Source organism: Streptomyces sp. NPDC102441, assembly GCF_044765585.1.
Classification (GTDB): Bacteria; Actinomycetota; Actinomycetes; order Streptomycetales; family Streptomycetaceae; genus Streptomyces.
The window spans coordinates 55355-170697 of the sequence record NZ_JBIWKH010000011.1 but is presented as its reverse complement, the minus strand read 5'-3'; the positions used below and the strand labels follow the sequence as shown (position 1 = coordinate 170697).

The 115343-nt window shown below is 70.6% G+C and carries 101 protein-coding genes and 2 pseudogenes (2 of these 103 running past the window's edge); 41 read left to right on the top strand and 62 right to left on the bottom strand.

Going from position 1 to position 115343, the window contains the following annotated elements; translation table 11 throughout:
* The 3 genes from ACIREO_RS24640 to ACIREO_RS24630 all read left to right on the top strand — a co-directional run.
* Positions 1-1070, top strand: partial view of a DEAD/DEAH box helicase gene (locus ACIREO_RS24640; protein ID WP_404113816.1) — the 3' portion only. It extends 1816 nt beyond the left edge of the window; the window shows 1070 of its 2886 coding nt (coding positions 1817-2886); its start codon lies off the left edge, out of view; its stop codon occupies positions 1068-1070.
* On the top strand, positions 1067-2359 hold the full coding sequence (locus tag ACIREO_RS24635; protein ID WP_404113814.1) for an SWF or SNF family helicase: 1293 nt from the start codon (positions 1067-1069) through the stop codon (positions 2357-2359). Before ACIREO_RS24640 ends, ACIREO_RS24635 begins: the two co-directional genes overlap by 4 nt.
* Positions 2360-2451: 92 nt before the next feature.
* Positions 2452-3033 (top strand): N-acetylmuramoyl-L-alanine amidase, encoded by a 582-nt coding sequence (locus tag ACIREO_RS24630; protein WP_404113812.1) that lies wholly within the window; start codon positions 2452-2454, stop codon positions 3031-3033.
* 60 nt (positions 3034-3093) lie between these two features.
* Here ACIREO_RS24630 and ACIREO_RS24625 read toward each other — a convergent pair whose 3' ends face one another.
* The 13 genes from ACIREO_RS24625 to ACIREO_RS24565 all read right to left on the bottom strand — a co-directional run bounded on the left by ACIREO_RS24625 (position 3094) and on the right by ACIREO_RS24565 (position 13012).
* Positions 3094-4872, bottom strand: a complete 1779-nt coding sequence (locus ACIREO_RS24625; protein WP_404113810.1) for a serine/threonine protein kinase — start codon at positions 4870-4872, stop codon at positions 3094-3096.
* Positions 4873-4915: 43 nt separating this feature from the next.
* Positions 4916-6625, bottom strand: coding sequence for an MFS transporter (locus ACIREO_RS24620; protein WP_404113808.1), 1710 nt, complete (start codon positions 6623-6625; stop codon positions 4916-4918).
* Positions 6626-6808: 183 nt separating this feature from the next.
* Positions 6809-7477, bottom strand: coding sequence for a lytic polysaccharide monooxygenase (locus ACIREO_RS24615; protein ID WP_404113806.1), 669 nt, complete (start codon positions 7475-7477; stop codon positions 6809-6811).
* A 119-nt stretch (positions 7478-7596) separates the two neighbouring features.
* Positions 7597-7875 carry a gas vesicle protein K gene (locus tag ACIREO_RS24610; RefSeq protein WP_404113804.1) on the bottom strand — a complete coding sequence of 93 codons (279 nt, stop codon included), beginning with the start codon at positions 7873-7875 and terminating at the stop codon, positions 7597-7599.
* The gene (locus ACIREO_RS24605; RefSeq protein ID WP_404113803.1) at positions 7872-8099 is read right to left on the bottom strand and encodes a gas vesicle protein; all 228 of its coding nucleotides are present in this window, start codon (positions 8097-8099) and stop codon (positions 7872-7874) included. The genes ACIREO_RS24610 and ACIREO_RS24605 overlap by 4 nt, the downstream gene beginning before the upstream one ends.
* Positions 8100-8101: 2 nt before the next feature.
* Positions 8102-8920, bottom strand: coding sequence for a GvpL/GvpF family gas vesicle protein (locus tag ACIREO_RS24600; RefSeq protein ID WP_404113801.1), 819 nt, complete (start codon positions 8918-8920; stop codon positions 8102-8104).
* Entirely contained in the window at positions 8917-9276 is a 360-nt protein-coding gene (locus ACIREO_RS24595) for a gas vesicle protein (protein ID WP_404113799.1), read from the bottom strand. Before ACIREO_RS24595 ends, ACIREO_RS24600 begins: the two co-directional genes overlap by 4 nt.
* Complete coding sequence (locus ACIREO_RS24590; protein WP_404113797.1) at positions 9273-10352, bottom strand: SRPBCC family protein; 1080 nt, start codon at positions 10350-10352, stop codon at positions 9273-9275. Before ACIREO_RS24590 ends, ACIREO_RS24595 begins: the two co-directional genes overlap by 4 nt.
* A 6-nt stretch (positions 10353-10358) precedes the next feature.
* Entirely contained in the window at positions 10359-11195 is an 837-nt protein-coding gene (locus ACIREO_RS24585; RefSeq protein ID WP_404114080.1) for a histone protein, read from the bottom strand.
* Between the two features lie 7 nt (positions 11196-11202).
* Positions 11203-11457 carry a gas vesicle protein GvpG gene (locus ACIREO_RS24580; protein ID WP_404113795.1) on the bottom strand — a complete coding sequence of 85 codons (255 nt, stop codon included), beginning with the start codon at positions 11455-11457 and terminating at the stop codon, positions 11203-11205.
* Position 11458: 1 nt separating this feature from the next.
* Positions 11459-12208, bottom strand: coding sequence for a GvpL/GvpF family gas vesicle protein (locus ACIREO_RS24575; RefSeq protein ID WP_404113793.1), 750 nt, complete (start codon positions 12206-12208; stop codon positions 11459-11461).
* Positions 12209-12211: 3 nt separating this feature from the next.
* Complete coding sequence (locus tag ACIREO_RS24570; protein ID WP_404113791.1) at positions 12212-12658, bottom strand: gas vesicle structural protein GvpA; 447 nt, start codon at positions 12656-12658, stop codon at positions 12212-12214.
* A 33-nt stretch (positions 12659-12691) separates the two neighbouring features.
* Positions 12692-13012 carry a gas vesicle protein gene (locus ACIREO_RS24565; protein WP_404113790.1) on the bottom strand — a complete coding sequence of 107 codons (321 nt, stop codon included), beginning with the start codon at positions 13010-13012 and terminating at the stop codon, positions 12692-12694.
* Between the two features lie 123 nt (positions 13013-13135).
* Here ACIREO_RS24565 and ACIREO_RS24560 point away from each other — a divergent pair, with 123 nt between their 5' ends.
* The 5 genes from ACIREO_RS24560 to ACIREO_RS24540 all read left to right on the top strand — a co-directional run bounded on the left by ACIREO_RS24560 (position 13136) and on the right by ACIREO_RS24540 (position 16618).
* Positions 13136-13579, top strand: coding sequence for a hypothetical protein (locus ACIREO_RS24560; protein ID WP_404113788.1), 444 nt, complete (start codon positions 13136-13138; stop codon positions 13577-13579).
* 1 nt (position 13580) lies between these two features.
* Complete coding sequence (locus ACIREO_RS24555; RefSeq protein WP_404113786.1) at positions 13581-14600, top strand: PHP domain-containing protein; 1020 nt, start codon at positions 13581-13583, stop codon at positions 14598-14600.
* Between the two features lie 111 nt (positions 14601-14711).
* Positions 14712-15674, top strand: coding sequence for an iron-containing redox enzyme family protein (locus ACIREO_RS24550; RefSeq protein WP_404113784.1), 963 nt, complete (start codon positions 14712-14714; stop codon positions 15672-15674).
* Positions 15675-15723: 49 nt separating this feature from the next.
* Positions 15724-16407 (top strand): HemK2/MTQ2 family protein methyltransferase, encoded by a 684-nt coding sequence (locus ACIREO_RS24545; protein WP_404113782.1) that lies wholly within the window; start codon positions 15724-15726, stop codon positions 16405-16407.
* Positions 16391-16618 carry a CDGSH iron-sulfur domain-containing protein gene (locus ACIREO_RS24540; RefSeq protein WP_404113780.1) on the top strand — a complete coding sequence of 76 codons (228 nt, stop codon included), beginning with the start codon at positions 16391-16393 and terminating at the stop codon, positions 16616-16618. The genes ACIREO_RS24545 and ACIREO_RS24540 overlap by 17 nt, the downstream gene beginning before the upstream one ends.
* Positions 16619-16624: 6 nt before the next feature.
* Here the strand turns inward: ACIREO_RS24540 and ACIREO_RS24535 are convergent, their stop codons facing one another.
* On the bottom strand, positions 16625-17863 hold the full coding sequence (locus tag ACIREO_RS24535) for an aromatic acid exporter family protein (protein ID WP_404113779.1): 1239 nt from the start codon (positions 17861-17863) through the stop codon (positions 16625-16627).
* A 127-nt stretch (positions 17864-17990) separates the two neighbouring features.
* Here ACIREO_RS24535 and ACIREO_RS24530 point away from each other — a divergent pair, with 127 nt between their 5' ends.
* Together ACIREO_RS24530 and ACIREO_RS24525 are read left to right on the top strand one after the other, a co-directional pair.
* On the top strand, positions 17991-18173 hold the full coding sequence (locus ACIREO_RS24530) for a DUF6480 family protein (protein ID WP_404113777.1): 183 nt from the start codon (positions 17991-17993) through the stop codon (positions 18171-18173).
* Complete coding sequence (locus ACIREO_RS24525) at positions 18170-18784, top strand: endonuclease (protein WP_404113775.1); 615 nt, start codon at positions 18170-18172, stop codon at positions 18782-18784. The genes ACIREO_RS24530 and ACIREO_RS24525 overlap by 4 nt, the downstream gene beginning before the upstream one ends.
* A 6-nt stretch (positions 18785-18790) precedes the next feature.
* On the opposite strand, the gene ACIREO_RS24520 is transcribed toward ACIREO_RS24525, so the two are convergent.
* The 8 genes from ACIREO_RS24520 to ACIREO_RS24485 all read right to left on the bottom strand — a co-directional run bounded on the left by ACIREO_RS24520 (position 18791) and on the right by ACIREO_RS24485 (position 25927).
* On the bottom strand, positions 18791-19540 hold the full coding sequence (locus tag ACIREO_RS24520) for a hypothetical protein (protein WP_404113773.1): 750 nt from the start codon (positions 19538-19540) through the stop codon (positions 18791-18793).
* Between the two features lie 163 nt (positions 19541-19703).
* Positions 19704-19898 (bottom strand): hypothetical protein, encoded by a 195-nt coding sequence (locus tag ACIREO_RS24515; RefSeq protein WP_404113771.1) that lies wholly within the window; start codon positions 19896-19898, stop codon positions 19704-19706.
* Positions 19899-20034: 136 nt separating this feature from the next.
* Complete coding sequence (locus ACIREO_RS24510; protein WP_404113769.1) at positions 20035-20925, bottom strand: phosphatidylinositol-specific phospholipase C/glycerophosphodiester phosphodiesterase family protein; 891 nt, start codon at positions 20923-20925, stop codon at positions 20035-20037.
* Positions 20926-21147: 222 nt separating this feature from the next.
* Complete coding sequence (locus ACIREO_RS24505; protein WP_404113767.1) at positions 21148-22269, bottom strand: acyl-CoA dehydrogenase family protein; 1122 nt, start codon at positions 22267-22269, stop codon at positions 21148-21150.
* Complete coding sequence (locus ACIREO_RS24500) at positions 22266-23456, bottom strand: acyl-CoA dehydrogenase family protein (RefSeq protein WP_404113765.1); 1191 nt, start codon at positions 23454-23456, stop codon at positions 22266-22268. The genes ACIREO_RS24505 and ACIREO_RS24500 overlap by 4 nt, the downstream gene beginning before the upstream one ends.
* A complete protein-coding gene (locus ACIREO_RS24495; protein WP_404113763.1) occupies positions 23453-24421 on the bottom strand; it encodes an NADPH:quinone oxidoreductase family protein in 969 nt (322 codons plus the stop codon). Before ACIREO_RS24495 ends, ACIREO_RS24500 begins: the two co-directional genes overlap by 4 nt.
* A gap of 103 nt (positions 24422-24524) precedes the next feature.
* Positions 24525-25124: a helix-turn-helix domain-containing protein gene (locus ACIREO_RS24490; protein ID WP_404113761.1), complete on the bottom strand. Its 600-nt coding sequence runs from the start codon at positions 25122-25124 to the stop codon at positions 24525-24527.
* 71 nt (positions 25125-25195) lie between these two features.
* Positions 25196-25927, bottom strand: a complete 732-nt coding sequence (locus tag ACIREO_RS24485) for a PIG-L deacetylase family protein (RefSeq protein ID WP_404113759.1) — start codon at positions 25925-25927, stop codon at positions 25196-25198.
* Positions 25928-26142: 215 nt separating this feature from the next.
* Between ACIREO_RS24485 and ACIREO_RS24480 the strand changes: the two genes are divergently transcribed.
* Complete coding sequence (locus tag ACIREO_RS24480) at positions 26143-26715, top strand: rhodanese-like domain-containing protein (RefSeq protein WP_404113758.1); 573 nt, start codon at positions 26143-26145, stop codon at positions 26713-26715.
* Between the two features lie 10 nt (positions 26716-26725).
* Here the strand turns inward: ACIREO_RS24480 and ACIREO_RS24475 are convergent, their stop codons facing one another.
* On the bottom strand, positions 26726-28027 hold the full coding sequence (locus ACIREO_RS24475; protein ID WP_404113757.1) for an alpha/beta fold hydrolase: 1302 nt from the start codon (positions 28025-28027) through the stop codon (positions 26726-26728).
* A gap of 105 nt (positions 28028-28132) precedes the next feature.
* On the opposite strand from ACIREO_RS24475, the gene ACIREO_RS24470 reads away from it, so the two are divergent.
* The 4 genes and pseudogenes from ACIREO_RS24470 to ACIREO_RS24455 form a co-directional block, all read left to right on the top strand.
* Positions 28133-29296 carry an ABC transporter ATP-binding protein gene (locus ACIREO_RS24470; RefSeq protein WP_404113756.1) on the top strand — a complete coding sequence of 388 codons (1164 nt, stop codon included), beginning with the start codon at positions 28133-28135 and terminating at the stop codon, positions 29294-29296.
* Positions 29297-29411: 115 nt separating this feature from the next.
* Positions 29412-30236: an aldo/keto reductase gene (locus ACIREO_RS24465; RefSeq protein WP_404113755.1), complete on the top strand. Its 825-nt coding sequence runs from the start codon at positions 29412-29414 to the stop codon at positions 30234-30236.
* A gap of 150 nt (positions 30237-30386) precedes the next feature.
* Positions 30387-31361, top strand: a complete 975-nt coding sequence (locus ACIREO_RS24460) for an acetylxylan esterase (RefSeq protein ID WP_404113753.1) — start codon at positions 30387-30389, stop codon at positions 31359-31361.
* A gap of 136 nt (positions 31362-31497) precedes the next feature.
* Positions 31498-32245 (top strand): annotated as a pseudogene (locus tag ACIREO_RS24455) (Gfo/Idh/MocA family protein); the annotation flags it as partial.
* Positions 32246-32503: 258 nt separating this feature from the next.
* Here the strand turns inward: ACIREO_RS24455 and ACIREO_RS24450 are convergent.
* The 4 genes from ACIREO_RS24450 to ACIREO_RS24435 form a co-directional block, all read right to left on the bottom strand.
* Entirely contained in the window at positions 32504-33451 is a 948-nt protein-coding gene (locus ACIREO_RS24450) for an ABC transporter substrate-binding protein (protein ID WP_404114068.1), read from the bottom strand.
* 2 nt (positions 33452-33453) lie between these two features.
* Positions 33454-34131 carry an ABC transporter permease gene (locus tag ACIREO_RS24445; protein WP_404113751.1) on the bottom strand — a complete coding sequence of 226 codons (678 nt, stop codon included), beginning with the start codon at positions 34129-34131 and terminating at the stop codon, positions 33454-33456.
* A complete protein-coding gene (locus ACIREO_RS24440; protein ID WP_404113749.1) occupies positions 34128-34805 on the bottom strand; it encodes an ABC transporter permease in 678 nt (225 codons plus the stop codon). The genes ACIREO_RS24445 and ACIREO_RS24440 overlap by 4 nt, the downstream gene beginning before the upstream one ends.
* Positions 34806-34954: 149 nt before the next feature.
* Positions 34955-35398 (bottom strand): nitroreductase family deazaflavin-dependent oxidoreductase, encoded by a 444-nt coding sequence (locus ACIREO_RS24435; protein WP_404113747.1) that lies wholly within the window; start codon positions 35396-35398, stop codon positions 34955-34957.
* Positions 35399-35720: 322 nt separating this feature from the next.
* Here ACIREO_RS24435 and ACIREO_RS24430 point away from each other — a divergent pair, with 322 nt between their 5' ends.
* The 4 genes from ACIREO_RS24430 to ACIREO_RS24415 all read left to right on the top strand — a co-directional run bounded on the left by ACIREO_RS24430 (position 35721) and on the right by ACIREO_RS24415 (position 38725).
* Entirely contained in the window at positions 35721-37082 is a 1362-nt protein-coding gene (locus tag ACIREO_RS24430) for an FAD-dependent oxidoreductase (RefSeq protein WP_404113745.1), read from the top strand.
* Positions 37083-37232: 150 nt separating this feature from the next.
* Positions 37233-37853, top strand: a complete 621-nt coding sequence (locus ACIREO_RS24425; protein ID WP_404113743.1) for an L-threonylcarbamoyladenylate synthase — start codon at positions 37233-37235, stop codon at positions 37851-37853.
* 112 nt (positions 37854-37965) lie between these two features.
* The gene (locus tag ACIREO_RS24420) at positions 37966-38157 is read left to right on the top strand and encodes a DUF6381 family protein (RefSeq protein ID WP_404113742.1); all 192 of its coding nucleotides are present in this window, start codon (positions 37966-37968) and stop codon (positions 38155-38157) included.
* 178 nt (positions 38158-38335) lie between these two features.
* Positions 38336-38725 carry a DUF2267 domain-containing protein gene (locus tag ACIREO_RS24415; protein ID WP_404114067.1) on the top strand — a complete coding sequence of 130 codons (390 nt, stop codon included), beginning with the start codon at positions 38336-38338 and terminating at the stop codon, positions 38723-38725.
* A 3-nt stretch (positions 38726-38728) separates the two neighbouring features.
* Here the strand turns inward: ACIREO_RS24415 and ACIREO_RS24410 are convergent, their stop codons facing one another.
* Complete coding sequence (locus tag ACIREO_RS24410; protein ID WP_404113740.1) at positions 38729-39736, bottom strand: MsnO8 family LLM class oxidoreductase; 1008 nt, start codon at positions 39734-39736, stop codon at positions 38729-38731.
* 1193 nt (positions 39737-40929) lie between these two features.
* Here ACIREO_RS24410 and ACIREO_RS24405 point away from each other — a divergent pair.
* From ACIREO_RS24405 to ACIREO_RS24385, 5 genes are all read left to right on the top strand, one after another.
* Positions 40930-51348 carry an amino acid adenylation domain-containing protein gene (locus tag ACIREO_RS24405; RefSeq protein WP_404113738.1) on the top strand — a complete coding sequence of 3473 codons (10419 nt, stop codon included), beginning with the start codon at positions 40930-40932 and terminating at the stop codon, positions 51346-51348.
* Positions 51345-51551 carry an MbtH family protein gene (locus tag ACIREO_RS24400; RefSeq protein WP_404113736.1) on the top strand — a complete coding sequence of 69 codons (207 nt, stop codon included), beginning with the start codon at positions 51345-51347 and terminating at the stop codon, positions 51549-51551. The genes ACIREO_RS24405 and ACIREO_RS24400 overlap by 4 nt, the downstream gene beginning before the upstream one ends.
* 42 nt (positions 51552-51593) lie before the next feature.
* Entirely contained in the window at positions 51594-52604 is a 1011-nt protein-coding gene (locus ACIREO_RS24395) for an ATP-binding cassette domain-containing protein (protein WP_404113734.1), read from the top strand.
* A complete protein-coding gene (locus ACIREO_RS24390) occupies positions 52601-53401 on the top strand; it encodes an ABC transporter permease (RefSeq protein WP_404113732.1) in 801 nt (266 codons plus the stop codon). Before ACIREO_RS24395 ends, ACIREO_RS24390 begins: the two co-directional genes overlap by 4 nt.
* Before the next feature lie 78 nt (positions 53402-53479).
* A complete protein-coding gene (locus ACIREO_RS24385; protein WP_404113730.1) occupies positions 53480-53863 on the top strand; it encodes a DoxX family protein in 384 nt (127 codons plus the stop codon).
* Positions 53864-53960: 97 nt separating this feature from the next.
* Here ACIREO_RS24385 and ACIREO_RS24380 read toward each other — a convergent pair whose 3' ends face one another.
* Both ACIREO_RS24380 and ACIREO_RS24375 read right to left on the bottom strand, forming a co-directional pair.
* The gene (locus ACIREO_RS24380; protein WP_404113728.1) at positions 53961-54836 is read right to left on the bottom strand and encodes an endo alpha-1,4 polygalactosaminidase; all 876 of its coding nucleotides are present in this window, start codon (positions 54834-54836) and stop codon (positions 53961-53963) included.
* Positions 54837-54870: 34 nt separating this feature from the next.
* Positions 54871-55281, bottom strand: a complete 411-nt coding sequence (locus ACIREO_RS24375; protein WP_404113727.1) for a winged helix-turn-helix transcriptional regulator — start codon at positions 55279-55281, stop codon at positions 54871-54873.
* A 98-nt stretch (positions 55282-55379) separates the two neighbouring features.
* Between ACIREO_RS24375 and ACIREO_RS24370 the strand changes: the two genes are divergently transcribed.
* Positions 55380-56249 (top strand): alpha/beta fold hydrolase, encoded by an 870-nt coding sequence (locus tag ACIREO_RS24370; protein WP_404113725.1) that lies wholly within the window; start codon positions 55380-55382, stop codon positions 56247-56249.
* 40 nt (positions 56250-56289) lie between these two features.
* Here ACIREO_RS24370 and ACIREO_RS24365 read toward each other — a convergent pair whose 3' ends face one another.
* Both ACIREO_RS24365 and ACIREO_RS24360 read right to left on the bottom strand, forming a co-directional pair.
* Positions 56290-57255, bottom strand: a complete 966-nt coding sequence (locus ACIREO_RS24365; RefSeq protein ID WP_404113723.1) for a YhfZ family protein — start codon at positions 57253-57255, stop codon at positions 56290-56292.
* 95 nt (positions 57256-57350) lie between these two features.
* Positions 57351-58199: a class I fructose-bisphosphate aldolase gene (locus ACIREO_RS24360; protein WP_404113721.1), complete on the bottom strand. Its 849-nt coding sequence runs from the start codon at positions 58197-58199 to the stop codon at positions 57351-57353.
* A gap of 160 nt (positions 58200-58359) precedes the next feature.
* Here ACIREO_RS24360 and ACIREO_RS24355 point away from each other — a divergent pair, with 160 nt between their 5' ends.
* From ACIREO_RS24355 to ACIREO_RS24340, 4 genes are all read left to right on the top strand, one after another.
* Positions 58360-59757 (top strand): FAD-binding oxidoreductase, encoded by a 1398-nt coding sequence (locus ACIREO_RS24355; RefSeq protein WP_404113719.1) that lies wholly within the window; start codon positions 58360-58362, stop codon positions 59755-59757.
* A gap of 31 nt (positions 59758-59788) precedes the next feature.
* Positions 59789-61171 carry an FGGY family carbohydrate kinase gene (locus ACIREO_RS24350; RefSeq protein ID WP_404113718.1) on the top strand — a complete coding sequence of 461 codons (1383 nt, stop codon included), beginning with the start codon at positions 59789-59791 and terminating at the stop codon, positions 61169-61171.
* Positions 61168-62172, top strand: coding sequence for a 1-phosphofructokinase family hexose kinase (locus tag ACIREO_RS24345; RefSeq protein WP_404113716.1), 1005 nt, complete (start codon positions 61168-61170; stop codon positions 62170-62172). Before ACIREO_RS24350 ends, ACIREO_RS24345 begins: the two co-directional genes overlap by 4 nt.
* Before the next feature lie 98 nt (positions 62173-62270).
* Entirely contained in the window at positions 62271-63689 is a 1419-nt protein-coding gene (locus ACIREO_RS24340) for a sugar porter family MFS transporter (RefSeq protein ID WP_404113714.1), read from the top strand.
* Positions 63690-63934: 245 nt separating this feature from the next.
* Here the strand turns inward: ACIREO_RS24340 and ACIREO_RS24335 are convergent, their stop codons facing one another.
* Positions 63935-64615 carry a glycoside hydrolase family 11 protein gene (locus tag ACIREO_RS24335; protein WP_404114065.1) on the bottom strand — a complete coding sequence of 227 codons (681 nt, stop codon included), beginning with the start codon at positions 64613-64615 and terminating at the stop codon, positions 63935-63937.
* Between the two features lie 440 nt (positions 64616-65055).
* The gene (locus ACIREO_RS24330; protein WP_404113713.1) at positions 65056-65202 is read right to left on the bottom strand and encodes a MarR family transcriptional regulator; all 147 of its coding nucleotides are present in this window, start codon (positions 65200-65202) and stop codon (positions 65056-65058) included.
* A gap of 146 nt (positions 65203-65348) precedes the next feature.
* On the opposite strand from ACIREO_RS24330, the gene ACIREO_RS24325 reads away from it, so the two are divergent.
* Entirely contained in the window at positions 65349-65681 is a 333-nt protein-coding gene (locus ACIREO_RS24325; protein ID WP_404113711.1) for an SRPBCC domain-containing protein, read from the top strand.
* A 40-nt stretch (positions 65682-65721) separates the two neighbouring features.
* Here ACIREO_RS24325 and ACIREO_RS24320 read toward each other — a convergent pair whose 3' ends face one another.
* A complete protein-coding gene (locus ACIREO_RS24320; protein WP_404113709.1) occupies positions 65722-66936 on the bottom strand; it encodes a hypothetical protein in 1215 nt (404 codons plus the stop codon).
* Positions 66937-68094: 1158 nt separating this feature from the next.
* Here ACIREO_RS24320 and ACIREO_RS24315 point away from each other — a divergent pair.
* Positions 68095-68463 (top strand): VOC family protein, encoded by a 369-nt coding sequence (locus ACIREO_RS24315; RefSeq protein ID WP_404113708.1) that lies wholly within the window; start codon positions 68095-68097, stop codon positions 68461-68463.
* Positions 68464-68817: 354 nt separating this feature from the next.
* Here the strand turns inward: ACIREO_RS24315 and ACIREO_RS24310 are convergent, their stop codons facing one another.
* Positions 68818-70017 carry a serine hydrolase domain-containing protein gene (locus ACIREO_RS24310; RefSeq protein ID WP_404113706.1) on the bottom strand — a complete coding sequence of 400 codons (1200 nt, stop codon included), beginning with the start codon at positions 70015-70017 and terminating at the stop codon, positions 68818-68820.
* 601 nt (positions 70018-70618) lie between these two features.
* On the opposite strand from ACIREO_RS24310, the gene ACIREO_RS24305 reads away from it, so the two are divergent.
* Both ACIREO_RS24305 and ACIREO_RS24300 read left to right on the top strand, forming a co-directional pair.
* Complete coding sequence (locus tag ACIREO_RS24305; RefSeq protein ID WP_404114063.1) at positions 70619-70873, top strand: nucleoside monophosphate kinase; 255 nt, start codon at positions 70619-70621, stop codon at positions 70871-70873.
* Between the two features lie 6 nt (positions 70874-70879).
* Complete coding sequence (locus ACIREO_RS24300) at positions 70880-71620, top strand: class I SAM-dependent DNA methyltransferase (RefSeq protein WP_404113705.1); 741 nt, start codon at positions 70880-70882, stop codon at positions 71618-71620.
* A 123-nt stretch (positions 71621-71743) separates the two neighbouring features.
* On the opposite strand, the pseudogene ACIREO_RS24295 reads toward ACIREO_RS24300, so the two are convergent.
* Both ACIREO_RS24295 and ACIREO_RS24290 read right to left on the bottom strand, forming a co-directional pair.
* Positions 71744-72028, bottom strand: a pseudogene (locus ACIREO_RS24295) (SAM-dependent methyltransferase); the annotation flags it as partial.
* 83 nt (positions 72029-72111) lie between these two features.
* On the bottom strand, positions 72112-72483 hold the full coding sequence (locus ACIREO_RS24290) for a MerR family transcriptional regulator (RefSeq protein WP_404114061.1): 372 nt from the start codon (positions 72481-72483) through the stop codon (positions 72112-72114).
* A 141-nt stretch (positions 72484-72624) separates the two neighbouring features.
* Here ACIREO_RS24290 and ACIREO_RS24285 point away from each other — a divergent pair, with 141 nt between their 5' ends.
* Positions 72625-73572, top strand: a complete 948-nt coding sequence (locus ACIREO_RS24285) for an alpha/beta hydrolase family protein (protein ID WP_404113703.1) — start codon at positions 72625-72627, stop codon at positions 73570-73572.
* Positions 73573-73840: 268 nt separating this feature from the next.
* Here the strand turns inward: ACIREO_RS24285 and ACIREO_RS24280 are convergent, their stop codons facing one another.
* The gene (locus tag ACIREO_RS24280; protein ID WP_404113701.1) at positions 73841-74320 is read right to left on the bottom strand and encodes a MarR family winged helix-turn-helix transcriptional regulator; all 480 of its coding nucleotides are present in this window, start codon (positions 74318-74320) and stop codon (positions 73841-73843) included.
* 91 nt (positions 74321-74411) lie between these two features.
* On the opposite strand from ACIREO_RS24280, the gene ACIREO_RS24275 reads away from it, so the two are divergent.
* Positions 74412-75299: an alpha/beta fold hydrolase gene (locus ACIREO_RS24275; RefSeq protein ID WP_404113699.1), complete on the top strand. Its 888-nt coding sequence runs from the start codon at positions 74412-74414 to the stop codon at positions 75297-75299.
* Between the two features lie 42 nt (positions 75300-75341).
* On the opposite strand, the gene ACIREO_RS24270 is transcribed toward ACIREO_RS24275, so the two are convergent.
* Positions 75342-75593, bottom strand: coding sequence for a hypothetical protein (locus ACIREO_RS24270; RefSeq protein ID WP_404113697.1), 252 nt, complete (start codon positions 75591-75593; stop codon positions 75342-75344).
* Between the two features lie 106 nt (positions 75594-75699).
* Positions 75700-76194 (bottom strand): Lrp/AsnC family transcriptional regulator, encoded by a 495-nt coding sequence (locus ACIREO_RS24265; protein WP_404113695.1) that lies wholly within the window; start codon positions 76192-76194, stop codon positions 75700-75702.
* A gap of 73 nt (positions 76195-76267) precedes the next feature.
* Between ACIREO_RS24265 and ACIREO_RS24260 the strand changes: the two genes are divergently transcribed.
* A complete protein-coding gene (locus ACIREO_RS24260) occupies positions 76268-77278 on the top strand; it encodes a DMT family transporter (protein ID WP_404113693.1) in 1011 nt (336 codons plus the stop codon).
* A 237-nt stretch (positions 77279-77515) separates the two neighbouring features.
* On the opposite strand, the gene ACIREO_RS24255 is transcribed toward ACIREO_RS24260, so the two are convergent.
* From ACIREO_RS24255 to ACIREO_RS24245, 3 genes are all read right to left on the bottom strand, one after another.
* The gene (locus ACIREO_RS24255; protein WP_404113691.1) at positions 77516-77809 is read right to left on the bottom strand and encodes a DUF1330 domain-containing protein; all 294 of its coding nucleotides are present in this window, start codon (positions 77807-77809) and stop codon (positions 77516-77518) included.
* A 112-nt stretch (positions 77810-77921) separates the two neighbouring features.
* Complete coding sequence (locus tag ACIREO_RS24250) at positions 77922-79382, bottom strand: MFS transporter (protein WP_404113689.1); 1461 nt, start codon at positions 79380-79382, stop codon at positions 77922-77924.
* A gap of 26 nt (positions 79383-79408) precedes the next feature.
* Complete coding sequence (locus ACIREO_RS24245; RefSeq protein WP_404113688.1) at positions 79409-79867, bottom strand: MarR family winged helix-turn-helix transcriptional regulator; 459 nt, start codon at positions 79865-79867, stop codon at positions 79409-79411.
* Positions 79868-80364: 497 nt separating this feature from the next.
* Between ACIREO_RS24245 and ACIREO_RS24240 the strand changes: the two genes are divergently transcribed.
* Together ACIREO_RS24240 and ACIREO_RS24235 are read left to right on the top strand one after the other, a co-directional pair.
* A complete protein-coding gene (locus tag ACIREO_RS24240; RefSeq protein WP_404113686.1) occupies positions 80365-81732 on the top strand; it encodes an MFS transporter in 1368 nt (455 codons plus the stop codon).
* On the top strand, positions 81729-82916 hold the full coding sequence (locus tag ACIREO_RS24235) for an FAD-dependent monooxygenase (protein ID WP_404113684.1): 1188 nt from the start codon (positions 81729-81731) through the stop codon (positions 82914-82916). The genes ACIREO_RS24240 and ACIREO_RS24235 overlap by 4 nt, the downstream gene beginning before the upstream one ends.
* 10 nt (positions 82917-82926) lie before the next feature.
* On the opposite strand, the gene ACIREO_RS24230 is transcribed toward ACIREO_RS24235, so the two are convergent.
* From ACIREO_RS24230 to ACIREO_RS24190, 9 genes are all read right to left on the bottom strand, one after another.
* Positions 82927-83607, bottom strand: coding sequence for a response regulator (locus ACIREO_RS24230; RefSeq protein WP_404113682.1), 681 nt, complete (start codon positions 83605-83607; stop codon positions 82927-82929).
* Positions 83604-84911: a sensor histidine kinase gene (locus ACIREO_RS24225; RefSeq protein ID WP_404113681.1), complete on the bottom strand. Its 1308-nt coding sequence runs from the start codon at positions 84909-84911 to the stop codon at positions 83604-83606. The genes ACIREO_RS24230 and ACIREO_RS24225 overlap by 4 nt, the downstream gene beginning before the upstream one ends.
* 95 nt (positions 84912-85006) lie before the next feature.
* Complete coding sequence (locus ACIREO_RS24220) at positions 85007-85957, bottom strand: adenosine kinase (protein WP_404113679.1); 951 nt, start codon at positions 85955-85957, stop codon at positions 85007-85009.
* Positions 85958-86076: 119 nt separating this feature from the next.
* Complete coding sequence (locus tag ACIREO_RS24215) at positions 86077-87456, bottom strand: alpha-amylase family protein (protein ID WP_404113678.1); 1380 nt, start codon at positions 87454-87456, stop codon at positions 86077-86079.
* A 209-nt stretch (positions 87457-87665) separates the two neighbouring features.
* A complete protein-coding gene (locus ACIREO_RS24210; RefSeq protein WP_404113676.1) occupies positions 87666-88427 on the bottom strand; it encodes an IclR family transcriptional regulator in 762 nt (253 codons plus the stop codon).
* Between the two features lie 80 nt (positions 88428-88507).
* A complete protein-coding gene (locus tag ACIREO_RS24205) occupies positions 88508-89392 on the bottom strand; it encodes an ABC transporter permease (RefSeq protein WP_404113674.1) in 885 nt (294 codons plus the stop codon).
* 11 nt (positions 89393-89403) lie between these two features.
* Positions 89404-90261 (bottom strand): ABC transporter ATP-binding protein, encoded by an 858-nt coding sequence (locus ACIREO_RS24200; RefSeq protein WP_404114059.1) that lies wholly within the window; start codon positions 90259-90261, stop codon positions 89404-89406.
* Between the two features lie 83 nt (positions 90262-90344).
* Entirely contained in the window at positions 90345-90722 is a 378-nt protein-coding gene (locus tag ACIREO_RS24195; RefSeq protein ID WP_404113672.1) for a transcriptional regulator, read from the bottom strand.
* The gene (locus ACIREO_RS24190; RefSeq protein ID WP_404113670.1) at positions 90719-91210 is read right to left on the bottom strand and encodes a hypothetical protein; all 492 of its coding nucleotides are present in this window, start codon (positions 91208-91210) and stop codon (positions 90719-90721) included. Before ACIREO_RS24190 ends, ACIREO_RS24195 begins: the two co-directional genes overlap by 4 nt.
* Positions 91211-91714: 504 nt before the next feature.
* Between ACIREO_RS24190 and argB the strand changes: the two genes are divergently transcribed.
* Entirely contained in the window at positions 91715-92557 is an 843-nt protein-coding gene (gene argB, locus ACIREO_RS24185; protein WP_404114057.1) for an acetylglutamate kinase, read from the top strand.
* Positions 92558-92567: 10 nt separating this feature from the next.
* Here the strand turns inward: argB and ACIREO_RS24180 are convergent, their stop codons facing one another.
* Positions 92568-93089, bottom strand: coding sequence for a GNAT family N-acetyltransferase (locus ACIREO_RS24180; RefSeq protein ID WP_404113668.1), 522 nt, complete (start codon positions 93087-93089; stop codon positions 92568-92570).
* A 190-nt stretch (positions 93090-93279) separates the two neighbouring features.
* Here ACIREO_RS24180 and ACIREO_RS24175 point away from each other — a divergent pair, with 190 nt between their 5' ends.
* Positions 93280-94395 (top strand): alpha/beta hydrolase-fold protein, encoded by a 1116-nt coding sequence (locus ACIREO_RS24175; RefSeq protein WP_404113666.1) that lies wholly within the window; start codon positions 93280-93282, stop codon positions 94393-94395.
* Positions 94396-94398: 3 nt separating this feature from the next.
* Here the strand turns inward: ACIREO_RS24175 and ACIREO_RS24170 are convergent, their stop codons facing one another.
* From ACIREO_RS24170 to ACIREO_RS24135, 8 genes are all read right to left on the bottom strand, one after another.
* A complete protein-coding gene (locus ACIREO_RS24170) occupies positions 94399-96099 on the bottom strand; it encodes an ABC transporter ATP-binding protein (RefSeq protein ID WP_404113664.1) in 1701 nt (566 codons plus the stop codon).
* Positions 96086-106978 (bottom strand): amino acid adenylation domain-containing protein, encoded by a 10893-nt coding sequence (locus tag ACIREO_RS24165; protein WP_404113662.1) that lies wholly within the window; start codon positions 106976-106978, stop codon positions 96086-96088. The genes ACIREO_RS24170 and ACIREO_RS24165 overlap by 14 nt, the downstream gene beginning before the upstream one ends.
* Positions 106979-107035: 57 nt before the next feature.
* Positions 107036-108823, bottom strand: coding sequence for an ABC transporter ATP-binding protein (locus tag ACIREO_RS24160; protein ID WP_404113661.1), 1788 nt, complete (start codon positions 108821-108823; stop codon positions 107036-107038).
* A gap of 43 nt (positions 108824-108866) precedes the next feature.
* Positions 108867-109922 carry an iron-siderophore ABC transporter substrate-binding protein gene (locus ACIREO_RS24155; RefSeq protein ID WP_404113660.1) on the bottom strand — a complete coding sequence of 352 codons (1056 nt, stop codon included), beginning with the start codon at positions 109920-109922 and terminating at the stop codon, positions 108867-108869.
* 116 nt (positions 109923-110038) lie between these two features.
* The gene (locus ACIREO_RS24150) at positions 110039-110878 is read right to left on the bottom strand and encodes an ABC transporter ATP-binding protein (RefSeq protein WP_404113659.1); all 840 of its coding nucleotides are present in this window, start codon (positions 110876-110878) and stop codon (positions 110039-110041) included.
* Between the two features lie 40 nt (positions 110879-110918).
* A complete protein-coding gene (locus tag ACIREO_RS24145; RefSeq protein ID WP_404113658.1) occupies positions 110919-111980 on the bottom strand; it encodes a FecCD family ABC transporter permease in 1062 nt (353 codons plus the stop codon).
* Positions 111977-113035, bottom strand: a complete 1059-nt coding sequence (locus ACIREO_RS24140) for a FecCD family ABC transporter permease (protein ID WP_404113657.1) — start codon at positions 113033-113035, stop codon at positions 111977-111979. The genes ACIREO_RS24145 and ACIREO_RS24140 overlap by 4 nt, the downstream gene beginning before the upstream one ends.
* Positions 113036-113123: 88 nt before the next feature.
* The gene (locus ACIREO_RS24135) at positions 113124-114479 is read right to left on the bottom strand and encodes a lysine N(6)-hydroxylase/L-ornithine N(5)-oxygenase family protein (protein WP_404113656.1); all 1356 of its coding nucleotides are present in this window, start codon (positions 114477-114479) and stop codon (positions 113124-113126) included.
* Positions 114480-114696: 217 nt separating this feature from the next.
* Here ACIREO_RS24135 and ACIREO_RS24130 point away from each other — a divergent pair, with 217 nt between their 5' ends.
* A protein-coding gene (locus ACIREO_RS24130) for a methionyl-tRNA formyltransferase (RefSeq protein ID WP_404113654.1) crosses the window boundary here: on the top strand, positions 114697-115343 show its 5' portion. It continues 301 nt past the right edge of the window; only the first 647 of its 948 coding nucleotides appear in the window; it begins with the start codon at positions 114697-114699; the stop codon falls past the right edge of the window.

The window sequence follows — 115343 nt, the reverse complement described above, 5'->3', positions numbered from 1 at the left end:
CGCAGGCGTCGTGGGGCATGGTCGTCGCCGACGAGGCGCAGCACGTCAAGAACCCTCACTCGGCGACAGCCAGGAAGCTGCGCACCATCGGCGGTCGGGCCCGCATCGCCCTCACCGGCACCCCGGTGGAGAACAACCTCTCCGAACTGTGGGCCATCCTCGACTGGACGACCCCCGGACTGCTGGGGCGGCTCGGCGCCTTCCGTACCCGCTACGCGAGCGCGGTGGAGGGAGGCAACGATCCCGCCGCGGCCGAGCGGCTCGCGTCGTTGGTCCGCCCGTTCCTCCTGCGGCGCCGCAAGTCCGACCCCGGCATCGCACCGGAGCTCCCGCCGAAGACGGAGACCGACCGTGCCGTGTCGCTCACGGCGGAGCAGACCGGCCTGTACGAGGCGGTGGTACGCGAGACCCTCGAGGCGATCTCCGGCGCGGACGGCTTCGCACGGCGCGGGCTGGTCATGAAGCTGCTGACGGCACTCAAGCAGATCTGCAACCACCCGGCGCAGTACCTCAAGGAGGAACAGCCGCGGATCGTGGACCGTTCCGGGAAGGTGGAGCTGCTGGACGAGCTGCTCGACACGATCCTCGCCGAAGGCGCCGGCGTGCTGGTGTTCACCCAGTACGTGCGGATGGCCCGGCTCCTGGAACAGCATCTGGCGGCGCGGGGGGTCCGCACCCAGTTCCTGCACGGTGGCACGCCGGTCGCCGAGAGGGAGGCCATGGTGAACCGCTTCCAGGCAGGCGAGGAACCGGTGTTCCTGCTGTCGCTCAAGGCCGCCGGCACGGGGCTGAATCTCACCAGGGCCGGTCATGTCGTGCACTTCGACCGCTGGTGGAATCCGGCGGTCGAGGCACAGGCCACCGACCGTGCGTACAGGATCGGGCAGACCCAGCCGGTGCAGGTACACCGGCTGATCGCCGAGGGCACCATCGAGGACCGGATCGCCGCCATGCTGGCCCGGAAGCAAGGGCTCGCGGACGCGGTACTCGGTGGCGGCGAGGCCGCGTTGACGGAACTGAGCGATGCGGAGCTGGCCGAGCTGGTCGAACTGCGAGGGGGCACACGATGAACGAGGGTTACGAGCCGGTGCGCACGTTTGCCACGCTGCCGCCCGCGCAGGGCCGCGGATTCGCCGCTTCCTGGTGGGGGCAGGCGTGGCTGAAGGCCTTGGAGGACACCGCACTCGACGGTCAGCAGCTCAAGAAGGGGCGGCGGCTGGCCAGGGAGGGCAGGGTCGGCGCAGTTTCCGTCCGGCCGGGACGGCTCACCGCGGTCGTGCAGGACCGCGACTCGACGGCGTACCGCAGTGATGTCCTGCTCCAGGAGCTGACCGAGGATGAGTGGGACCGCATCCTGGACATGGCGTCCGAACGGTCCGGGCACATCGCTGCCCTGCTCGACCGTGAGATGCCACCGCACCTGGTGGAGGACGCGGCTGCTGCCGGTCTCGAACTGCTGCCGGGAATCGGGGACCTGGAGCCGGAGTGCAGCTGTGAGGCCTGGGACCACTGTCCGCATTCGGGTGCCCTCTGTTACCAGGTGGCGCGGCTGCTCGACCAGGACCCCTTCGTGCTGCTGCTGTTGCGGGGGCGCGACGAGCGGCGGCTCCTCGACGAGTTGCAGGTGCGCAGCGCCGCCCGGGCGGTCCGGGGGACGGGTGACGGGGCGTCGGCGGAGTCTCCGTCCGGCGGTCCGGCACCGCGCGGGGTGCCGGCCGACGAGGCGTACGCGGCGCGGGACATATTGCCCCCGCTGCCCCCTCTCCCGCCCCTGCCCGAGGAGCCGGGCCTGCCGCCGTCACTGGGCACGGAGACGGATCCGGCCGCGGGCGTCGATCCCACGGCCCTGGAGTTCCTGGCCACGGACAGCGCCGTGCGGGCGTTCGCGATGCTGACGGAGGCGCTCGCCGCGGGCCACGGACAGCGGCCCCCGGCAGCCGCGCTGACGCCGGAGCAGGACGCCGTGCGGCTGGCCGCGGACGGCCGGCCCGACGCCCGTCTCGCGGCGCGCCTCGGTGTGGCGGCCGGACGCGGGCAGGCAGGGCTCGATGTCGCGGTGCGGGCCTGGCGGTACGGCGGGACGGCCGCGCTGGCGGTGTGCGACGAGGAGTGGCTGCCCGGCCCGGACGAACTCGCCCGGGCCCGGGCACAGCTCGCCTCGGCGTGGGAGGAGGGCGAGGGTCCGCAGCTCCGTGCCGCCTGCAATCGCTGGACCGCGGTCGGCTCCGGCGCGCAACTGCGGTACGGACGCGACGGGAGGTGGTGGCCGTACGCCAAGGAGCGGGGCCGGTGGGTGCCGGCCGGCCCGGCGGAGGACGATCCGGCGGCCGCCCTGGCCGCGCTGCTGTCCGGCACCTGAGGGCGCGGCACCTCCCCGGTGCGGAACCGTACGGTGGGGGCGGCGCGTGTTGTGCCGTAGACCGGACCACGCCTTACGCACAGGAGTGCTTGATGCAGCGCAGACGGATTCTCCACGGCGCCGCGGTCATGGCAGCCGCGGCGCTCGTGCCCGCCTCTGACCGCGCTGTGGCCGCGTCGACGGCGGACACGGACTACCCCGGAGCACAGTGGTCTCCGGCGGCCGCTGCCAACTACACGGCTTCGAGCCGCCCTTCGGAGCATCCGGTCGACCGTGTCATCATCCATGTCGCCCAGCAGACGTTCACCGAGACGATCGGCATCTTCCGGAACGCGGCCGGCAAGGTGTCCGCCCACTACGTGGTGCGCTCGGGGGACGGATTCGTGGCCCAGTGCGTGCGGGAGCGGGACGTCGCCTGGCACGCCGGGAACTGGGACTACAACACGCGCAGTATCGGCATCGAGCACGAGGGCTGGGTCGATCAGCCGTCGTACTTCACCCACACGATGTACGAGCGCTCGGCGAGGCTCACCGCGGACATCTGCGATCGCTACGGCCTGGCCAAGGACCGCGCGCACATCATCGGCCATCACGAGGTACCGGGCAGCGACCACACCGACCCCGGGGTCCACTGGGACTGGGTGCGCTACATCCGTCTCGTCAACCTGCTCTGAGACCTGCCCCTGCGGCAGGCGGGTGGTGCGGGGCGGAACGCCCTCACCACCCGCCGCGTGTCAGGCCCCCGCGTTGCGCCAGACCGTCAGATCCAGCGCCATGTACTTGCTCGGTGAATCCTCGGCCGAGAAGCCCTGCACCGTCACGAGACCGATGTGGCCCGTGCCTGTGAACACGCAGACCTGACGGCCCTTCGACAGCTTCTCTGTGGCGATGTTCTCCGTGAACCGGGTGTCCGCCCGGCAGGCTTCGAGCGAACCCTCCTGGGACGGGTCGAGCAGCACCAGCTTTCCGTCGGTGCTCTCCGCGTCGAGGTATCCGCCCGTGTCGTAGGAGAGTTCGTAACCGGCGTCCTCGCCTTCCTGGGGCCGTACGTCCTCGTCCGCGAGGGTCAGGTGGTAGCCGGCGGTGAGGTTGATGCCGTTGTACTCGGCGGGCTCGGGGTCGGCCTTCTCCCCCGCGTCGTCGGCCGACGTGTCCGCGGGCTTCGCGTCCGGGGGCCCGCCCGGCGTCCCGCTCGTCTCTTCCTTCTGCCCGCCCTGGGGCGAACTCCCGCCCTGCGTCTGCTTTTCGTCGTCCTTGCTGAGCAGGTACGCCGTTCCGCCACCCGCGATGCCGAAGACCAGCGCGGCCGCCAGAGCGACGAACAGCGCACGCCTGCCCGTGTTCTTCTTCGGCGCGGGGGCCTGGTTCGCAGGGGTGGGCACGGTGCGCCCCGGCCCGGGGTACGCCTGCGAGGGATGCTGGGTGGGCGCGTAGGGATGGCCCTGCGCACCCGCAGGCTGCGTGGGGTGGTGCGGCTGGTAGGGCTGCGGCGGCCCGAATCCCGGGGGCGGTGTGGCCGGGGTTTGCGCCACCGGTGCCGGCTCGGTGGGAGCGTAGGCCACAGCCGGCGGCGGGGTCTGGACGGGGGCAGGAGCTGCCGCGCGTACGGTGATGTCGGCGGCCACCGGTGCGGGAAGCCAGTCCTCGGGGCGGCGCAGGACCGTCTCCGCGTTCGCGGTCCGGCAGAGTTCGATGATCTCGGCGATCGACGGCCTGCCCGCGGGATCCTTGGTGAGGCAACGGGTGACGAGCTCGGTCAGCCGCTCCGGAATCCCGGTGAGGTCCGGTTCCTCGTGCACGATGCGATAGAGCACTCCGTGCGATGTCCCCTCGCCGAAGGCCGGGATTCCCGTCGCCGCGTACGCCGCCACCTGGCCGAGGGCGAAGATGTCGGTGGCCGGTGTCACCTTGCGCCCGGCGGCCTGTTCGGGCGCCATGAACGAGGGGGTCCCGATGGTGACCCCGCTGCCGGTGAGAGAGGTCGCGTCGGCCGCGTAGGCGATCCCGAAGTCGATGACCCGGGGCCCGTCCGCGGCGAGCAGCACGTTGGAGGGTTTCAGGTCGCGGTGGACGATGCCCGCGCCGTGGATGACGTGCAGCGCCTCCGCCATGCCGGCGATCAGCAGGAGCACCGCCTGCACGGGCAGGGCGCCGTGCTCGCAGACCGCGCCGGCCAGTGAGGGGCCGGGCACATACGCGGTCGCCAGCCAGGGCTGTGTGCCCTCGGTGTCGGCGTCGATCACAGGCGCCGTGAACAGCCCCTGCACCCGCTGCGCGGACTGCACTTCCTGCGCGAAGCGGCGCCGGAATTCCGGGTCCTCGCCGAATTCGGGGCGAATCACCTTGATCGCTACGGGCCGCCCGCCGGGTGTGTAGGACAGATAGACCTTGCCCATACCGCCGGCGCCGAGCTTGGCCGCGATGCGGTACCCGGCGATCGTGGACGGGTCCTCCTCCGCCAGTGGCTGGAAGATCTGGGAGCCGTTGCCCCGGTCCTGCTGCTGACCACTCATCTGCTTGCTTCTCCCCCGAAGGACAATGATGGCGAACGGCACCCTATCCAAGTGGAGGGGAACCTTCGCCTCCACCTCGTTCCCGTGTCGGGCGTCCGGCGTCACGCGCGTCGCCGGCGCGGTCCGTCTCCCGGTCGCCTCCGGCATCGTCCTCCTCCGACGCGTCCTGCCCCGACGCGTCCTGCCCCGACGCGTCCTGCTCCGCCACGGGCGGCCCCATGGCCCCGCCGCCGCGGAGCCGTTCGAGGTCGGAGGCACGGACCTGGATGACCAGCAGCGCGATCAGCGCGGCGACGACGGAGAAGACGGCTGCGGCGATGAACGCGCTGGAGACACCGGAAGCCAGTACCTGGTCGCCCCAAGGCGGGGGAAGTTCACCCGTCCTGCGGAACTCCAGCTGCTGGGCGGGGGTCGCCTCGGACAGGAAGCGGGGCACCTGATCCGTCGCCTCGTTGCGGCTGGCCGTTCCGAACACCGTGACCAGGATGGAAAGGCCCAGCGAACCGCCGACCTGCTGAGTCGCGTTGAGAACTCCGGACGCGGCGCCCGCCTCTCTCGGCGCCACTCCCGAGACCGCCATGAGCGTCAGCGACACGAACTGCATGCCCATACCGAATCCGAAGACCAGTATGGGACCGAGAAGGCTGCCGAGGTAGGTGCTGTGAACATCGGTCCGCGTGAGCCAGGCGAGCCCTGCCGCCGCCAGGACCGCGCCCGTCACCATGAAGGGTTTGGGACCCCATCGGGGCAGCAGCCGCGAGGCAAGGCCCGCACTGATCGCGATGATCGCGCTCACCGGCAGGAAGGCCAGCCCTGCCCGAAGCGGACTGAAGTCGAGCACGTTCTGCACGAAAAGGGTCAGGAAGAAGAACATGCCGAACATCGCCGCGGCCAGGCAGAGCATCATCCCGTAGGCGCCGGAGCGGTTACGGTCGCGGAACATACGCAGGGGCGTGATGGGCTGCCTCGACCGGCGCTCGACAAAGAGGAAGACGAACAGGAACACCACCGCGCCGCCGAAGGACGCGATGGTCACGCTGTCGCTCCAGCCGTCCTTCGATGCGCGGATGAAGCCGTAGACGAGCAGCACCATGCCGAGCGTGGAGGTGAGCGCCCCGAGGAGGTCGAAGTGGCCTGGGTGCCGCTCGGATTCCTTGATGTGGCGAGGCGTCCCGAAGGCGATCAGCAGGCCGATGGGCACATTGACGAAGAGCACCCAGCGCCAGTCGAGCCACTCCACCAGCAGGCCGCCGGCGAGCAGTCCGATCGCGCTTCCGCCCGCCGAGACCGCGGCGAACACACCGAACGCCCTGTTCCGCTCGGGTCCTTCGCGGAAGGTCGTGGTGATGAGGGACAGGGCGGTCGGTGAGGCGATCGCACCGCCGACGCCCTGGAGGGCACGCGCTGCGAGGAGTTGCCAGGAATCCTGGGAGAGTCCGCCCAGCAGCGAGGCCACCACGAAGAGCAGCACACCGAAGATGAAGACTCTGCGACGCCCGAGAATGTCGCCCAGCCGCCCGCCGAGCAGAAGCAGCCCGCCGAAGGTCAGGGTGTAGGCGTTGATCACCCACGACAGGCTCTCGGTCGAGAACCCGAGGGAGGACTGGATGTGCGGCAGGGCGATGTTCACGATGGTGACGTCGAGAACCACCATCAGCTGGCAGGAGGCGATGACGAGCAGGGCGACCCCATTGCCGTGGCCCCGCTTCGGGGATCCGGCAATCGGCGCGGACTTCGCTCGGGATCCGGTCATAGCTTTAGGTGCCAAACACGTCAGAAGTGAACGAAAATGCTCACTCGTCGACGTTAGGACGGACCCGGCCGGATCGCCAATCGATCACATGACAGACGTACACACGCTCGAACACGCGGTCGTTCGAGGACCCCGCCGGACGGGAGATTCCGGCGGGGTCGGGCGGCGGAGAGTGGAGCAGGATCAGGTGAAGTCGACGTCGCTGCAGAGGAAGTACGTCTGGTCCATGTGCGACGCCTGCCAGATCGTGTAGACGACATGACGACCACTGAGGCCCGAGGTGCTCACCGGGATCTCATAGGTCTGGCTGGGGGCATAGCTGCCGGTCTCGGCGACCAGCTGGAGGTCACCCCAGGTCAGCGCCTCCGTGGCGGGGTCGAAGCCCTGCCGGGTTACGTACACCTGGAAGTAGTCGGCACCATGACTGGCCTGGTCGTTCAGCTTCACGGTGAAGTCACCGGTGACGTCCGTGGTCTTCCACGCGCCCACTGTGTCGAGAGCGTTGTAACGTCCGCTCTCCGCCCGGCCGCCGCTGCACAGCTGACCGTCGGGCACGGCGGCCGGGAAGTTGCCGCCGGATCCGTTGCGGTACAGCCCGTTCCAGTTCCACATGGCATTGGGGTCGGCCTGCCACGCCTGCCAGCACATGGGGTCTTCCTGCTCCATGGCCGGGTTCTGGAAGTCATCGCCCCAGCGCAGCCAGCAGCCGTAGTTGCGGGAGGCCGGGTCGACGACGGAGCCATGGGCGCTCGCGGTGCCCGTCCACGGGAGGAGACAGAGAACGGCGGCGACGAACACGCCGCCGAGGCGCAGCGCCCAGGCGCGTAAATTGACGCGATCATGACATATCATGGATGCGATCTCCATCTGTGGGGAGGAGGGGGATTCATCGACGTGGGAGCGCTCCCGCGCCACTTGGGCTTTGCCCCGCCGAGCTCACCTCAAACATGCTCGACGTGATATCCCTCACGTCAATCGCGGGGCAGAAGGGATCCCAGCGGACCGAGGTCCAGGTTGAGGTCTTCGGGACGCACTCCGTGCTGCTCGCAGAGCTCCGCCATCCGCTGGTCGAGCAGCATGAGCGTGGTGCCGATCTCGTCCACCTGGCCGTCGGTGAGGTCCCCCTGATCGATTCGGCGAATGGCCTGCCGCTCCATCAGCTGGCGCAGCAGTTCCACCACTGTCAGCACCAGTGCCACGAGATCGTGCCCCAGCTGGTCCGAGTCGACGTCGAGTCGTGAGGTGGTCACAGCGGGCCTCCGTCCGCCCAGGGAGCCGGAACTCGTTCGTTGACGGAGGAAAGCAGGGCATGGAGCGACAACCGCACGAGCGGTACGTCCGCGATCGCGATCACCAGGTCACCGCTGATCACCACGCCTGTCGCCAGGACCCGGTCAAGCAGGTCGACGAGGGGCACCCCGATGGGGCCGCTCAGCGGCTCGGGGTTGTCCCAGGGGACCACGTCGCGTTCCATCTCTACACCTCACCGACGAAGGAGTACGGCACCCATGGTCCGGAGATGTCGATCCGGGCACCGGTCGCGTCCCGCAGTGTCCGGGTGAGCGTCCGAAGCTCGGCTCCGCGGTGCTCCGCCACGAGGTAGGTGGCGTTGAGCACCTGGACGCTGCCCTTTCCCACGAGTTCGGGAGCGTGCAACCGCAGCCGGCGTCCCGCGGCAGCCACGTTCCCGAATGCCGCATCCACTGTTTCGGCGAGCCGGAGGGCGTCCTCATGCCGCTGTTCGCGCCGCGCCTGCACTCCTCGCTTGCGTTCCAGATAGGCCAGACCGGCTCCGGGGGCCGGGCGGGAACGTGCGGCCGGCGTCTCCGGCTGGAGCGGAGCGGAGCTCGGGCCGGGCACCGGGAAATCGGTAACGTAGACCTTCACTCCCCATTCCGAGTGCCCCGCCGTGCGCTCCAGAGCGGTGCTGAAGCGGACGGTCTCGTCGAGGAGAGCCTGCCGGGCCCGGGCCTCTCCGTGGTAGAGCGTGGCGAGCGGAAGAGGGACGGTGGGGCACGAGGCGGCAGCCGCCGACACCACGTCGTGGTGTGCGCGTGCGTACCGCTCCAGCTCGTCCCGGTCCGACATCCGGGCCTGCCACACCTCGTCCGTGAAATCGGCCGCCCGGACGGTCTGCACGATCGCGGTCAGCTCGCCGAAACGCAGCAGGCGCAGCGGCTCGCCCGCCGCGACACCCGGCAGGTCCGCGAACACTGCCGGATCCGGTGCGTCGCACACCGCGAATACATAAAGGGCACTTCTGTCCGAAGGCTGTCCGGGTCCCCGCTCGGTCATGTGGTTCGATTCTCCCTGCTCATCAGTTTGTCCGATGTCTCCTCCGTCTTGGACTCGAGCGCTTCCAGACGCTCGCGCAGTTCACGGTTCTCGTCCAAGAGGGAATCGCGGGCAGCGCGCGAACTCAGCGCGGGATCCGTCTCCCACCAGTCGATACCGGCCTTCTTCGCGGTATCGACGGAGGCCACGAAAAGGCGAAGACGGATGGTGAGCAGCTCGATGTCGAGGAGGTCGATCTTGATGTCGCCCGCGATGACGATTCCCTTGTCGAGGACACGTTCGAGGATGTCAGCGAGATTGGTGTTCTGCGGCCCCGGAATGGGGTACGCCTCCCGCCCGAGGTCGAGATCAGTCACCTCGACGCCCTCCGTCCGCGTCGCTTCCTGGGGGCGGGCTCCTCTTCTTCCTCTTCCTCGTCATCGGGCTCTTCTTCTTCGTCCTCGTCTTCGGGCTCTTCGTCTTCCTCTTCTTCGTCTTCCTCTTCTTCGTCTTCGGGTTCCTCGTCGTCCTCGTACTCCTCCTCGTCCTCCGGCTCCTCTTCTTCTTCCTCCCCCTCCGGCTCCTCTTCGTCCTCGTAGTCCGAGTCCTCGGACTCCTCGTTCTCGGCTTCCTCCTTCTCCTCCGCCTCCTCGTGCGTCATGACGACTTCCCCGTCGCGGATCTCGCCGCGCCAGCCCTCGGGTTCCTCATCGGTGAGCGTGACGAACCGCTGGAAGTGTTTGAAGTCGAGTCGCATGCGCCGGCCCTGTACCCGCCACAGGTTGCCGGTCTTCTCGAAGAATCCCGAGGGGTAGTACTCGATCACCAGGACGATCCGGGTGAGGCTCGGTGCCAGTTCATGGAAGCTGACACAACCACGCGTGGAACCCTTGGCTCCCTCGGATGTCCACACGATGCGGTCGTCAGGAATCTGCTCCTGGACCGTCGCCTTGAACCCGCGCGAGGAAGGACCGATCTTGACCTTCCAGTCGCTCGACATCTCCTCATCCATCGAGACGCTCTGAACGCCCTTGGTGAAGCTGCCGAATTTGTCATAACGCGTCCAGTGGTCATACGCGTCTCGCAGCGGCACACCCACATCGAGGACCTCGATGATGTTCATCGATTTACCTCCACCGGACTGGGTCTTTCCCTTCCCGCCCCCGAACGCGTCCTTGGCTTTGTCCACGACTTTGTCCTTGGCGTCTCCAGCCTTCTCGGAGACAAAGGCCTTCACCGGGGATTCGCCTTGCATGACGCGAGAGGCGATCGAGGGCAGCGAGCCGCCGTTCTCGGCGACGTCGGTGAGCTGCCCCGTGAGACCGGTCAGCTTGTCGCCGGCCTTCTGCGCGAGCTTCCCGGTCTGTGCGCCGACGAAGTTCGAGAGCTCCTCGCGAAGGCGGTCCATGCCCGATGCTTCCGACTCGGGCCCGTCCTTGTCCTTGCTGGCCATTGCTGCCTACCTTCGCCGTGCGCCGCGCTGGGACGCGGCTCGCTTCGATGACGTCGCCTTCTTGGCTGGAGCGCTCTTCTTGGCCGACGACTTCTTGGCCGGCGCCGCCTTCTTCGCCGGAGTCGACTTCTTGGCCGGCGCCGCCTTCTTCGCCGCCGCCTTCTTGGCCGCCGCCTTCTTGGCCGGTGCCGGCTTCTTCGCTGCGCTCTTCTTGGCAGCAGCCTTCTTCGCTCCGGCCTTCTCCGCCGGTGCCTTCTTGGCGGCGGCCTTCTTCGCAGCGGGCTGCTTCTTCGCCGCCGCTTTCCTGTCGGCTGCCTCATCGGAGGGCTTGTCCCGGCGAGGGCTCGGCCGCGGCTCCTCCGGCTCCTCCTCGTCGTCCTCTTCTCCTTCTTCTTCCTCCCCGTCTTCTTCCGGTTCGTCGTCCTCGTCCTCTTCTTCGTCTTCCTCCTCGTCGTCCTCCGGTTGCTCTTCCTCGTCCTCGTACTCCTCGTCCTCGTACTCCTCGTCCTCGGGCTCGTCCTCCTCGTCGGACTCCCCGAGCCGCGCCGTCCGGTCACTGAGGGCGTCGGCCAGCGAGTTCATGCCCCGGTCCGCCGCCGCTGTCAGTGCCTTCCTGCCGGAGCCGAGGACCTCGCCCTTCAACTGGTCCTGAAGTTCGGCGAACTGCGGCATCTCGCCCAGTCGGCGCATACCTTCGGCGGCGAGCTGGCGCGGCTCCAGGCCGAAGCGCCTGCCTGCCAGATAGGTCGCGACGGAGAGCGCCACGCGCCCCTTCTTCGTGCGACCGAGTACGTATCCGCCCACAACAGCTGCTGCGAGCGTCACCTTTGTCTGATCTTCCATGAGTAAGTCACCTTCGATGGCTCGGCGCGGGGCGGGCTTGTCCGGCATAGAGCCGGTCGAGCAGCTCCGCCTCTTCCCGTTCGAACTCCTCCAGGCCGACGTTGCCGTCCTCGAGCTCCTGGTTCAGCGCGGCGAGCTGGGCCCGGATCACGCCCGGATCGTGCAGCTCGCGGTCGGCCGCGTCATTCACTTTCTCGGCCACCCAGATCACGCCGCGGACCGGCGCGAGGGGCAGCAGGAGCAGGCCGGTGAACAGTCCCATGTCAGACCCTCGAGACCGTCGGCCGTGGAGCACGGGAGGGGACGAAGCTGTAGCAGGGCAGCGGACCTGCGACGCGAAGCTCGACGCGCTCCCTGTGCGCGTCGGCGAACCGCCGCGCCGTTGCCCGGAAGGCGTCGCTCTCCTTCCGGTCGACGAGAAACGACACGTTGAGGGCACATCCGTGAACCTCAGGACCGGCAGCGACCGCGCGGGCCATGGGAGTGAGCTGGTGAAGGAGCTTCTTCCCGGCCTCGGCCGCCCGGCGGGACAGCGCGGTCGCCACGGCCTCACCGAGCCGGACGTTGGCCTCGTAGCCGGGGCGGCGGCGGACCTCGTCGCGCAGACGCCGTACGTTCTTCTCCTCGGCGACGACAGCGGCGAGCGCGTCCTGGGCGGGGAGCGCCTTCACGTTGATCTCCACGCTTCGGTCGAGGTGGTGAAGGGCCGCGAGGTGCTCGGTCTGCGATCCGTCCAGCTGGGCACAGACCGACGCCTCGTCCGGTGCGATCACGCCGAACCGCATGGGCAGCACGGGACCGCTGTCCGAGAGGCGCAGCAGCAGCTCCTGGTGCGCCATCAGGTCTCTGCGGCGCGCCCGCAGTTGCTGTGGCGCGTCGCTCACGACGGCGGTGACGCGCCCGTCGCCGACCAGCCACAGCGGGGCTGGAGGGCTGCCCACGCCGACCGCGTCGGCCGGAAGCTTCGCTCCCGCCGGGATGATCGCGTACACGTACACACGGTTCTCGGTCACGGCTCACGCCTCCGCGCGTTGGCGTCGGCTCGCCCCGTCGCGGGCGGGCGCCCTGCGCTTCTTCGGCCGCTCTTCCTTCTCGTCGTCGTCATCGTCACCGCTCCCCACGGCCTTGCGGACCGAGTCACCGACGGACTCCGCGGCCTTCCGCACCTTGCGCTTGCCTACCGACTTGGCGGCGCGTCCACCGAGCAGTTCGGGGATGGTGGTGCTGCCCGAGTCGCGCTCCAGGTCGAGCCGGTTGCACGCCTCGGCGAAGCGCAGGTAGGTGTCCACACTCGCGACGACGATGCGCGCGTCTATCTTGAGGATCTCGATGCCGACCAGCGACACCCGGATGAAGATGTCGATGACCATGCCCCGGTCGAGGATGAGTTCCAGAACGTCATAGAGCGTGCCGGCCCTGGGCGGGCAGGGTGCGACTTCATCGGCGTACATGGTCGTGGTCATGGAGGGTCCTTCCGGGTGAGAGGCGACAACGGGTCATTCGTCGGCGGAGCCACGCCGGTAGCGGCGGACTCGGCTGTACTCCATGAGTTCGCCCCGCTCATCGATCTGCACCTCGTAGGAGGCCAGCAGGCTCGTGGTGTCCGGGATGCGGGGGACTTCGAGCACGTCGACGACGACACACCATCCGTCGTCGTTCCGCCGCACGGCCGACACCCCCTCCGAGGGGTGACAGATCAGTCTTTCCAGGCTCTCGCAGGCAGCACGTGCAGCGTGCTCGGGCCCGCGTCGGGACGAGGAGCGTGGGGCTGCCGTTTTCGCTGTGGCCCCGGATCGGGCGCGACGGTTCTCTGCCATGAGATCCAGTCTGATCAGAATCGGTTCCGGCGCACCTCGGCCGACGGGCGGGCGAGCCAGGATGCTCACCCTTTCGCCGTTCCGGCGGGACGCATCGCCCTGGACGCGTGCACAGTCGTAGGCATGAGTGAGAGCCGTGGCCCCGCCGGGCCCGATGAAGAGCACGTACGGCCGTTCGGGGCCGGTGACACGACCGTCGAGGCGCTCGGAGCGCTGACGCAGGCGCTGGAGGGGGTGGAGCGTGCCCGGGGGCAGCTCTACGGATTCCATCAGCTCACGGGCGGTGCGGATCTGACGCTGGACCGGGTCGTCGAGCTCCTCCGGATGGGTGGCCACGCGGAGCAGGCGGACCTTGTGGAGCGGGAGATCCTGGGCCGCAACGTCATCCCCGGCTGCTGGACCTTTCAGATCGTCGAGGCGTACGACGACACGTACTACCGGCCGTTCGTCGCGGTCGAGGAGCGGGTGCGCCGGGAGCTCGTGGGAGGGCGGCGCCACCTCTACGAGGCGGAGATGAAGGAAGCCCGCCGTACGCACGGGCACCCTCATCACACCGCGCGGCCCTGAGATGGATCCGGCAGAGGCACTGCGGCGGATCGCGTTCCTTCTGGAGCGGTCCCAGGCAGCGACGTACCGGGTGAAGGCCTTCCGCACGGCGGCGGAGGCGATCAGTTCCATGGACGGCGAGGAGGTCGCCCAGCGGGTGGCGCACGGTTCGCTGGAGACGGTGCGCGGCATCGGGCCGAAGACGGCCAGGGTGATCCATGAGGCGATGGAGGGGGCGACGCCCGGCTATCTCGAAGCCCTGGAGGAAGAGGCGTCCGCACCGTTGGCCTCGGGCGGCGAGTCGCTGCTGGCCGCCCTGCGAGGGGACTGCCATCTCCACTCGGACTGGTCCGACGGGGGCAGCCCCATCGCGGAGATGGGCCGGACGGCTGCCGAGCTGGGCCATGAGTGGGCAGTGCTCACCGACCACTCCCCCAGGCTCACCGTGGCCAACGGGCTCTCGACCGAGCGCCTCCTCGATCAGCTGTCCGTGGTGGCGGAGCTCAACGAGCGGTGGGCGCCTTTTCGCCTGCTCACCGGAATCGAGTGCGACATCCTCGACGACGGCTCGCTGGACCAGGATCCTGACGTGCTGGAGCGGCTCGATGTGGTGGTCGTCTCGGTCCACTCGAAGCTGCGGATGGACGCGGCGGCGATGACCGAGCGAATGCTCGCCGCCGTACGCGATCCGCACGCGGACATCCTGGGGCACTGCACGGGGCGCCTCCTCGGCGGGAAGAAGCGGCCCCCGTCGGAGTTCGACGCCGGCCGAGTCTTCGCGGCGTGCGCCGAGGCCGGGACGGCGGTGGAGATCAACTGCCGCCCGGAGCGGCTCGATCCCCCACGCGACCTGCTCCGGCAGGCCGTCGCTTCGGGTGCTCTCCTCTCGATCGACACCGACGCCCACGCGCCGGGGCAGCTGGACTGGCAGCCGTACGGGTGCGCTCGGGCGGAGGAGTGCGGAGTGCCCGTGGACCGTGTCGTCACCACCTGGCCCGTGGAACGGCTCCTGTCCTGGACGGCGGAGAAGCCCGGCCGGTAGTGCCCTGGGCCAGGGTGCGCCGGTGCGGACAGGCTGGTCGCGGGCGTTCGGCGTAGAGTCGATCACGGTCGTCCATGTGACTCCGGGGCATGCCGGGGCAGGAGGAAAGCCATGTCACGTCACCGCACAGGACCTGCCCTTCCGCGAGCACGCGGCGCGCTCTCCGCAGGTGTGATCGGCTACCTGCAGGACAGCGGCCCTCTGCCGGATCCGGAAGGGGCGCGGGCCGCCGAGCCGTACGGCGACGACCTGCAACTCTCGCTCTACGTCTGCTACGAGCTGCACTATCGCGGGTTCAGCGGCGTACGCCCCGAACTGGAGTGGGATCCGCCCCTTCTCGCGGTACGCGCCGCGTTGGAGGACCGTTTCCTGACGGCGCTGCGGCTCGACGCGCCCGTGGACGCCGGCCTTGAGGATGTCCTGGACAGGCTTCTGGTGGAACCGGTCCGCGGATCCGGCGTCTCCTGGTTCCTCCAGGACCGTGGCGAGCTTCGCCACCTGCGCGAATACGCGGTGCAGCGCTCGCTGTACCACCTCAAGGAGGCCGACCCGCATGCCTGGGTGCTGCCACGGCTCAGTGGGCGGGCCAAGGCGGGCATGGCAGCGATCGAGTACGACGAGTTCGGCGCCGGGCGAGCGGACCGCGTCCACGCCCGGTTGTTCGCCGACCTCATGACGGATCTGGGCCTCGACAGCGCGTACGGACGCTATCTGGACGAGGGCTGCGCGCCCATGCTGGCCCTGGTGAACCTGATGTCGCTGTTCGGTCTGCACCGTCGGCTGCGCGGGGCTCTGGTGGGTCACTTCGGCGCTGTGGAGATCACCTCCTCCCCCGCGTCGCGGCGTCTCGCCGACGCCATGAAACGCACCGGCGCGGGCCCCGCGGCGGAGTTCTTCTACACCGAGCACGTCGAAGCGGACGCGGTGCACGAGCAGGTGGTGCGCCGCGACGTGATCGGCGGTCTGCTCGACGACGAACCCGAACTGGCGGCAGACATCGCGTTCGGCGTCACCGCCACCTCGTTCCTCGAGGACCGGCTCGGCGACCGGCTGCTCACGGGCTGGCAGGCCTGAACCACCGCCCTGATCCGTACCGTCGGCGAAGCACCGAATGGAGTCACAGATGTCCGCAGACATGGCCGAGGGCACCCGTAACGCCCGCTTGATGACTCTTCCGGGGGTGTACGCGCCCCAGCACGACACTCTCCTGCTCCTGGCGGCACTCAACCGGGAGGACATCGGTCCGAACACCGAGGTCCTGGATGTCGGCACGGGCAGCGGCGCCCTCGCTCTGCACGCCGCGCGGCGGGGAGCGCGGGTGACGGCCGTGGACGTCGCGTGGCGGGCGCTGGTGACCGCCCGGCTGAACGCACTGCTGCACCGTCGGCATATCACCGTGCAGCGCAGCGATCTCCTCTCGGCACTGCCCGGCCGGTCCTACGACCTGGTGATCTGCAACCCGCCCTATGTGCCGTCCCCCCTGGGCCGGCTCCCCGGGCACGGTGCGGCGCGGGCCTGGGAGGCCGGGCGCGACGGGCGGGCGATCCTGGACAGGGTGTGTGAGACCGCCCCGGCCGCGCTGCGCCCCGGAGGCCGCCTCCTCCTCGTGCACTCCGGCCTGTGCGACAGCGAAGCCACCCTCCGGCGTCTCTCGGATGCCGGGCTGCGGGCCTGTGTCAGTCACCGCGCCCTGGTTCCCCTCGGGCCCGTGCTGCGCTCCAGACTGCGGTGGCTTCGGGAAGCGGGCCTGGTGGACCAGGGAGAGACGTCGGAGGAACTGGTGGTCATCCGTGCCGAACAAGCCTGAAAACCCGTGCCGGATCACCCTCGGAGACGAGGGGCCTCTCCTGGTCGAAGGGCCCGTGGAAGTCACCTGCGCGGACGGCAGCGTGGCCGTCTCCGACCGGTTCGTCGTGGCCGTCTGCATGTGCCGGCGCAGCCGGATGTACCCGTGGTGCGACACCAGCCACCGGCGCCGGACGCGGCCCGGCGACGAGCCCCGCGGTTCGGCGGGCTGACGTCCCTCACTCACCGGCCCTCGGACGGAACTGCGTCACGCCGCGCAGCCGGCGGGACACCTCCCGCAGCCGTGGGTGGTGTTCGTGGGCCTGGGCGGAGCGGCGGTCCAGTTCCTCGGCCAGGCGCTCCGTGCGCTTGTCGATGTCGAGCTCGTCGAGGATGCGGTCGACCTCCGCGAGCAGTGCGCCGTGCAGCTGCCACTGCCTCGGGTGCTCCTGGACGTCTTCGAGCAGCAGGTCCGCCACGCGGTCGCGAGTCGTGCGACTGCGGGCGAGCGCGTCGGCCAGGCGCTCCTCGGCCTCCTCTCCGCTCTCGGCCATCGGCGTGGTGATCATCAGCGCGAAGCCCTCGATGGCGTCGGACATGTGCCCGAACAGCTCCCTGAGGTTCATGGCCACGTCCTCGGGGAAGAGCGCTTCACCGGTGCGCTCCTTGGCGAGGTCGGTCAGTGTGCGGGTCAGGACGCGCAGCACCACTGCGCAGATCTCCAGCGTGTCGAGCCCGGTCCGCAGGACGACACGGTAGAGCAGCCCCTGCTTGACGCGTGGGTTGAGCATCAGGCTCTCCTCGGCCTGCCTCAGGGAGCCGTCGACCTCCACGATGTCGTGGTCCAGACGGCGGGCTTCGTGCAGCCGGGCGGCGGCCTCCCGCACGGGGTGGTTGCCGCCGATCTCCTCACCGAGGGCCCGGAACATCTTTCCCATCCGCGCCCCCAGGCCGCCGATGGAGGCGCCCGCCGACTCGACCCAGACGGGCGGTGCCAGGAGGAGGTTGAAGAGCAGACCGACTCCCGCGCCGATCAGCGTCTCCAGCACGCGCTCCCAGGCTGTGTCGGCGACCTGGGCGACGCCGAGGACGAGCATTGCGCTGATGGCCACCTCCGGCACGAACTCGTTGACCCGGACCAGTCGTCCGACCAGCAGGGAGGTGAAGATGGTCAGCCCGAGAGTCCACCAGCTCAGGCCCACCAGGGAGCTGAACCCGCTGGCGATGAGGACCCCGACGACGACGGCGTTCACACGCCTGATCCCGGTGGTGAGTGTGGCGTACAGCGTCACCTGCACCACGAGGAGGGCGGTGAGGGGGGCGGTGAGCGGGGCCGGGTGCGGTTCGGGCAGCACTGCCTGGGCCACGGCGAAGGCGATGACGGCCGCTGCCGTCGACCGCAGCGTCTGGGCCGCGACCGGTTCGGTGGTGCGCTGGACGAGTTTGACGACGGGCTCGGGCGTGGAAACGGCAGGCATTCCTTGACGGTGCCCCGTTCCCCGGCCCCCCAGTGCTTCGGGGGCCGGGCGGACTCCGTACGGACGTACGCGTGCCCCCATCGGCGCCGGTCTCGCGATCCTGGCCACATGGAGAGAGGGTGGAGACATGGCTATCTCACTCACGCCCCCGGGGGAGACGCCTCCCGCCGAGGGCTGCATAAGCGAAGCACACGTCGAGCGTGCCGACGGTGGCATCTGGGAACACCCCGTCCTCTGGGCGACCGTGGTGCTGCTGGGCTCAGCCGTCGTCGCCGGATACTTCATCGCACGAATCTTCGGCTTCACATGAGCGCGCGCCGGACTCTGGACGCGTTGCTGGAGCGGCACGGCACCACCTTTGCCGCCGAGGCGGGTATCCGGCTGCGTGACACCCCTCAGCCCCTGTACCAACTGCTCGTCCTGAGCCACCTGCTGAGCGCTCGGATCCGTGCACAGGTGGCGGTGGCCGCCGCGCAGGCACTCTTCTCGCATCGGCTGCGCACGCCGCGCCGCATGGCCGACGCCACGTGGCAGGAGCGCGTCGACGCGCTGGGCGAGGGCGGCTACCGCCGGTACGACGAACGTACGGCGACCCAGCTGGGAGACGGTGCACTCCTCCTGCTCGACTCGTACGGCGGGGACCTTCGACGCCTGCGCCGGGAGGCCGACGGGGACACGGACGCACTGCGCGCGGGGCTCCGCCGCTTTCCCGGCATAGGGCCGGCGGGCGCCGACATCTTCCTTCGCGAGGTGCAGACGGTATGGCCCGAGACGGCGCCCTACCTCGACACGAAGGCGCTCCAGGGAGCCGAACAGCTGGGGCTGCCCACGACACCGGGCAAGCTCATCCGGCTGGCGAAGGACCAGGACCCGGCTGTACTCGCCGCGGCGCTGGTGCGGGGTGCGCTGGACAAGAGCTGAGCCCGCTCAGCCTGTCGGCCGCCGCTTGCCCGGCTTCGTGGAGCGGCCTTCCACCAGTGCTCGCCGGATCTGCGCGGCTGCGGCACGGACGTGCTCCGACGTGGCCGTCCGGTCGGCCACCGAGGTGACGAAACGGTGGGTGGGGCGCAGACACTCGCCGCACGGGGTGTCCGTGGTGATCAGGTAGCCGTCCTCGCACTGGGGATTCGCGCAGTGGGCGGGGCCCACCAGCGCCTCGGCGATCTCCTGCGGCGCCCAGCGGCGCCGGCCGTCCTCGTCCTTCTCGTGGAGGGCATGGGACCAGCGGACGTTCCACCGGCGTTCGAGCCGCTCCAGAAGCTGGTCCGGGGTGCGCCGGGCGAGTTCCTGGTGGATCAGATCGTGCACCGTACGGGGGTGGCGGTGACCGAGTGCCTGGACCAGCGGTTGCGGAAGGGCCTGAAGGATGTAGCCGACCGGATCGCCGGCCGCGCGCTCGCGCCACTTGCGGCAGGTGCAGGGGCCGTCGGCGGGCAGCGCACGCTGGCATCGGCCGCACCGGCCGCGGCATTCCGCGCAGAGCCCGTCGTCGAGCCCGTCCAGGTGGGGCGCGGGGGCCCGGCCGCAGTCACGGCAGCAGGCGGCGCAGGGGCCGCAGAGGCGCTCGTCGCCGAGTTTCGTCGTCCACTGGCGCTGCTGGCAGCGACAGCACAGTGCGTTGTTGCAGTACTCGTGGTGGGCGGCACCCGAGTGCCGTCCGGGGGACGGGAATGACATGGAATGCGTTCTCCAGGTGCGTGGCAAGGATCGGTCAGGTCCAAGCCATGTCGACGAAGCGCGCGCAGGGGCCCTCGGACGACGGTATCGCCCCGGTCGGGTCCTGTGCGGCACTGTGCCGCGATCCGGTCGACATTCTCCCGCACCCGGACGGTGCGTGTGGTCAGGGCCTCAGGCCACTGACGACGTTCGCGGTGGCGGTGATCCCTTCGTGGATGGTGGGAGCCATGCTCGTACCCGCGAGAAAGAATCCCAGCAGGGCGCAGACGATCGCGTGCGAGACCTTGAGTCCGCCGTTGCGCAGGAAGATCACTGCGAGGATCAGCAGAAGCAGCACCACTGAGATCGAAATGGCCATGGCCAACCTCCTCCGCCGCGCCGGAATTGCGGCATTCGGCCGCCAGTGTGGCGCAGCGGAGGGGCCGTTCGGCGAACTGGCGTGTCCGCCGAACGGGTGTTGACGCACGGTGACCGGACGCGACTGCCGGCGCCGGTCAGCCGGTCCTGCGACTGCTGGCCCCGCGTCGGCGCAGGAACGTCTCGAGCCCTGCCAGATCGTCGGTGTTGAGGTGGTCGACGCCCGCGGCGACGAGCTCGGTCCAGACGGCATCGCGTTCCGGGCCCGCGAGGTCGGGCGTGCCCCAGAAGCGGACCCGCTGTCCGTCGGCGTGGGCCGATGCGACGAACGTGCCCAGCCTGTCCCGCTCGGCGGCGGGGAAGGGCCCTGTCCCCTGCCAGCTGAAGCTCGTGGCCCAGTTGCCGCTGATGAGAGGGATGAAGGAGGCGGGGGCCGCGGTGCCGAGGTCCTCGGGCCGGCCGTCGTAGAAGGCGTACCGGGTGGCCTGTGCCTCCATCGGGACGCGGGCGGCCCGGTCGCCCGAGATGACGGCGGTCACCGCACCGGTCCGGACCCGGCCATGGACGGAGCGGGTGAGGATCCGGCGGTAACGGCGGAGCACCCTGTCGAGCTGTAGGTAGGTGGCGGCGCCGTCGGTCTTGATGTCGATCAGCAGCTGCAGCGGGTCCCGGTGCCCGGCGTGGACGGAACCGTGGTTGGCGCGGATCCGTGCGACCAGGGGGTCGAGGTAGAGCGAGGCGAGGGTGCGCGCGGGGTCGAGACTCTCGGCCTCGTGGGCGACGAGCAGTTCGCCGTCGACGAGGAAGACGTCCGCCTCGACGCTGGTGAAGCCGTGCCCGAGTGCGTCGTGGAGAGGGCGCGGGTGCAGGTAGTCGTTGTGGGCGTGGGCCCGCGCCAGAGGTCGGGGGCCACGGGGGCGGGTGGTCGCGGTGGGTGCCGCGGCGGCTGCCTGGGCGGGGATGAAAGCTCCCGCGGCGGCGGTGGCGAGGGCGGTGGTGACGACTCTGCGACGGGTCAGGTGTGCCATGGGGTCTCCCTGAAGCGGTCGGGCGGGCAGAGCGGGCGGGGGGACGCGATGAGTATGGAGCCCCGGACGGAACGAAAGGCAGGTACCTGCCAAGAGTTGGAACGCCCGTCGTCCACGCGTCGGTTGCGCTGTGCCTGCTGTTTTCCTGCTCACCGCGCCGGACACCGCAGGGCATGACGGGGCGGGGGCACGTGTGATCACGCACCCCCGCCCCGCACCGCTTCACGGAGCCGGAAGCTCCACCAGCCCGGCCACGGCCTCACGGTGGTGTCCCGCCGTGCCGTACGCGATCGAGTCGGCCTTGGCCCGCTTCAGATACAGATGCGCGGGGTGCTCCCAGGTCATGCCGATCCCGCCGTGCAGCTGGACGCACTCCTCCGCCGCGTGGACCGCGACCCCGGAGCAGTACGCCTGCGCCACGGCGACCGCGAGCGGAGCGTCCGGACTGCCGGTCGCCAGCGCGTCCGCGGCGTTGCGGGCGGCGGCACGCGCGGAGACGACCTCCAGCCACAGCTCCGCCATCCGGTGCTTGAGCGACTGGAACGAGCCCACCGGCCTGTTGAACTGGTGACGTTCACGGGTGTACCGGACGGTCTCGGTCAGACACCACTCGGCCAGGCCGAGCTGCTCGGACGCGAGCAGCCCCGCACCGGCCAGCAGGCCCCTGGTCAGGGCCGCTGCCGCTGGGCCCGCGTCCGCGATGAGGGTGCCGGTGGCGCCGGTGAGGGTGACCGTGGCGAGCGGCCGGGTCAGGTCGAGCGGGACGAGCGGCTGTGCGGCGACGCCGTCCCCGCCGGTCTCCACCGCGTAGAGCCCCTTCTCGGTGGGCACCAGCAGCACGTCGGCCGTCGCCGCCTCCGCGACGCCGGTCACGGTCCGCTCCAGGGCTCCGGTCATCGCCGCCGCTCCCTCGGCGGGGGGCGTGGCGAACGGCAGCGCGAGCACGGCGACCTTGCTGCCCGTCGCCAGTTCACCGAGGAGTCCGGCGGCCGGGCCGTCCTCGGCACTCAGCGCGAGAAGGATCTCGGTCGCGACGACAGCGCTCGTCAGGTACGGCGCCGGGGCGACACTGCGCCCGAGCTCCTCCAGGACCACAGCGGCCTCACGGTGGGTAGCACCCTGGCCTCCGAGCTTCTCCGGGACCAGCAGACCCGCTGCCCCGATCCCCGTGGCCAGCGATTCCCACAGCCGCAGGTCGTACGGCGTGTCGGACTCGATCGCCGCGATCACCTTCGGCGCGTCGGCCCTGTCGGCGAGCAGCGAACGCACGGCGGACCGCAGGTCTTCCTCGGCCTCCGAGTAGAGCAGGCCGGGCGACTGGGCGGCTTCGGTCTGTGCGGTCATCGGGCAAGATCCTTCCAGGCGACGTCCTTGTCGTTGCGCGGCTCGACGGGCAGACCGAGGACGCGCTCGGCGACGATGTTGAGCAGGACCTCGCTCGTACCGCCCTCGATGGAATTGCCCTTGGACCGCAGATAGCGGTAGCCGGCGTCGCGTCCGGTGAAGTCGACCAGCTCCGGGCGACGCATGGTCCAGTCGCTGTACAGCAGGCCTTCGTCACCGAGGAGTTCGACCTCCAGGCCGCTGATCTCCTGGTTGAGGCGGGCGAAGGCGAGCTTCATGCCGGACCCCTCGGGCCCGGGCTGTCCGGCGACAAGCTGCTGACGCAGGCGTTCACCGGTGAGCCTGGCGACCTCGGCCTCGACCCACAGCGTGAGCAGCCGCTGGTGGAGGTCGTGGGTGCGCAGGCCGGGCTGTGCGCGCCAGGTCTTCGCGACGGCGCCGATCATGCCGCCCTCGCGGGGGATGCGGGCTCCGCCGATGGACACGCGCTCATTCATCAAGGTGGTCCGGGCGACCTTCCACCCGTCACCGACCGGGCCCAGGCGCCTGCTGTCCGGGATGCGTACGCCGGTGAGGAAGACCTCGTTGAACTCCGCCTCGCCGGTGATCTGACGCAGCGGGCGCACCTCGACACCGGGGTCCGACATGTCGCAGATGAAGTAGCTGATACCACGGTGCTTGGGGACGTCCGGATCGGTGCGGGCGATCAGGATCGCCCAGCGGGCCACATGGGCGCTGGACGTCCAGACCTTCTGCCCGTCCACCACCCAGTCCTCACCGTCGCGGACGGCGCGGGTGCCCAGTGCGGCGAGGTCGGACCCGGCGCCGGGCTCGCTGAAGAGCTGGCACCACACCTCCTCGCCGACCCACAGCGGGCGCAGGAAGCGCTGTTTCTGCTCCTCGGTGCCGTAGCCGAGGACGGTCGGAGCGGCCATGCCGAGCCCGATACCGATGCGGCGCGGGTCGTTGTCCGGGGCACCGGCGGCGGCCAGTTCCGCGTCGACGACGGGCTGCAGGGAGCGTGACGCGTCGAGTCCGCCCAGCCCGGCGGGATAGTGCACCCAGGCCAGACCGGCGTCGAAGCGCGCCTTGAGGAAGTCGGTGCGGCCGGTGGTGGCCGGCGGGTGGGCCGCCAGCAGCTCCTGGGTGAGGCGGCGGATCTCCGCCGCGTCGATGACGGCGCTCATCGGGTGCCTCCTGACGGCAGGACGACGATACGGCCGGTGCTGGTGCCGTCGGCGACCCGCTGGACGGCTCGCGCCGCGTCGGCCATGGGGACGCGCTCGCTGATCAGCGGCTTGATGACTCCCTGTGCCGCGAGCTTGGTGAGCTCGTCGTGGCAGGAGCGGACGGCGGCGGGGTCCTTGGTGTTGTACAGACCCCAGTGGAGTCCGGCGATGGAGTAGTTCTTCACCAGGGCGTGGTTGAGGCCCGGTGTCGGGATGACTCCGCTCGCGAAGCCGACCACCACGACACGGCCCTCGAAGGCGATGCACTTGACGGACTTGGCGTAGGCGTCCCCGCCGACCGGGTCGTAGACGACGTCCGCGCCGCGTCCGCCCGTGGCCTCCTTCACCGCGGCGACGATGTCCTCGCTCCGCCGGTCGATGACCAGGTCACAGCCGAGCTCTCGGGCGGTCGCGGCCTTGTCAGGGCCGCCGACGACCCCGATGACGGTTGCGCCGGCGGCCTTGCCGAGCTGGACGGCCGCGCTTCCGACGCCACCCGCGGCGGCATGCACCAGCAGTGTCTCGCCGGCCTGCAGACGTGCGCGCCGGTGCAGCCCGAACCAGCCGGTCTGGTAGCCGATGTGCAGTGCGGCGGCCTCGGCGTCGTCAAGTGCGTCGGGGGCCGGCAGCAGGGCCGCCTCGTCCGCCACGACGTACTCGGCGAAACCGCCCCTCGGGAGGGCGGGGGTGGCGAGCACCCGGCGCCCGTCCTCCGTCTCGCCGCAGACCTCCACACCGGGAGTGAAAGGCAGCGGGGGCCTGACCTGGTACTGGCCGCGGCAGAGCAGCGCGTCGGGGAAGTTGATGTTCGCCGCCCGCACCTCGAGCAGCACCTGCCCGTCCCCGGGGGTCGGCCGGTCCGTCTCATCGAGCTCCATCACCTCGCTCGGCTCGCCGTTCCGGTGCACTCGCCATGCCTGCATGAGGGGCCTCCACAACACTGTCGGCATTACCACTGCTCCGCCGCATACTAAGCGGTCGCTTGCCAGTCTGGGAACACCTCGCGCCCACCCGGCCCGGACCCGTTCACGACTGTTTGGGCTTTGCCCTTACGTGCATCCGCTCCCCCTGCGGCCCGAACAGGCTGAGGAATTCGACCGGCTCGTCGCCCGCGGGGCCGAACCAGTGCGGGAGCCTGGTGTCGAACTCGGCGGCCTCACCAGGAGCCAGGACCAGGTCGTGCTCGGCGAGCTTGAGCCGCAGCCGCCCGTTGAGCACGTACAGCCATTCGTAACCCTCGTGGGTGCGCTGCTCGGGCGCCTCGGTGCAGGACGCCTCCTGAATGACCTTGTACGCCTGGAGACCACCCGGCCGTGCCGTGAGCGGCAGGGAGGTCTTCGCGCCGTGCACGATCGGTTTCGCCTTGACCCTCGGATCACCGACCGGCGGCGCCCCGACGAGATCATCGAGCGGCACCTCGTGGGCCCTGGCGATGGGAAGCAGCAGCTCCAGGCTGGGACGCCGGCCACCGGATTCGAGGCGTGACAGCGTCGAGACGGAGATTCCCGTCGCCTCGGAGAGCCCTGCGAGTGTCACACCACGGTCCTTGCGCAGCCGCCTCAGACGTGGGCCGACTCCGGTGAGCACAGCGTCGAGTTCAGGGTCGCCCTGGTTCTGTTCCGTCATGACCCCATTGCAGAATCAGCAATCCTCTTTGTCAATCAGCGCCCGCGGCGGGAGCCGGGCCCACCATGCGGTCAGCGGGGGAAGACCTCGAAGGTGACGGCCGGACGGCCGCCGAAGCGCTCGGCGGCCGCGCCGGTGGTACTCGTCAGGAACGTGCGGCAGTACGCCTCCGGATCCTCGTCCGTCAGCACCTCGATATAGGTGCGATGGGCCAGCAGCGACCGGACGGAGCGCTCGAACCCGGGTGTCGCGTCGACCGCGTGGGTGGGCCGGTCGGTGCCCGCCACGGCGACCCAGCGCACCCCGTCCCACGGCGCGAGTCCCTGCTCACCCAGTTCGGGGAAGATCCAGCGGTTGCCCGCGTCACCCGCGGCGTCCAGGGTGGCCCGGCCCACCGCCCGGTGATCCGGGGTGTTCCAGGCGACGCCGCCCCAGGTGTCACGGTGGTTGAGAGTGATGAGCAGTTCGGGCCGGTGACGGCGGACGGCCGCGGCGATGTCGCGGCGCAGAGCCGCGCCGTATTCGATGACACCGTCCCGGTGGTCGAGGAACTCCACGGCGGAGACGCCGACGGCCGCGGCGCTCTCGCGCTGTTCCTGTTCCCGCAGTGGAGCACACTCGTCAGGGGCGATCGTGTCGATCCCTGCCTCTCCCCGGCTCGCCAGAAGGTAGGTGACCTCACGCCCCTCGTCGGTCCAGCCGGCCACGGCTGCGGCGCAGCCGTACTCCAGGTCATCAGGGTGGGCGACCACGGCCAGGGCGCGGCGCCAGTCCGTGGGCATGGGTTCCAGCTGCTGTGTCATACGCGGCAGGCTATCCAGCGGAAGGGAACGGATGCGTGCATTCCGGAGGCGGTTCGGGGCAGGGGGCCAGTAGCCGCTCCGGTCGGACGCGTACGAAGCCCGGCCGCGTGGAGCCGGAGCTCGAAATACCCCTGGGGGTATTGTTGCCGTCCGGGGCACAGAGGCGGGCAGGACCCAGGCCCGCCCCGCTCCGGCGACCGAAAGGAACCCCGCCCGTGATCAGCCCCGCCACCCTCTCCCCCTCCGAGGCCGCAGCCCGGCTGGAGGAGTTCACCGTCATCGACGTCCGGGCCCCCGGCGAATACGCCTCCGGGCACGTGCCCGGCGCCCTGAACATTCCGCTCGACCGGCTGACCGAGGCGGTGCCCGCCCTGAAGTCGGCCTCCGCCCGCGGCTCCCTGCTGGTGGTGTGCGCCTCCGGTGTGCGGTCCACCCGTGCCTGCGAGATCCTCGCCGACGCCGACATCGACGCTGCCACGCTGACCGGTGGGACCTCCGCCTGGGAGGGCGACGGGCACGGGCTGGACCGCCCTGTCGGCGCCCGGACGACCTGGCCGATGGAGCGCCAGGTGCGTCTCGCCGCCGGTTCGCTGGTGGTGGCCGGCCTGGTGGCCGGCCGGCGTTTCCCGGCGGCGCGGTGGCTTTCGGCCGGCATCGGCGCCGGACTCGTCTACTCCGCGGTGAGCAACACCTGCGGCATGGCCGCCGCGCTCTCGAAGCTGCCGTACAACCAGGCGCCGCAGTCGGCGGCCGGCCTGGACGCCACGCTGGACGCGCTCCAGGGGTGACCGCGTACCGCTAGCGGTCGCTCTCTCCCCGCACGAGGGCAAGCAGCCGGTCCAGTACGTGGGGGCCTCCCGCGCGCACGCCGTCGTGCTCGTACTCGCTGGTCACCCACGTGCGCAGCCCGCGGATCGAGGATGCGGTGCGCAGCGCGTGGCCGGTGTCCACGTACATGTCGTCGTGGTAGACGGCGGCGGCCACCGGCACCTCGTTGGCCGCGAGCCGCCCGGCGTCGTACAGGACGGGCCAGTCGGTACGGGCGGCGAGCAGCTCCGCCGTCTCGCGCAGGGGGCGCAGCGCGGGGTCGACGTCGAAGTGCCAGGGGTGGATGCTCTCTCCGGTGAAGAGCACGGGGCCGTCGCCCGCCAGCGCGGCGGCGGCGTCGAACTGCGGAAACTCGGCGCGGACGCGTTCGGCGGCCCAGTCCGTGGGCCGCGCGCCCTGGCCGTAGATCGCCTCGTGCATCAGGGCGTACAGCGGGTGGCCGGCGAAGGAGGTGGAGGTGCGCATGGCCTCCTGGAAGGCGTCGGACAGCTCGGTGCCGTGCGGGCCTTCGACGAAGGCGTTCTCCAGGAGGTAGTGCAGCTGGTGGCTGCCGTTGCCGCCGCCCAGCATGATGCCGAGGGACTGGAACCCCTCGGGGGTCAGCGTGTGCCCGGCGCTGTCCGGGCGGTGCTCGGCGAGGTATGCGGCGATCTCGCGGGCGCGGGCGATGTCCTGCGGGTAGCGGGCGTAGTGCGCCGCCACCTTGCGCTCGATCCGCGGATAGCCGGCCCGGTAGACGTCGTCGGCGTGCGCGTCCAGGGAGGGCAGGCCGCCGGTGATCAGGACGGCCTCGAGCCCTTCCGGGGCGGCGGACAGGTAGCGGACGGCGCAGAAGCCGCCGAAGGACTGCCCCAGGACGGTCCAGGGCGCGCCGCCTGTGAGCCGGGGGCGGATCAGTTCGCAGTCGCGGACGATGCTGTCGGCACGGAAGTGGGCGAGGTAGTCGGCCTGCTCGCGCGCGCCGCCGCGCACGGGCAGGGTCTGCCGGTTGGCCGGGGTGGAGAGGCCGGTGCCCCGCTGGTCCAGGAGCAGCACACGGAACTCCCGCACCGCCCGCCCCAGCCAGGCCTCGGTGCCCACGAAGCGGCGGGCGCCGAAGCCGGGGCCGCCTTCCAGGTAGACCAGCCACGGCAGCTGCTCAGCGCCCTTCCCGCTCGCCACGGCCTCACGGCCGAAGATCTCGATCGTCTCGCCGCCCGGATCGTCGTGGTCGAGGGGGACCGTGAAGCTTCGGTCGGTGAGGACGATGCCTGGCTGGCGAAAGCTGTTCAAGGGAGCTCCTGTATCCGGTGTTTCCCGGACAGTTCAGCACATCGCCGTGACCCGGTCGGTCGCGGCCCGTGTGCGTGCCGCCGCGGCGGCTCCTACCGTGCACTCATGATCCGGTTCGAGCAGGTCAGCAAGGTCTATCCGGACGGCACGACTGCTGTGGACGGGCTGTCCTTCGAGGTCGGCGAGGGGGAACTGGTCACACTCGTCGGGCCTTCCGGCTGCGGCAAGACGACCACGATGATGATGGTGAACCGGCTGATCGAGCCGACCTCCGGCCGGATCATGGTGGGCGGTGAGGACATCTCGGCGATCGACCCGGTGAAACTGCGCCGCCGGATCGGTTACGTGATCCAGCAGGTCGGGCTGTTCCCGCACCGGACCGTGCTGGACAACACGGCGACCGTCCCGGCCCTGGTCGGATGGAAGCGCGCCCGGGCGCGGGCGCGTGCCGCCGAGCTGCTCGATCTGGTGGGGCTCGACCCGAAGACGTACGGCCCGCGGTATCCGGCCCAGCTCTCCGGCGGTCAGCGCCAGCGGGTGGGGGTGGCCCGGGCTCTGGCGGCGGACCCGCCGGTGCTGCTGATGGACGAGCCGTTCGGCGCCGTGGACCCGGTGGTGCGCGAGCGCCTGCAGAACGAGTTCCTCAAGCTGCAGTCGACGGTGAGGAAGACCGTTCTGCTCGTGACGCACGACATCGAGGAAGCGGTGCGGATGGGTGACAGGATCGCGGTGTACGGCGAGGGGCGCATCGAGCAGTACGACAGCCCCGGCGCCGTACTCGGCACCCCCGCGACGCCGTACGTGGCACGGTTCGTGGGATCCGACCGCGGCCTGAAACGCCTGTCGGTCACCGCGGTCGAGCCGGACGACCTGGAGGAGCCTCCGGTCGCCCGCACCGGCGAACCGGCGCATACGGCGGCCGCGCGCCTGGACTCCGTGGGCGCACGGTGGGCGGTCGTCCTGAACAGCGGCGGCGAGCTGCACGGCTGGGTGGCGGCGGATGCCCTGCGGGGTGCCGGGCAGGACAGCACCGTGGGCGGCCTGGCCCGGCGCATGGACGCGTGGGTGCCGGTCGGGTCCCCGCTGAAGCAGGCGTTCAGCGAGATGCTGCAGCACGACGCCGGGTGGGTCGCGGTGCTGGACGGGGCGAGGTTCCTCGGCGTCCTGACCCCGGCGAAGCTCCACGAAGCGCTACGCCGGTCGGTGGACGCGGACGCGCAGGGGGTGGGGCGCGACCAGGTGCGGTTCGACTCGATCGCCGATGCCTGAAGAGCCTCGTCTGCTTTACCGGCGTTTGCCTTTAACCCGCGTATGCAATTATTGTTGGCGCCCGTAACCATCGTACGCAGATCAGCCCGGTCCGACACCACGAGAGGCACCACCCATGTCCACGGTCCCCACCGTCACGCTCAACAACGGCGTCACGATTCCGCAGCTCGGCTTCGGCGTATTCCAGGTCCCCGACGACGAGACCACCGCCGCGGTCACCGCCGCACTGGAAGCGGGTTACCGCTCCATCGACACCGCCGCCGTGTACGGCAATGAGGCCGGCGTGGGCCGCGCGCTCGCCGAGTCCGGCCTCGCCCGCGACGAGCTGTTCGTGACGACGAAGCTCTGGAACGCGGACCAGGGGTACGGCGCCACTCTCGCCGCGTTCGAAGCCAGCCTGGCCAAGCTCGGCCTCGACCATGTGGATCTCTACCTCATCCACTGGCCCACCCCGGCCCGCGACCTCTACGTCGACACCTGGCGCGCCCTGGAGAAGCTGCTTGCCGACGGCCGGATCCGGGCCGCCGGTGTCTCCAACTTCCAGCCGGCGCACCTGCGCCGCCTGCGGGAGGAGAGCTCCCTGGTCCCGGCCGTCAACCAGATCGAGCTGCACCCCGGACTCCAGCAGAGCGAGCTGCGAGCCGTGCACGCGGAGCACGGCATCGCCACCGAGGCCTGGAGCCCACTGGCACATGGCGCACTGCTGGACGACCCGGCACTCGCGTCTCTCGCCGAACGACACGGGAAGACGTCTGCCCAGGTGGTTCTGCGCTGGCACCTCCAGCTCGGCAATGTCGTGATCCCCAAGTCGGTCACGCCCTCGCGGATCCGGCAGAACCTCGACGTCTTCGGCTTCGAGCTGTCGGCCGCCGACATGGACGCGATCGCGGGCCTGGACCGTGGCATGCGCACGGGCCCGGACCCCGACACCCTCAACTGACCCTCGTTGGCGACTGCCGCCGCCCCCGGGCCGCGCGAACAGGCCGGACGGGCAACGGCTTTTCCCACCATTCGAGAGCTTGTTGACGTTCGGGCCGACCGTCGTACGGTGTGACCATTCATTCACTCCCACGGCATGAGGCGGTCACACATGGCCCTGTTCGATCTTCCCCTCGACGAACTGCACTCCTATCGCAGCCGGTCGGTGGAGCCCGAGGACTTCGACGCGTTCTGGTCGGCCACGCTCGAGGAGGCCAGAACCCACGACCTGGACGCCCGCTTCGAGCCGCGCACCGGCCTCGGTCTCGTCACGGTCGACGTCTACGACGTGACGTTCGCGGGGTTCGGCGGCCATCCCGTCAAGGGATGGTTCGTCATACCGGCCGGGACGACCGAACCCCTGCCGGTGGTCGTGGAGTTCATCGGGTACGGCGGGGGGCGGAGCCTGCCCCACACCCACCTCCTCTGGGCCTCGGCCGGCATGGCCCACTTCGTGATGGACACCCGGGGCCAGGGCAGCGGCTGGGCCCCGGGTGACACCGCCGACCCGGTGGGCTCCGGCCCGTCCCTGCCCGGATTCATGACCCAGGGCATCGAGGACCCGTCGACGTACTACTACCGCAGGGTGATCACCGACGCCGTACGCGCGGTGGAGGCCGCCCGCTCGCACCCCCTGGCCGACGCGTCCCGCACCGCCGCGGTCGGCGCGAGCCAGGGCGGCGGTCTCGCCCTCGCGGTCGGCGGGCTGGTGCCGGACCTGGCGGCCGTCGCTCCGGACGTGCCGTTCCTCTGCGACTTTCCCCGGGCGACCCGGATGACCGACCGCAAGCCGTACCGCGAGATCGGCGACTACCTCAAGACGCACCGGGGCCGGGCCGAGCAGACCGACAGGACGCTCGCCTACTTCGACGGGGTCCACTTCGCCGCGCGGGGGCGGGCACCCGCGTTGTTCTCCGTGGCCATGGAGGACCTGACCTGCCCTCCCTCCACGGTGTTCGCCGCCTTCAACGCGTACGCCCACGCCGAGAAGGAGATCGAGGTGTACGACTTCAACGACCACGAGGGCGGCGGCCCCTTCCAGCACGCCGTGCAGCTCACGCGGCTCCCGCCGCTCCTCAAGGCCTGACCCGGGCACGCGGCCCGAACCCCTTGACCCGCTTCGCACGCGGAGCCTGGATTTCCGAGGAGAAAGCGCTTGCTGCCAGGTGGGCGCGCCCTCTCTCATCGCCTGAAGGGGTGTCTGTCACGACCAGCAATCCCTCGCGTCGGAAGCCGGTGCGGGTGCGCGTGCGCGTGGCAGCCGTCTGCCCGCGCTGACCGCACTCGCCGCCGGGCAGCCGTTGGAGATCGTCTCAGCGGTCGATGTCGACGCGGCGTCGGTCGGGACGTTCTGCGAGGACGCGGGGATCGCCCGCCCGTACACCGGCCTCGACCGGATGCTGGACGAACAGCGCCCGGACCTGGTCACGCTCGCCACCCCGCCCCGGTTCCACCGCGACCAGACTATGGCCGCGCTGCGCGCAGGGGTGTGGGTGTGGTGCGAGAAGCCGCCCTGCCCGTCGTTGGAGGACTTCGACGCGATCGAGGCTGCGGAGTGCTCCGGTGGCGCCGGGCCGTACTCGGCGATCGTGCTCCAGCACCGCTTCGGCTCGGGCGCCCGGCTCGTCCGGGAGCTGCTCGCGGGCCAGGCCACGGGCCGGCCGCTGGTGGCCCACGATGGATCTGCTGCTCGACCTGCTCGGTCCCTGGGCGGAGATCCGCGCGATGGCGGGGCGGCTGGTGCACGCCGTGGAGACGGAGGATGTCTCCAGGGCGCTCGTCCGCTTCGAGAACGGCGCGGTGGCCACCGTGGTGAACAGCGTGCTCAGCCCGGACGAGGTCAGTCGGATCCGGATCGACTGCGAACGCGCGACGGTCGAGCTCACCCATCTGTACGGGCATCGCAACGCGGACTGGCGGATCACTCCGGCCCCCGGAGTGGCATCCGAAGACGCGGACGCCTGGCGGGACCAGTGGGCCTGGTCCACCGGCACGGCGACGACATCGCCGTCGCCTCGGCGGGAAGCGGGGTGGCACTGCTGCGCCACGTCTACCGGACCGGCAGGCTCCCTGGCTCGCGTACTGCGGTGAGCACGACGAGGCGGACGGGCACGCGACGTGCTGGGCCCGGGGGCGACCCTGGCCCGCCGCTACCGGATGCGGTCGCCGACGACGCCTGGGACCGCGACCGCGTCGCCTCCGTGGTCGGCGGACTGTCCTGGTAGCCGTTCAGCTCTTCGGGATCAGCTTCTCGGACTCCAGGTATGCCCGCGCGACGTCCTCGGGGAGCCTGCGCCAGCTGTCGACCTGTTCGTTCATCCGGGCCAGGTCGGCGGTCGTCAGAGCGGTGTTGAGCTTTCCCAGGGCGTCCCGTACCCCGGCGCTGCCCGCCCTGGCGCGGTTCACGACCGGGACCAGGTAGTCGGCGTTCTGCAGGCGCTTGTCGTCGGCCAGCAGAACGAGGCCGAAGTCGTCCAGAGTGGCGTCGGTCGTGGTGGTCAGGACCATCTGGTCCTGACCACGCTGGACCGCCTGTTTCGCCTGAGTGGTGCCGACACCCTTGGGGTCGACGGCGGTGATGTCGATGCCGTACGTCTTCCTCAGGCCTGGAGCGCAGTACGGGCGCTGCACACATTCGTCTCCCGCGGCCAGCCGGACGGGCAGGCCCGATCGCCCGAGGTCGCCGAGCGTCTTCAGCCGGTGCTTCGCGGCATACGCCCGGGAGACCGCGAAGGCGTTCTGGTCGACGGCGCGTCCGGGGTCGAGGACGGTAAGACCCCGGGGCGCGGCGAGACGCCGCAGGGCTTTCATGGTCGTATTCAGGTCGGGCGAGCCGACCGGTGCGGCATCGGGCCCGTGCGCCTTGGCGTTGAGCCAGTCCGCGAACGTCGCGGCGTATTCGGGTACGACGTCGATCTGGCCGCTCTCCAGGGCCGGTTCGTAGATCTCCCGGTTGGTGACGGAGATGATGCGCGCCGAGTAGCCGGCCTGCTCCAGCAGCAGCGCGTACATCTGGGCGAGCAGGTCGCTCTCGGTGAAGCCCGCCGAGCCGATGGTCAGGTGCTTGCTGTCTCCGGGCGGCGCCGTGACGTCGCCCTGGCTCTCCAGGCTGGGCCCCGTGGTGCAGGCGGCGGCGAGCAGGAGCACGGACAGGAGACGGGTGAATCCCCACAACACTCTCACGCCGCCTCCCGTCCGCGGTTCCGGCCGGACGCCAGCCGCAGTCCCGCCTCGAAGAGCCCCTCGACCAGCAGGGCGAACACGGCGACGAGCACGGCTCCGGCGACGACCTGCGGTGTGGACGCCAGGTTGAATCCTGCCGTGATGATCCGGCCGAGCCCCCCGCCGCCGACGAGTGCCGCCAGGGTGGCGGTGGCGACGAGTTGCACGGCTGCGATGCGCACGCCCGTGAGGACGAGCGGGAGGGCGAGGGGCAGCTCCACCTGCCGCAGCATCTGCCGCCCGGTCATCCCCATCCCCCGGGCCGCCCGCACGACGTCGGGGTCGACCTCGCGCATCCCCACGTAGGCGTTGGTGAGGAGCGGCGGGATCGAGAACAGGACCAGCGCGATGATCGTCGGCCCCTGGTCCCACCGGCCGACCGGGGTGAGCAGCAGCAGGACGAGTACGGCGAAGGTGGGGACCGCGCGTCCGATGTTGGAGAGGTTGACGGCCAGTGCGCCGCCCTTGCCGATGTGGCCGAGCCAGAGGGCGACCGGCAGGGCGATGGCGCAGCTGATCAGCAGGCAGACCACGGTGAGGAAGAGGTGTTCGCCGAGCCGGTTCCAGATGCCGTCGGGTCCGGACCAGTGGGCGGAGGTGGTGAGCCAGGACCAGGCGTCCGCGAGGGTGTTCACGAGGTCCTCCTGGTCCAGGGCGTCAGCAGCCGTTGCGCTCCCAGGAGCAGCAGGTCGGCGGCGACGGCGATGACCACGCAGAGGACGGATGCGGTGAGCACCTGCGCCTTGAAGTAGGTGTTCATGCCGGAGTAGATGAGGTTGCCCAGTCCGCCGAACCCGACGATCGCGCCGACCGTGACGAGCGAGACGGCGGACACGGCGGCGACCCGCAGCCCGGCCATCGCGGCGGGCAGGGCGAGTGGGAGCTCGACCGTGAGGAGCAGCCGTAGGGGGCCGTAGCCCATGCCGCGCGCGGCCTGCCGGGTCTCTTCGGGGACGGCGCGCAGTCCGGCGAGGATGTTCCGTACGAGGAGGGTCAGCGAGTACAGCACGAGGCCGGCGACGACGAGCGCGGCGGACAGTCCGTACACGGGGAGCAGCAGCGAGAACATCGCGAGCGAGGGAATCGTGTACAGGACCGTGGTCACGCCGAGCACCGGCCCGGCCGCCCAGCGCCGGTGGCGGGCCGCCAGGGCGAGTGGCACGGCGATCACGAGTCCGAGCAGCACGGACAGGGCGGTCAGCTGGAGGTGCTGGAGCGTGGCGTCCAGGAGGATCTCACGCCGACTGGTGAGGTAGGCGCCGCAGATCCACTCATTGCGCGCGAGGCAGTCGTCGGGGGGCGCGGTCACCTGCCCATTGGATCCGGGGCCGCGAAGCGCCCGCGCGGCGTGCTCGGCCGTTCGGAGGAAGGCGCGTACGGGATCCGGGGTGGGCAGGACCGGGTCAGCCCGCCCTGCACACCCTCCGGATCCCGGCCGCCCCGCTCACCGCTGTCGTCTCAGCTCTTCCCGGCCGGGGAGAGGACGAACACGGGAATCTCCCGGTCGGTCTTCGTCTGGTAGTCGGCGTAGTCGGGGAACGCCTCGACGGCGCGCTCCCACCACAGGGCCTTCTCCTCCCCCGTGACCTCGCGGGCGACCATGTCCTGCCGTACGGTCCCGTCCCTCAGCTCCACCTCGGGGTCGGCTTGTACGTTGTGGTACCAGACGGGGTGCTTGGGGGCTCCGCCCAGGGAGGCGACCACGGCGTACTCCCCGTCGTGCTCGACCCGCATGAGCGGGGTCTTGCGGACCTTGCCGCTCTTGGCGCCGCGCGTCGTCAGGAGAATGACGGACATGCCGCGCATGGTGGTTCCCTGTGTTCCGCCGGAGCTCTCGATGAGCTCGACCTGCTCACGGACCCACGTCGTCGGGCTCGGCTCGTACTCGCCCTCGATCGGCATGACACATGTCCTCTCGTCGGAGTGCTGTGGTCCTGTGCCCATCATGGCTCCGCCGTGGGCCGGCGGCGCGCAAGGACACCGGCGTACAGCCTGCCCGTCGGCGGGCGTCTCATTCTCTGGAACCCCGTGAGACGGCTGAGGACGGATCCACTCACAGAATCAGGGTCTCTTCATACCCATACGTACCTTTATTTCCGATATATGCACTCGCCCCGCCCCGGGGGCTTCCTGGCGCAGGCCGTACCGTGGGGGCAGCGGAGTAAGCCAAGCCTTACCCCGCTGCACTCTGCCCGTGCTCGTCCGCCCTAAGGAACAACACTCCATGACACGCCCCGTCCGCGTCGCCATCGTCGGAGCCGGTCCTGCCGGAATCTACGCAGCGGACGCGCTTCTCAAGTCCGAGGCCGCCCAGGAGCCGGGCGTATTGATCGACCTGTTCGAGCGCATGCCGGCTCCCTTCGGTCTGATCCGTTACGGCGTGGCTCCGGACCACCCGCGGATCAAGGGCATCGTCAAGGCGCTGCACCAGGTCCTGGACAAGCCGCAACTGCGGCTGTTCGGCAACATCGACTACCCCGACGACATCGGCCTGGACGACCTGCGGTCCTTCTACGACGCCGTGATCTTCTCCACCGGCGCCGACGCCGACCGCGCCCTCGACATACCCGGGATCGAGCTCGAGGGCTCCTACGGTGCCGCCGAATTCGTCGCCTGGTACGACGGGCACCCGGAGGTCCCGCGCACCTGGCCGCTGGAGGCCGAGAAGGTCGCCGTGCTCGGCGTCGGCAACGTGGCCCTGGACGTCGCGCGCATCCTCGCGAAGACGGCGGACGAGCTGCTCCCGACCGAGATCCCCGCGAACGTCCACGACGGGCTCAAGGCGAACAAGGCGCTCGAGGTGCACGTCTTCGGACGGCGCGGGCCGGCGCAGGCGAAGTTCAGCCCGATGGAGCTGCGCGAGCTGGACCACTCGCCGAACATCGAGGTCATCGTCAACCCCGAGGACATCGACTACGACGAGGGTTCGATCGCCACCCGACGGGAGAACAAGCAGGCCAACATGGTCGCCTCCACGCTGGAGAACTGGGCGATCCGGGACGTGGGCGACCGCCCCCACAAGCTGTTCCTGCACTTCTTCGAGTCCCCCGTGGAGGTCGTCGGCGAGGACGGCCGCGTCGTCGGTCTGCGCACCGAGCGCACGGAGCTGGACGGCACGGGCAACGTCAAGGGCACGGGCCGCCACACGGACTGGGACGTGCAGAGCGTCTACCGCGCGGTCGGTTACTACTCGGAGGAGCTCCCGAAGCTGCCCTTCGACGTGGTCTCCGGCACCGTGCCGCACGCGGCCGGCCGTGTACTGGCCGGCGACGAGCCGATGCCCTCGGTGTACGTCACCGGGTGGATCAAGCGCGGTCCGATCGGCCTGATCGGGCACACCAAGGGCGACGCCAACGAGACCGTCGCCTGCCTGCTGGAGGACCACGCCGCAGGGCGGCTGCCCGCCCCCACGCAGCCGGGTCCGGACGCGATCGTCGACTTCCTGGAGCAGCGCGGCATCCGGTACACCACCAAGGAGGGCTGGTACCGCCTGGACGCCCACGAGCAGGCGCTCGGCGCCGAACAGGGCCGTGAGCGCATCAAGGTCGTCGAGCGCGCGGCCATGCTGGACGCTTCCGGAGCCTGACGGCCCGTCGGCCGCTCCGCGCCCTGCCACCCCTTCCGAGGGGCGGCAGGGCGCGGTGCTTTCCAAGGGCTTGCCACAAGGCGCCCGGCCGCCCCGCACCTCGCACGCCGTAACCGGAACGTGGATGCCCCGAGGCCGTAGACTCGCCGAATGGCCAAGTACTTCGATGTGCACCCCGAGAACCCCCAGCGCCGCACCATCACCAACGTGGCCGAGAGCATCCGGTCCGGCGCCCTCGTCGCGTATCCCACCGATTCCTGTTACGCCCTGGGCTGCCAGCTCGGCAGCCGCGACGGGATCGACCGCATCAGGTCGATCCGGAACCTCGACGACCGCCACCACTTCACCCTGGTGTGCCAGAACTTCGCGCAGCTCGGCCAGTTCGTCCAGGTCGACAACGACGTCTTCCGCACGATCAAGGCGGCGACGCCCGGGAGTTACACCTTCATCCTTCCCGCCACCAAAGAGGTGCCGCGGCAGCTGTTGCACCCCAAGAAGAAGACCGTCGGCGTCCGGATCCCGGATCACACCGTCACGCAGGCACTCCTGGCCGAGCTCGGCGAGCCGCTGCTGTCCAGCACGCTGCTCCTGCCGGACGAGGAGGAGCCGCTGACGCAGGGCTGGGAGATCAAGGAGCGCCTCGACCACGTCGTGGACATCGTGCTCGACTCCGGCGACTGCGGCACGGAGCCGACCACCGTCATCGACTTCTCCGGTGGCGAGCTGGAGGTCGTACGCCGGGGAGCCGGAGACCTGTCCAGGTTCGAGTAGGGCACCGCACTCACGGTCACTCCGCACTTCCGGCACCCCCGCTGAGATGCGCGCACCCCCGGGTGCCTGGTTCGGTGGAACGGTCCGCTCCGCCCAGCGCCAGGGAGTGATCATGAGCGAGTCAGACGACGTACGGGGCAGTCTTCAGCAGATGCGCGGCCAGGCCGAGGATCTCGAGAAGGCCGCCGAGCAGGCCACCGATCCCGCCGAACGCCAGCGGCTGAAGGACGAAGCGCACCGGCTCGAATCCCGGAGTGTGCAGGTCAGCGGCATGGCGAGCGGGGACATCTACCCCATGGAGTAGCCCGGGTGACGCAGCTCCCGCGGCTGCGGACCGGGGCTCCGCTTGCCGTCGCCGGTGTGAGGTGTTAATACCGGAATTGTAGGCATATGCGGTGGATGCGCGGAGGGCGGGGCACGGGCTTCCCCTCCCCCCGCCCCGCTCTCCGCCCGCGCTCCGCGAAGGGGAACCCGTGACGTACATGAGATGGCAGCCGTTCCTGGAAGCCGTCCAGGAACGCGGCGATTACCCATCGGGCCTGGAGGCCGAGCGGGCGTCACGCGTGGTGCTGGCCCTGCTGGGGGCCCATCTGGTGGGCGAGGAGCGCAACGAGCTGGCCGCCCGGCTGCCGGAGACCTTCGCTCTCATCCTCCTCAACCCTCTGCAGGCCGCCGAACCGCTCAGCTCCGAGCGCTTCGTGCGTGCTGTCTCCGCCTGGATCGAGGGCGCGAACGAGGAGACGGCGGCCTGGGACACGAGCGCCGTGCTCAGCGTGGTGGCCGAGGCCTCCGGCGAGGAACTGCTCCAGCGTGTACTGCTGCAACTCCCCCCGGGGTACGACCTCTTGTTCGGCCACCCTTCCGGAGCCTGACGTTCAGCCGAGCCGCGCGATCCGCGCGAGACGCCGCATCGAGTCCACCAGAGCCTCCCGGTCGTACGTGCTGGTGGTGACCAGCACCTCGTCCGCACCGGTCTCCTTGATCACCAGTTCCAGTCCGGCCGCAACCATGTCCTCCGTACCCGCCAGGTGTCCGCGCAGTCCGTTCTCGAACAGCCCGCTCTCCTTCTCCGTCATGGCCAGCCCCTCGATCCGCTCGGCCGGTGCCAGCGGCGGGAAGCTTCCGTGGGTCCGTGAGTACGCCATGGACCAGGCTTCGGGGACGAGCAGCCGCCGCGCCTCCTCCTCGGTGCCGGCGACCGCGACGGTGCCGGCCACCACCACGTACGGCTCCTGACCCCATGGGGAAGGTCGGAAGCCACTGCGATAGGCCTCGACGGCCCGAATCAGCTTGTCGCGGCCGCGGAGATCGCCGACGACCAGCGGCAGACCGGCGGACGCGGCGATGGCGGCGCCTTCGCCCGTCGCCAGGACGTAGGGAGGGATGCGCAGCCCCTCGGCGGGACGGGCGTGGACCTGGGGGTGGGCCCGCTGAGTGCCGTCCAGCCATCCGAGGAGCTCGGCCAGCCGGGTGGCGAAGGCGTCGGCGTCCTCCTTGTCCCGGCCGAGGGCCCTGCGGATCCCGTCGGTGAAGCCGACCGAACGCCCGAGCCCCATGTCGATCCGGCCGGGGAAGAGCGAGGCGAGCACCCCGAACTGCTCGGCCACGACGAAGGGCTGATGGTTCGGGAGCATCACGCCACCGGTGCCCACCCTGATGGTCGAGGTCGCGGCGGCGACGGCGGCGGCCAGCACCGTCGGCGCCGAGCCGGCCACACCGGGCACGCCGTGGTGCTCGGACACCCAGAAGCGGTGGTAGCCGAGGGCCTCCGCGGTGCCTGCCAGCGCGACGGTGTCCCGTAGTGCCTGCGGGCCGTCATGACCCTCACGCGTGCGGGATCGGTCGAGGAAGGAGATGCGGGTCGATGCGATGGAAGGGCTCACGCATGGTTCAACACCACAGGCGCGCGGGGATTCCCATCGATGTCCTCCCGCACCCCTCCTGCCCCCGTCCACGAGTGGCGGCGGGCTCCCCCGGCGTCGTGAGCGCGTTCTCGCGCTGACCGAGACCCGCCGGGCGGGCGGACCCTCACGCTCTTCCCGCTCGCGCTGGAGCTCACCGGGGCACCGGCCTGGACGCGGGGCCTCTGTACGCCCTGGTGTACATCGCCGGAGGGTGGGGCCCTGCACCTACGACCGCAACACCCCGGTTAAGTGGATCGGCAGCCTGAGCGAGGGCTCCGCCGTGAGGCGTTCCGGCGCCCGGAGGCGCAGCGGAACGGCTCACGGCGAAATGCGTTCAGGGGCGGACAGTGCAGGCCGCGAGAAGGCAGAGATTGAATCCCTGGGTGTTACTCGGCCCGGCATGTCCCCCAGGCCCGGAATCTCCGACCGTGCAGCGCGCGAGGAGACAGAGATTGCCGCCCTGGACACCTCGATAGGAACTGAGCGGTCCGGCCGATCCGGCATCGGTCCGTGTGTGGGTCCCGGCGGCGGACCGGCTGTCCGCGCCGGCGGGCCGTATGGACTCCGCCTGCCGGGCCGAGGGCTGATGGGTGGTCGCCGCCCCGGCGCCGGGCGACGCCACCAGGAGCAGCGCACCCGCGGCAGCGGACGCGGCCGCCCAACGCAGAGCAGTGGGGACTGGGTTCATGGGTTCTCCAGAGAGCGCAGACGAAAGACCTGACGCGGGTAGTTCGGTGCTGGGCGCCGCCCGGATGGGTGTCTGACCCGAATTCATCGCCCAGTTGGGCGGTACGCGGCAGCGAAGTGCAAAAACCGGCGCACCCCCAGTGATGTGCGTCACATGGGCAATCCGGGAGCAGTTCGACTCCGAACGACTTGTGTGAGAGCCCATTTGGGGACCAACCGCTTATCGGAGGCCACCGGCGTGCGCGGGTGTACTGACGAACGATGTTCGCAATCGCGACACAGGGGTCGCGGCCTGGCCCGGGCTCGCGCTCGGGGCGGGCACGTACGAAGGTGCCAGGCCCGATCACCCGCCCCCGAGCCGCACCACAGCTCCCGGTGACACAGACCGCCCCCACGACCGGGCTCATTCGTCCTGTTCCGCCCTGCTTCCGGCACCGGCCCACCACGGCCGTGCTCCCGCAGGTCTTCCACCGAGGTGAAATCGCGTGACCGACGCACCGCACAACGGGACTCCGCCGGACGCCCTGCGCCTGACAGCCGCCCAGCGGGGACTCTGGTTCGCCCAGCGGCTCGATCCGGCGAACCCGTCCTACAACGTCGCGGAGTACGCCGATATCCCCGGCCGAATGGAACCGGACGTGCTGCGATCGGCCGTCGGCCACGCCACGTCCGAAATGGAAGCCCTGCGCAGTACCTTCGGCGAGCAGGACGGAGTTCCCTTCCAGGTCGTTCATCGGCACGCCGGTATCGAGGTACCCCTGGTCGACCTGTCGGAATTCGAGGACCCGTATGCCGAAGCCGTACGGCGCATGGAACAGTGCCTGGCAGAGCCCGCGGACCTCGCCGCAGGCCCGCTGGTGCGGATGGCGCTCTACCGCCTGTCCGAAACCCGCCATCTCTTTCACCAGCAGGTGCACCACCTGGCGCTCGACGGCTACGGGGCGGCGCTCGCGCTGGCCCGCATCGCCGAGGTGTACAGCGCTCTCATCGACGCGCCGAACACCGTCCCGCCTGTCCGGCCCGTCGCATCGCTCGCCACCCTCCTCGACGAGGAGGACGCCTACAAAGCGTCTCAACAGCATGATCTGGACCGCGAGTTCTGGGTGGACCACCTGGCCGACGCCCCCACGCCCACCGGTCTGGGGAACAGGAGCGGACCTCCCGGATACGGAGCGCGGTCGATGCGCCGGGAGTTCACGGCTGACGAGGCGGCGCGGCTGCGAGCCGCCGCCAAGCGTGCCGGAACAGGTTGGCCGACGTTCTTCATGGCGGCTCTGGGAGTCTGTCTGCACCGGGGGCTGGGGCTCGGCGAGGTCGTCCTCGGACTCCCGGTCACCGGTCGGCGGACCCCCGTCGCCCGGTCCACCCCCGGGATGCTCAGCACTGTGCTGCCGCTGCGCCTCGCGATATCCCCCGCCGACCGGGTGGCCGACCTGGCGAAGCGTGCCTCTGCCGGGGCCCGCGATGTCCTGCGGCACCAGCGCCGCCCGTCGGAGAGCCTGCGCCACCAACTCGGCCTGACCGGGAGCCGGACGCCGCTGACCGGTCCGTCCGTCAACATCCTGGCCTTCGACGACGGCCTCCGTTTCGGCGCCGGCCACGCGACACTGCACAACCTCTCCATCGGCCCCGTCGAGGACCTGGCCGTCGCCGTCCACGCCTCCTACGCCGATGGCGGGATGCATGTGGACCTGCTCGGCAACCCTGGTCTGTACACCCGACAGGAGCTGGCGGACCACCATGCGCGCTTCTGCCGCGTGGTCGACGCGTTCATCGACGACCCGTACCGCACGATCGGCTCGCTGCGCCTGGTCGGCGACGACGAACACCTTCACGTCCTCGGTCTGGGCGCCGCCCGGCTCTCCGTCGAACGCGGCGAAGACGGCGAAGACGGTCTTTGCCCGCTGCCCGAGCAGCTCGCCAGGCAGGCCCGGAGTACCCCGGACAGGACGGCCGTCGTCTGCGCGGACACCCGCCTCACGTTCGAGGAACTCGACCGGCGGGTCGACGTGCTCGCCGGGGTTCTCGCCGCCCGGGGAGCCGGCCCCCACAGCCGAGTCGCTGTCGGCCTGCCCCGGTCCACCGATCTCGTGGTGGCGATGCTCGCGGTGATGCGTACGGGGGCCGCGTATCTGCCCCTCGACCCGTCCTACCCGGCCGACCGGCTGGCCTTCATGATCGAGGACTCCCGGCCTGCCGTGCTGGTCGCGACGTCGGGATCCGCCCGGACGATGGACCCCGACGGCACCCTGCCGCTGGTGGACCCGGCCGGGGCGGCAGCCGAAGCCCGGCGGTGCGAACCGGTCCCGCCCGGTCTTCAGGACGCCGCCTACGTCATCTACACCTCCGGCTCCACGGGCAGGCCCAAGGGCGTCGTGGTCGAGCACCGCTCCCTGAGCAATCTGCTCGAACACCACCGGCAGGAGACCCACGGGCCGGCCGTAGGGATCCTGGGCCGCCGGCTGCGGGTCGCGCTGAGCGCGGCCACCTCGTTCGACGCCTCCTGGGACCCGGTGCTGTGGATGGTCGGCGGCCACGAGCTGCACATCGTCGACGAAGAGGTGCGCCGGGATCCGCAGGCGCTGGTGGACTTCCTCGTCGGGCAGCGCATCGACGTCGTCGAGACGACCCCCACCTATCTGCGCCAGATGCTGACGGCGGGTCTGCTCGCCGGCCCGGGGCACCGCCCCACGGTCATCGCTCTGGGCGGCGAGGCCGTCGACGACGCCCTGTGGGACGAGCTGGCCGACCGCCCCGGGCTGCTGGTCTTCAACTACTACGGTCCGACGGAGACCACCGTCGACGCGGTCACCGCCCGGATCACCGCAGGACCACCGGTCATCGGACGGCCGGTCGCGGGCGCGGGCGCGTACGTCCTGGACCCGTCGCTGCACCCGCTCCACCAAGGCGGGGTCGGTGAGCTGTACCTCACCGGTGAGGGTGTGGCACGCGGCTACGCGGGCCGCCCGGGGCTGACCGCGGAGCGCTTCATGCCGGACCCGTTCGGACGACCCGGCGGCCGGATGTACCGGACCGGGGACCTCGCACGGTGGGGCGACGACGGCACGCTGGAGTTCCTCGGCCGTAGCGACCGGCAGATCAAGGTCCGGGGCTTCCGCGTGGAGACCGGCGAGATCGAGGCCGCCCTGCGCTCCCTGCCCGGCGTGGCGGACGCGGCGGTCGCCCTGACCTCTCCGCAGGACGGGCCGGACCGGCTGGCGGCCTATCTGGTGACCGCGCCCGCAATGGCCGCGGCACCGGGTCACGCCGAGGTACGGGACGCCCTCGCGGCGGTGCTGCCCGGCCACATGGTGCCGGCCGCCTGGGCCACGGTGCCATGCCTCCCGGTCACCCCCAACGGCAAGCTGGACCTGGCAGGTCTCCCGGACGCGAGGCCCGTGGCCTCCGACGGGGGTGTGCCGCGCACTCCCGAGGAGGCGCGCATGTGCGCCCTCTTCGCGGAGTGCCTGGGTCTGACTCGGGCGGGCCGGGACGACGACTTCTTCCTGCTGGGCGGCCACTCCCTGCTGGCGATGCGGCTGATCGGCCGGATTCGCGGCGAGTTCGGTGCGGAGCTGCCGATCCGCGCCCTGTTCGCCTCTCCCACCCCGGCCGGACTGGTGACCGCGCTCGGCGACGCCTCACCGGCCCGCCCGGCCCTGGCGGCGGTCCGGCCGCGCCCGGACCGACTGCCTCTCTCCTTCGGGCAGCAACGGCTCTGGCTGCTGGAGACGCTGGGCGATGCGGGCACCTCGTACCATCTCCCGGTCGCCCTGCGGCTGCGCGGCGAGCTCGACCGGGAGGCGCTCGCGTGCGCACTGGCCGACCTGGTGGCGCGCCACGAGAGTCTGCGTACGGTGGTGAGCGAGGGCCCGGACGGACCCGGCCAGCACATCCTGCCCACGGCGTCGGCGCGGCCGCCGCTGCGGGTGATGGCGGCGGCCGAACCGGTACGGCCGGACCCTGCCCCCTTCGATCTGGGCCGCGAACTTCCCCTGCGGGCCCAGCTGTTCCCGGCAGGACCCGAAGAGCATCTGCTGATCGTGACGTTGCATCACATCGCGGCGGACGGCTGGTCGATGGGGCCGCTGATGGAGGACCTGTCCGCTGCCTACGGGGCGCGCCGCTCCGGAGGGGCACCGCAGTGGAGCGCTCTGCCGGTGCAGTACGCCGACTACGCCCTGTGGCAACGACGGCTGCTCGGTGACGTCACCGAACCCGACAGCCTTGCCGGACGCCAGCTCACTTACTGGACGGACTCGTTGGGCGGCCTGCCGGAGGAGTCCTCCTTCCCCGCAGACCGGCCGCGTCCAACGCGGTCCTCAGGACGCGGCGGCAGCGTTCCGGTGCGGATCGGCGCCGCGGACCACAGCGCGCTGGTCGGGCTCGCCGGCGAGTGCGGGGCCAGCGGCTTCATGGTGCTGCACGCAGCTCTGGCCGCCCTGATGTCGCGTCTCGGAGCGGGCACCGACATCGCCATCGGCACCCCCGTGGCGGGCCGGACCGACGAGGCCCTCACCGACCTGGTCGGCTTCTTCGTCAACACCCTCGTGCTGCGGACCGACACCTCCGGCGCGCCGGACTTCCGAGAGCTGGTACGGCGGGTGGCGCGGGACGATCTGGCCGCCTACGCCCACCAGGACCTCCCCTTCGAGCGGATCGTGGAGGAGCTGGCCCCGGCCAGGTCGCTGTCGCGCCATCCGCTGTTCCAGGTGATGCTCAGCCTGAACAACACCCCTCCGCCCCGTCCCGCGCTCGCGGGTCTGACCGCCACCCATGAGGCCTCCGTGGGACGGACGGGCGCCAAGTTCGACCTGACCTGGGACCTGGCTGAGCACCATGACGACCAGGGGTCTCCGGCCGGTATCTCCGGTGAGCTGGAGTTCGACGAGGACCTCTTCGACCGGGGCACGGCCGAGCGGTTCTGCGAGCACTTCTCCCGGCTGCTGGCCGCCCTCCTCGCCGATCCGGACCGTGCGGTGGCCGACGCTGGGTTCCTCACCCCGGAACAGCGTGCCGCCGGCCTGGACGAGCTGCCCCGCCCCGCGGCCAAGCCGCTCACCGGCGCGTCCATGACGCGCCCGGGCGCGCCCGAGGGCGACTGGACGGTGGTGGACGCCCTGGAGATCCGAGCCGCCGCGCAGCCGGACCGCACTGCCGTGGTGGCGCCGGACGGCCGACTCACCTTCGGTGAACTGCTCGGCCTCGTCCACCAGCTGGCCACCGCGCTCACGGAAGCCGGAATCGGTGCGGGCGACCGGGTCGCGGTGGCGCTGCCGCGTACCTCACTGCACATCGTGGCCGTGCTCGGTGTGCTGCGGGCCGGCGCGGTGTACGTCCCTGTCGACCCGTCCCACCCACGCGCCCGCAACCAGCTGATCCTGGACACGGCGGCCCCGCGCCTGGTGCTGGCCACAACGGGGACCCGAGTGTCGCTGCCCGACACGGCGGACGTCCTGCTCCTGGACGGGGAGACACCGTGGCGCGGCGCCGGGGGAACGCTCCCGGCCCCGCCGTGCGGCCGGGACGCCGCCTATGTGCTCTACACCTCCGGCTCCACCGGAACGCCCAAGGGCGTCGTCGTGGAGCACCGGTCGCTGACCAACCTGCTGACCGGTCACCAGGAGCGGCTGATGCAGCCCGCGGAGGCGGGCAACAACTGTCTGCCGCTGCGGGTCGCGCTCACGGCGGCGATGACGTTCGACGCGTCGTGGGACCCGCTGCTCTGGATGATCGCGGGCCATGAGCTGCACCTGGTGGACGACGCGACGCGCCGCGACCCCGAGGCGCTCACCGCGCTGCTGCACGAGCGGGCGGTCGACGTCGTCGAGACCACCCCGTCCTTCGTGGAGCAGCTGCGCGCCTGTGGGCTGTTCGCCCCCGGGCGGCCTCGTCCCCGGGTCCTGGCTCTCGGTGGCGAGGCGCTCAACGACGGGCTGTGGCAGGAGCTGGCCACGCTGAACGATGTCACGGTGTGGAACCTCTACGGGCCCACCGAGACGACTGTCGACAGTGTGATGGGCCGCGTCATGCCCGGCTCCCGGCCGCACCTGGGCCACCCCGTCAACGGGACCCGGGCCCGGGTGCTCGACGCCCGGCTCCAGCCGGTCGCCCCGGGGGCCACCGGCGAACTGCACCTGTCGGGCCCCGGGGTCGCCCGTGGGTACGAGAACCGGCCGGCCGCCACCGCCGCCCGCTTCCTGCCCGACCCGTACGGCGCACCGGGCGCCCGGATGTACCGCACCGGTGACCTGGTGCGGCGCAAGGAAGGACGGCTGGAGTTCGTGGGGCGGGCCGACGGCCAGATCAAGGTGCGGGGCTTCCGCGTGGAGACCGGCGAGATCGAGACCGTACTGGCCGGCCATCCCGACGTCGCGCAGTCGGCTGTCGCCGTGCGGGCCGGTGCCGGGGGCGAGGGGCGGCTCATCGGCTGGGTGGTGGCCGCCGACGGCCGCGAGCCCTGCGCCCGGGCGCTCCGTACTTTCCTCGCCGGCCGTCTGCCGGCCCACATGGTGCCTGGCACCGTCGTCCCGGTCGCGGCGCTCCCGCTGACCTCGCACGGGAAGGTGGACTTCGCGGCCCTGCCCCTGACGGAGGAGGCAGCCGCGGGGGCGACGGACGACGATCCGCCGCGCTCCGCCCCTGAGGAGATCATCTGCGCCCTGTTCGCGGAGAGTCTGGGACACGAACAGGTCTCCCGCAACGACGACTTCTTCGAACTCGGGGGCCACTCGCTGCTGGCGACCCGGCTGATCGGCCGGATCCGCTCCGCGTTCGGCGTCGAGCTGCCCGTGCGGGCCCTTTTCGAGTCCACCACGCCCGCCTCTCTGGCCGGGCGGCTGGGCGAGGCAGGGCGGGCCAGGCCCGCCCTGCGCCCGGCTGCCCGGCCCGCCCGGCCGCCGCTCTCACCGGCGCAGCAGCGCCTGTGGTTCCTGCACCAACTGGACCCGGGGACGGCCGCGTACCACATCGCGTTCGCCGTGCGGCTGCGCGGCTGCCTGGACCACCGTGCGCTGCACCGAGCCATCGGCGACGTACTGACCCGGCACGAGAGCCTGCGGACACTCATCAAGGCCGGCGACGGGGATCCGTACCAGGCCGTTCTGTCGCCGGGCGACGCGCGCATCCCGCTGCCGGTCACGCCGGTGGGCGACGCGGCACTCGACGCGGCGCTGCGGGAGTCGGCGGCAGGCCCGTTCGACCTGGCGCGGGAGGTACCGCTACGGACCGCGCTGTTCCGCACCGCCGAGGACCGGCACACCTTGTTGGTGACGGCACATCACATAGCCGCTGACGGATGGTCTTTGGGTCCGCTGGCGCAGGATCTGGCCGGTGCGTACGCGGCGCGGACGGCCGGCCGGGCCCCGAGCTGGTCCCCGTTGCCCGTCCAGTACACGGACTACACACTCTGGCAGAACGGTCTGCTGGGCTCCACCGACGACCCCGCTTCGCTGGCCACCGGTCAACTCGCCTACTGGCAGGCCGAGCTGGCGGGCGCTCCGGAGGAGACCCCGCTGCCCGCCGACCGCCCCCGGGCGGCCACGTCGAGCGGCCGGGGCGGCACGGTACCGCTGCGCCTCACGGAGGAGACCACCGCGGGCCTGGCCCGGCTGGCGAGGTCGTCGGCCACCAGCACCTTCATGGTGCTGCACACCGCGCTGGCCGGGCTGCTGCACCGGATCGGCGGCGGCTCGGACATCGTCATCGGCACACCGGTGGCCGGGCGGACGGACGAGGCGCTGGATCAGCTCATCGGCTTCTTCGTGAACACGCTCCCCTTGCGTACCGCCGTACGCCCCGGGGACTCCTTCGACGCCCTGCTGGCCCGGGTACGCGAGACCGACCTGGCCGCGTACGCCCATCAGGAACTGCCCTTCGAACGGCTGGTGGAGGCGGTGCAGCCGACCCGCTCACTGGTCAGGCACCCGGTGTTCCAGGTCATGCTCAGCCTCAACAACCACCGCCCGCCCCAGCTGAACCTGCCGGGGCTGCATGCCCAGGTGCAGGGCGTCGACACCGGTGGTGCGAAGTTCGACCTCTCCTTCTCCTTCACCGAGCGGCCCGGCACCGGGAGCGGGGGAACGGCGCTCGATGGCGTACTGGAGTTCAGCCGCGACCTGTTCGACACCGGAACGGCCCAGCGGATCGCCGGCTGGTTCGGCCGGCTCGTCTCGCACGCCGTCCGCGAGCCCGGCACCCGGATATCGGACCTGCCGCTGATCGACGCCGAGGAGCACAGCAGGCTGCTGGCGCTCGGCGACGGCGGTGCAGCCGGGTCGGAACCGGTCGGCGTGCTGGGACGGTTCGCCGAGACCGTCGCCGCCGCGCGCAGCGGCGACATCGCGGTCACGGCCCCGGACGGCAGCGTCTCCTTCGCGGAGCTCGACGCCCGCTCCGACCGGATCGCCGCGCTGCTCAGGAGGGCGGGCATCGGAGCCGGTGAGCCGGTGGCCGTGCTGCTGCCGAGGAGTGTCGACTCGATCGCTGCACTGCTCGGCGTACTCAAGGCCGGGGGCGCCTACGCCCCGGTCGACGACTCCCTGCCGCCGGGCCGGATCGACGCGGTGCTGGCCGACGCGCGCCCCAGCGGGGTCCTCGTCTCCGGCGCCACCGTGGCCCGCGTTCCGGACGAGTGGCGCCGGCTGAACCTCGACGACCCGCAGATCGCACGGCTGGACAGCGTCGCTCGCTCCGGACCGGCCGCCGGGCCGGGTGCCACGAGCCCCGCCTACCTGCTGCACACCTCCGGTTCCACCGGCCGCCCCAAGGGAGTGCTCGTCGGGCACGGCTCGCTGGCACGGCTGCTGGAGCACCATCGCCGCCAGGTCTTCGGCCCGGCGGTGCGGGCGAGCGGGAAGCCCCGGCTCCAGGTCGCCCTGACAGCGGCGCTGTCCTTCGACGCGGCCTGGGACCCGGTGCTCTGGATGATCGACGGACACACGCTCCATGTGCTCGACGACCTCACCAGGCGCGACCCGGAGGCCCTGGCCGACGCCGTGCGCACCCGGAGTCTGGACGTTCTGGAATCCACCCCCACCCACATCCGCCAGCTCCTGGACGCGGGGCTGTTCAGTACGCCCGCCCACAGTCCGGCCGTCCTGGTCCTCGGTGGCGAGGCCGTGCCGGCCGCTCTGTGGACCACCCTGCGTGATCAGCCGGGCTTGCGGAGCTGGAACTTCTACGGACCGACCGAGGCCACGGTCGACACTCTCACCGCCGATATCCGGGACTGCGCGCGCCCGGTGCTCGGCACGCCCGTCGGCGGCACCCGCGCCTATCTGCTCGACGGCCGGCTGCGGCCGGTGCCGGTAGGGGTGGCCGGCGACCTGTACCTGGCCGGTGACAGCCCCGCGCTCGGCTACCACGGCCGCCCGGCCGAGACCGCGTGTGCCTTCCTGCCCGACCCGTTCGGCCCGGCCGGAGCGCGGATGTACCGCACCGGCGACCGGGCCGTGCGCGCGGCGGACGGGGCGCTGGAGTTCGCCGGGCGGGCCGACAGCCAGGTGAAGGTACGCGGCTTCCGGGTCGAGCCGGACGAGATCGCGGCCGTCCTGGAAGCCCACCCCGACGTCGCCCAGGCGGCGGTGGTGTCCCACGGGGACGGCCCGGCGGGATCTCGGCTCGCGGCTTACGTGGTGACCGCCGTACGACTCGAGACGGACGCTCAGGACGCAGCCGCCGCACGCCTGCTCCCCGTACTGCGGGACCATGTGTCGGCTCACCTGCCCGCGTACATGGTGCCGTCGGGATGGCAGGTGGTGGACCGGATCCCGCTCTCGCCGAGCGGCAAGCTCGACCGGGCGGCCCTGCCCGCCCCTTCGCCGGCCGCATCGCTCACCGGCGCAGGGCGCAGCCCGCGCAATCCACGCGAGGACGTGCTCTGCACCCTGTTCGCGGAGGTACTGGGCCGCGAACAGGTCCTGATCGACGACGGCTTCTTCGCGCTGGGCGGCCACTCCCTCCTGGCCACCCAGCTCATCGGCCGTATCCGCACCACACTCGGTGTGGAGGTCAGCATCCGCAGCCTCTTCGAGGCCCCGACCGTCGCCGCACTGGCGGAGCGGCTCCTCGACGGTGCCGAGGACAACCCGCTGGCGACTCTCCTGCCGCTGCGCGCCACCGGCAGCCGGCCACCGCTGTTCTGCGTCCACCCGGCGGGCGGCCTGGCATGGGCGTACGGCGGACTGCTCCCGCATCTGGACGACGACCAGCCGGTGTACGGGCTGCAGACGCCGAATCTGGACGGCACGGCGCCGTTCCCCGACAGCATCGAGGAGATGGCCGCCGTATACGTGGCGGAGCTGCGGAGTGTCCAGCCGCACGGGCCGTACCACCTCTTCGGCTGGTCCTTCGGCGGCAACGTAGTCCAGGAGGTGGCCGTGCAGCTCCAGGAGGCGGGCGAGCAGGTCGCCCTGCTGACGATCCTGGACGCCTTCCCCCTCGCCCCGCTGGACGACCTGGACAGCGCGGGCCGCGACACCGTGTTCCGGGCGCTGCTGGCCAACATGGGCGTCGGCGAAGAGGCCCTGGCCGGGGCGGACGAGGTCGAAGCCGCTTCCGTAAGGGAGGAGTTCCGCCGCGCCGGCAGTCCGCTCGGATCCCTGGAACCGGCCACCATCGACGCGATGGTGGACAACTTCTCCGGTCAGGCCCGGCTGATGCGGACCTACACTCCGCGTACTTTCCACGGCCCGGTCCTGTTCTTCACAGCTGCCGAGGGCCGCCCGCGCGACACCTTCGGGCACGGCCTCTGGGACCCGTACGTCGACGGACACATCGAGAACCACGACGTGGCGTGCGCGCACGCCCAGATGATGACGCCCGCCGCGCGGGCACAGATCGCCACCACCGTCTCGGCCGCCCTGCGCGCCACCCATCACACCGCACAAGGAGATCTCTCATGACGAACCCGTTCGACGACCCGCAGACCCAGCACCGTGTTCTGGTCAACGACGAGGGACAGCACGCGCTGTGGCCGTCGTTCGCCGCCGTGCCGGCCGGCTGGGACGAGGTGTTCGGCCCGGCCGGGCACGGCGCCTGCCTGGAGTACGTGGAGCTGAACTGGACCGACATCACCCCCAGGAGCGCACGCGTGCGGGTCGCCTGACCACGACCGGCCCGCCCCTCACCCGCGCGACGAAAGGCACCCATGAGCACACCGCTGGCCCGGACGGCGATACGCGCCGAAGGGCTCACCAAGAGATTCGGGAAGAAGCGGGCGCTGACGGGTGTGGACCTCGAAGCGGCTCCCGGCACCGTGCTGGGAGTCCTCGGCCCCAACGGCGCGGGGAAGACGACCACCGTGCGCGTGCTGTCCACACTGCTGCGGCCGGACGGCGGGCGGGCCTGGGTCGCCGGATGCGACGTACTGGCGGACCCCGCGGGCGTACGCCGCAACCTCGGGCTGTCCGGTCAGTACGCGGCTGTCGACGAGAAGCTCACCGGGAGGGAGAACCTCTACCTGGTCGCCCGGCTCTACGGTCTCGGGCGGCGCGCCGCCCACCGCAGGGCCGGGAACCTGCTGGCCGACTTCGACCTGGAGGATGCGGCGGACCGACTGAGCGGCACCTATTCAGGCGGGATGCGCCGCCGCCTCGACCTGGCCGGGGCACTCGTGGCCCGGCCCCCCGTCGTCGTGCTGGACGAACCCACCACCGGGCTCGATCCACGCGGCAGGGCCGATACCTGGCGTGCCGTCAGGGATCTGGTGGCGGAAGGCACGACCGTGCTGCTGACCACGCAGTACCTGGAGGAGGCGGACCAGTTGGCCGACACCATCATCGTCATCGAGGACGGCAGCGTGGTCGCGCGCGGATCCGCCTCCGAGCTCAAGGCACGCGTCGGCGGCGAACGTCTCTCGCTGACGGTCACAGAGGCGCAGTCCCGGCCGACCGCCGCCGACATCCTGTCCTCCCTCGGGCCGCACCGCCCCGAACTCGATCCGCGCACCGGACGCTTCACGGTGACCACGGATCATGGTGCGCAGACCCTGGAGTACGCCCTGGGCTGCCTGCGTCTGGCCGGCATCGCGGTCCGGGACGTCGAACTGGCACCGCCGACGCTCGACGACGCGTTCCTCGCCCTCACCGGGCAGCCGGCCTCGGCCGGGGCGCCGGCCGGCGAGGCCGTCGGCGCCGGTGCACTGGGCGGTGGCCGGTGAGCGGCGTCCAGCGTTTGGGGCGGGACTCCTCCATCATCGCCTGGCGCAACCTGCTCAACCTGCGCCGCACACCCGGGTCCGTCATCGCGGCCCTGGTGCAACCGGTGATGTTCGTGCTCCTGCTGGCCTACGTCTTCGGCGGGAGCCTCGGCGGTGCCGAGTACCGGACGTTCCTGATGGGCGGGATCTTCGCCCAGGCCGTCACCTTCAACGCGGCGTTCACCGCGCTGGGCCTGGCCAACGACATGGACAAGGGCATCGTCGACCGCTTCCGTTCCCTGCCGATGCCCGCGATGGCCGTGCTGCTGGGCCGGACCCTGTCCGACCTGACGATGAGTGCGGTGACGCTGGTCGTCACTTCGCTGTGCGGACTGCTCGTGGGATGGCGGATCGCCACGTCCCCGGCCCATGCGCTGCTCGCCTACGCCCTGATCCTGCTGTTCGCGTTCGCCATGTCCTGGGTCGGCGCGGCGATCGGGCTGCTGGCCCGCAGCGTGGAAGTGGCCCAGAGCGCGGGGCTGATCTGGCTGTTCCCGGTCACGTTCGTCTCCTCGGCGTTCGTCTCGACGCGCACCATGCCGGGCCCGCTGCGTACGGTCGCGGAGTGGAACCCGGTCTCCGCCACCGCGACCGCCGTACGACGGCTCTTCGGCAATCCGCCGCCGGGCGGCGATTCCGCGGGCGACGCCTGGCCGGTCGTGCACGCCCTGCCGTACGCGGCGTTCTGCGCCTGCCTCATCACCGTCGCGTTCATGCTGCTGGCGCTCAGTAGGTTCCGCCGCATCACCCTCGGTTGAAGGCGAACGCCGGCCGACGGTCCTTACCCTGGAGTAACCTTCGTGTCCCGCACCCCCGGTCCCCCTTCAGGAGCCCCCATGGCACGCGTCCCCCGCATTCCGAGCTCGCCCCTGCTGCTGGCCGGCCTCATGGCCGCGGCCGGGGCCGCGCACTTCGCCGCTCCGGGGCCGTTCGACGCGCTCGTGCCACGAGCTCTCCCCGGCAGCCCCAGGACCTGGACCCGGGCCAGTGGCGTCGCGGAACTGGCGCTCGCGGCGGGACTCGCCGTGCCGCGCACCCGGCGCCTCAGTGCCCGGGCCACCGCGCTCTTCTTCGTCGGCGTCTTCCCCGCCAACGTCAAGATGGCGTACGACTGGCGCGCCCGCCCCGCACCGGCGCGGGCGCTCGCCTACGGCCGGCTCCCGCTCCAGGTCCCTCTCTATCTGTGGGCCCGTGCGGCGGGTCGCCCCACAACCGGCTGACAGGCCTGGAGCAGCGCGGTCCGGATACCGGCCGGGCCCGTTTCACCAGGATCAGTCCGCCGTGAACGGTGCCCATGCCTCTCTTACCGTCCGGAGTTCAGCAGGTCCGGTACACGTACCCCTTCTCGCCCGCGGGGAGCACATCCAGGTCCCGCAGGACGAGAGAGATCCGGTCGCCCCAGGTGGAGCAGCTCTCGTCGAAGTCGATGTCGCCCTCGCCCTCGTACTCGATCGCGAGGACCCGGCCTTCGTACGCGTCGGCGTACGCGTCGCATTCGTCGAACTGGGCGCACTCCTCCGTCACCGCGAAGTCGAAGCCGATTTCGGCGTGCCGGTCGAGCAGGTCGGTGGTGTTCTTCTGCCCGACCGCGAGGCCGCCGGTGTGCGCCCGGGCTGCCAGCGCCTCGGCGAAGGCGGCGTTGTGATCCTTCGTCAGCTTTCCCTTCGAGCGCTCGAAGGAGTCGAGGTTGTCCGGCTCCACCGCCTGGAAGCCGCTCTCCGCACAGCCGTCGATCCACTTCCCGACGATCTCGGCGAGCTGGGTGCGCCGGGCCTCCGTCGAGGTGTCCAGGAGCACTTCGTCCCAGCCCTCGTCGATGATCAGCTCGCCGTCGCCGTCGTGCAGCAGGAGGTCGGGGTGGGTGTCCTGCCACCATTCCAGTGTGCCGGGCTGCGTCTGGAAGGCGTTGACGTAGCAGACGTTGTACAGGCCGGGGGCCGGCTCGTCCTCGCGGTCGCGGGACACCGCGCGCACCCCGTCGGGTGGCGTGTACGCCCCGCCGATCTGGTAGTCGAACCGGGTACCGGCCGTCGGAAGCAGCACGTCGGCGGCCTTGGTCCGCTGCCCGGGCCCGGCGTCGCCGGACGCTCCGCCCGCGACGGCACAGCCTGCCAGCATGCCCGCCCCTACGGCGGTGGCAAGGCCCGCCGCGCGCCTGCGGCGGAAGGAGAGGGAAAGGGCGCGGGTGTTCACACGAGCTCCAGGTGTCGGGGATCCGGAAGCGGATCTACGTATCCTCCGTCATCGCGTCCGAGAGCTGCTGAGCGCGGTCGATCTCGGCCATGTGTTCCTCGGCCCACTGGCGTACGGCGGCCAGCGGGTCCTCCAGGGACAGTCCGAGTTCGGTGAGCCCGTAGTACACACGCGGCGGGACGCTGGACTCCACACGCCGGCTGACGAGACCGTCGCGGCACAGTGTCTGAAGCGTCACCGAGAGCATCTTCTGCGAGATGCCGGCCATGCGCCGCTGGAGTTCGGCGAAGCGCACCTCGCCCGGCGACGCCTCCGCCAGCACCTTGACAGCCATCGAGGTCCACTTGCCGCCGATCCGGTCGAGAAGCCGCCTGGTCGGGCAGAGAGGGTCGAACAGATCACCTCGGGTGCCTTCTTCGGGCGCACGTGTGGTCCGAGGGGTCACCTGGAGCTCACCACCTGACGTGAAAGTACGGTCTTGGCCGCTCCAGGGTAGTTACCTATCGTTCTGTTGTCACCATTGGTAACTACAGAAGGATCATCATGACTGTCGCTCCGATCCCCTCACCGGCCGGTCAGACCCCGGGACCCCTGCTGCACCGTGTCACCGTCAACGGCGTCGAGCTCAACGTGGCGACCGCCGGGACGGGGCCCGCCGTGCTGCTGCTCCACGGGTTCCCTCACACCTGGCGCCTGTGGACCCATGTCATGGACGGCCTCGCCGGACAGTACCGGGTGATCGCCCCCGATCTCCGGGGACTCGGCGCGAGTGCGCACGCACCGGACGGCTACGACGCCGGGAGCGTCGCCGAGGACTCCCTGGCGCTCCTGGACGCGTTCGGGGAGAGGTCGGCGTCCGTGATCGGCATCGACGCCGGTACCCCGCCCGCCTTTCTCATGGCCATGCGCAGCCCCGAGCGCGTCCGCCGCCTGGTGCTCATGGAGTCACTGCTGGGCACGCTGCCCGGCGCGGAACGGTTCCTGGCCGGAGGGCCACCCTGGTGGTTCGGCTTCCACTCGGTCCCGGGCCTCGCGGAAACCGTGCTGCCGGGCAACGAGGGGGCCTACATCGAATGGTTCCTGACCCAGGGCACCCTGGGCCAGGGCGTCGCGCCGGAGATACGGGACGCCTTCGTCAGCGCCTACACCGGCCAGGAGGCCCTGCGCTGCGCTTTCGCCCACTACCGCGCCATGCCCACCAACGCCCGGCAGATCCAGCAGGCCGTGGAGTCCGGCCGGCTGTCGGTGCCCACGCTGGCCGTCGGCGCCCGGCCGGTGGGGGACGCGCTCGAGCGGCAGCTGCGGCCCGTCACCGACGACCTCACCGGTCACGTCATCGAGGACTGCGGTCACATCATTCCGCTGCACCGCCCGGAGGAACTCCTCCGCCTCGTACGCCCCTTTCTCGCCTGAGACACATCTGGCGTAGGGGGGAACGCCACGCCCCGTACGCTCACACCCGGAGCCGCAGGGGGTCGTCCCCGCCGGGGAGGACCGGCCTGGGCGCGCCGGGCCCCTCGGCCAGGAGTTCGCCGCCCTCGTCCGTGGCGCGGGAGAGCAGGACACCCGGGATGTTGCCCTGGGTCGCGACCAGGACCGCGGCGGAGATGGCCCGGGCGAGATCCACCGCTTCCGGGCGGGTGAGCGGGGAGACGGCCAGGCCGGCGGCGTCGAGCGGGATCAGCGAGTCGACGGTGTGCCAGATGCCGGCGTCGATCTCACCGAGGAGGACCGCCCGCGGCACGGAGGTGAAATCGGTCGGCACATAGCGGCCCGCGCCCTCGGGAAACTCGGCGTGCGTGAGCCGCTGATGGTCGTCCGAATCCAGGTCGATGCCGATCCGGAGTTCCGCACCGTCCGTACCGGGCCCCGGCCCGGCCGTGCGGGTGACGACGACGAGGCTTCCCGGCGCGTAGTACGTGCCGCTGCCGAGGGTGAGCGTGCGATGTCCGGCCGGGCCCCCGGAGAGCAGGTCCCCGGCGGCCCCGGCGGACATGAGGGCGATGTCCGCCCGACTGGCCTCGATAGCCTGCAACCTGGCCTCCGCGCCGCGCAGATGGCCGGCCGTGGTGTACGCCCCCACAGCCGCGAAGCGCTCCGCCACCGCCGTGGCGACGCGCATCGACTCCGGCGGGGCGTTCGGCGGGAGCAGCAGGTGTACGGGGCTGAGCCGCGCCGCCGACCACAGCAGGGCCGCGTCCAGCTCGGTGATGTAGGTCCCCTGGTGCCCTCGGGCGACCAGGGACATCGCCCCCTCGTTCCGCAGGTCCTTCAGCGCCTTCTGGACCGTACCGGAGCCCACCCCCAGCGACTCCTGGTAGTGGACGGTGGTCGGCAGGCGTCCGCCGACCCCCGCACGGAGCACGTCCCGGGCGATGACCTCCCTGGGCGTGGTACCGACTGGGGTGGTGGAACTCAAGGCTGCCATGGTCACGCGGTGCTTTCGGACTCCGTTGCGGATATGCGGACATGCTGTGGTGCGGCTGAACGGCCTGCCGGCGGGCTGACGCGTGTTCAGGCCAGGAGCGCCTTGGCACGGTCGACCGGGTCACCATCATGGACGACCGCGTGCAGGGCCGACAACACACGTTCCGGCTGCTCGGCCCGGAAGACGCGTCGGCCGAACATGACGCCGCCCCCGCCCGCGGTGACGGCGTCGTGTGCCAGCGCGAGAGTGTCGAGCGGGTCGTCGCCTCCCTTGCCGCCGGCCAGCAGGATCGGCACGTAGCAGCTCTCGGTCACCTCGGCGAAGGCTTCCGGCGAGCCGGGCCACAGCGCCTTCACCAGGTCGGCACCGATGTCGGCGGAGATCCGGCAGTACATGCTCATGACCTTGGCGCTGAGGGCGTCCGGGTCGTCGCCCTCCAGCGCGGAGCGCGGCTCGATGATCAGACCGAGGCCGAGGCGCTCGCAGTCGCGGGCGATTCGGGCGTTGCGCTCCACCTCGGCGCGCTCGAGCCGGGTGTCGCGCTGCCCCAGGTAGAGGTACGTCATGACGGCGTCGACACCGGCGGCAGCGACCGCCTCCAGGTCGGCGAGCTGGGCGAGTACGCCCTCTCCGCGGCCATCGGCGCCGGGCGTGTAGATGCCCCGGGCGTGGTTCTTCCAGTCCAGATGGAGGATCAGCCCCGGCTTGTCGCGCCCGGTGAACGTGTCCTCCAGGAGCGGGACCATTCCGGGCGTCACCATGACGCCGTCGGCGGTCGTCAGCTTGCTGAAGACGGACCGGATCTCCGCCGTACTGCGCAGTCCGGCGGGCGGGCCGCTCGTCACCCCGTGGGAGGCGGCGACCACGACCGCCCGTCCGCTGGCAGGCCTGACCAGCCGCCCGAGGCGGATCTTCTTACCGGTTCGCGCGTCCATGAAAATCGCTCCAATATGCAGCTTGCAGAGAATTGCATTGTGACCCTAGGATCCCACCACAGCGGCTGTCAATCGAGCCGCCCCGGCGGGCCGGCTCCGGCTCTCGCCCACCCGGCGTACGCCCTGCCTCCCCCGGAACCAGCAATTTGTGGAGCACCCCATGACAGACCTCCCCGCCGCACTGACCGCCCTGTCGCACGAGCTGGGGCCGGACGCCGTCCGTACGGACGAGGCGTCCCTCACCGCCTCCAGCCATGATTCCTGGCCGCTCTCCACCAAGCTCGACAAGCTCGGCCGTCACACCCATCGCGCCGACGCCGTGGTCGCGGTCGGTTCGGAAGCGGGGATACGCGCGGTGCTCTCGGCGGCGGCGGACCACGACGTGCCCGTCACCGTCCGCGCGCTCGCCTCCTCCGTGACCGGCCAGCCCCTTCCCGTGCGCGGCGGCATCGTGCTGGACGTCTCCGCCCTGCCTGCCACGTACACCGTGAACACCGAGGACCTGACCGTCGAGGCGTCCGCCGGCTACAACGGCGGGGCCCTGGAGGCCGAACTGCACGAGCAGGGCTGGACACTCGGCCACTCGCCGCAGTCGCTGCACCGCTCCAGCGTCGGAGGCTGGCTCGCCACGCTCGCCACCGGCCAGTTCTCCTCGTACTACGGAGGCATCGAGGACCTCGTCGTCGGCTACACCGTGATCCTGGCGACCGGCGAGACGCTGCGCCTGTCCGCATCGCCCCGCGCCGCGATGGGCCCGGACCTGCGTCAGCTCTTCCTCGGCTCGGAGGGCACCCTCGGCGTCATCACCTCGGTCACCCTCAAGATCTTCCCCGTGCCGCCCGTCCGGCTCCTGGAGACCTACCGACTGCCGTCTGTGGAGGCGGGCGTAGCCGTGATGCGTGCGCAGGCCGCGGCCGGCCTGCGGCCGTTCGTGCTCCGCCTGTACGACACGGCCGAGGCACGCCACGCACTCCAGGACGACACGGTCGACAGCCCGGTGATGTTCGCGGGCACCCAGGGACTCGATGCCGTCGCCCGCGCCGAGTTCGACGCACTGGGCTCCATCGTCGCCGAGCACGGCGGAACCGCCACCGGCCCCGGTGGTACGGAGAAGTGGATGGCCAGGCGCTTCGACTTCTCCGGCGTGGAGAATCTGCTCGCCGAGGACGGCGGCTACGCCGAAACGGTCGAGGTGGCCCACAACTGGAGCGGCATCCTTCCCCTCTACCACGCCCTCACCGAGGCGCTCGCACCACTGGCGGACGAGGTGCTCGCTCACTTCTCGCACGTCTACACCCAAGGCACCTCTCTCTATCTGATCCTGCGCGGGAAGGCCGAGAACGACGAGGAAGCCGTGCGCCGGCTCGAGCAGGTGTGGACCACCGCCATGGGGGTGGCCCTCGTACACGGCGCCGAGCTCTCCCATCACCACGGTGGCGGCCTTGCCAGGTCCCCGTACACCAGGCGTTCCCTCGGCTCCTCCCACCTGCTGCTGCGCCGGCTGAAGAACGCCCTCGACCCGAACGGCGTACTCAATCCCGGCAAGCTCGGCCTCTGATCCCACCCGCTCCGAGGAAAGGCCCCGAACCATGTGGTTTCTCGGTATCGACATCGGCACCACCCATATCAAGGTGGCGGGCGTCGACGAGGACGGCACACCGCTTCCCGCCGGCCGCATCCGCACGCCCACGCTCGAGGCCGGCACGCTCGTGTTCCACGACGCCGAGGCCATCTGGCGCGCCACCGCCGAGCTCATCGCCGAGTACGCGCGGACGACCGCCGCGCCGCACGGACCGCTCGGCGGAGCCGCCGTGGCGTCCTTCGGCCAGGAGGAGTCCGTCGCCATGGACAGCGCGGGCCGGATGCTCCACCCGTCGCTGGCGTGGTGGGAGCGGCGCCCGGTGCGCGCCCTGGACGCGGAGACGGTCGGGTGGCTCGATTCCTTCGAGCACTTCCAGGTCTCCGGGCTGCGCCACCGGCTCGACCAGACTCCGGAGCGCACGGCCCATGTGCGCCTCCGGGAGCCGGAGGTGTGGCGTTCGACGGCCCGATGGGTGGACTTCTGTACGTTCGTCACGCATCGGATGACGGGCGAATGGGCCTGCGCGACAAACCAGATCACCCACAGCCAGTGCTTCGAACTGGCCACTCTGGCTCCACACACGCCGACGCTGGAGAGGCTCGGGCTCACCCCCGGACATTTCGCTCCCGCGCTGCCCACCGGGGCGACCGCGGGGGACATCCTTCCCGCGTCCCTGCCGGGGGTGGCCCTCGTCCCCGGCGCCCGCGTCGTCATCGGTGGCCACGACCAGGTCGTCGCCGCCCGCCAGGTCCACGCCATGAGTGGGGCCGAGGTCTTCGACTCCATCGGCACGTCCGAATACCTCATGGTCGGCACGCCGACGTTCACCCCGCGGACACGCTCGTACGAACTCGGCCTCGACCACGAGCGCGCGTGGCACGACGACGGGTTCCTGCTCGGCTGCCCCATCCCCTCGGGCAAGGTCGTCCAGCTGCTCGCCGAGCTCTTCCACGGCGGGGACTTCGACGGCCTGTTCACCGATCTCGCCGCTACCGAATCCGGCGGCCTGCCGTCGCTGCATGTCACGGTCGGCTCCACCGGCGGGCCGGCCGTGGGCGCCGACGGGCTTCTGACACTGGCCGGCCTGCCCGCCGGGGCCCGGCCGGCCGAGGTGGTGCGCGGCACTCTCGATCACCTCGCGGACCTCGCGCGCACCACCATCGGCGAGATGTGTGAGCTGGCCGGGAGACAGCCTGGGCAGGTCGCGCTGATGGGCTCCCTCTTCAGGCGGCCCGAGATGGCGGCGCACCGGCGTGAGCGCTGGGATCTTCCCCTGCACATCAGCCCGCTGGCCGAGCCCGTCGCCTCCGGCGCGGCGGCCATCGCCCGGGACGCCCTGACACGGGACGGCGGACCGTGCCCCGCCCACGACGGCAAGGAGACATCGTGAGTATCGCCATCACCTCGCTCAACAGCGCGGTCGAACGGCTCCTTGCCGTGGAGTCCCACCGGCCCGGCTCGGTCCACCGCCTGGCCCGTAGCGACACCTTCGCGGGAGGCAAGGGCGTCAACGTGGCCCGGGTCCTGAGCCAGCTCGCCGCCGGCAGCCATGAGACGGACACCCCGGTGCCCGCTCCTCTGCTCCTCGGTTTCTCCGGCGGTCCCACCGGCAGGCTCTTCGAAGACCTGCTCGGAGCAGAGGATCTGGCCTCCTCCCTGGTCCCGACAGCGGGGGCCACCCGGGTCTGCGAGGTGCTCGTCGATCTGTCGGACCCCGCTGGGGCAACCGTCTACAACGCGAACGGGCCCATGGTCGAGAAGCCCGAACTCGACGCTCTGGGCGACCTGTTCGTACAGGTCCTGGCGCGGAGCGAGGCCCTGGTGTGCACAGGCAGCATCCCGCCCGGCGTGCCCGCCGACGCGTACGCGCGCTGGATCGCCCAGGCGCGCCGTGAGGGAGTGCTGTCGGTTCTGGACGCGCACGGCGAGGTCCTGGCCCTCGGCGCGGCAGCACTGCCCGACATCGTCAAGGTCAATCGCGAGGAGCTCATGTCCCTCGGGTCCGGCGATCCGGAGACCAGGGCCCTGGACTGGCTCGACGCGGGAATCCGCTGCGTCATCGTCACGGACGGCGACCGTCCTGCCCATGCGTTCACCGCCGACGCGGAGTACGAGGTGCGGGCACCCGATGTCCCGGTGCGCAGTGCCGTCGGTTCCGGTGATGCCTTCTGCGCGGGCCTCGTACGGAGCCTGCTCGGCGTCCCGACGGCCGGCTGGGCCACACATCTCCGTATCGCCGCCGCATGCGGGGCGTCGAACGCGGCGGGCGTCACTGCCGGTCTGACCGGAAGCCACTCCCCCGCCGCCCTCATGTCCCGGGTGACCGTGCGCGAATCCGCGCTCCGGTCCACCCGGCGCTCGGACACCCGGACCGACGACACACGAGGCTGATCCGACATCCGACGGGGCTCCGCGGACGCGGGGCTCCGCGGAACACCGGGAACCGGCCCGGAACAACGCCGTTCCGGCCATTTACCACGGAGGTTCTGATGGAAAGCACGACCCGGCCCTCCGCCGGTCACATGCGTAGCGTCATCGTCATCACCTGCGTCACCGCCGTCGGCGGCTTCCTCTTCGGTTTCGACAACGGAGCGATATCCGGGACGGCCGGATTCATCCAGGACCGTTTCGCCCTGAGCGCCGGCGGCCTCGGATGGGTGACGTCGAGCATCATCGTGGGCTGCATCATCGGTGTGGTCGTCGCGGGCCGTCTCAGTGATGCCGTCGGACGCAAGAAGGTCATGCTGGGAACCGCCGTCGTCTTCCTCGTGGGGGCGCTCGGTGAAGGGCTCGCGCCCAATGAGGAACTGCTCGTGGCCGCTCGTATCCTCGTCGGAATCGGCATCGGTACGGAGACCACGATCGCGCCGCTGTACATCGCCGAGGTGGCACCGGCTCACCTGCGGGGACGGCTCGTCTCCTTCAACCAGCTCTTCAACACCGTCGGAAACCTCGTGGTGTTCTCTGCGAGCGCGCTGATCGCGCGTGCCTCGACCGACGCGTGGAACATCGAGCACGGCTGGCGCTACGTCTTCGTCATCGGCATCGTCCCGGCGATCGTGTTCTTCTCTCTGCTCTTCCTCGTCCCCGAGAGCCCGCGCTGGCTGATACGCCAGGGACGGAGGGGCGAGGGCCTGGACGTGCTGCTGCGGATCACTCCCACGAGGGCGGACGCGGAAGCCGAACTCTCGGGAATCGAGGCCTCGATGGCCGTCGAGGGCGGCCGGGCCGGTGTCAGGGACGTACTCGCGCCGCGTTTCCGCAAGATGCTCGTCATCGGCTTCGGGGTTGCCCTGTTCCAGCAGATCACCGGAATCAACGCGATCTTCTACTACGCCCCCGAGGTGTTCAAATCGGCGGGCCTGGAGACGAACGACGCGATGTCGAGCACCGTCCTGATCGGCGTGACGCTCGTGGCCGCCACACTCGTGTCGATGTGGCTCATCGACCGGGTCGGACGTCGCACGCTTCTTCTGACCGGCGCGGCCGCGATGACCGTACTGCTGGCCTGCATCGGCCTGGTGTTCCGCAGCCCGCACCCGAACGCGACTCTGCTGCTGGTCCTGATCCTCGGATATGTGGCGTTCTTCGCGGTGTCCTTCGGGACCATCACCTATGTGATCATCTCCGAGATCTTCCCGACGCACATCCGCGGCGTGGCTGCCTCCATCGCCACCTTCGCGCTCTGGGGCGGCAACTACCTCGTCTCCCAGTTCTTCCCGATGCTCGTCGAAGGCATCGGCTCCTCCAGCACCTTCCTCATCTTCTCCGGTATCTCCCTGCTCGCCCTGCTCTTCACTTTCGCCCTCGTACCCGAGACGAAGAACCGGAGCCTTGAGGAGATCGAGAAGGAGCTCTACGGGAAGAGCCGCCCGGCGGACGCCGACCGCACGGTCACGCCCGTCTGACGGCCCACCCGGAGGCACCCGGCCGGGGGGGGGGGGGGGGGGGGGGGGGGGGGGGGGGGGCCGGGGGGGGGGGGGGGGGGGGGGGGGGGGGGGGGGGGGGGGGGGGGGGGGGGGGCCCGCCCCGGGGGGGGGGGGCCTCCGGGCCCCCCGGGGGGGGGGGGGGGGGGGCCCCCCCCCCCCCGCCCCCCCCCGGGGGGGCGGGGGGCCCCCCCCCCCCCCCCCCCCCGGCCGTGCCGCACGAGGTGTCAGCTCACCGAGATGTTGGAGCTCCCGCTGCTCTGGTAGCCCTCTGTCGCCATGATCATGTAGTAGTTGAAGCTGCCCATGGGCATCCCGAAACGGGCCCAGGCGTCGAAGTGGTTGCCGGAGGTGATGCTCCCGCCCGTCCGCTTCGACTGGCGGACGCTCCAGTACTGGTTGAAGGTCTTCGTGCCTTCGACGGACGGGGCGTCGACCCGCGTCGTCTGGTAGACGTCGTACGTACCGCCGTCGCTGGTGACCGTGCCCTTGAACGTCCCGGTGGGCCGGTAGGTGCCCCAGTTGTCGACGATGTAGTACTCCACGAGCGGGTTCGCCGTCCACCCGTAGAGAGTCAGGTACGAGTTGCCGGCCGGGTTGAAGCTGCCGGAGTAGTTCACGGTCCGGCGTGAGCCGTTGGCCCAGCCCTTGCCCGCGACGAAGTTGCCGCAGTTGGTCCATGAGGTGCCGTAACTGCCGCCGGACGCCAGGTTCATGGAGACCGAACCGCCACCGTCGGTCCAGAACGAGTAGTAGTAGCCGTTGTTGGTGCCCGTCTGATTCGTGGTGATGACCGTGTCGGCGTGAGCGGTGCCAGGCAGCATCAGTCCGGACGTCGCCAGCGCCAGGGCGCCGGCCCGTCCGATGAAGCCTCTGCGGCTTACCGGGCGGATGGGGGTGTTGTCCATGTTCATGCTTCCTCCTTGTGACGGCTTGCGGGGAGCCAGGTGGCGCGTGGGGGCCCGACGACCCTCTGGGGGTGGCCGGGGTGGCGCCGACCGCGCACAGGCGTCGTGCTGCGCGGCGGGCCGGCCGGTCATCGCGCGGCAGGCCCAGGAGACCGGATCGTGGGGACGGCCCGGCAGCGCCGGGGCTTGTGGCCTGGCGATGCCGACAGTGTTGAGCGGTACCCGTCAAGAGTCAACTGTTTCCGCAAGGATCGCGAAAGTACCGACGCCCATCGGCGAGTCACCAATCATCAATAACAGCAGGTGCAGCGCGACATGAGCCATCCAGATCAAGCTCAGGCGCCCGCGTGGCCTGATTCCTGGAGCTGATCGAGGAGCCCAAACATCGAAAGTTTCGAGATTCTTTCGAATCACCCTGCATGCTGACGGGGCCCTCGGGCTCAGAGGGGGCGGTCTGCGACGTCTCGCTCACGGCGTACGTGGCCCGGCTGTTCAAGTCCGTCACAGATGCCGACCATCACAGTGCGGTCGATGCGCAGTTCGTCACTCAGTACGCGCTGCGAGCAAGGGCCGACCTCGGCAAGCATCTACAGCACCAGATGCTGGCCGACGCCCAGCCCGAGCGCGCCGGCCCGGGCATCCGCGGCCCGGGCATCCGCAGCCCGGGCATCCGCAGCCGACGGTCATCTGCGAGAAGTTCCTGCCCCACCCGTCGGCGGCGGTCTGGAAGGCCATGGCCGAACCCGACCTCCATGCCCGTTGGTGGGCAGCCGGCGAGATCAAGCCCGTCGCCCGGCACCGCTGCACCCTCGACATGGGAAACTTCGGCAGCCAGCCCTGCGAGGTGACCGAGGCGGACGACCAGCGGCTGCTGGCCTATCGGTTCGCCGAGGGCTCGCTCGACACAACCATCACCTGGACGCTGCGCCCGGAGGGCAAGGGCACCCGCCTCGTCCTCACCCACGCGGACGTCGACCTCGACTCCCCCGATGGGCCGGCAGGCGTACGACGGCATGGGCAAGGGCTGGCCCCACGTCCTGAACCGTCTCGAATCCGTCCTGGGTGAGGCCGCCTAGCGCTGCACGGGTGTACGGACACGGCACCCCTCACGTCGCGGGGATACCGGGCACCTTCACGTTCACCTCGCCGCAGCCGACGCGCTTCGCCTCCTCCTTGACGTACGACGGCAGAACGGCAAGGGCGAGCGACTCGTCGTCGTGCGACCCGCCGTCCTTCTCCGGCTCATACGCCACGAACGCGACCCGGCCGGACCGGCAGTCCGCCGTGTAGACGCTCAGGCCGCCCGCATAGGCACCCTGCCCGTCACCGCCGAGACCCGTGGCCCGGTTTCCGAGCGCCCGGGACACGACGCCGGCCAGCTCCGGGTCCGCCACGGTCAACAGCCGGAGCCTGCTCGGGCCGAAGGGCTGCCTCACGTCGCACGCCCGGACCCCGCCCGCCGCCGGAGTGCCCGGCGTGGTGCCTACGGCCTTCGCTTCGAACTCACGAGCCCACTCCGGCAGCCGGACACCCCGGATTCCGCAGAGCCGGTCGGCGTCGACGTCCGGAAGTTCGTTGCCCTCCGGGGCGCGGGGGAGCTTCTGCGGGTCGTCGTACCGGGCGTCGCAGCCGTACCGTTCCATGACCCCGTTGGCCAGCCGCACAACCGCTCGGGACATCGCGTCGAGGCCCCGCCGCGCGTCGACCACGTTCTGGCCTTCGGGGTCGGACGCGTCCGAGGCGAGGCTGACCACCCGCAACGGCGGTTTCTCGCCCGGCTCGTAATACCGTTCCGCACAGCTCGACGGGAGCTTCACCCAGGCACGGGTGGAGGACGCCATGCCGGGGATCCCGTCGCCGAGCGGTGTCATACGTGAGGAGAGGTACTCCTCCGTCCAGCTCCACGCCTGCGCGCCCCGCAACTCCCCCAGCGTCCGCACCGACGCCGTGACCTCCGACTCCAGTTCGTCGGCTCCGAACCCCTGCATGCTGCACTCCGTGTGCATGTGGTCCTCCGTGGCCCGGCGCAACGGCAGCTCACGGCTGCGGACATCCGTGTCCGAGAACAGCGCATGCGCTACATCGGGCGAGAGCGAACCCCAGCACACGTCCCGCTCCACGAGGGGCAGTTCGTCGGAGCGCCACGCCATGACGCCCCAACCCAGCAGCGCCCCGACAAGCCCGCCGATGACAGCGACACCACCCCGGCCACGGGAGAACCGTCGCATGCGGCCCCGAAGCTTCGGCGCGGAGGACTGCAGGGTGGAGGTCTGAGGAGGTACGGGCCCATCCGCCTCGGGGGTCTCCGGTTCGTCCGTCATCTCGTCCTTTCCTCTCGGGGTCTGTCCCGGTCACCCTCGCGGCCCTGCGGCCGGGCGACTCCTCACTCCCCGCTCGCCAACGGCAGTCCGAGGAGGCTACCTGCCGGCTTCGGGGGCTCGAGGAGCGGGGCGACGTGACGGAGACGGAGCGATGAGGGCGGTCTTCACCGGCCTTGCGGACGGCATCGAGGAACTCGACGAGCTTCGTACAGGCAGAACCCGCACGGCTGAGGTGGTCTCTTGGCGGAATTAGGGACAACGGCGGCACGTGCCTGATGAAGTGACGCAGGGAAGGCGTTCGGTGCGGCACGTCCCCCCGGGGCCGGATCTGATCTCTCAGGAGAAAGGGCAACTAAGCTGTCAGAGGCAATGACCGCGCTGGCCGCGGCGGGCCGGGGATCTCGAGGGCGCGGAACTCCTGTGCCAGCGGGCTGTCCACGCCGGAGACACGGGCCCCTGGTCGAGCTGGCCTGGCGACGCGGGGAGTCTGGGGACCTCGACGGGGCGGAACGCCTCGCCCAGCGGGCCGTCGACATCGCGGGCAGGGAGGCCCTGATACGGTCGGCGCGGCTACGCGAACGGTCCGGAGGCGCCGAAGGCGGGAACGGTTGAGGCTCCACGGGCCGAAGGCTGACGGTTGAGTCGGCAAGCCGCTACGGCTCGGCCGCCAGCTCGTAGCTCCATGTCTCGTACAACTCCTGGGTGGGTCACGCAAGTGGTGCTGTTCATGACGAAGGTCGAGCCGCGTGCGGCGACCCGAGGTGCCCATCGCGGCGGCGTCCTCGACACCGGCACCGGCTCCTACCGCCTCGCCAGCGCGCGAGCAAGCGCCCGAGCACGCGCCGAAGAGCCTGCCATGACCGGCTGACACCTGGGGACTACTTCCTCGTCAGGCCATTGTGCTGCGCTCGCGAAGGCGTTCGACACGCGTGGCGTAGTGAACGCGACAGGAGCGTGTTGCAGCAACGGCTGGTGCTGTTGAGCACCGCCATCTTGAAGTGGCTGGCCAGCGGGGCGGCGTGACCTCGTTTCGAGTGGCTCGTGCTGGTCGTGGGCGGCAGACTGTGTTGCAGATCGTCCGGCGGGGTGGTTCTGCCGATGAGTTCACCGTCCTCGAACGGTCTACCCAGCGACACGACCGTTCTCGACAGGAGTGCCATGTCCACCATCCAGCCCGTGATCGTGACCGCCGACCACGACGTTCTACTCGGCTTCTATACGGAATTGTTCGGCGCTGAGGAAATCTTCCGGGTACCGGAGGATGGCCCGGCCTTCTACCTCGGCTTGCGGATCGGCGACACCGACCTGGGGCTGGTGACCAAGGAGGACCCGGGGACCGGGGCGGCGTCGCGGATCCTGCTCAGCATCGGTGTCGACGACGTCGACGAGACGCTCGGCCGGGTGGCGGCGCTGGGCGGCTCGGTCAGCGGTGGCCCCAACGACATGCCGTGGGGACAGCGCGTCGCCCACATTCAGGACCCCGACGGCAACCCGGTGAACCTCACTCAGCCGATCCCGGCCCGGTGACGCCGTTCCGGGTACATGTGCTGATCGTGGGCTGCCTGCGGTAGAGGTCAATTGCCGTTAGTGGCCTCGATGTTCGTCAGGACGAGCAGTGCGTGGAACAGGTGGGCGGCGCGGGTGGGGTCAGTACGGAGCTTGGTGAGGATCCGCCAGTGCTACAGGTGGGTGAAGCCGCGTTCGACGGGGCTGCTCCGGCGGCCAGGACCCGGTTTGCCCCTTCTCGGCGGATGCGAGCCTGCGGGCGCGGGCGCCCTTGAAGCCGGTGACGACCACGGGATCGTCCCCGCCGTCGTCCAGGCCGAGGAAGCCCAGGCCGGGGGATGCCCCTGCCTACTGCTGCCGCCAACGGCAGTTGCGCTACTGGGGGTGTGCGGGTCGGCCCTCGCACAGCCCGGTCTCGACGGCGGCCTTCATGTCGGCGTCCTGCGCGTCTGTGCCACCGGGGTCGAGGTTCACCATGACCGTGGCCTGCCGGCCGTCGACCGTAGCGCCGCCGGCGGTCTGGAAGCCGAAGATGTCGCCGCCGTGCCCCCAGTAGAGGCCGCCGCAGGGCAGGGGCCTGCTCTCGAGGCCCAGGCCGTAGGCCCGGCCGTCGTCACTGCCGGTCGGCCGGGCCTTCATCATCGCGTTGAGCTGGGCCGGACGCAGCAGCCTGCCGCGTACGAGTGCGCCCAGGAACCGGTTGAGGTCGGAAGCGCTGGAGATCATCTCGCCGGATGCGCCCGCGATGGACGGGTTGATCACGGTGAGATCCATGAGCGGCGCGTCCTCACCGGGGCGTACATATCCGCGTGGGTGCGGTCCGGGGATCGCCGTGTCCTCACCCGGCACAGACGTGTCGTGCAGGCCGAGCGGGGTGATGATGCGCCGACGGATCTCCTTGTCGTAGGGGTGGCCGGTCACCTTCTCGATGAGCATGCCGGCCAGCAGGTAGTTGGTGTTGGAGTAGTGCCATTCGGAGCCGGGCTTCTCAAAGGTCGGGGGGTGGGCGAGCGCGAGGTTTACCAGGTCACGGGTGCCCTGGTGGGCGAGCGGGTCCGCGAGAATCTGCTGCGGGTTGAGGTAGTCGAGGTAGTCGGGCAGGCCGCTGGAGTGCTGGAGCAGCTGGCGGACGGTGATTTTCCGCCCGTCGTGGCCCTGGCCACGGACGACACCGGGCAGGTAGCGCTCCACCGGTGCGTCGAGGGCGACGCGGTGCTCTCCCACCAGTTGGAGTACGACGGTGGCAACGAACGGCTTGGTCATGCTGCCGATCCGGAACCTGCTGTCGCCGCGCATCGGCACCTGGCTCGTCGCGTTCGCGACTCCGCTGGTCAGCGCCGTGCTGTCGTGCCGGTTCCGGACCTCGACGAGCGCTCCCGGCCCACCGTCGACGGTGGTCAGTCGGTGCAGAAGGTCACGTAGCCGCAGATCCCCGGAGGTGTTGGCGGACCATACGGCGGTGGTCTTTGTCTCAGTACCCGCGAAGGCGGAGTTACCCGGCAGCGCGCCTACCGTGACGCCGATCGCGATGGCCAGAGCGAGTGCGCCACCCAGCGCACGCTTGTGCTTGATCACGTGTTTTCCTCCGTCGTAGTAACAAGATCACTGCAGCTGCGGCGGCCGGCTACGAAGAGCTCTTCACGCCCGCCGTTCCCGTGCCACCTCACGGTGCCCGAACGGAGCCGGCCACCGCGATGGAGAGATCATCCGGATCGGTGGTGGGGATAACCCCCGGTAAGGCCCAATGACCGAACTTGCCGATGCCAGGCCGGACATGAGGCCGACCGAACCGTCGTTGCCCGCGCGTCGTCGCCACCCGCCCCGCCCGCCGAGAAGGAAGCCAATCGCATCCTCGCCGCCGGATGCGCCCCGGCCGTCGCTGACTTCGCCCACCTGAAGAACTGGCGGATCCTCACCGGACTCCGCACCGACCCCGCCCACGACCAGCCCGAGCACCCCGAACCGGCCTCGCGCCAGCACCCTGTCCAGCCACGTCGAGATGGCGCAGCTTCTGTGACTACGGGTTCGCCGAGGCGGATGGCCTGTTGCCGTTCTCGTTGCATCTCGAGCAACCGTCGAGAGCGCCGGTCGGTCTTGTCCAGTACCGAGGCCGAAGCAGTGCCCTTGTCGACGGGGCGACATCACGGTGCCTATCAACTGCTGAACGCTCACGCACATACGCGCCGGCCTTCTGGTTCCGGACGGCGTCACGATCGGGGCCGTCAACGAGCGCCCGGCCCGCCCGGACACCGAGCGGGGACTCCTGCTGGACGGCTTCCCCCGCAATCTTGCCCAGGCGGAGGCGCTGGGCGGCATCCTGGCCGACTCGAAGTCGAGGCTGGACGCCGTGCTCGACCTGCGAAGCCTTGTGCGGTCGGGGCCGGTGGAAGGTAAATGTGTCGACAGCACCCCTCGGTTCCCGGCAAAGTGACCGCCCGTGACGAGCAGTGAACTGTGGACCCGTGCTACCGCCGACCGCTACGACGCCGAGGAGACCGAAACGTCCTCGGCTGCCGTTCTCGAACCGACTCTTGCCTTCCTGGCTGAGCTCGCCGGGGACGGCCGGGCACTGGAGTTCGCGATCGGGACCGGACGAGTGGGTGTACCGCTCCGGGAACGCGGCGTGCCGGTAGTGGGCATCGAACTGTCCGAGCACATGACAGCGGTGCTGCGGCGCAAGATCGACGAGAGCACGCTTCCGGTATCCATCGGGGACATGGCTACCACCGTCGTCCCCGGCGAGTTCACCCTGGTCTATCTCGTCTACAACACCATCACGAACCTGCTCACGCAGGACGAGCAGGTCGAGTGCTTCCGCAACGCCGCACGTCATCTGGAGCCCGGCGGCCGATTCGTCATCGAGCTGGGCGTGCCGCCGCTGCGGTTGCTGCCACCCGGCCAGGTCGCGGTGCCGTTCGATGTCTCCGAGCGGCATCTCGGCTTCGACACCTTCGACCTGGTCGAGCAGATTCTCGTATCGCACCACTTCACCCGCGACGGCGACGACGGCCGCTACCGTCGCGGCAGCTCCCGGCAGCGGTATGCCTGGCCGGCAGAGCTCGACCTGATGGCACGGATCGCCGGGCTCGAACTGGAACGTCGCGTCGCGGACTGGGACGGGGTGCCGTTCACCGAGGACTCAGCGAAGCACATCTCCGTGTGGCGCAAACCGGCCTGAGGTCGACCACCAGGTCGTCGATGTGCGCCGTGCAGCTCGGGAAGTGCCATGCGAGTCGAGACCCTGGGCGTGGATCCTGGGCCCACCGCCCGCGGTAGCCGCGGGGGTCCGTGCCACCCGAATACGTCCCTTGGGACCGCTCGTGAGCAGGGCGCGGGCGCGGGAGAGGTCGACCGGGTCGTTGTCGACGTAGACCACCCGCGTCTCGGGGGCGGTGCGTTGGGCGATCTGGTGCACGTTCTCTGCGGTCGGCAGGCCTGTGCCGATGTAGAGGAACTGGCGGATGCCGTCGTCCTCGGCCAGCGTGGTGACGGCGCGCCGCAAGTAGTCGCGGTTGTGCCGCGCCTTGCAGCCGTCGATCCTCCTTCTCAGCTCTTGGGGATCCTGGCTGAGGGTGTCACCGGACATGGGCGCCTCCTGACAACGCGAACCGGGGTGGTGGTCAACAACCCACCGCCCAGGCCGACATGGCGGTTCCGCCCCGCACCTGATCACTGGATTCGGCAGCGTTGACCCGTTCGCCAGTTCGCGGTGGCGGCGGCGATGACGGTGCCCAGCCTGTCCCGGGTACTCACCAGATCGCCGATCCGGCTGTCGATGCGGTCCCGTTCCGCCGACAGCCGGTCGAGCAGCTCGGGCGTGGCCTCACCGTTCACGACATACGGCAGCAGATCCGTGATCGACCTGCTCGGCAGCCCGGCGGCGTACAACTGCTGGATCAACTGGACACGGTCGACCGCGCTGTCCGGGTACTGCCGCTGACCGCTGGGGCTGCGTTCCGAGGCGAGCAGGTTCTGCTCCTCGTAGTAACGCAGCGCCCGAACGCTGACGCCTGTCCTGGTGGCGAGTTCGCCGATGCGCATCATGTCTCTCCGATGTGAGCCGGACAACATTTCTTGCCTCTGACGCCAACGTCAGGTTTTAGCGTATCCCGCAACGGCTCACCCCTCCGCCGAGGCCAGGGACGAGACCGTGACCAGCCTGCTCGACAGAAGGATCTGCAAATGACCACATCAGACGCGGCGACAACAGACATCCCCATCACCGCCCCCTCCCCCGTCATCTCGGTGAAACCGGCGGTGCTGGAAGCACCGGGACGTGGTGAGGGCCTGCAGGTGAGAATTTCCGCGCCGACCACCGGGAGTGAACTGCCGGTCATCGTCTTCTCCCACGGCTTCGGTTCTTCGTTGAACGGTTACGGCCCGCTGACCGATTTCTGGGCTGCTCACGGCTTCGTGGTGATTCAGCCCACCCATCTCGACTCCAGGACCGTGGGTCTCCCCCAGGACGATCCCCGCACGCCACGGCTCTGGCGCTTCCGCGTCCAGGACATGAAGCACATCCTTGACCAGCTTGATCTGCTGGAGGCCGCAGTTCCCGGTCTGGACGGGCGTCTGGACCGAGACCGCATCGCCGCGGTCGGCCACTCCTTCGGCGGCCAGACGGCCGGCACTCTGCTCGGCCTGCGCGTTCTCGATCCGGTGAGCGGAAAAACGGAAGACCTGTCCGACTCGCGGATCAAGGCGGGCGTGCTGCTTGCCACGGCCGGCAGGGGCGGGGCCGACCTGACCCCCTTCGCGGCCGAGAACCTCCCGTGGCTGAAGGGGCCGGACTTCGCGCACATGACCACGCCGACGCTCGTGGTCGCCGGGGACAGGGACGAGCTTCCGCTGTCCGTCAGAGGACCGGAGTGGCTCGCCGACCCGTACCACCTGAGCCCGGGGCACAAGAGCCTGCTCACCCTCTTCGGGGCGGAGCACTCCCTCGGCGGAATCGCCGGTTACGAAGTGCGGGAGACGACGGACGAGAACCCCGAGCGCGTGGCTCTGATCCAACGGGTCACCTGGGCGTATCTTCGCCACGCACTCCGCGTCGAGGACACCGGCTGGACGGCAGCGCAAAAGACCTTGTCCCAGAGCGTCACCCCCATGGGGCGGATCGAATCCAAGTGAAGCTCAGCCCGTACATCCGATGAACCCGGTCCGCCCTCAAGTCCGCTTGCGGAAGATCGCGCCGGAACCCGGGCGGCACGCCTGCTTCGCCGGGTCACGGTCGTCCGCCTCACCGGCAACCTCAACCGCAAGGCTGGATTCGTCGACGTCAGCGACCTCGACCCCGCCACTTCGTGAGGCCAGAACTTGCGGCGCGAAGCCGACAGCTGGACGCCACTGACACAGGTCCCGGGCCCATCCGACCCGACCGTTGCTGCCCGGCGCTGCGCTAGGACGGACCCCCGAGGTCACGCGCCATCCAGCCAGGCGTGTCCAAGCGAATGGGGGCGGCGTCGACCAGTGTCGCCAGATGCCTTTCCAGGCGCTCGAGTTCGCCCGGGCCGATCCGCCGTTCCCAGCCGTCCCGCAGTTCGTCGAAGATCTCTTCGCCCTGGCGCAACACGTCGAAGCCGAGGGCGGTGACCTGGAGGCGTTTGCGGCGGGCGTCGAGGGGGTCGGTCTCGCGTGTCACGTATCCGCGCTCCTGCAGGGCCGCGATCGTCTTCGCGGCCGCCTGCTTGGAGACGGACAAGCGGCGGCCGAGCCGCGTGGCGTCATCGGCGCCCGCCGCGATGGCCCGCATGGCGAAGTCGTGGACGGGGCGTACGTCCTGGTGGCCGCGCCGAGCAAGCTCGTCGGTCGCATCGTCCACCAGCGAACGGAAGCCCCCGAGCAGGAGCAGCGCGAGATCGGCACCGGAACGGGACATGGCAGCAGAGTACGGGAAGAGCTTGAGCTTGCCTTTTGACAACCAGGTTGACTATTATCTGGCAACCAAGTTGTCCAATCGGGGAGATGCGATGCACGCGATACCAGTCGGCGCGACGATTCCGGGGCTCACCCACCACAGCGTCGAGGTGAACGGAACCACGCTGCACTACGTGGCGGCGGGCACCGGTGGAACCCCGATTCTGCTGGTCCACGGCTTCCCCGAGACCTGGTGGTCCTTCCACAAGCTCATCCCGCTGCTCGCCGCCCACCACCGCGTGTTCGCCGTCGACCTGCGCGGGTTCGGCGACTCCGGCAACGGGCCGGGCACGTACGACAGCGCTACCACAGCCGAGGACCTGCACCTTCTGATCGAGCATCTCGGCGTGGGGCCTGTGCATCTCACCGGGCAGGACATCAGCGGGGCGAGCGTGTTCCGCCTCGCGACCACGCACCCGCGGGACGTGCTCAGCCTCACTGCGATCGAGACGGGGCTCCCCGGGTTCGGAATGGAGGCGCTGGCCGACATCACCCACGGCGGTGTCTGGTACATCGGGGTTCTCGCTGCACCCGGCATCCCCGAGATGCTGCTGACCGGCCGCGAGCGCGAGTTCCTGGGGCAGTTCGTGTTCCCCGCCTTGAGCACGACCCCGGGAGCCATCACCGAGGCCGACATCGGCGAGTTCGCCCGCACCTACGCGCGGCCCGGCGGATGGCGCGGAGCGATCGGGCTCTACCGGTCGATGCTGCGCGAGGGCTCCGAGATCACGGCCCTCGCCCGGACGCCCGGACTGAACGTGCCCGTTCTCGCGGTCGGAGCCCGCGCAGGTTCCTTCACCCTCACCACCATGACCCGGGCCGCGGCGAGCGAAGTGAGCTCGGCCTCTCTCGACGGTGTCGGTCACTACGCAGCGATGGAGGCTCCCGAAGAACTGGCCAAGGCAATCACCGAGTTCACGGGACGCATCGACACGCCGTGACGAACAGGCTCGGCATACCGCCGTGCGGGAGCAGCCGACGCCCTACTTGCAGGACCGGTACGCGTATCCCGCCCGGACATGATTCTCGTACCGGTCCTCGAAGGTGTGCTTACCGTCCGAGTTGCGCTTGATCTTGAAGCTGTTCCTGCCGCCTCGGTACTCCAGGAACGGGTCCTTGCCCCGGGCGGTCGACCCACGGGTCTTGGCCAGTTGCCCACGTAGACGAGGATTCTTCATGTTGTGCGTGAACTTGCGGCCGTCACTGCCGTACTCGGGCCCGGATCTGCTCTTCATGGGCGGCGCCTACCTCGCTGCGGAGCTCACGGCCTTGTCGACGAGCGCCAGGTCGTTGTGCATCCTGTCGTTCTCGGCGGTGGCAAGGCACTCTTTCCGGAATCAGTCAGCGGGCTCTGCGCGAGAAGCGGGGCCGATCGGGGCCGGCCGGCTCGATGCAGCGGGACTGGACGTGCTCGTACGCCATGGTGGTCTGCACGTCGGCGACTTCGCGGCGTTCGGTGAGGCGGTCGATGACGAAGGCGTACACGCCGTCGACATTCGGGACGGCGATGTGGATGAGGAAGTCGTGAGGGCCTGAGGTGACGAACAGGCCGATCACCTCGGGCAGTCGTGCCGCCCATTCCCGGAACCCCTCGATGACGGGGCGGGCCGGGGGCCGGATGCGCACCGAGATAAGTGCCTGGACGGGCCGGCCGGCCGCGTCGAGGTCCAGGGCGGCGTGGTAGCCGGTGATCACACCACTCTCGCGCAGCAGCCGTACTCGCTCGAGCGACGTGGAGGGCGAGACTCCGGTCTTGGCGGCGAGGTCGCGGTTCGTCTGCCGTGCATCGTTCTGCAGCTCCCGCAGAAGGGCCAGGTCCAGCGCATCAAGTTCCATGAAATGGACCCTACGGCGTATGACGTGCGGACAGTAGCCGCATTGCTTGGCATTTTGCTTAGTCTCGCTGGCTATGGATACACGAACGAACGACCCGCTTCTCGGTGCAGGGCTGGTGCTTGGCGCGGCCGTGCTGTGGGGCACGGTCGGCCCCGCTCAGGTGCTTGCGTCCAGTCCCATGGCGCCGATGGCCCTGGGAGGCTGGAGGCTGCTCGTGGGCGGGATGATCCTGGGGATCTTCACTATCCGCCGGAACACCGTGCGGGCGCTGACAGCGGGCACGGTGGTGCGCCCCCTGCTGATCTGCGCAGTGTCTACGGGAGTCTTCCAGGCGGCCCTACTGTCCTCGGTGGCGCGGACCGGGGCGGCCCTGGCCACGGTGGTCGCCATGGGCGTCGCCCCCGCGGCGATCGGGCTGTGTGCCCGGTGGGTCACTGGTGAACGGATGACAGCCGTCTGGATGGCCGGTACCGCCGCGGCCATCGCCGGCTGCGTCCTGTTGCTGGCGCCGGGGAGCGAAGGCGTGGACGCGCTGGGCATGATCCTGGCCGTGGCCGCCGGTGTTTGCTACGGCCTGTACACCGCTTTTGCCAAGAAACTGGCTGCTGTCGCTCCCGCTGCCCAGCTGCCCGGGCTTGCCGCGCTGTCCCTGCTCGCAGGAGCCCTCCCGCTGGCACCCTGGATGGTCAACAGCGCCGCTCCCGTGCAGCAGGGCGCCACCTTCACCCTGGTCGCCTGGCTGGGCGTGGCGACCACCGCCCTCGCTTACCGGTTGTTCACCACAGGCCTCACCAAGGTGCGCGCGACCACGGCCGGAACCCTCAGCCTCGCCGAGCCCCTGGCCGCTGCGCTGATCGGCGTGCTCCTGCTCCATGAGCACCTCTCGCCGGTGGCTTGGGCCGGCGGCGCGCTGATTCTCACAGGAATGATCACCATGTGCCTGCCGCCGCGCTTCTTGCCCCGCTCCGCACGGGTGCCGCGGATTTCCCACGGCCGGGGCACCACGTCCGCCGAAACCCTAGAATCTCTCGCACCCGGCGAACGAAGTCCAGAACCGCTGTCGCAGGTCCGCACGTCTGCCTAGCCTTTTCCTTGCCTGGTCGAGACTGAACTGCGGGAGGCGGCCCGCCGGGAGCTGCCGGCCGGTCTCGAGGTGCACCTGATCCTCGACAACTACGCGACCCACAAGACACCGGCGGTCAAGAAGTGGCTGCTGGCCCACCCTCGATTACCAGTGTCGTAGCTCAGACGTTGAAGCGCCCTGGCCAAGAGCGGCAGGTACGAGGCGGGGCTGACCTGAGCGAGCACCCGGTAGGCGTCGTCAGTCGAGGCCTTCGATGATGCGGAAGTCGCGCTCGACGCCGTCAGCAAGTGCGGCCAGCGCCTCCTGGTAGGCCGCACTCGCATGTGCGGCGACCGCCTGTTCGAAGTTGTCGAACTCGATCAGGACGGTGCGCGCGGCGATTCCGGCGTCGTGTGCGACGCCCCGGTCGCTGCGGGCGAGCGCCCGCCCCCCCGCGGCCTTGACGGCTGGACCAGCCAGTTTGTTGTAGGAAGCCAGCTTCTCGGGGTCCGCAATGGTGCGGTAGGCGCTGACCCGATAGCCCTTGGTCACGGTACCTCCTGTGTTCGGAACTGATGCTCAGAAGCGTGCTCAGATCCATGGCCGGCGCGCTGTGGGTCAGCGAGCCGACGGAGACGGCATCGAAGTTGGAAGGCTTCTGTCCTCAGCTTTCGGTTCGACTCGACCGGCCCAGGCCCGGCACACCGACTGGGGCTGTGATCGGATTCGTCTCGGGTGAGCGTCGACGGGTGAGGGCGAGGGCGAGGCCGGCCATCGTCGTGATCGCCATCGCGGCGACGCCGACCAGCGCCGCGGTCGTGTAGGCGTCGTCGTTCGGGAAGAGGCGGCCCGTGGCGGTGCCGGCGGCCAGGATCAGACCGCCGACGGCGCTGCCCAGGGAGTACCCGACGCTGCGGACGACGTAGTTGAAGCTCATGGCGCTCGACGTCTCGCTCTTGGGGGTGACGGCCAGGATGACGCCGGGCATGGCGGCCGAGAAGCTGCCGACGCCGAAGCCCAGCACGCCCATGGCCGCGAGCAGTTCGGCCAGGCTGGACCGGGCGGTGGCGAACAGGACGAACCCGCCGCCGACGATGGCGGCGCTGCCGGCCAGGAGCAGGGGGCCGTCGATCCATTCGCGGACCCGCGGCGTGAGCTTGCCGGCGATGAACCCCAGCACGGAGAACGGAATGAGGACCAGCCCCGCCACGAAGGTGGTCAGTCCGAAGCCGTAGCCGGCGCTGTGCGGCGTCTGCGCGTAGCGGGTGATGAGCGTGAGCAGGAGGTACATGCCGCTCCCGCCGACGAACATGACGATGTTCGCCCCGGCGACCGCCGGGTGCCGTACCGCCCGGACGTCGACCAGGGGCGTCTTGCTTCGCAGTTCGGAAACGGTCCAGAAGCTGAGCAGGAGTACGGCGGCGACGGCAAGGGTCACCGCCACGGCGAGGTGTCGGCTCCACAGGCTCATCTCGCCGGCCAGGAACAGAACGAGGAGCAGTCCACCCGCCAGGACGAGCGCACCGGCCACGTTCACGCGAGCGGAGCGGCCTTCGGGAGCTGCGGGCATGGAGCGCCACGCGGTCACGAAGGCGATGGCGGTGACGAGCAGGCCGAGGCCGTAGGCGGCCCGCAGTCCGCCGAACTCGGCGAGCAGCGCGGCCAGCGGGTAGCCGACGCCGGCTCCGATGATGGAGACCACTGAGATCAGGGCGATCGTGGCCGCGCTGCGCTCCTCGGGAAGATGGTCGCGGGCCACGCCCATCATCAGCGCGGTGAGACCGAGTCCGACGCCTTGGGCCGCTCTGCCCACGAGCAGCCAGGCGAACGGCAGCGGCAGCACGGTGAGCGCGCCGCCGACGACGACGATCGCCAGCGTGGCGAGAATCGTGGCCCGCCGGTGCGGACCGGCTCCGAGCCGGCCGAGGACGGGTGTGGCGACGGCGCCGCTGAGCAGGGCGATGGTCAGCGTCCACTGCGCGCTGTCGAGGGAGACGTGGAACGTGGTCGCCACGCTGGTGATGAGCGGCGTCCCGAGGCTGGCGACCGCCGCCACGACCAGGGCGATGAATATCAGGGCGGGGACCAGCAGACGTGCCTCGGAACGTATCAGGGCAGTGCTCATGGGCTGGTCATGAGCCTGGGACGCGGTCACCGGTGCGACTCCGCTCGGGCGTGGCTTTCGAGCTCCGCCAGATGCAGCAGCGCCGGAAGGGCTGCTGCCAAGACCTCGACCTCGTCACCGGTGAGTTCGTCGATCAACCGTGCGTACGCGTCGACGCCCGCCTGGTGTCGCGTCCGGACGTACGACGCGCCGGTCTCGGTCAGGCACACCAGCGTGACCCGCTTGTCGGACGGATCGCCCTTCCGGTCGACCAGCCCGGATTCCTCCATCACCCGGACCAGGACGGTCATCGCGGGCTGGGTGACGCCCTCGGCCACCGCCAGATCGGTGATCCGTCGCGGGCCGGTCCTGTCCAGGGTGGCCAAGGTGGCGGCGGACGTCAGGCTCATGTCGCGGGGAAGGCGTTTCACGGCCCTGGTGGCCAGACCGTAGAGGGCTGACCCGATGGCATGGGAAGCGCCGTGCGCGGCGTCTCGGTGACTCATGCCTGAAGCATAGCGGATTTATATGAACCCTTTATGCACCTCCCGATCAGGGTTCGCCGATCCTTGGCTCACAACGCGTTCGCGTAAAGATGAACGGCGTCGGCATTGATCGCCCTGCTGATCCCTTCGGAGGCGGCGTTGGTGACGCCGGTCGTGATCGCGGCGAGGATCTACGGCCACCACGTGCTGACGTGCGGCAGCGAGTCGCTCACCGCGGTTTTGAACACGGCGTCTCGGGACTCCCGGACGCCGTGCGGATCTCCGCGCGGCGCCGGGCGGCCGGCGTCGGCCTGGTGCGCAGGCACCAGGCGACGTGCGTGGCTGGTCCGGGTGCACCAGGTGAGGACGGCAGCAGGGGACGATGCCCGGCGCGGCGCCGGAAGGAAGTGTGGGAGGCGCGCGGATCTCGCGCGTTCCCGTTTCCTGGCTGTGTCTGGAGTGATCAACAGGTGATGAAAGGGACGTCTACGTCCGAGGCTGTCGACTCCCCTGTCCGCATGGGGAGGCTGTCGATCGGTGCCCTCGGCTTCCTGGCCCTCGCCCTCGGCACCTTGCAGTCCGTGGTGGAGCCCGCACTCCCGCTGCTCCAGGGTGAGCTGGGGGTCGGTCGCGGCGAAGGGGCATTGATCGGCAACGCGTTACTCATCACCGGAGCGGTCGTCACACCCGTCGCCGGCAAACTCGGGGACCGCTACGGCGGGAAGCGGGTGCTGGTCCGGCTGATGGCCGTGGTGTCGGTCGGTGGGCTGCTGGCAAGTCTGGCGCCGAACCTGCCGGTTCTGCTGCTCGGTCAGGTACTGCAGGGCGTCATGGTGGGTGCGCTGCCTCTCTCCTTCATCCTGGTGCGCAAACACCTCTCGCCAGGCGAGTCACAGGTGGCGATCGGGCTGGTCGTCGCACTGTTCACGGGCGGCAGCATGGTGGGAATGCTGTTCGCCGGGCCGATCGCGGAAGGAATGTCCTGGCACTGGATGTTCGCGCTGCCGACGATCGCGGTCATCGCGACGACATCGGTCGTGATGTGGCTGATGCCGCATGATCCGCCGATCCGGTCGGACGACAGGATCGACTGGCACGGCGTCCTTCTGCTGAGCGGCACGCTGCTCGCCTTCATGCTCGGGCTCGTGACGGTGACGGGGGACGGCGGCCTGCCGCCGCTCGCGGTCTGTGCCATCGCCCTGGGCGTGGCCGCCCTCGCGACCGGATGGGTCGCCGTCGAGCGCCGGGCGGCCTCGCCGATGGTCGATCTGCGAATGCTGGCAAGGCCTGCGATGCGGAACGCGTTCGTGTTCACCTTCGTCATCACCACCAGTTACGGGATGGTGGGCTTTCTTCTCCCGCAGCTGTTCGGTGTTTCGGCCGACGGGTACGGCTTCGGAGCCGGCACCACCGACATCGGGCTGCTCCTGCTGCCCGGCGCCATCGCCGGGTCGGTGAGCGATTCGGTCGGCGGGCTCGCGGCGCGGCGTCTCGGTCCGCGTGCCGTGGTCGTCGCGGGCACCGTCGTCACGGCGGCCACTATGTTCGCTCTGGCGGCGCTGCACACCGCGGAATGGCAGCTCGCCGTCGCCAAGGTCCTGACCGCGTTCGCCGCGGGCGTCGGCACCACGGCGTTGCTCGCCGGCACCGCCACCACTGTCGCGGCCGAGGACATCGGCGTCGCGACCAGCCTGCTCGTGGTGACGCGCGTGATCGGCGCCGCTCTGGGTGCCCAGATCGGCGGCGCGGTCCTCGACTCCGGGGCCGACCCACTGTCGGGCCTGCCGGCCGAATCGGCGTTCACCACAGGTTTCGCCGTCGCCGGCCTCGTCGCGGCACTGTCACTGCTCATCGTCCGTATCACGAAGAAGGGAGCCCAGGCATGACGAAGCGCAACGTTCTGATCTCCGGGGCCAGCATCTCCGGACCCGCGCTGGCGTACTGGCTGCACCGGTCAGGATTCGCGGTCACCGTGGTGGAGAAGGCAGGCACACTGCGCGGCGGTGGCTATCCGATCGACGTCCGCGGCAGCGCGATGGAGGTGGTCCGGCGGATGGGGATACTGCCGCAACTGCGGGACGCGCACATCGACTCGCGTCGCTGCACCTTCCTCAACCCCGATGGCAGTGAACTGGCGGCGGTCACTCCGCGTGCCGTCGCCGGCGGTGTCGATGGACAGGACATCGAGGTGCGTCGCGGGGATCTGGCCACGATTCTCCACGCGATGGTGCGCGACGACGTGGAGTTCCTGTTCGACGACTCCATCGACACCCTCGACCAGTCCGGAGAAGAGGTCGACGTCACCTTCCGCAGTGGGCGACGACGCACGTTCGACCTGGTGGTCGGCGCCGACGGTATGCACTCACATACCCGGGAGTCCCTGTTCGGCCCCGAAGAGCAGTTCCACCGCTACCTCGGCTACTGCTTCGCCATATTCACCATGCCGAACACCTTCGGGCTGTCCCACGAGCTCATGATGTGGAACACCCCGGGGAAGGCCGCGGCCCTCTACGCCGTCGGGGACAGCGATCAGGTGCACGCCTTCCTGAACTTTCACCAACCGGAACCGCCTTCCGTCGCGCTCCGGAACCCCGACGCCCAGCGGGAGCTGGTCGCCACGACCTTCGCGGGCGCGGGATGGGAGGTACCTGGCATGGTCAACGCCATGCGCGACGCGTCTGACCTGTTCTTCGACACGGCCGGTCAGATCCGCATGCCCCGCTGGTCCAGGGGCCGCGTCGCGCTCGTCGGCGACGCCGCGTACGCACCATCGTTCCTCACCGGCCAGGGCTCGAGCCTCGCGCTGGCCGGTGCCTACATGCTCGCCGACTCCCTGGCCTCGAACCGGGATCACTCTGAGGCCTTTGCCGCCTACGAGCGCGACGTACGCGAGTTCGTGAACATGAATCAGGCGCTGGTCGACAACGGCGGGGCCACCCTCTTTCCCACCACGGTGCGGGCCCTGGAACAACGCAACACCATGCTGCGTGGCCTCGTCACCATGCCCACGGCGGCGGCACGACCGGCCCACTCAGCCCTGGTGCTGCCCGAATCTGCCCCTCCGCGGTAAGCCGCGCGGACTACGAGAACTGGTCGGGGGCAGCGTGGGCCAGGCCCGTCCGGTAGGCGATGACTACGAGTTGCGCCCGGTCGCGGGCCTCCAGCTTCGTCATGGCGCGCTGCACGTGGGCACGGACCGTGAAGGGGCTGAGGAACATCTGCTCGGCGATCTCCTGGTTGGACAGGCCGGTCGCGACCAGGGCCACCATCTCGCGTTCGCGCGGGGTGAGCGCGGCGAGCTGTTCGGGGTGGTGCGGCGGGGCGTCGTCCGGTGTTGCCAGGAACCGGGCGACCAGGGAGCGGGTCGCAGCAGGGGACAGCAGAGTGTCGCCGCCTGCGATCGTACGCACGGCGTCCAGCAGATCATTGGCCCCGATGCCCTTGCCGATGAAGCCGCCGGCCCCCGCCCGCAGCGCCTGTGCGACGTACTCGTCGGTCTCGTACGTGGTGAGGATCAGGATGCGGCTGGTTCGCAGTTCCGGGTCCGCGCAGATCTCCGACGTGGCGGTGAGACCATCCATCTCGGGCATACGGATGTCCATGATCACCACGTCCGGGCGCAGCTCCCGGGTGAGCCTCACAGCTTCTCGGCCGTCGGCGGCCTCGCCGACCACGGTGATGTCGTCGGCGGTGTCGAGAAGCATCCGGAAGGCATCGCGCAGCAGAGCCTGATCGTCGGCGAGGAGCACCCGGAGCGTCATGGTGCGTCCCCGGCCTCTCCGTCGCCCGTCCGCGCGTCGCCTGTCGCTCTGCCGGCCCTCCACGTCGTGTCCTCGGCGGGCAGGGGCAGCTGGGTGGAGACGAGGAAGCCGCCCTCCGCGCGTCTGCCCGCGGAGAGGTTTCCCCCGGCCGCGGCGGCGCGTTCACGCATCCCGATCAGACCGTAACCGGGCGGACGGTCCGCCCCCGGGGACGCGCCCCCTCGTGTGGATGCGGTCGGCACCGTACGGGTGCCGCGTCCGTCGTCGGCGACGGTGATGGTCACGTGATCGCGGTTCCAGGCCAGGCACACCTGGGCGCTACCGGTACCGGAGTGCTTGGTCACGTTGGTCAGGGCCTCCTGGATGATGCGGTAGGCGGTGAGGTCCACTGCCGGGGGCAGCGGCCTGGCCGTGCCCTTCTGGTGCACCGACACCTCCAGACCCGCGCGTTGGAAGGAGTCGAGGAGCGTGGGGAGCCGGGACAGCCCGGGCGCCGGTTCGGCGGGCGCGGCCGCGTCTCCGGACTGACGCAGCAGACCGACCGTGGCCCGCAGTTCGTCGAGCGCGTGGCCGGTGGTCTCGACGAGCTCCTCCAGGCTCTTGCGGGTCTGCTCCGGGCGGGTGTCGAAGAGGTGGGCGGCGACCGTGGCCTGCGCGTTGGCCAGGGTGATCTGATGGGCCACGAGGTCGTGCAGTTCCCGGGCGATGCGCACCCGTTCCTCGGCCACTCCCCGGCGCGCCTCGCTGTCCCGGCTCTCCTCGGCCCGCTGGGCCCGCTCCTCCACGGCCGCCAGGTAGGCCCGTCTGTTGCGCACCGCGTGACCGAGTACGCCGGCCACCAGCGGGAACGCCGCCACCGATCCCATCCTGCTGGCGTCCTGCCACGAGATGCCCCCCGACAAGGGCGTGGAGGCGGCCAGCAGCGCCACGGAGGCGAGCGACACCACGGCCGCCGCGCGCTGTTCGGTGCGCGCGGTGAGCGAGCAGGAGTACGCGGTGATCACGGCGGGGGCCACGATGAGCGGGCTCAGCAGGAGGCCCAGGGCCGGCACCAGCAGGCCGCTCGCGGTCGTGACCGCCATGGCGGCCGACGGCGCCCGGTGCCGCAGCGGCAGCACGGCACAGGAGACCACGGCTATGAAGTAAACGGCGGCGGACGGCGGGGACCGCGTGTCGTCGACCTGCACCACACCGCCGAGCAGACAGAGCGCGAACGCCGTCGCGGTGAGCGCGCCCTCCCGCCACCATGTGCCGCGTGGCCGCGGACCACGGTCACCGTCCTCGAAATCCCCGTTCGGCAGCACACGGTTCAGGATAGGGGGCCGCGTTCCCGTCGGCCGAGCGGTGCCGGGACCCGGGGTGCGATCGCGATCGGGACAGTCCTCGGGGCGGAGGCCCGCTATGCCGTGTCCCCGGCGGGCAGCGTCCCGTCCGCCGCGTGGCCCTTCTCCACCGCGGCGGCCCGGGCGAGAAGCTCCTCCAAGCCGATGGCATCGGTGCGCGTCGAGGGCACGGTGCAGGCGTAGGCACCGGCCACGGACCCGTACAGGGCGCAGCGTCGGGGGTGTTCGCCGTTCAGCAGGCCGAGGAGGAAACCGGAGGCGAAGGCATCGCCGGCACCGTTGGAGTCCACCACGGGAGCGGGCGGGGTCACGGCGGGCGTGTGCGTCAGCTCGTCGTCGTACAGCAGGTACGACCCGTCGGCACCCGCGGTCGCTACGACAATACGTGCTCTCCCTCTGTCGGCGATGTCGCGCATGGTGCGCTCGGGGTCGGTCAGGGCGGTGGTGGACAGGAACACCAGGTCCGACTGGAGGGCGAACGTCTCGTGGTAGGCGTCGGCGCCGTCCCAGTTGTGCAGATCGGTGGAGATGGTCGCACCGGCCTCGCGGAGCACCGGCAACGTGAAGGCGCACGGCTGTGTGATGACGACGTGGGCGTGGCGGGTGCCGGTGGCGAGCTCGCGGACCGTCGACTCCTCGAACCGGTCCGATTCGTGTGTGCGGGTGGCGTCGTACAGGGAGAGCCGGCGGCCGTCCGGGCCGACAAGGTTGACGGCACGTTTGGTGCCGCTCGCGAGAGGAGCTTCGGTGAGCGGGATGCCCCGTTCGCGGTGGAGGGTGCGGACCAAATCTCCCTCGTGGTCCGCACCGATCATGTCGAGGTGATGTGTACGCAGACCGAGGGCGTCCAGCCCGAGCGCGACGAAGTCCCCGCTCTGGCCCGCCCGGGTCTCGATGCCCGGCCGGATCATGTAACTGTCGGCGAACGGGAGCGGCAGCTCGGGGACATGGACGATGGTGTCCACGCCCGCGCCGCCCAGGACGAGAACGTCGGTCTGCTCGCGCATGAAGGTGGTCGTGCCTCTCGGTCGAGGGGTGTGCTCATCATGTGCCGCTCGGTCGGCCGACGACGCGCAGGACGGAGTGGGCCCGTCCTGCGCGTCGTCGGTCCGTGGTGTGTTCCCGGTCAGCCGGCCTGGGCCCCGGTGTGCAGTGCCAGGGCGCCGCGGGCGGGCAGGGTGGTCTCTATCTGCCCGTCGTAGCCGACGGTGACGGTGTTGCCGTCGCAGTTGTCCGGGGAGGCCGCGGCGACGTTGCAGTACGTGCCGCCGGGCAGCGAGGTCGTGAACGTCCGGGCCAGCTCGCCGTCACTGTTGTTGAGGGCGACGAATCCCTTGTCACCGCGGCCGAAGGCGATCGCACTGCTGCCGTTGTCCCACCAGTCGGTCAGTTCGGCCGCGCCCACCTCGTTGCGGAAGCCGACCAGCCCGGTGACCGCCTGCTCGGCGTGCGTGTCGGTCCAGCCGTCGGCGCCGCTCGGCGGCCCCGCGTCCTTGTCGGACCACTCGTAGCCCGAGTAGACGTTCGGCGAGCCGTAGGGGGAGGCCAGCATGAAGACATTGGCGAGGGTGTACGCCGCGCCGTCCTTGTAGGTGAGTGTCGAGCCGTTGCGCTCGGTGTCCCAGTTGTCGACGAACGTACGGGCGGAGGCGCTGCCCAGCTTGCCGTCGGCGACGGACTGCAGCTGGGCGATGTCGCCGCTCTGGAAGGCGCTCTTGAGGTGGCTTCCGTAACGGAATTCGTCGACGTCGCCGATGCCTGTGTACTCGTCGGGCTGCACGGCCTCGCCGCCGCCCTGGATGACCTCCGTGACCCAGAATCCGGGGTCGCTCATCTTCCCCTTGACGGCGGCGATGTCATCGGCTGCCATGTGCTTGGCGGCGTCGATGCGGAAGCCGTCCACGCCCAGTGAGCGCAGGTCGTCGAGGTACGCGGCGATGGTGCCCCGGACCGCGTCGCTGCCGGTGTCGAGGTCGGCCAGGCCCACCAGTTCGCAGTTCTGGACGTTGTCACGGTTGCCGTAGTCGTTGATGTCCGTACGGCAGGTGTGGAAGTCCGCGTCCTGGAAGTAGCCGGGGTAGGTGTACTTGGTGTAGGCGGTGCCGCCCGTGCCCGTCCCCGAGCCCGACGACATGTGGTTGATGACGGCGTCCGCGATGACCTGGACACCCGCCGCGTGGCAGGCCTCGACCATGCCGGCGAACGCGTCGCGGTCACCGAGCCGGCCGGCGATCCTGTAGCTCACCGGCTGGTACGAGGTCCACCACTGGTCGCCCTGGATGTGCTCCGAGGCGGGCGACACCTCGACATAGCCGTAACCGGCCGGGCCCAGCCGATCGGTACAGGCGGACGCCACATCCGCGTACTGCCGCTCGAACATGGTGACCGTGACGGACTTCTCGCCGGGCGGTGTCGCCTGTGACTGCCAGGGCGCGAGCACGGTGAGACCCGCGACGGTCAGGACTCCGGCCAGCGTCCCGCCGACCAGGCGGAATCGGTGTTTCATGTGCGGCTCCTTCGACATCGGGCACAGCTGTGCCCTCGAAGACAGCCACGCGCCAGGCTGTCGTGGGGGGAACGTGTGGGAGCCTGCCGCTCCGTCCGTGCCGCCGTCAAGGATTTCTGCAAGCTCTTCCAGATTCTTGCGCAAAGCCAAAGGGTGGCCGGCCGCCGTCAGTTCGCCCGTCGGCGGGCCGTGCCCGGCTCGACCGCGGGTCAGGGGGACGGTGGGGGCAGCAGCCCTGCTGCCCGCCGCATCGCCACGGCGTGCCGGGCGAGTTCGGGTTCACCGCCGCGGTCCGCCGGCATGGACGCCATCAGGGCAAGCCTGTCGCGCCAGCTGTTGCCGACGAGCGGAACAGCGACGGCGTTCATCCCCGGGACCGACTCACCCGCGCTGTCGGCACGGCCGAGGGTGCGGATACCGGCCAGCTCGGCGAGCAGGGCGGTCCGGGAGATCAGGGTGTGGTCCGTGACGCGGGGGAGCTCCTCCTGCGGGTAGAGGGCACAGACCTGCTCGGTGGTCAGCTGGGCGAGCAGTACCTTGCCCGCCGAGGTGGCGTGCGCGGGGTGGGCACGACCGGTCTCCTGGACGGCGCGGACGGGGTGGGGCGACTCCCGGCCGTCCGTGATGATCACCTGGTCGCCGATCAGGGCGGCGGTGCTGATGGTCTCTCCGGTGGCGGTGGCCGCGGCGTCCAGCACGGCCTGCAGGCGGGCCCGGATCTCGGGGCCGTAGCCGGCCGGGCGGCCCAGCGTGACCAGTTCGGGCCCCGCGGAGTAGCCCCTGCCCGAGGCGTCGCGGGTGGCGAAGCCGCGCGACTCCAGGGTGCTGAGCACTCGGTGAGCCGTGGAGCGGGCCACATCCAGTTCCCGGGCGGCGTCGCTGACCGACAGGGTGTCGTGGGTGAGGAAGAGGCGCATCAGGCGCAACCCGGTGTCCAATGACTCGATGATGTAGCTCTTGGGGTCGGCCACGGGGTCCTCTCGGTCGTGTCAGGCCGGGTTCCTGTGCGGCGCCCGGCATCCATGGTTCCGGGCCCTCTGTGCGAGCGCGCCTACGCGGACATCGCCCCGCTCTGCTCCGCCTTGCGGTGACGTGCGGTCAGGCGGGAGCCGGACTCCCGGCGGGCGGAGCGCCGCAGAAGGGGGATCGCGAGGAGGAACCCGAGTACGGCCCAGGCCGCCAGTACCACGGCGACCATCGGCAGTTCCCATGACCCGGCGGCCTCGGCGGCCCGGGCGGTGTCCGGCAGCAGCGCCGAACGCAGGCCCTGCGCCATCCACTTGAGCGGGAAGACGGAGGCCACCTGCTGGACCGGAACGGGCAGCGAGGTGATCGGGAACACCGCACCGGATGTGACCAGCAGCCCCATCGTGGGCAGCATGATCAACGCGAGCGCCTCGCGCGGATTGGGCAGCACCGCGCCGATGGCAGCGCCCAGCGGTACGACGGCGAGCAGCCCGAGCGTGGTGACCCACAGCAGCGTCAGCCAGTCGCCGGAGCCGTGGGGCAGCGGCCCGTCCGCCAGCAGCGCCGTGGCCACCAGGAGCAGGGACAGCGTGCCGACCGCCGTGACGACCACCAGCAGGCACTTGGCGATGAGATAGGCCGGGATCCCGCCGGGTGTGGCGCGCAGACGCAGCAGGGCGCCCTCCTCCCGCTCGGTCACGAGCATCTGCGGGAGGTTGATCAGCCCGATCTGGAACAGCAGGTAGGCGGCGAAGCCCGCGAGCACCAGATGGGCCATCGGAGTCTGGGTGCCGGGCACATCGTCGCTGACGTAGGCGGTGATCAGCAGGGCGACGACCACATTGGTCAGATGACCGGACATCTCCTTGGGGTTGCGGAGGAGGTGCCTCAGCTCGATGCCGCCGCGGAGGAAGCCGGCACGCCAGTAGTGGCGGGTGGAACGGCTCGGCTTCTCTGTGCTGTCCGTCATGTGTGACCCCTTCATACGGCCTGAGCCTCCCCCGGCACGGTCTCGTCCGTGCCGTTGTCCCCTCGGTGCACCATGTGCAGATAGGTGTCCTCCAGCGTCGGGCGGCGGACCTCCAGACCGGCGATCGGGCCCGCGGCGTGCCGGTGGAGTTCCCAGACCAGCTGTGAGGGGTCACCGGTGCGTCGGCGGTGGGACGTACCGTCGTCGGCGGTCCAGCGGACCTCGGCCTGGGCTGCGGCCCGCCGGGCCAGCTCGGCCGGGGTGCCGCAGACCCGGATCCGGCCGCCGACCAGCATGGCGATCCGGTCGGCGAGCCGCTCGGCCTCCACCAGGTCGTGGGTGGTGAGCAGGACGGTGACGCCTTCGTCGCGGGCCAGCCGTTCGACCAGGACATGGAACTCGTGCCGCGCCTCCGGATCGAAGCCGGTGGTCGGCTCGTCCAGGAAGAGGAGTTGGGGGCGGCCGACGATGCCGAGTGCGACATCCAGCCGCCGGCGCCGGCCGCCGGACAGCCGGTCCACCCGCTGGCCGGCCTGGCCGGCGAGGCCGACGAGGGCCAGCAGTTCAGCCGGGTCCCGCGGCTCGGGGTAGTACGTCGCGAAGTGCGTCAGAAGCTCGCCGACCCGCCAGCGGCGGTGGTCGCGCCAGGACTGAAGGACCAGTCCGATCCGGCCACGCCAGGCGTCGTCGCCGCGCTCCGGATCCGCGCCGAGGACGCTGACCTCTCCGCCGGAGCGCTGCCGGAAGCCCTCCAGGATCTCCACCGTCGTGGTCTTCCCCGCACCGTTGGGGCCGAGCAGTGCGAAGACCTCGCCCCGGTGGACGTCCAGATCGATGCCGTGGAGGACGTCCGTGCCGCCGTAGGCCATGGTCAGTTCGCGCACCTGGATCACAGGCCGGCCGGTCGTGGTGCACTGCGTGGCGGGCTGGGCGGGTATCTGCTTGTGCGCCGTCATCGCCCTGCCTCCACGTGAGCCTGCTGCCGTTGTGCCGCGCTCGTCGCGGGAGCGCCGTCCGGCGGGCCTGTCGCCGTGCCACCGGCGCCCTCGACGATCGCCCGGAGCGCCGCCACATGCCCGTCGAAGGCGGTACGGCCGCGGTCCGTCAGCCGTACCTTCGTGCGCCGTTGGCGGCCGCCGCCCTCCTTGTGGAGTTCCAGGTATCCGGCCTCCTCCAGGGTGTGCAGTTGCTTGGAGAGCGCGGAGTCGCTGAGTGACAGGCTGTCGCGGATGAACGCGAAGTCCGCCCATTCGGTGGTGGCGAGCAGCGCGACGACCGACAGCCGGGTGGCGGGATGGATCAGCTCGTCGAAGCCGGTGGGGGTGCTCATCGGCCCGTCCCCTCGCAGCGGCCACGCAACGAGTCGGCCACCCAGCGGTTCGCCGGCCCGACGAACAGCAGGAACACGATTGTCGTGGCGGTGGCCTGGATCAGACCGGCCGGCATGGGCTCGAACGAATCGGCCAGACGGCCGGACAGCAGGGCGGTCCCGCCCGTGATCACTCCCCCGGCGCCGAACGTGGCGAACATCCGCCAGTTGTGGCGGGAACGGTGCAACCGCATACGGCTCCTGCGGCTGTGGATCACGGCGGGCACGCTCAGCAGCACGACGTACGCGGCGACGGCGGGCCAGACGCCCCACGGGGGGAGGCCCAGGCCGAGGCCGGCCAGGAAGACCCACATGATCGCGGCAGTGGCATATGCCGCGCCGGGTCCGCCGGACGCGCTCCGTTCGGCCTCGTCGAGGACCCGCTCCTGCGGCACGCGGATGCGCTGCAGCTCATTCCATGCCTGTTCGGCGTCCACCGGTGTGCTCACAACCTTCCCGAGACACTTAACTTTCCCACTAGGAAAGTACCCCTGACTTTCCCAGTAGGCAAGTCAGGGTCGTTCTGCCGTCAGTACGATGCGCGGGTGAACGTCCACAGAGTCGGCAGTCCACGACAACTCCTCGTCATCGCCGGCGCGGTGGCCACCCTGGCCTCCGGGTCCCTGGGCCGGTACGCGAGTCGGTCCGTGGCTCGACCGATGGGGACGGCCGACGGCGTGATGGCCACGGGGCTGCGGCACAGGCGCCGGCACCGGGCCGCTCGCCAGGCCATCCGAGCAGGGAGGGCCGAGCACTTAGGCTAGGCTAAGTTACCCGCATCTCGGGTGGCCCAGGGTGCGCAAGTCATCAGTGGAGGAAGCCGGACCATGGACGCGCCCGCCGTCGACCCCCATCCCGTGCCGGACCGTGGAGTGTTCCCCCGCTCCGCGTCACAGCCTCTTCCCACGCGGCCGGTCCGGCAGGTGATCGTCGTCAAGTTCGGCGGCAACGCCATGGTGGAAACGGGTGTCCAACAGTCCTTCGCGCACGACGTGGTGGAGCTGTGGCGCGCCGGACTGCGCCCCGTCGTCGTGCACGGGGGCGGGCCCCAGATCAGCGCGATGCTCGACCGCCTCAGCCTCGAGTCCCGCTTCGAGGCAGGCCTGCGCGTGACCACGCCGGAGACCATGGATGTGGTGCGCATGGTGCTGACCGGGAGGGTCCAGCGAGACCTGGTGGGCCACATCAACGCCCATGGACCCTTCGCCGTAGGCATGACCGGCGAGGACGCGCACACCATGACCGCCGTCCGGCGGCCGGCCTGGGTGGACGGCCGGCCCGTCGACATCGGTCTCGTCGGTGACGTCGTGGACGTGAACCCGGGCATGCTGCGCATGCTCCTGGAGCAGGGGCACATCCCGGTCGTCTCCCCCGTGGCACGCGGCGAGGACGGGCAGGTCTACAACGTCAACGCCGACCTCGCGGCATCGGCCCTGGCCGTGGCGCTCGGCGCCGAGCGGCTGGTGATGCTCACCGACGTGGAAGGGCTGTACGCGAACTGGCCGGACAGCACCGATGTGATCGGCCGGATCACCGCCGAGGCGCTGGACGCACTGCTGCCGGGGCTGGCGAGCGGGATGCTCCCCAAGATGGAGGGCTGCCTGCGGGCCGTCCGGGGCGGCGTGGGCGCGGCGCATGTGCTCGACGGCCGCGTGGCGCACGCGGTGCTGCGTGGCGTCCTCGACGGGACCAGCCCGGGGACCACCGTCGTACCCGACGGCCGCGGGGACCACGGGGCCGGCCCGGTGCGACCGCCACGGAGTGCGCGCCCCCCGCGTACCGCCGCGCGGAGCTGACGTACGGAACTCACCAAGTGAGCGCGAGCACGTGGGCGTTGCGCCGGGGGTCCAGGGTCTTCGCCCATGCCCGGGGCGCGGGACGTCCGGCCGCGGGTGTGAATCCGTACCGCAGGAACAGGCCGCCGTCACCGGTCGTCGCCGTGAACAGGGCACGGAGCGACCGCGCGCGCGACCGCGTCAGGACGGCACCCAGGAGCCCGGCCCCGACTCCGCGTCCCTGGCTGTGCCCGGCCACGCAGAAGTTGTACAGAACGCCGGTGGGTCCGGGGCCCTCCCCCTCGTCGGCCGGGTACACCCGCAGACCCACACAGCCTTCGAGGGAGCCTCCCGTGGCTTCTGCCACCAGGAAGTCGGCGGCGTGGTCGGCGTAGAGAGCGGGGGGCCGCTCGCGCAGTGCCCCCGAGCGCACGAACGGCCGGGCCAGGTCGGCGAGGGCGGGGGCGTCCCTTTCACGGGCGGGCCGCAGGCGGGGCGCCGTCACACCCGGCCCGTACGGCAAGGGGACGGATCGCGGTGCGACTGTGGTCAAGACGTGCCCCGAACAGGTCGCGGACGGAGTACTCGGCAGGACATGGGGGGACCGTTCAGGAGCTGGATCGGAGATGGAAGAGAAGAACATGATTAGGTTAGGCTCACCTAATCATGACGAGATCGACCTTTCAACTTCCCCCTCGCAAGGAGACGTTCATGCCCGTCAGCGGCCACCCGGCAGGCCGGCCATGAGCGATTCCGCGCCCGCTCCCACGCCCGGCCCTGAGAAGGCGTTCGGGGCGTTCGGTCTGTCCGCCACACCTGGCACCGACGAGTTCTGGGCGGCTGCACGGGGACCCTTGTCGGTGCCTGCCGACGGCGGGGGCTGGGTGACGCTGTTCCTGTGGCGCGGGTCGCCCGCGACCGTCGGCTTCGAGAGCTGGTCGCCGCCCGTCCCCCTGCGCCGATGGGGCGACACCGACTGCTGGTACGCCGTGGTGCCCATGCCCCCACGGCTGCGGGTGACCTATCGGTTCCTCGCGGACGACGTGGCGTACGCCGACCCGTTCAACCCGGTCGGTGCGGGCGGTGACCGGTCCATCGCCGCGACCCCCGACGCCCCGCACCACCCGCACTGGCCCGTCGTCGGTACCGACGACGTCCTGCCTGTACCAGGCACCCGGATCCGCTGGGCCGGTGGGCGACTCGGCGGACGGCGCACCGTGCGGATCCATCCGGTGGGCGGCGGCGGTCCTGTCGTCCTGTTGCTCGACGGCGACGACTGGCTGTATCTGCACCCGGCCATGACCGCTTTCGACTCGGCCCACGCCGCCGGAGAGATGCCCGCGGTCACCCTCGTCTTCCTGCCGGCCAAGGACAGGGCAGCCGAGTTCCAGTGCCGGCCGGAGCTGTGGGAGGCGGTCCGCGACGAACTGCCGCAACTGGTGGCGGAATCCGGCGTGCCCGCCGACTGGGACCGGCTGGTGGTCGCCGGGCAGAGTCTCGGCGGGTTGAGCGCCATGTACGCGGCACTGGAGTTCCCCGGCCTGGTGTCCCGCGTCGCCTGCCAGTCCCCGTCGTTCTGGTGGGCCCCCGGAGCCCTGGACCGGACGGACCTCATGGACGGCCCGGTGGGCGGCGCCGTCGCGGAGCTGCTGCGGGAGCGCCCCGATCTGTCCGGGCTGCGGGTGGCGTTCGACGTGGGGGAACACGAGAAGCGGATGCTCCCCCACTGCGACCTCGCCGAGACGCTCACCGAGCGGGCCGGGGCGACCGTGCGCGTCTCGCGGTCGGCCTCGGGTCATGACCGGGCGGGCTGGCGGCACGCCCTTCTCAGGGATGTGGCCTGGGCGCTCGCCCGGTAGGGCTCACCGGGCCACGGCCCTGCAGTAGTCCTCGTCGCAGGCGAGGAGCCGACGGTGCGTGTCGTCGGCCGTGACGGCTCCGCCGTCCAGGACGAGGACACGGTCGGCGGCGTCCAGCAGAGCGGGACTGCTGGTGATCACGACGGTGGTGCGGCCCTTGCGCAGTTTGGCGATGTTGCGCGCGATGAGCTGTTCCGTGACCGCGTCCACCGCCGTCGTCGGGTCGTGCAGAACCAGGACGTCGGAGTCGGTGGCGAGAGCGCGGGCCAGGGACAGCCTCTGACGCTGTCCCCCGGAGAGGTTCGCACCCCGGTCGCGTACCGCGTGGTCGAGGCCCTCGCGGTGCAGAGCGACGACGTCGGTCAGGAGGGACGCCTCCACGGCCTCGGGGAGCATCCGGCTGGTGCCCGACGGGTCGATGTTCGTACGGAGGCTGCCCGCGAAGATCTCACCGTCGTACGGGTTCACCAGCATGTGCTCGCGCAGAGCCTCGACCGACAGCTCCGCGAGCTCCTGTCCGCTGACCCGTACCGCCCCCTCGTAAGCCTGGGGCGGGACGTTCGCGCCGAGGAGCGAGGCGAGATCGGCGGCAGCGCGCGGCTGGTAGGGGGCGATCGCCACGAACTCGCCGGCGCGCACCCGGAACGTGAGCTCATGCAGAGATCCGTGGCAGACCCCGTCGATCTCCAGGTCTCCGCCCGTGGCGGGGACGTCCTGGCCCGGGGCCGTCAGCGGCGGCGCGGCGAGCACCAGCGCCATCCGCTCGGCCGAGGCGCGCGCCATCATCACGTACTTGGGCATCTCCGAGAACATCTTCAGCGGTTCCATGATGAACTGCGCCAGGCCCACGGCCATGACGAGCTCACCGATCGTGATGCGGCCTCCGTAGGCCAGCCAGCCCGCCATCAGGGTCACGGCCGCGGCGAGGACCGCGTTGAGGGCCAGCGCGGTGCCCGCGTACACACCGTTCACCCTGGCGACGGTGATCGCCTGGCGCTTCGCCTCCGTGCTGACCCTCCGGTAGGACAGGAACGCCGCGTGGTTGCCGCCGAAACCGTGCAGCGGGCGCAGGCCGGTGATCAGGTCGGCGACCTTCGCGCCGGCCCGCGCCACCCGGGCCTGCTGTTCTCGGGTGCTCGCGCCGATCCTTCTGGACATCACGCTCAGGACCGACAGGATCGCGACGGTTCCCACGACCACCAGCAGACCTAGCCGGATGTCGGCCAGGCCCAGCGCGACCGACGCGACCACCACCGCGACCAGTGAACTGACCAGCAGTGGCACCACCTCGACGATGTCGGCGGTCTGGTCGGCGTCCTCGGTGGCGATGGTCAGCACCTCGCCGGACTTCAGGTCGATGTCCCTGGCCACAGGCTGGAGTCCGCAGGCCGCGACCCGCACCCGCCAGCGGTGGGCCTCGGTCGTGTTGGCCTTCTGCAGGACCCGCATCCCGAACCGCCACGACAGCGAGACGGTCGTGATGATCACGGCCAGCGCGGCGATCGAAAGGCCGAGCGAGCCGGGGCTCCGGTCCTGCATCGTGTGCTCGACGATCAGGCCGAGCGCGATGGGGAAGGCGGTCTCACCCGCCTGGTACAGACCCATGAGGACGGTGCCCCGGAGCACCGCGCCGGCGTTACGGCGCAGGGCGGTCCGGAGGATATCGGCGCCGGGGCGGGGCCGTCGCACGTCAGGTGTTGTCATCAAGGTGGCGCGCAATCGCTTCCGGGGTTCGAAGAGTGAGCAGATCACGGATGGTGATCACAGGACCGTACTCCCGGCGGAGCAGCCCGATCAGCCGCACCGCCAGCATGGAATGCCCGCCGAGGGAGACGAAGTCGCTGACCGCGCTCACCTCGTCGTCGTCCAGGTCGAGCGCCTCGGCGAAGAACTCGCAGACCGATGTCTCCGTTTCCGTCTCCGGCCCGCGCTCGCCTCCCGTGGTCAGCACACCCAGCGGCCTGGCCTCCGGCAGCGCCTTGGTGTCGGCCTTCCCGTTCACGGTGAGCGGGATGGTGTCGACCTGGGCGTAGTGCGTCGGACGCAGGAAGTCCGGCAGCCCGGCACCCACGTCGGCGGCGACCGTCGCCAGGTCGGAGCCGCTCAGCACGAGGTAGGCGGCGAGCCGGTAGGCCCCGTCGACCTGCGGGTCGGGCTGGGCGACCGCGGCGGCGAACCGCACCGCCGGGTGCGCCGCGAACGCGGCCTCGACCTCGCCGGGTTCGACACGGTGGCCCCGGATCTTCACCTGCTGGTCGGTCCGGCCGAGGTACATCAGGTGCCCGTCGGGCCGTCGGGCGACCAGGTCCCCGGTGCGGTACATCCGCTCGCCCGGTGCGCCGAAGGGGCATGCGACGAACCGGTCGGCGGTCTGGGCGCTCTGCCCGAGATAGCCGCGCGCGATACCGATGCCCGACACGTACAGCTCGCCGGGGACTTCGTCGGGCAGGGGCCGCAGCCACGGGTCGAGGACGTACACCTCCGTGTTGTCGATCGCCACGCCCACCACCGGGTCCTGGCACTCGAAGGTGCCGACGCCCAGGGTGTTGATGGTGTACTCGGTGGGTCCGTACAGGTTGTAGCCGGCCGTCCCCTCGGTCTCCGCGAGCAGCTGCCACAGCGTCGGGGTGACGGCCTCCCCGCCCAGCAGCACCAGCGCCGGGCGCCGGGCGGGATCGTCCAGCAGGCCTTCGGCGACCAGCTGCTGCGCGTAGGTCGGGGTCACGTTGATGACGTCGATCCCGTGATCGAGGCAGTACTCGACCAGCCGGGGCGCGTCGCGGCGCAGTTCCTCGTCGCAGATGTGCACCTCATGGCCGTCGGCGAGCCAGAGCAGCTCTTCCCAGGACATGTCGAACGCGAACGACACGGTGTGCGCGATACGGAAGGTCCGGTGCCCGTGTTCCGACAGCACCGGTTCGAAGATGCGGCGCCGGTGGTTGATCAGCATGTTGGTGAGTCCGGCGTACTCGGTCACCACGCCCTTGGGCTTGCCGGTCGATCCGGAGGTGTAGATCGTGTACGCGGGGTGCCGCAGGCGGTTCGGGGCGTCCGGGGCGAACGTCACGAACGGCTCCGCCTCGGGCAGCGGACGGTCCAGCTCGATCAGGTCGCCGGTCAGCCGCGGCGACACCGCGCTCACCGTGAGGATCACGTCCGGGCGTGCGGCGTCGACGACAGCGGCGATCCGCTCGTCCGGGTGGTCCAGCTCCAGCGGCACATAGGCGGCGCCGGTCCGCAGTACGGCGAAAAGGGCCACGATCGAGTCGAGGGAGCGCGGGATCGCGAGGCCCACGGTCGTCTCCGGGCCGATGCCGCGCCGGACGAGCACACCGGCCACCGCGCGGCTCCGGTCGCGGAGTTGCTCGAAGGTCATGGTCGCGCCCCGGGCGACCAGGGCGACCCGCCGCGGGTCCTCGTCCGCCGCACGGTCGAACCGGTCGACGACGGTGTCCGTGCCGATGTCCGTGTGTGCGACGGGCTCGGGCTCCGGGCCGAGGCCGCGCAGCGCGCCGAGCGGCCCGGCCGACCGGGCCAGTTGGTCGAGCACACGCAGGTAGTCGTCGAGAAGGCTCCGGGCCTTCGCGGTGTCCTCGCCGCGGTGTTCCAGCTTGACCGTGAGCCGGTCCCCGGGTGTGACGACCCAGGTGAACGGATAGTGCGTCGAGTCGTCGGCCTTCACCGCGGTGATGCCGTGCCGGGCGTTCATCGCGGCGAACGCGTCCATGTCCAGGAAGTTCTGGAGCACGAACAGGTTGTCGAACAGGCTTTCGTGCCCACTGGCCCGCTGGATCTCGCCGAGCCCGAGGTGCTCGTGCTCCATGGCCTCGACCCTGGCCGTCTGGACGGCCGAGAGGTACTCCTGGACCGTGTCGTCCGGCCGTGCCCGTGTCCACATGGGGACGGTGTTGAGGAGGACGCCGACGATGCCGGACAGCCCTTCGCCCTCGCGGCCGGAGACGGTCACACCGAACACCGCGTCGCTCCGGCCCGTGTGCGCGCCCAGCAGGAGGCCGAACGCGCCGGTCAGCACCGTGTTCAGGGTGACACCGTGCGCCTTGGCCGTCTCCCGGAGGAGGTCCGACTGCCCGGCCGACAGCGTCTGAACGAGCGCGCGCGGCAGGTCGTCGGTGAGGGGCGGCTGCGGGCCGGCGAGAAGTGTCGGGCCGGTGAGGCCGGCCAGGTGCCCGGCCCAGAAGCGCTCCGACACCGCGTGGTCCCTCGCGTCGAGGGCCCGGGCGTAGTCCTCGAAGCCCGGCGCCGCCGGAACGGCTTCCGGTGCCTCCCCCGCCAGGAGCGCCTCGTAGGCGTCGAACAGGTCCCGCAGCAGGATCTCGCGGGACCAGCCGTCCCACAGCAGCAGGTGGTAGCTCAGCAGCAGGCCGTCGCGTCCACCGGGGAGACGTACGACGGTCATCCGGACCAGCGGCGGCTCACCGGGGTCGAATCCCGTGTCGCGGTCCCGGGCGCGCAGGCCTTCGACGTCCGTGTCCGTCAGCAGCTCGACCGTACGGACGTCGACCCGCCGGCCGCCTCCAAGGACCTGGACGGGGTTCCCGCCCCTGTCGGTGGTGAAGCCGGCGCCCACGACCGGGTGCCGCGCGATGACGCACGCCATCGCCTCGGAGAGCGCGTCGGTGTCCAGACGCCGGTCGAAGCTGAAGTAGCTCTGCGCGACGTAGTGTCCGGCCGTGCCGGACATCTGGGCCTGGAAGAAGAGCCCCCGTTGGAGCGGGGTGACCGGTGCCGTGCGCTCGGCCGTGACAGCGGCGTCCGCGAGGCGTTCCAGCGCGTTCCGCCAGTGGCCGGTCACCTCGTCGGGAATGCCCTCGGCGAGGGTGAAGACCGCGTGCAGGCTGCCGGTCGCGTCGTCGCTCCAGGCGTTGACCTCGACGGCGTACGGGCTTCCCCGGTCCTGGCCGGTGATGTGGAGCGCCTGGGACTCGCTCCCCCGGCCGAGGTAGTTGAACAGCACCTGCGGGCGGCCCGTCAGCAGGGGGGCCGTCTGCGGGTTGAGGTACCTGAGCTGGCCGTAGGCGACGTGCCCGCCCTCGTCGGGCTGGCGTTCGGCCACCTCGCGCGCCGCCGCCACGGGGTCGGTGTGCGCGGTGAGCCGCACCGGTGCGATGGAGGTGAACCAGCCGACCGTACGGCTGTAGTCGTGATGTGCCAGGGCCGGTACCCGGCCGTGCCGTTCCAGCTCGACGGCCAGGTCGGCGGGCGACGGCTGTACGTGGGTCAGCGCGGTCCGGAGCGCGCCGCACAGCAGCTCGGTCAACCCGATACCGAGCGCGGCCGGTGCGGTGCGCGTCACCCGGTCGCTCACCTCGGCCTCGGTCACGACCGTGGTCTCGCGCAGCCTCCCGATCGCGGGCAGCAGCGCGGGCGCCCCGAGCGTGCTGATCCAGTGGCCGAGGCCGTCGGTGACCTGGGCGGACCGGGCACTCAGGGCCTCGGCGTACTCGGCGTAGAAGGTGGTCGGCGGCGGCAGTGTCGCCCCGCGCATGACGGTGGCGAGGTCGTCCAGCAGGACGAGCCAGGACACGGAGTCGACGGCGAGGTGGTGGACGGTGACCACCAGGGTCCGGCTCGGCTCCAGCCACGAGAACGCGATGACGTCGCCGGACTCGGGATCGAGCCGGCCGGCGGCCTCGTTCGCCGCCGCCGTCGCGTCGGTGGTGTCCGTCCGGACCACGGTGATGCCGCGGGCGGGCTCGGTGCGCAGTGCCCAGACGCCGTGCTCCACGTGGAGCCGCAGCCGGAGCGCCGGGTGTGCGGCCACGACCGCGTACGCCGCGGCCTCGGCTTCGGTGAACCCGGTGCCCTCTGGCGCCACCAGCGTCCTGGCCTGGGCGAACCGGGCGAGCGGGCCGCCCAGTTCCCGCCGGCGCAGGATGATCGGCGTGGGACTCAGCGGACCGTCCTCACGCAGAACGGTCGCGGATGCCACGTCCTGCGGTGTGCGCGATCCGAGGTGCTCGGCGAGCGCGCGGGGTGTCCTGAGCAGGAACACGTCCCGTGGCGCGATCGAGAGGCCGAGGGCCCTGGCCCGGTTGATCACGGTGATGGCGACGATGCTGTCGCCCCCGGCCGCGAAGAAGTCGGTGTCACCGTCCACGGACACGGAGCCCGGCAGCGTCCCGGTGAAGATCTCGACCAGCGTGGCGAGCGCGGAGCCGCTCGCCACGGCCTGGGGGGCGTCCTGCCCGGCCCGCTCGGTCAGGGCCTTGCGGTCCAGCTTGCCGTTGACCGTCAGAGGCAGGGCGTCGATACGGAGCACCCGGCCCGGCACCATGTGCACGGGCAGCTTCGCCGACAGACGGCCGGTGAGGTCGCCCGGTACCCGGCCCACGACGTGCGCGACCAGGTGGTCACCGCTGTCGGCGACGGTGACGGCCACGTCGGCCACACCGTCGAGCTCCCTGACGGCGGACTCCACCTCACCGAGTTCGATACGGAACCCCTTGAGCTGTACCTGGTCGTCCGCGCGCCCGGCGAACTCCAGCTCGCCGTCGAGCGTGCGGCGGGCGAGGTCGCCCGTGTGGTACATGCGGGAGCCGTCGCCCGTGAACGGGTTCGCCACGAACCGGCCCGCAGTGAGACCCGGCCTGCCCAGGTAGCCGAGCGACACCTGGTCACCGGCCACGTAGATGGCGCCCACCCGGCCCGGCGGGACGGGGCGGAGCCGGTCGTCGAGCAGATAGGTGGCCAGACCGGGGACAGGACCGCCGATCGGGCTGACGTCGCCGCCGAAGTCCTCGTCGGTGAGCACCCGCTGGGTGACGTGGACAGTGGTCTCGGTGATGCCGTACATGTTGACCAGCTCGGGAGTGCCGGTGCCGTGCCGCTCCACCCAGCCGCGCAGGCGCGCGGGGTCCAGCGCTTCGCCTCCGAAGATGACCCGGCGCAGGGCGGGAAGGGGTTCGGCCGCGTGCCGGTCGGCCTCGACGAAGCGGTAGAAAGCCGAGGGGGTCTGGTTGAGCACGGTCACCCCGCGCTCGCGGACCAGCCGGTGGAAGTCCACCGGGGAGCGGGTCAGCCCGTACTCCGGGACCAGCAGTTCGCCGCCGTGCGCGAGTGCGCCCCACAGCTCCCAGACCGCGAAGTCGAAGGAGTAGGAGTGGAACTGGACCCACACGTCGCGGGGGCCGAAGTCCATGCCGGGCCGGGTGTTCGCGAGCAGCGTCACCACGCTGGAGTGCGGGACGACGACACCCTTGGGCCTGCCCGTCGATCCGGACGTGTAGATCACGTACGCGGGGTCGTGCCAGCCCGGCCGGGCTGTGGCAGGCGTGGGCTCGCACGTCTCCAGGAGTTCATCCCCCAGTACGAGCACACGGGGCGGCACTCCCGCCGTCCGGCTCAGCAGGTCCGTGAAGCGGTCCCGCTGCTCACGGTCCACAAGGACGACCTGGGGAGCGGCGTCGGTGAGGATGTACTCGAGCCGCTCGTCCGGGTATGCCAGGTCCAGGGGCACGTAGGCGCCGCCCGCGGTGACGATCGCCACCAGGGCGACGACCTGCTCCGGGGAGCGCGGGACGGCGACGGCGACTCGCTTGCCCGGCTCGACACCGGCCGCGCGCAGTGCCGAGGCCAGTGCGTTCTTGGCGTCCGCGAGTTCGCCGTACGTCAGGGACCTGGTTCCGCCGTCGAGTGCGCAGTGGGTGACGGCGGTGGCCTCCGGATCACTGCTCGCGGCGGCGTCGAAGAGTGCGCCCAGGGTCGTCGGCACGATCCGCTCGGGGCGGTGGGCGTCGTCGGCCGTCAGGTCGTCGACGAGGGTGTCCGGCCGGGTGAGCAGGCCGGTGAGCGCCTTTGTGAAGGTGCGGAGGACCGCCTTGACGCTCGCCTCGCGCAGCAGTTCCTCGTCGTGGATCACGTTGAAACGGGGACGGCCGGCGGGTGTGCGCTCCACGACCAGGGTCAGCGGGTAGTGGGGGGCGCCCTCGTTGACGATGCCGGTGATGACGAGCTCGTCGCCGGGCTGCCGCAGAGCCGTCACGTCGGTCGCCACGTCGAACACCACCAGGGTGTCGAACAGTGCGCCGATGCCTGCCTGGCGGCCGATCCTCGCCAGGGAGACGTGCTGGTGTGCGAGCACCGCGCTCCGGTGTTCCCGCACCGAGGTGAGCAGTTCGCCGGCTGTGGTGGTGCCGTCCCAACGGGCGCGCGAGGGGATTGTGTTGATGAACAGACCCACCATGTCCTCGATGCCGGGCACTTCGGCGTCGCGGCCGGACACCGTGGAGCCGAAGACCACGTCCCTGCCCCGCAGGATGCCGCCCAGTGTCACGGCCCAGGCGCTGTGCACCGCCACGCTCAGCGGGACGCCCGCCGACCGGGCGGCAGCGTCGATGTCGTCCTCGGGCTCCACGGCGGTGTCGGCGAACCGGCCGGACGGGGTGTGCCCCTCGGCGACCAGGGAGGGGCCGGGCAGGCCCGCCAGCTGGTCGCGCCAGACCCGGTCGCTCTCGTCGTCGTCGAGGGCGGCGAGCCGGCGTACGTAGTCGGGGAAGCCGCCGAGCGGGTACCGGGTCCCGGGGGCGTGGTACTCGGCCAGCAGGGCGCGGAGCATGGGCGGCACCGACCAGCCGTCGGCGATGATGTGGTGGACGGTCTGCACCAGCACGTTCCTGCCGGAACCCGCGCGGATGAGCGTGTACCGCATCAGCGGGCCGGTGGCCAGGTCGAATCCCTGGCGGCGGTCCCGCTCGGCGTGGTCGCGGATCGCCGCATCGGTGATGCCGGGGCGGTCCAGTGTGGTGAAGGGCGCCTCCACCCCGCTCTCCAGCACGGACACCACCCGGCCGTCGGCGAGGGCCACGAACCGCGCGGCCAGGTTCGGGTGGAGCGTGAGCAGCCGCGTCGCCGCCGCCGCCAGCCGGCCGGAGTCGGCCTCGCCTTCCAGGGTGAGCAGTTGCTGCTCGACGTAGCTGCCCGCCGAGTCCTCGTCGAACACCGAGTGGAAGTAGAGGCCCTCCTGCAACGGGGTCAGGGGGAGGATGTCCCGCAGCGCCGGGCCGTCGAGCACGTCGACGTCGGTCTGGGTGAGCGGGACCAGGGAGAAGTCGCCGGGCGAGTGGCCACCGTGGTCGAGCGCGGCCAGCCCGGTCAGGGCCTCCCGCAGATAGCCGGCGATGGCCTCGATGTCGTCGTCGGTGAACACCCCGTCGGGCCAGGAGACGGTGGTGACCAGCTCGTACTCGCCGTCCGGGGCGGGTTCGGCGATCGCGTTGAACTCGAGGGCACGCGGCAGGCGCATCCTCGGGTCGCGCTTCTCGCCCAACTGCCCTGCGGCCACGGCGAACTGCCAGTCACCGGAGGTGCCCGAGTCGAACCGGCCCAGGTAGTTGAAGAGCACCTGCGGGGCCGGTGCGTCGAGCCCGCTGTCGGTCAGGTATCGCAGGACACCGTAGGAGAGACCGTTGCCCGGCACCCGGCCGAGGTCGTCCTTGACGGCCTTGAGCGCGGCTGCCAGATACGCCGGGGCTGTCAGCTCGGCCGCCGAACCGGGGTCGACGACCACCGGGAACAGGGTGGTGAACCAGCCCACCGTCCGGGACAGTTCCGGTTCGAAGCCGGCGGACTCCGCCATGAACCGCCCTTCGCGGCCGTGGCCCTCGAGTTCGATGTGCGCGAACGTCTGGTCCTGTCCGAGGTCGCGGCGCCACCGGGCGAGGGCGACCGCGAGCGCCGTCAACAGCACGTCGTTCACGCCCGCGTGGAACCTCGCGGGTATCTCCCCGAGCAGGGCGGCCGTGACCTGGGATCCCACCCGGACGGTCCGGGTCCGTTCCCGGGCGACGGTGTCGCCTTCGTCCGGCGCCCGCCTGCCCAGCGGTCCGTCCGGCCCTGGCAGTGGACGCCGGAAGACCGCGCGGTCCGATGCGAAGTCGGCGGCGGCCAGCAGCTGGGTCCAGCGGCGGAAGGAGGTGCCGCCCGGGGGCAGTTCGACCGGCACGCCGGAGGCGAGCTGCCGCCATGCGGTGGCCAGGTCCTCCGTGAGGATCCGCCAGGACACGCCGTCGACGACCACGTGGTGGACGACCACGACGAGCTGCCGTGCCGCACGGCGCCAGACGGCGCGCAGCATCACGCCGTGGTCCGGGTCGAGCGCCTCGGCGGCGAGCGCCACGCAGGCGTCCAGCGGCAGGCCGCTCTCCTGCCACCCCACGGCGGCCCCGTCCGCCTCGGGGATGTCGAAGCTCCACCGCTCGCCGCGCACCAGCTCGGCGCGCAGCATGTCGTGCCGCGCTGCCACGGCGGTGAGGATCGCGTCGAGGGCGTCTGCGGTGAGGTCCGCCGGGGTGTTCAGCACTACCGACTGGACGAAGCCGTCGATCGCGTCCGTCGTCTCGCCGAGCCACTGCACGATGGGCGATCCGACGACGGAGCCGGCCGCCTCGTCGCCGTGTTCCGCACCTGCGACGTGCTCCCTGCTCGCGACCGCCGCCAGCGCTCCCACGACGCTATGGGTGAAGATCTGTCCCGCCGTGACGTAGAGGCCCGCTGTGCGCAGCGCGCTCAGCAGTGAGATCGCCAGAATGCTGTCTCCGCCGAGGCGGAAGAAGTCCTGGTCGACACCGACCTCGTCCAGCCGCAGCACCGACGCGACCGCCGCGCACACCAGCCGCTCGTTCTCGGTGACCGGCTCCACGAGCGGGCCGGTCCCGGTCACGGGCTCCGGCAACGCGGCCCGGTCGACCTTGCCGTTCGCGGTGAGCGGGAACTCCTCCAGCACGACGATGCGGGCGGGCACCATGTACTCCACCATGTGCTCGTCGGCCCACGCCTCGACCTCGTCGCCGTGCAGCTCCTCGCTGCCGGTGGCCGGGATGACGTACCCCACCAGGTAGGTGCCGCCTGCCGTGTTCTTCTTCGCGACGACACAGGTGTGGCGTACCGAGGGGTGCTCCGCGAGGCACAGCTCGACGTCCTCGATCTCCAGCCGCATGCCGCGGATCTTGATCTGGTTGTCGGCCCGGCCGAGGAAGTCCAGCGACCCGTCCGGGGCGAAGCGCGCGAGGTCCCCGGTCCGGTACAGGCGGGACCCGTCCTCGGCGAAGGGGTTCGCGACGAAACGGGAAGCCGTCAGACCCGGCGCGTTCACGTATCCGCGGCCCAGCAGGAACCCTCCCGCGTACAGCTCGCCGCCGACACCGACCGGGACCGGGCGCAGCTCGTCGTCGAGCACGTAGAGCTGGGTGTTGGGGTTGGCCTTGCCGATGGATGTCGACAGGCGCTCGGCCGCGCCCCGGTAGATGACGTGTGAGACGCCGATCGTCGTCTCGGCCGGGCCGTATCCGTGGTACATGGGGATGCCCAGGCGGGTGCGGAAACGCTCGTAGAGTTCCGGGGTCAGCACCTCGCCGCCGCACCACACGTGCCGGAGGCTGTCCAGCCGCCCGGAGCCGCCGTCCATCTCCAGCAGCACGTCCAGCATGGACGACACCAGGTACGTGAAGGTGACGCGCTGTTCGGAGAGCACGCTCAGCAGATGGTGGGGGTCGCGTTCGCCGCCCGGCCGCAGCACCACGAGTCTGCCGCCGCGGATCAGCGGCAGGAAGATCTCGTTGATGGAGATGTCGAAGGACAGTGGAGCCTTGAAGAGTGACGCGTCGTCGTGGCCGAAGTCCAGGATCTCCCCGGACTGCCACAGGAGGCGCTCGCTGATCGCTTCGTGCCGGATCATGGCGCCCTTGGGGCGGCCCGTCGAACCGGACGTGAAGATGACGTAGGCGAGCGCGGCGCCGGGGACGGTGATCTCGGGGCCGTCGGAGGGACAGGCACCGAACCCCCAGGCGTCGAGGTCGACGGCGACTGCGGCCGGTTCGCCCTCCCGTCGCTCACCCGAGTCGTTGAGTTGCAGCACGGCCCGGGCGTCCTCGATGACGACAGCCCGGCGCTCGGCCGGCCACTGCGGGTCGAGCGGAACGAACGCGCACCCGGCCTGGAGAACGCCGAGCAGCCCGATCACCATGTCGGCCGAGCGGCCCAGTGAGATGCCGACGACCTGCTCGGCGGTGAGCCCGCGTTCGACCAGGTGGTGGGCCAGCTGGCCGGACAGAGCAGCTGTCTCACGATAGGTCAGTGACCGGTGCTCGTCGACGATCGCCACTGCGTCGGGCCTGCTCCGTGCCTGCTCTCGGAACATCTCCACGACGGTCGGGCGGATCCGGTCGGCCTCCGTGTCGTTCCACCCGGTCAGGGCCTTGATTCTCGCCGCCGCGCCGACAGGCCCGATGGTGCCGACGGGCCGGTCCGGGAAGTCGGCCAGGTCGTCCAGCGCGAGCTGTGCGTCGTCGGGTGCGACGCCTTCGGGGGCGGTGATGCTCCGGCCGTCGGCGCCGACCTCCCAGCCGGCGGGTGCGCAGCCGCCGTTGCCGACCCATCGGAGTACGTCGGCGAAGAGGGTGCCGGGAGTGAGATCGATGCCGTCGGGGCTGCGTCCCGTCGCCCAGTACGACAGGCCGATGGCGCAGGCCTCGGCGATGGTTCTGTCGGAGTAGTCACCGGTTCGCCTGCGTACGTCTTCCAGGCTCGTGGGGGAGAGCAGCACGGGGCGAGCTGTGGGATCCGTCATCGAAGACCCATCGTCCTTCCAGCGTATGAAAGCGGGACCAACTCAACTCAGGGATGTCTAACTGCCCTCGCGCCAGGCCCGCCACAGTCGCGCGTACCGTCCGCCGAGAGCGACCAGCTCCTCGTGGGTTCCGTGCTCCACGACGCGTCCCTCGTCCAGCACGGCGATCCGGTCGGCCGCCATCGCCTGGGTCAGCCGGTGCGCCACGAACAGCGTGGTCCTGCCCGAGCAGGCGGCCCGTACGGACCTCTCCAGCTCGGCGGCGCCCTCACTGCCGGCCTCCGCGGTCGACTCGTCGAGCACCACCACCGGAGCCTGGTTCAGCACCAGCCGGGCCAGGGCGATCTGGGCGACCTTCGTGACGTCCAGGCGCTCACCGCCCTCACCGACCAGGGTGTTCAGCCCGTCGGGGAGCGCGGAGACCCACTCTCCGGCACCGACCGTACGCAGTGCGTCCATCAGCTCGGCGTCGGCCGCTCGCGGCGCGGCCAGCCGCAGGTCGTCGGCGAGCGGTCCGGAGAACACGTGCGTCTCCTGCGTCAGGATGCTGACCAGAGCCCGTGCGCCCGCCTCGTCCATGCCGGCGAGGTCGTTCGGCCCGATCCGCACCGAACCGGACTGCGGGCTCCCGATGCCGGCGATGAGGGCGGCCAGGGTCGACTTGCCCGCACCTGTGGCACCGACCAGGGCGAGCGAGCCGCCGGCCGGGATGGTCAGGCTGACGTTCCGCAGGACCGGCTCCTCGGCGCCGGGATAACGGAAGGTCAGGTTCTCCACCGTCACCGGGTGGTCCGTGGCGCCCGCGGACGCCACGGAGGTGTCACCCACCAGCCGTTCCTCGGCGGACTCCCCCACCACCCCGACCAGCCTGGTGAGGCTCGAACCGGACTTCTGCGCCTCGTCGAAGGTGAACATGATGGCGCCCAGCGGGGTGAACAGCCGGTGGAACATGAGCGGTGCCGCCGACACGTCTCCGAGGCTCGCTGCGTCGGCCTCCAGCAGGACGTATCCCACCACGAGGATCAGGACCAGCCCGATGAACTCAGCACGGTTCTCCCGGCCGACGAACCGGCCGAAGATCCGGAAGACGTCGATGCCGAGATCGCGCACCCGCCACGACCGGGCGGTGACCTGCTCGCGGAAGGCTCCCTCGAGGCGGTAGGCCCGGACGGTGTCGATCCCGTTCAGTCCGCTGATCAACGCCTGCGCACGGTCGGCCTGGGCCGCCCTCTGCTGCTGGTACAGCGGAGCGGACCGCGGCAGATACCAGCGCAGGGCCAGCCCGTACGCGGGCAGGGCGCCGGCGCCCGCCAGGCCGAGCCTCCAGTCGAGGCCGAACATACCGACCGTGGCGATGGCGACCAGCACTCCGGCCGAGAACACCGTGGGGATGGCCGTCCGGATGCCTCTGGACAGCACGGCCACATCGTCGCCGACCCGGGACAGCACGTCGCCCCGGCCGACCTGCTCGATCCGTGCACTGGGCATCCCCAGCACCGCCCGGGCCGCCGCTTCCCGCAGTTGCGCGAGAAGATCCGCGCCCAGCCGCCCGATCAGGTAGGTCGACACGGCGGTGGCTGCCGCGCCGAGCAGCGCGGCAGCTCCCATCAGGACCCCGATCGTGACCAGGGCCGACCGCCCGTCGTCGTCGACCACCCCGTCGACCACCCGGCCGAGCAGGAGCACCGGAAGCACCTGGAGCGCCGCCCCGGCCACCGTGGTGAGCACGGTGGCCGTCGTCAGCCACGGCGCTTCGCGGCAGCGCGCCGCCACCCACCGGGTGGACTCGCCCCCGGCCGCCGTGCGCAGGGTGGCCGGGGCGACGCGCGTGGCGGTGCCGCTCACCCGTGGACCGGGTCGGGCCGGGGGCGGGGCCGGGCGGCGCGCGTCACCGGTCGACCGACTCGACGAGTTCGTCGATCGCGTACGGCAGTGACAGCAGGGTGCCCTGGGACATGGCCGCGCCCACGGCGGGGCCCTCGCTGTCCAGCAGGTACGAAACCTTCCCGGCCTTGACCGCGGGCAGGTTGGCGAACAGTTCGAACTTCTTCAGTGCCTCCTGGTCGGCCTTGTCGTTGATGACGAAGATGCGGTCGACGTCGACGAGGTCCATGCGCTCGGGGGAGAGCTTGGTGTAGAAGGAGTCGCCGGCGATCTCGTCGATCTTCGTCGCCCCCTTGAAGCCGATGCCTGTCACCAGCCGTCCGCGTACGTCGGTGGTGGTGAACGGTGCGACCGAGTCCTCGTACCAGGACAGCGGGACGGCGGTCCGGTCCGCGAACTCCGGGTGTGCCTCACGGGCCGCGTCGAGCTTGCTCTGGATGCCCTTCACCAGTGCGGTGCCCTCGTCCTCCTTGCCCAGCGCCTTGGCGATGTGGACGGCGTTGTCCTGCCACGGAGCGCTGAACAGCTCCTTCTCGCCCTTGGTGCGGCCCACCGTCGGGGCGATCTTCGAGAGCTTGTCGTAGGCGGCCTGGTCGATCTCGGAGTAGACCGCGATGATCAGATCCGGCCGAAGCGCCGCGATCTTCTCGTAGTTGGGTCCCGAGTCACCGTTGCTCATCACGACCTCGGGGCGGGTGTCGCCCCACTTGTCCTTCACCCAGGGCCACTGGGTGTTGATGTCGGGAGACTTCCCTGCCGGGTTCGGGTACTGGTCGACCATGCCGACCGGCTTGATGCCGAGCGCGAGGATGGCCTGGTCGTCGGTGTAGCCGACGGAGACGACTCGTTCGGGAGCCTTCTTGACCTCCGTGGATCCGAACGCGTGCTCCACGGTCACCGGAAAGGCGCCGGACGCGGCAGCCGGGGCCTTGTCGCCCGCACCGGCGTCCGCCTCGTCGGAACCGCATCCCGCGAGGAGGCCGATGCCGAGTGTCACGGCGGTGAGTGTCGCCGCCAGACGCCGCCATGGCTGCTGAAACGTCGATCTGTGGAAGAGCATCCGTCAATCCCCTGCTTTCGCGCTGTCCGCTACACCCCGTCCAAGTGCGACCAAACCTTATCCATACGGGGTGAGGTTAGCCTAGCCTAACTGGCGGTAATTCCTGTGCCGGAAACTCAGTTGAGCTGCACATGAGTACGCCCGATGGGCACGATGAGCGGACGGTCCCCCACCGGGTCGTCGATCACCTTTGCCCGCAGCCCGAACGCCTCGTGCAGCAGATCGGCGGTGATCACGTCGCGCGGGTGCCCCTGAGCCAGGATCGACCCGGCTCGCATGACGACGAGGTTGTCGCTGTAGCGGGTGGCCAGATTGAGGTCGTGCAGCACCATGACCACGGTGCGGCCCGACTCGTGCAGGTCGTCCACCAGATCGAGCACATCGATCGCGTGGGCCAGGTCCAGATACGTGGTCGGCTCGTCCAGCAGCAGCAGATCGGTGCCCTGAGCCAGCGTCATCGATATCCAGACACGCTGACGCTGTCCTCCGGACAGGGAGTCGACCGGACGGTCGGCGAGCTCGGACACGCCGGTCATGGCCAGCGCGCGCTCCACGACGGAGGCGTCGTCCGACGACCACTGCCGCAGCCAGCTCTGGTGCGGATGGCGCCCTCTGGCGACCAGGTCGGCCACCGTCAGCCCTTCCGGGGCGACCGGGGCCTGCGGCAGCAGCCCGAGCTTTTTCGCCACGTCCCTGGTCCTGAGCTTGACGATGTCCTCGCCGTCCAGCACGACCGCCCCGGCGGTCGGCTTGAGGAGCCGCGTCAGGGTGCGCAACAGGGTCGACTTCCCACAGCCGTTGGGCCCGATGATCGTCGTGATCAGTCCGGGCGGGACCGTGACGTCGAGACCGTCGATGACGGTCCGTCCGCCGTAGCCGACGGTGATGCCCCGCGCTGCCAGCCGCGGGATGTCATCGACCGCCGAATCGGTCTTCGTGATGTGCTCAGCGCCCACAGGTCCCCCGTTGTCCGGTTCGTACGGTCGTTGTCGTCAGCTATCTGAGGTTCGCCCGCACCAGCAGATACACAAGGAAGGGCCCGCCGATCGCGGCCGTGACCACGCCGACCGGAAGACTGATCGGCAGCGCCGAGCGCGCGGTCAGGTCCGCACCGATCAGCAGCAGCGCACCCACCAGGCCGGACGCCACCAGCGGAGGCGTCGGGCATCTCGCCAGGCGCATCGCCACCTGCGGCGCCACCAGCGCCACGAACGGCACCGGGCCCGCGGCGCTCACCGCGGCGGCGGCCAGCAGGACCGCGCACAACAGCAGGACCGCCCGCACCCTCGAGAACCGGACGCCCAGTCCCGCGGCCACCTCGTCGCCGAGGTGCATGGGCTTGAACTGGAACGCGGCGCCCGCCACGACCGCCATGAGCACGAGCGTGCACCAGAACACCACCCGGACCTCGTCCCACGACCGGTTGTCCAGCGAGCCCACCAGCCACACCTGCGCCCGTGCCACGTCCCTGATGTCGGCCGTGGTCAGGAGCCAGGTGGTGATCGCCTCCATCACGGCGGTCACCGAGATACCGATGAGTATGAGCCGGAAACCGTCGATCCCTCGCCGCCACGCCAGGAAGTACACGAGCAGGCCCGTGCCGAGGCCGCCCGCGAGAGCCGCCGCCGACAGGCCGACGGTGCTGACGACCGCTGCGGCGGTCCCGCCCGAGACCGTCACGAGGAAGACCGCGACGGCACCGGCTCCCCCGGTGATCCCCAGAATGTCGGGGCTGGCCAGCGGATTGCGGGCCACGGACTGCGTGATCGCCCCGGACACCCCCAGCGCGATTCCCACGAGGAGCCCGGCCAGAGCGCGAGGCATCCGAAGATCCATGATCACGAACTCGTCCACCTGCTCGCCCCGGCCCAGGATCGTCGCGATCACCCGGGACAGGCCGATGGGGAAGTCGCCGACCCCGATGGACAGACAGAACACCAGGAAGGTGGCCGTAGCCAGCAGCAGCGTGACCAACACGATCCAGGGCCGCCAGACGAACGACACCTGGCCGAGCCGCACACCGGGCGCCACCCGTCGCTTCACATCTGTCGCGTTCATGCGCTCCTGAACTTTCCTCGCCACACGAGAGCCGCGAAGAACGGGGCCCCGAGAAGGGCGACGACGACACCCGAGTCCAGTTCGCCCGGCCGCACCACCAGGCGCCCCACGATGTCGCAGACCAGAAGGACGACGGCGCCGAGGAGCCCCGCGTAGGGCACCAGCCAGCGGTAGTCCGGCCCGGTCAGATACCGGGCGACGTGGGCCACCATCAGCCCGAGGAAGGCGATGGGGCCGCATGCCGCCGTCGCCGCCCCTGCCAGCAGGGTGATCGCGACGATGCCGACGGTCCGGCTCAGCGCGATGTTCACGCCCAGCCCCCGCGCTACATCGTCCCCCAGACTGAGCAGGTTGAGGGAGGGGAGCGTGGTCAGCGCCAGCACCACGCCGACCGCGATGAACCCGGTCACCGGCCAGATCACGTCGAAGCCGACGCCGGCCACGGAACCCGCGTTCCAGAACCGCAGCGCGTTCAGCGACTTCAGGTCCGACAGGGCGATCGCGGTCGTCATCGCCGCGAGGAAGACCGTGACTCCCTGACCGGCCAGCGCAAGCGTCAGCGGATTACCAGCCCCCCGGCCGATACTGGACAGCCCGAACACGACGACACCGGCGACCCCCGCCCCGAGGAAGGCGAACCAGACGTACTGGAACGGGTCGGCGAAGCCGAACACGGCGATCGCGGTCACCACGGCGAACGAGGCTCCGGAGTTCACGCCCAGCAGCCCCGTGTCCGCGATCGGGTTGCGTGTGTACCCCTGGATCAGCGCTCCGCCGATGCCCAGCGCGACGCCGGCCACGATCGCGAGCACCGTCCGGGGCACCCGCACCGTACGCACGATGAGCCTGATCTCGGTGAGGCGCTGGTCGGTGTCCGGCGCGGCGGACAGCCCGTGCCACACCTCTGCGGGACTCAACGCCCGCGCCCCGACGGCCAGCGACGCGGCCGCACCGACCACGAGGATCGCCACCAGCACTCCCAAGCCCACAACCCGCTTTCGACGGCCCTCTGTTGTGCCCGTGGGAGCGGGACGCTCCACTGCAGTCGTGCTCATGTCGACGTACGATATCCCTTTGATCTACGCGGTACGCATCAGGCGGCCGGGCCCCTGTGCGAGCCCGCAAGGTGAGTCCGTGCCGGCCCTAGCCGGCGGTGCCACCGGCGGCCTCCGCGACCGATCCGGCCTCGTCGGAAGCGGCCTTGAGGCCTCGGCCGAGCATCGAGTCCAGGATCTCACCGACCCGGATCGCGGTGTTGGACAGCAGGGCGGAGGTGATGCCGTGCGTGTGCTCCGTGCCGCCCTGCAGGTAGATGCCGCAGTCCAGAGCTGGATCGGTCGCGATGCGGTAGTCGCGCCCGACACGGACGCGTCCCTCCTCGTCTCGGAGGCAGAGGTCCGCGGCCTCGCCGAGCAGGCCCAGGGGGTCGACAGGGCTGTAACCGGTGGCGAACACCACGATGTCGGCGTCCAGGACGGTCTCCTCGCCGGTGACCAGGGACTTCACGGTGGCATGGACCATGTCCGGTTTCTCCTCGACGGTGGCGAGCCGGGACACGTTGAGGAAGCGCAACCGTTCCGCGCCGAGGACCTTCTCCTGGTACATCCGCCGGTACAGGTCGTCGATCAGGTCGATGTCCACCACCGAGTAGTTGGTGTTGCCGTGGTAGTCCATCAGCCTGCGTTTGGTCTCGTCCGGGGCGGCGAAGTACTCGTCGACCGCCCCTGGGTCGAAGATCCGGTTGGCGAATCCGCTGTCGTCGGCGGGGCTGTAGCCGTAGCGGGAGAAGACCGCGCAGACCTCGGCCCCGGGGAAGCGGCGGTGCAGGTAGGCGACGTTCTCGGCGGCGCTCTGTCCGGCGCCCACGACGACGAACCTGGAGGGCGAGGCGCCTTCCAGCCCGTCGGCCCTCGCGAGCAGTTCGGAGTTGTGCCAGACGCGGTCGCCGCGCTCCACGCCCTCGGGCATGAGGGGTCGCAGCCCGGTCCCGATGACGACGTTGCGGGCCCGGCGGACCATGAGCCCCTCGGCCGAGCGGACCGTCACGTCCAGGTACTCCACAGCGCCGTCACGCACGACAGGCGTGACACCGACGGCCTCGTGGCCGTAGGTGACCATGCTGTCGACCTGGGCCGCCGCCCACTCCAAGTAGTCGTGGAACTCGACCCGGAGGGGGAAGAGGTTCTTGTGGTTGATGAAGTCGACCAGCCGGCCCCTGCTCTTGAGGTAGCAGAGAAAGCTGTATTCGCTGGCCGGATTCCGCAACGTCACCAGGTCCTTGAGGAAGGACACCTGCATGGTCGCGTCGTCGATCAGCATCCCGCGGTGCCAGCCGAACCGCGGCTGCTGTTCGAAGAAGTGGGCGGTGACCGGCTCCCGCACGCCGGCCCCTGCGTTGTGCTCGCCGATCGCGAGCGCCATCGCCACGTTGGACGGCCCGAAACCGATGCCGATGAGGTCGTGGATCGGTGGTCCGTCGCCAGGCCGAACCTGTGACATGTCACTCCCATCGTGCGGGGAAGCCGCCTGAAGACGCGCGGAACCGAAGCCCGGGCACGCCGATCGGGTCCGCCCGTCGCAATTTAGGTGAGCCTAAGCTCATCTCCCGGAACTGTCGATACCGCAGGGCGCCGCTTCCACCATGGGGCCTGGTTGCATACTTAGGTAAGCCTCGCTTTACTGGGCAGTCATCAGTCACTGCGCCAAGGAGGAATTCATGCGTGTCGTCATGTTCGGGTACCAGACCTGGGGCCACCGCACCCTGCAAGCCCTCCTGGACTCCGAGCACGACGTGGTTCTGGTCGTGACGCATCCCAGGAGCGAGCACGCGTACGAGAAGATCTGGAGCGACTCGGTCGCCGACCTCGCGGAAGCACGGGACGTCCCGGTGCTGATCCGTAACCGTCCCGACGACGACGAGCTGTTCGAGCGCCTCCAGGAGGCCGACCCGGACATCATCGTGGCCAACAACTGGCGGACGTGGATCCCGCCGCGCATCTTCGCCCTCCCGCGACACGGCACACTGAACGTCCACGACTCGCTGCTGCCGAAGTACGCCGGCTTCTCGCCGCTGATCTGGGCCCTGATCAACGGCGAGTCCGAAGTGGGCGTCACCGCGCACATGATGAACGACGAGCTCGACGCCGGCGACATCGTCGGACAGGAGGCGGTCCCGGTCGGACCGACGGACACCGCCACCGATCTCTTCCACAAGACCGTCGACCTCATCGGCCCGGTCACCATCGGCGCACTCGGCCAGATCGCTGCCGGCCGGACGGAGTTCACCCGGCAGGACCGCTCCCGGGCGACGTTCTTCCACAAGCGGTCCGCCGAGGACATCCGCATCGACTGGACCTGGCCCGC

Coding starts and splice junctions, on each gene's coding strand:
- ACIREO_RS24635 (WP_404113814.1), top strand. CDS start 1,067: ATGAACGAGGGTTACGAGCCGGTGCGCACGTTTGCCACGCTGCCGCCC.
- ACIREO_RS24630 (WP_404113812.1), top strand. CDS start 2,452: ATGCAGCGCAGACGGATTCTCCACGGCGCCGCGGTCATGGCAGCCGCG.
- ACIREO_RS24625 (WP_404113810.1), bottom strand. CDS start 4,872: ATGAGTGGTCAGCAGCAGGACCGGGGCAACGGCTCCCAGATCTTCCAG.
- ACIREO_RS24620 (WP_404113808.1), bottom strand. CDS start 6,625: ATGACCGGATCCCGAGCGAAGTCCGCGCCGATTGCCGGATCCCCGAAG.
- ACIREO_RS24615 (WP_404113806.1), bottom strand. CDS start 7,477: ATGATATGTCATGATCGCGTCAATTTACGCGCCTGGGCGCTGCGCCTC.
- ACIREO_RS24605 (WP_404113803.1), bottom strand. CDS start 8,099: ATGGAACGCGACGTGGTCCCCTGGGACAACCCCGAGCCGCTGAGCGGC.
- ACIREO_RS24600 (WP_404113801.1), bottom strand. CDS start 8,920: ATGACCGAGCGGGGACCCGGACAGCCTTCGGACAGAAGTGCCCTTTAT.
- ACIREO_RS24590 (WP_404113797.1), bottom strand. CDS start 10,352: ATGGCCAGCAAGGACAAGGACGGGCCCGAGTCGGAAGCATCGGGCATG.
- ACIREO_RS24585 (WP_404114080.1), bottom strand. CDS start 11,195: ATGGAAGATCAGACAAAGGTGACGCTCGCAGCAGCTGTTGTGGGCGGA.
- ACIREO_RS24580 (WP_404113795.1), bottom strand. CDS start 11,457: ATGGGACTGTTCACCGGCCTGCTCCTGCTGCCCCTCGCGCCGGTCCGC.
- ACIREO_RS24570 (WP_404113791.1), bottom strand. CDS start 12,658: ATGACCACGACCATGTACGCCGATGAAGTCGCACCCTGCCCGCCCAGG.
- ACIREO_RS24565 (WP_404113790.1), bottom strand. CDS start 13,012: ATGGCAGAGAACCGTCGCGCCCGATCCGGGGCCACAGCGAAAACGGCA.
- ACIREO_RS24560 (WP_404113788.1), top strand. CDS start 13,136: ATGAGTGAGAGCCGTGGCCCCGCCGGGCCCGATGAAGAGCACGTACGG.
- ACIREO_RS24555 (WP_404113786.1), top strand. CDS start 13,581: ATGGATCCGGCAGAGGCACTGCGGCGGATCGCGTTCCTTCTGGAGCGG.
- ACIREO_RS24550 (WP_404113784.1), top strand. CDS start 14,712: ATGTCACGTCACCGCACAGGACCTGCCCTTCCGCGAGCACGCGGCGCG.
- ACIREO_RS24545 (WP_404113782.1), top strand. CDS start 15,724: ATGTCCGCAGACATGGCCGAGGGCACCCGTAACGCCCGCTTGATGACT.
- ACIREO_RS24535 (WP_404113779.1), bottom strand. CDS start 17,863: ATGCCTGCCGTTTCCACGCCCGAGCCCGTCGTCAAACTCGTCCAGCGC.
- ACIREO_RS24530 (WP_404113777.1), top strand. CDS start 17,991: ATGGCTATCTCACTCACGCCCCCGGGGGAGACGCCTCCCGCCGAGGGC.
- ACIREO_RS24525 (WP_404113775.1), top strand. CDS start 18,170: ATGAGCGCGCGCCGGACTCTGGACGCGTTGCTGGAGCGGCACGGCACC.
- ACIREO_RS24520 (WP_404113773.1), bottom strand. CDS start 19,540: ATGTCATTCCCGTCCCCCGGACGGCACTCGGGTGCCGCCCACCACGAG.
- ACIREO_RS24515 (WP_404113771.1), bottom strand. CDS start 19,898: ATGGCCATTTCGATCTCAGTGGTGCTGCTTCTGCTGATCCTCGCAGTG.
- ACIREO_RS24510 (WP_404113769.1), bottom strand. CDS start 20,925: ATGGCACACCTGACCCGTCGCAGAGTCGTCACCACCGCCCTCGCCACC.
- ACIREO_RS24505 (WP_404113767.1), bottom strand. CDS start 22,269: ATGACCGCACAGACCGAAGCCGCCCAGTCGCCCGGCCTGCTCTACTCG.
- ACIREO_RS24500 (WP_404113765.1), bottom strand. CDS start 23,456: ATGAGCGCCGTCATCGACGCGGCGGAGATCCGCCGCCTCACCCAGGAG.
- ACIREO_RS24495 (WP_404113763.1), bottom strand. CDS start 24,421: ATGCAGGCATGGCGAGTGCACCGGAACGGCGAGCCGAGCGAGGTGATG.
- ACIREO_RS24490 (WP_404113761.1), bottom strand. CDS start 25,124: ATGACGGAACAGAACCAGGGCGACCCTGAACTCGACGCTGTGCTCACC.
- ACIREO_RS24485 (WP_404113759.1), bottom strand. CDS start 25,927: ATGACACAGCAGCTGGAACCCATGCCCACGGACTGGCGCCGCGCCCTG.
- ACIREO_RS24470 (WP_404113756.1), top strand. CDS start 28,133: ATGATCCGGTTCGAGCAGGTCAGCAAGGTCTATCCGGACGGCACGACT.
- ACIREO_RS24465 (WP_404113755.1), top strand. CDS start 29,412: ATGTCCACGGTCCCCACCGTCACGCTCAACAACGGCGTCACGATTCCG.
- ACIREO_RS24460 (WP_404113753.1), top strand. CDS start 30,387: ATGGCCCTGTTCGATCTTCCCCTCGACGAACTGCACTCCTATCGCAGC.
- ACIREO_RS24435 (WP_404113747.1), bottom strand. CDS start 35,398: ATGCCGATCGAGGGCGAGTACGAGCCGAGCCCGACGACGTGGGTCCGT.
- ACIREO_RS24430 (WP_404113745.1), top strand. CDS start 35,721: ATGACACGCCCCGTCCGCGTCGCCATCGTCGGAGCCGGTCCTGCCGGA.
- ACIREO_RS24425 (WP_404113743.1), top strand. CDS start 37,233: ATGGCCAAGTACTTCGATGTGCACCCCGAGAACCCCCAGCGCCGCACC.
- ACIREO_RS24420 (WP_404113742.1), top strand. CDS start 37,966: ATGAGCGAGTCAGACGACGTACGGGGCAGTCTTCAGCAGATGCGCGGC.
- ACIREO_RS24415 (WP_404114067.1), top strand. CDS start 38,336: ATGAGATGGCAGCCGTTCCTGGAAGCCGTCCAGGAACGCGGCGATTAC.
- ACIREO_RS24400 (WP_404113736.1), top strand. CDS start 51,345: ATGACGAACCCGTTCGACGACCCGCAGACCCAGCACCGTGTTCTGGTC.
- ACIREO_RS24395 (WP_404113734.1), top strand. CDS start 51,594: ATGAGCACACCGCTGGCCCGGACGGCGATACGCGCCGAAGGGCTCACC.
- ACIREO_RS24385 (WP_404113730.1), top strand. CDS start 53,480: ATGGCACGCGTCCCCCGCATTCCGAGCTCGCCCCTGCTGCTGGCCGGC.
- ACIREO_RS24370 (WP_404113725.1), top strand. CDS start 55,380: ATGACTGTCGCTCCGATCCCCTCACCGGCCGGTCAGACCCCGGGACCC.
- ACIREO_RS24360 (WP_404113721.1), bottom strand. CDS start 58,199: ATGGACGCGCGAACCGGTAAGAAGATCCGCCTCGGGCGGCTGGTCAGG.
- ACIREO_RS24355 (WP_404113719.1), top strand. CDS start 58,360: ATGACAGACCTCCCCGCCGCACTGACCGCCCTGTCGCACGAGCTGGGG.
- ACIREO_RS24350 (WP_404113718.1), top strand. CDS start 59,789: ATGTGGTTTCTCGGTATCGACATCGGCACCACCCATATCAAGGTGGCG.
- ACIREO_RS24340 (WP_404113714.1), top strand. CDS start 62,271: ATGGAAAGCACGACCCGGCCCTCCGCCGGTCACATGCGTAGCGTCATC.
- ACIREO_RS24335 (WP_404114065.1), bottom strand. CDS start 64,615: ATGGACAACACCCCCATCCGCCCGGTAAGCCGCAGAGGCTTCATCGGA.
- ACIREO_RS24330 (WP_404113713.1), bottom strand. CDS start 65,202: ATGCTTGCCGAGGTCGGCCCTTGCTCGCAGCGCGTACTGAGTGACGAA.
- ACIREO_RS24325 (WP_404113711.1), top strand. CDS start 65,349: ATGGCCGAACCCGACCTCCATGCCCGTTGGTGGGCAGCCGGCGAGATC.
- ACIREO_RS24320 (WP_404113709.1), bottom strand. CDS start 66,936: ATGACGGACGAACCGGAGACCCCCGAGGCGGATGGGCCCGTACCTCCT.
- ACIREO_RS24315 (WP_404113708.1), top strand. CDS start 68,095: ATGTCCACCATCCAGCCCGTGATCGTGACCGCCGACCACGACGTTCTA.
- ACIREO_RS24290 (WP_404114061.1), bottom strand. CDS start 72,483: ATGCGCATCGGCGAACTCGCCACCAGGACAGGCGTCAGCGTTCGGGCG.
- ACIREO_RS24285 (WP_404113703.1), top strand. CDS start 72,625: ATGACCACATCAGACGCGGCGACAACAGACATCCCCATCACCGCCCCC.
- ACIREO_RS24280 (WP_404113701.1), bottom strand. CDS start 74,320: ATGTCCCGTTCCGGTGCCGATCTCGCGCTGCTCCTGCTCGGGGGCTTC.
- ACIREO_RS24275 (WP_404113699.1), top strand. CDS start 74,412: ATGCACGCGATACCAGTCGGCGCGACGATTCCGGGGCTCACCCACCAC.
- ACIREO_RS24270 (WP_404113697.1), bottom strand. CDS start 75,593: ATGAAGAGCAGATCCGGGCCCGAGTACGGCAGTGACGGCCGCAAGTTC.
- ACIREO_RS24265 (WP_404113695.1), bottom strand. CDS start 76,194: ATGGAACTTGATGCGCTGGACCTGGCCCTTCTGCGGGAGCTGCAGAAC.
- ACIREO_RS24260 (WP_404113693.1), top strand. CDS start 76,268: ATGGATACACGAACGAACGACCCGCTTCTCGGTGCAGGGCTGGTGCTT.
- ACIREO_RS24250 (WP_404113689.1), bottom strand. CDS start 79,382: ATGAGCACTGCCCTGATACGTTCCGAGGCACGTCTGCTGGTCCCCGCC.
- ACIREO_RS24245 (WP_404113688.1), bottom strand. CDS start 79,867: ATGAGTCACCGAGACGCCGCGCACGGCGCTTCCCATGCCATCGGGTCA.
- ACIREO_RS24240 (WP_404113686.1), top strand. CDS start 80,365: ATGGGGAGGCTGTCGATCGGTGCCCTCGGCTTCCTGGCCCTCGCCCTC.
- ACIREO_RS24235 (WP_404113684.1), top strand. CDS start 81,729: ATGACGAAGCGCAACGTTCTGATCTCCGGGGCCAGCATCTCCGGACCC.
- ACIREO_RS24230 (WP_404113682.1), bottom strand. CDS start 83,607: ATGACGCTCCGGGTGCTCCTCGCCGACGATCAGGCTCTGCTGCGCGAT.
- ACIREO_RS24220 (WP_404113679.1), bottom strand. CDS start 85,957: ATGCGCGAGCAGACCGACGTTCTCGTCCTGGGCGGCGCGGGCGTGGAC.
- ACIREO_RS24215 (WP_404113678.1), bottom strand. CDS start 87,456: ATGAAACACCGATTCCGCCTGGTCGGCGGGACGCTGGCCGGAGTCCTG.
- ACIREO_RS24205 (WP_404113674.1), bottom strand. CDS start 89,392: ATGACGGACAGCACAGAGAAGCCGAGCCGTTCCACCCGCCACTACTGG.
- ACIREO_RS24200 (WP_404114059.1), bottom strand. CDS start 90,261: ATGGCCTACGGCGGCACGGACGTCCTCCACGGCATCGATCTGGACGTC.
- ACIREO_RS24195 (WP_404113672.1), bottom strand. CDS start 90,722: ATGAGCACCCCCACCGGCTTCGACGAGCTGATCCATCCCGCCACCCGG.
- argB (WP_404114057.1), top strand. CDS start 91,715: ATGGTGGAAACGGGTGTCCAACAGTCCTTCGCGCACGACGTGGTGGAG.
- ACIREO_RS24175 (WP_404113666.1), top strand. CDS start 93,280: ATGAGCGATTCCGCGCCCGCTCCCACGCCCGGCCCTGAGAAGGCGTTC.
- ACIREO_RS24170 (WP_404113664.1), bottom strand. CDS start 96,099: ATGACAACACCTGACGTGCGACGGCCCCGCCCCGGCGCCGATATCCTC.
- ACIREO_RS24165 (WP_404113662.1), bottom strand. CDS start 106,978: ATGACGGATCCCACAGCTCGCCCCGTGCTGCTCTCCCCCACGAGCCTG.
- ACIREO_RS24155 (WP_404113660.1), bottom strand. CDS start 109,922: ATGCTCTTCCACAGATCGACGTTTCAGCAGCCATGGCGGCGTCTGGCG.
- ACIREO_RS24145 (WP_404113658.1), bottom strand. CDS start 111,980: ATGAACGCGACAGATGTGAAGCGACGGGTGGCGCCCGGTGTGCGGCTC.
- ACIREO_RS24140 (WP_404113657.1), bottom strand. CDS start 113,035: ATGAGCACGACTGCAGTGGAGCGTCCCGCTCCCACGGGCACAACAGAG.
- ACIREO_RS24135 (WP_404113656.1), bottom strand. CDS start 114,479: ATGTCACAGGTTCGGCCTGGCGACGGACCACCGATCCACGACCTCATC.